This is a genomic window from Sphingomonas abietis, assembly GCF_027625475.1.
GTDB lineage: Bacteria > Pseudomonadota > Alphaproteobacteria > Sphingomonadales > Sphingomonadaceae > Solisphingomonas > Solisphingomonas abietis.
On the sequence record NZ_CP115174.1, the window covers coordinates 3,161,563 to 3,276,291 of the forward strand.

Below are 114,729 nucleotides of genomic sequence, written 5' to 3' on the forward strand. Positions count from 1 at the left end.
GCCCTTTCAGGATATCGAAAGTCAGCGGCGCCACCCGCAGCGTCTGGAGCGCATCGCAGGATGTCGCCGGCGGGTCGGGCTGGACCGGCACGATCTCGCCCCGGCGCAGCGATTCGCCCATATCGTCCCAGCCCTCCGGCTCGGCCACGATGATGTCGGCATCGGGCGCCCCCAGCGCGATGCCGGACGACAGCCCGCCGCCGCCACAGCAGACCGCGATCCGCTCGACATCCCGCCCGGTCTGCGCGCGATATTGCGCGGCGATCTCCAGCCCCGCCGTACCCTGCCCTTCCACGATCCAGGGATCGTCGAAGCTCGGCACCAGCACCGCGCCGCGTTCCTGCGCGACCCGCGCGGCGATCGCCTCACGGCTTTCGGTCAGCCGGTCATAGAACAGGATCTCGGCGCCCGCGGCCTGCGTGCCCGCTACCTTGGCGGCCGGCGCGTCGGCCGGCATCACGATCAGCGCCGGCATCCCCAGTCGCTGCGCCGCCCACGCCACGCCCTGGGCATGATTGCCCGACGAGAAGGCGACGACCCCCGCCGCGCGCCCTTCCGCCGGGATCGACGACAATCGCCACCACGCCCCGCGCAATTTGAAGCTGCCGGTGCGCTGAAGGCATTCGGCCTTGATATGGACCGGTTCACCCCGGATCTCGGTTGAAATCAGGGGCGTCAGAACCCCTATTCCGGTCAGGGCATGCGCTGCGGCGCGGATACCCGAAAGAGTCGGCGACCGATCCGTTAACGGATGGGGTGATTCGGCGGCAAAAATGGCTGTTCTCCGCGGTTTCCCATGGGCCTTTACAGGGGGGGCAGCGATACGTATATCGCACTCCCTCGCTGCCCCATGGGACTTCCAACCGCAAGGCAGCAATTGCTCTGTAACTGCTCCTGGAGGTCCCTTGAATTGCACAAGCATCATAGCGCGCTGGGGGTAGCTGCGGCCCTTCGACCGGTTCAGTCGGTCACGCTCGTTCGTCCGCATGCCGCAGAGCGTGCCGCCCGCTTCTTTTCGGAGAAGTTTCCGGGACGGTCGCTCTATGCGGTGAAGGCGAACCCGTCTCCCGATCTGCTGCTCACTTTGTGGGAAGGCGGCATCACGCATTATGACGTCGCCTCGATCGCCGAGGTCCGTCTGGTCGCGCGGACGTTGCCGGAAGCGACGCTCTGCTTCATGCATCCGGTGAAGGCGGAAGAGGCCATCGCCGAGGCCTATTTCACCCATGGCGTCCGCACCTTCTCGCTGGATAGCCACGAGGAGCTCGACAAGATCGTGCGCGCCACCAAGGGTGCGACCGACCTGACCCTGTGCGTGCGCCTGCGCGTGTCGTCGGATCATTCCAAACTCAGCCTCGCGTCGAAGTTCGGCGTCGATCTGGCCGATGCCGCCTCGCTGCTGATGGCGACCCGCCAGGTCGCCGACGCGCTCGGCATCTGCTTCCACGTCGGTTCGCAGGCGATGAGCCCGCAGGCCTATTCGGATGCGATGGCGCGCGTGCGTGCCGCGATCGTCTCGGCGTCGGTCACCGTGGACGTCATCGACGTCGGCGGCGGCTTCCCGTCGGCCTATCCGGGCATGACCCCGCCGCCGCTCGAGCAATATTTCCGCACCATCCACGAGGCGTTCGAGAGCCTGCCGGTGTCCTACTCCGCCGAATTGTGGTGCGAGCCGGGCCGCGCGCTGTCGGCCGAATATGCCTCGCTGCTGGTCCGGGTCGAGCGTCGTCGCGGCGACGAGCTCTACATCAACGACGGTGCCTATGGCGCGCTGTTCGATGCGGCGCACATCGGCTGGCGCTTCCCGGTCGCGCTGCTGCGCGAGCCGGAGAGCCACGCCAAGGATGTCGGCTTCAGCTTCTATGGCCCGACCTGCGACGACATGGATCGCATGGCCGGCCCGTTCGAGCTGCCGGCGGACACCCGGGTCGGCGATTTCATCGAGATCGGGATGCTCGGCGCCTATGGCTGCGCGATGCGAACCGCCTTCAACGGCTTCACCAACGGCGACACGGTCATCGTGGACGACGAGCCGATGGCCAGCCTCTACACCGAGACGGTTCGCCCCGCCGAAGTGGCAGGGCGCGTCATCAAGCTGTAAAGGCTTCCCACCAATTCAATTCCGTTCCCCGGCGGAAGCCGGGGCCCAGGGCTGCATGCGCAGCCTTCGGGGCTCTGGACCCCGGCTTCCGCCGGGGAACAGGCACTGCCTGTGAAAGGTCATAGAATGAACGACGAAACCCCGATCAACGACACCCGCAAGGCGGAGCTGCTCTCCACCCTCGTCGAGCATGTCGACATCACCAGCTTCGATGCGCGCCCGATCGTGGACGCCATGAAGAAGATGAGCTTCACCTCGCGTGATCTCGGCCGTGCCACCGACATCTACAACCAGATGCTGGCGGACCCGGAATGCTCGGTGATCCTCGTCGTCGCGGGCTCGACCTCGGCCGGCGGCTGCATGGACCTTTATGCCGAGCTGGTGCGCAACAACATGGTCGACGCGATCGTCGCCACCGGCGCCACCATCGTCGACATGGATTTCTTCGAGGGCCTCGGCCACAAGCATTATCAGGCGCTCGAAGTGCCGGACGACGACACGCTGCGCTCGCTCTACATCGATCGCATCTACGATACCTATATCGATGAGGTCGCCCTCCAGAACGTCGATCACACCATCTTCGAGATCGCCGAGACGCTGGACGCCAAGCCCTATTCGTCGCGCGCCTTCATCAAGGCGATGGGCAAATATCTGGTCGAGCACGGCAAAAAGGACAACAGCCTGGTCAAGCTCGCCTACGAGCATGACGTGCCGATCTTCTGCCCGGCCTTCACCGACTCGTCGGCCGGCTTCGGGCTGGTCAAGCACCAGGTCGATGCGGTGAAGGCCGGCAAGCCGTACATGACGCTCGACAGCATCGCGGACTTCCGCGAGCTGACCGACATCAAGATCAAGGCCGGCACCACCGGCCTGCTGATGATCGGCGGCGGCGTGCCGAAGAACTTCGTGCAGGACACCGTGGTCTGCGCCGAAATCCTCGGCCACGACGATGTCGAGGTCCACAAGTACGCGATCCAGATCACCGTGGCCGACGTGCGCGACGGCGCCTGCTCCTCCTCGACGCTGCAGGAAGCGGCATCGTGGGGCAAGGTGAACACCGCGCTCGAGCAGATGGTCTATGCCGAAGCGACCTCGGTGCTGCCGCTGCTGGCGTCGGACGCCTATCATCGCGGCCTGTGGAAGACCCGCGAGAAGCGCGCCTTCGCCAAGATGTTCGCGGACGATTAAGCGCGATTTCGAAGCGGATGGCGTCATCCGCTGACCCGGAAATCGCGGTCGACCGAAAACAGGGGCGGGTTGTCCGATTCGATCGGATAAGCCGCCCCTATGGATTCCCCTCGCTCCCGCGCCGCGCTATGCTGCGGTGCGAGAGCGAGGAATTTATGCGCACGATGACCACATTGGCCCTGCTGGCGAGCGCGCTGCTCGTCGCGGCCTGCAACACCGTCCATGGCATGGGTGAAGACGCCCGCTCGGTCGGCCGCGTCTTTTCGCACGATTCCAATGGCGATCACCGCAACCGCTGATCGCATTCCCGTGGGCTAAGGGAGGCCTTAGCGCCGGAAGCTCGCCGCCAGCTCGACATGGGTGGACCAGCGGAACTGGCCGACCGGCCTGATCCATTCGATCCGCCAGCCGCCGTCGATCAACGCCCTGGCATCGCGGGCGAAGGTGGCGGGGTTGCACGAGACATAGGCGATGCGGCCGCAGCTCGCCTCCGCCAGTGCCGCCACCTGCTCCTTGGCGCCGGCGCGCGGCGGATCGAGCACCACCGCCTCGAAGCGCGACAATTCGGCGGCGGTGTAAGGCCGGCGGAACAGATCGCGATGGTCCGCCACCAGCTGGCGCCCGGCCCGCGCCGCCGCCGCCTTGAGCGACAGCGTCGCATCGCGCGCGCCTTCCGCCGCCAGCACTTTCGCGGACATGGACAAGGGCAGCGCGAAGGTGCCGAGGCCGGCGAAGAGATCGGCGACGATCTTGGCCTCGCCGACGCCATCGCGCACCGCATCGAGCAGCGCCGCCTCGCCATCGGCGGTCGCCTGGAGGAAACCGCCCGCCGGCAGGGCGACCGCGACCCCGCCCAGCGTCACCGTCACCGGCTCCGGCTCCCAGCGCGCCTCGGGGCCGTAGCCGCCATCGACCGACAGCCGTGCGAGGCCGTGGGCCTTGGCGAAATCGGTGATCGCCTCGATCGCGGCGAGGCCGTCGGGCTCGACGCCGGTGATCAGCACGTCGATCCCCTGATCGGCCAGCGCCAGTTCGACGCCAGCGCCGCGCCGATCGGCGATCAGCGTGCCGAGCAGCGTCCGCAGCGGCGCCAGCATCGCGAACAAGGCAGGCGCGAGGATCCAGCATTCCGCGAGATCGACGATCTTGCGGCTCTGCCCCTCGTTGAAGCCGAGCAGCACCCGCTTGCCCTGCCGCTCGGCCCGCAGCGAGGCGCGGCGGCGGGTGCGCGGCGGCGAGAGATGCGGGGGCGCTATCTCCGCCGAAAGCTGCTGCGAGGCGAGCGCGGAGGCGATGCGATCGACCAGATAATCGGCATAGGCGGCATCGTCGACATGCTGGAGCGTGCAGCCGCCGCAGGTCGGGAAATGGCGGCAAGGCGGGGCCTGGTGATGCGCCCCGGGGGTGACGGCACCGAATTCGTCGACCAGATCGCCCGGCACGGAGAATGGCACGGCGCGGCCATCGTCGGTCATGCCGTCGCCCCGCGCCGCCAGTCTCGTAATCAGCGCATCGGTCACAGGCAGGACTCCACGGCGGCGGACAAATGCGAGACGAGATCGTCCGCGATCAGCAAAGGGCCGGCCCGCCGCGCCGCCGCCGCATGGAGCCACACCGCCGCCGCCGCCGCTGCGAACGGATCGTCCTGCTGCGCCAGCATCGTGCCGAGCACGCCGGCCAGCACATCGCCGGTGCCGGCGCTCGCCAGCCAGGCCGGCGCGGGCGGATCGATCATTGCCCGGCCATCGGGATGGGCGATCACGGTGCAGGCGCCCTTGAGCAGCAGGATCGCGCCGCTCCGCCGGGCGCCCTCCCGCGCCTTGTCGAGCGCCGAGCCTTCCACATCGGGGAAGAGCCGCGCATATTCGCCCATATGCGGCGTCAGCACCATCGGCGCGATGCGATCCGGCAGCCGATCGAGCCCCTGTTTCGCCAGCAGCGACAGCGCATCGGCGTCGAGCACCAGCGGCCGATCGGTGGCGAGCGCCGCGTCCAGCCGTGCCCGCGCGGCTTCGTCCGCGCCGAGACCGGGGCCGATCACGATCGCGCCGACGCGCTTGTCCGCGAGCGCGGCCTCGTCCCACGCCCGGCGGACCAGCGCGTGCGGTACGCCGCTGCCTTCGCTGCCGACCAGTTCGACATAGCCCGCCCCGGCGCGCTGGGCAGCGAGCGCGGACAGCATCGTCGCGCCCGGCATCGCGCCGGCCACCACCAGCACCTTGCCGCGGGTATATTTGTTCGCCTCGAAGCCCGGCGTCGCGATCGCCGGCCGTGCGATCTCGATCACCCCGCGCGGCAGATCGTGCAGGCCGATGTCGGCGACCACCACCGCGCCGCACCGTGCGACCGCCGGCAGCAGCCGGTGCGCCCGCTTGAGCGCGCCGAGCGCGACGGTGCAGTCGACCGCCGGCAAGCTGGTCAGCACGGCGCCATCGTCCGTCGCGATCCCGCTCGGCAGGTCGATCGCCACCCGATAGCGCGCCGCCGCCAGCAGGCGTTCGGCCGGCCCCGCGATCTCGGCATCGAGCGGCCGCGACAGGCCGGTGCCGAACAACGCATCGACGACGATATCGGCGGGCGCCGCCCGGTCGAGCGGCTCGACATCGCCGCCCCACAGCTCGCGCGCCGCCCGCGCCGCATCGGTGTTCGGTTCGCCGGAGGCCGCGACCCGCACCGTCACGCCGCGCGCGCGCAGCCGCGCCGCGATCACATAGCCGTCGCCGCCATTATTGCCCGGCCCGCACAGCACCAGCGTCGGCCGCGGGCCATAGCGATCCCAGAGGATATCGGCGGCCGCCCGCCCCGCCCGCGTCATCAGCGCGAACACGGAGACGCCCTGCGCGAACAGAGCCTGCTCCGCTGCCTTCGTCTCGGCGGCGGTGAGGATCGGGCGGCCTTTCACGGTCATCATAGAATCATCACAGGATCATCGCGCCGGCAGCGCCTGCCCCTTGACGGTGGCGGGCAGCCGATAGCGATCGCCGCCGACGCCGACCTCGATCGTGCCGGGATCAACCACGGTGACGCTGGCCTGGTCGGAGCCGTCGGCGGTCATCACCCCGCGCCCGTCGGTGGCGACGAGCAGGCGGCGGAAACCGCCATCGGGATGGTGAACGACGAGCACCAGGCCATCGCCCGAGACCATCCGCTCGATCGTGCAGTGCGCGGTGAAGCTCTGCGCCCCGGCCAGCGCGCAGGGCACGCTCGCCGCCTTGGCCGCCGCATCGGCGATCGCGCCGTCATCCGAGGAGGAGGACGACGATGGGTTGCAGCCGGCCAGGGCCAGCGTGAGAAGGATCGGGGCGAGAAACGAGCGGCGCGTCATGCCGTGACCCTAGGCGAGTCGGCGCGGCGCGTCATGTGCTTCGATCACCAACCTGTCCCAAGTCGCGCCGATTATCGGTGCCAGGCGATCGGCCCAGGCCGCGACCCCATCGGCATCGCCGATCAGATCCTGCCGCACCTCGATGCCGAGATAGGGGATGCCCGCCGCCTCGCCATGATGGTTCATCGTCGCGTTGAGGATGCGCCCCGAATAAGGCTGATTATCCCCGGTGGGGACACCGGCCTGTTCGAGCAGCGGGATCGCCACGCGCGGCGCCCGTTCGTCCTGATTGTAGAGGATGCCGATCTGCCACGGCCGCGCTTCGTCGGGCCGCGACTCCAGCCGGGGCGTGAAGCTGTGCAGCGAGATCAGCAGCGCCGGTTCGCCTCGCCCGATCGCCGCCGCCACGGCGCCATGATAGGGGCCGAAAAAGCGCGCGATCCGGGCCTCGCGCCCCGCCCCGTCGAGCCGGTTGCCGGGAATGGCGATGCCGTCGCTCGCCTCGGGAACGAGCCCCGGCGCATCCTCCTCGCGATTGAGATCGCAGACCAGCCGCGAAACCCCGGCGAGGATCGCCGCGCAGCCGAGCCGCGCGCACAAAGCCGCCGCCAACGGCGCCACCCCGATATCCACCGCGACGTGGCGGGTGAGAATGTCGGGCGATATCCCCAGATCGATATCGGCGGGGACATGCGCGGAGGCATGATCCGCGATGATCAGGATACCGCCCTTCTGCGGCTCTCCGCACGCGGCTTGGCCTATCTCTTCGAAAACGTCGGCCGGTTCTACGCTCATTTACGCCACGCCTCGCTCATCCCACGAAATCGGGCTTGCGGCGGCTGCTGAAGGCCTCCCAGCCCTCCTGGAAATCGGCGGACGAAAACGCATCGTCGAACCGCTTCTCCACGCCGAAGCGCCCCGCCATCGTCGCCTTCAGCGCATAGAGGCTGTAGGGCGCGTTGCCGGCGATGCTGTCCACGATCGATTTGCCGCACACGCCGTCGCCGCACAGCAGCTCGACCAGGCCGATGCGATGCGCCTCGGCCGCGTCGATCGTCTCGGCGGTATAGAGCAGCCGCGCCGCCTGCCCCGGCCCGACCAGCTCGATCAGCCGCATCAGATCGGGCTGGGGATAGGAGATGCCGAAGCGCGCCGGCGTGATCGCGAAGGTGGCGTTCGGCCCGGCCACGCGCATGTCGCACGCCATGGCAAGCGAGACGCCGGCGCCGAAGCAGCCGCCTTCGATCGTCGCCATCGTCGGCTTGCCCATCCCCCGGATGCGGGCGAGCGCACTCGTCATCGCGCCGCGAAAGATGTGCCGCTTCTTCACGTCCTCGATCAGCGCGGGCATCTCGGAAAGATCGGCACCGGCGCAGAAGCTCGCCGGATCGGCCGAGGTGATGACGACCAGCCGGGCATCGCTCGCGGCGGCGGCGGCGGCGATACGCTCCAATTCGCTCCAGCAGCCGATCGGGATCGCGTTGCGCTTCTCGCCCCGGTCGATCACGATGCGGGCGACCGGGCGATCCATCTCGAGCCTGAACATCGACATCCTCCATTCCCCTTCGGGTAACGCGGAACCGTCACTCGCCACCCACTATGCTACCAGAATGGGAGGCTGTCACGTCACCGCAGAAGGGTCGCGAGGCTCCACCAGCGGGGGAAGCGATCCTGCACGATGCGCGCCGCCTCGTCGCGATCCGCCGCCGTGTCGAACAGCGCGAAGCAGGTCGCGCCGGAGCCGGACATCCGCGCCAGCCGGACGCCGCGCATCGCCGCCAGTGCCGCCACCACCTCGGCGATCACCGGCTGCAGCGCGCGGGCCGGCGGCTCCAGGTCGTTGCGCCCCGCCAGCGCCGCCGCCAGGGGATCGCCATCGGCCAAGGCACCGCGATCGATCCCGTCCCAGCGCTGGAAGATCGGGCCGGTCGGCACCGCGACGCGGGGATTGACCAGCAGCACCGGAACCCCCGCCAGCCCGGCATCGTCCAGCAGATCGAGCGCATCGCCCTTGCCCTCGCCGCGCAGGCTCTTGGAGACGAGGCAGGCGGGCACGTCGGCCCCGAGATCGGCGGCGATGGCGTGGAGCGTCGCATCCGGCACATCGATCGCCCACAGCCGCACCAGCAGCCGCATCGCCGCCGCCGCGTCGGCCGATCCGCCGCCGATGCCGGAAGCCACCGGCAACCGCTTGTCGAGCCGGATCGCGGCACCGCGGGCGATCCCGGCGGCCGCCTGCAACGCCCGTGCGGCACGCAGCACCAGATTATCCTCGCCCGCCGACAGCCCCTCGCCGAACGGCCCGACGATGGCGAGCGTCAGCGCGTCGGCCGGTCCGGCGGTCAGTTCGTCGCCGTCCGCACAAAAGGCGAACAGGGTCTCGAGGTCGTGATAGCCGTCCGGCCGTCGCCGGCGGACATGGAGGGCGAGATTGATCTTGGCGAAGCCGGTCTCGGCCAGCGGCATGGCGGTCGTGGTCACGGCTTGGCGGTCAGTCCGTCGGCGAGCTTGGTCTTGAGCCGCGCCGCATCGTCGCCGTCCGCCGTCACCAGCGCAGCGCGCCAGGCGTAACGGGCATCAAGCTTGCGATCGGCCTTCCAATAGGCATCGCCGAGATGCTCGTTGATGTCGGTTTCGGCCGGCGCGCCGCGTGCGGCCCTCTCCAGCAGCGGGATGGCGCGATCGATCTGGCCGCGCAGATACCAGGACCAGCCGAGCGAGTCGGTGATCGAGGGATCGTCGGGCGCAAGCATGCTGGCCTTGGCGATCAGCGCACCGGCGCCGGCAACATCCTCGCCATGCTCCAGTTCCGAATAGCCGAGGAAGTTCAGCACCTCGGGCTGCTGCGGCGCCAGCGCCAGCGCCTGCGCCGCCTTGGAGCGCGCGCTCGGCCAGTCGCCGGCCTCCAGCACCGCACTGGCCTGCTGCAGCAGCAGGGGCCACGCCATCTCGGCCGGGGCCTTGTCGCCCCCCGCCAGGTCGAGCGCCCGGCCATAGGCCTTGGCGGCATCGGCCGGCCGCTTGGCGTTGGTGAGCAGATCGCCGAGCCGCGCCCAGTCGTTCACCGAAGCCCCCGGCGCCTGCGCCGCCGCCTGCGCTTCGCCGAGGGCCTGGTCGGCATGGCCGGTGCGCACCAGCAAGGTCAGCCGCATATCGCGCGCGCCACCGGCAAAGGGATCGCCGGGTGCGACATGGCCGACCGCCTCGAGCGCGGCTGCGTCGGCGCCGCCCTGCGACAGCAGATTGGCCGTCACCAGCCACGGCTCGCTCGCCTCCGGCGCGAGCATCGTCGCCATCCGCGCGAAGCCGAGCGCCAATTGGCCGGCCTGCTGGTTGAGATCGGCCGCGACGCGGACATAGAGTTCGGCGATCGCCGCCTGCGGCGTGTCGATCGCACCGGGCAGCTTGCGGTGCGCCGTCAGGATCGATCGCGCGATCCGGATCGGTGCCGCATCGCCGACCAGCATGGCGAGCGCGGCATCATGCTTGTGATGCTTGTCGAGCGTCGCCGCCGCCGCGATCCGCAACCGCGAGGTCCGTGCGCTATCGGGCAATTGCAGCGCGTTGATCGTGGCGACACCCTCGGCATCCTTGCCGAGTGCGATCAGCAGCAGGCCATGCTGCTCGGTGCCATAGGTGTCGGCGAGGCTGCCCGGCGGCAGCGCGTTCAGTGGCGCCAGCGGATCGCCGTCATGCGCACCATAGGCGATCCAGGCCTGCAACACCGGCATGGCGAAGGCGAACAGCTTCTCGGTGCCGATCCGATCGGTCAGCGCACGGGCGCGCTTCCAATCCTTGGCGTTCAGCGCATCGGCGACCAGCAGCAGGGTGCCGTCCGGCGGCAGCGATTTCTTCGCGTCCAGCGCCTGCGCGGCCTTCACCGCCAGCGCCATGTCACCCGCCGCCACCGCCTGCCGGAAGGCGCGGAGCTGGAGCGCGGTGTCGGCCGGATTGTCCGCCGCCGCCGCCGCGAAGCCCTGCGCCGCCAACGACAATTCGCCGAGATCGTCGGCGACCCGCGCCCGAACATAGTCATTTTCCGGAACGCTCCCCGGATCGCCATGCGGCGCGCGGCGGGGCGCATCGGCCCATGCCGGCGCACCGGCGGCAGGCACCAGCAACCCGATCGCCACGCTGGCGAGGAGGAGGGGACGGACGATCTTCATAGGCGACATGCTCGGCACAAAAACTCTCTCGGCCCCACCAGCCCCTGGCCCCGATCATTCCCCCATCCGGCGACGCGAGGCAAGCCGCGCGCCGTCCTACATGTTCGGATAGTTGGGGCCGCCGCCGCCTTCGGGCACCACCCAGTTGATGTTCTGGGTCGGATCCTTGATGTCGCAGGTCTTGCAGTGGACGCAATTCTGCGCGTTGATCTGGAGGCGCGGGGCATTCTCCTCGCGCCCGACGATCTCGTAGACGCCGGCCGGGCAATAACGCTGCTCGGGCGATTCGAACGTCTTGAGATTGACCTCGATCGGCACCGCCGCATCCTTGAGCGTCAGGTGGATCGGCTGGTCCTCCTCATGGTTCACGCCCGAGATGAACACCGACGAGAGGCGATCGAAGCTGATCACGCCGTCGGGCTTGGGATAATCGATCTTCGGGCACTGGCTGGCCTTCACCAGCGCCTGCGCGTCGGTGTGCTTGTGGCGCAGCGTGAAGGGCAGGCCGATGCCGAGGCTGCGCATCCACATGTCGGTTCCCGCGACCAGCGTGCCGAGCGTGCCGCCGAACTTGGCCACCGCCGGCTCGGCGTTGCGGACCAGCTTGAGCTCCTTGGCGATCCAGCTGGCGTCGACCGCGGCCGGATAGGTTTCCAGCTGGTCGCCCTGGCGATCCGCCTTGATCGCCGCATAAGCGGCCTCGGCGGCGAGCATCCCGCTCTTCATCGCGGTGTGGCTGCCCTTGATGCGGGGCACGTTGAGGAAGCCCGCCGAACAGCCGATCAGCGCGCCGCCGGGGAAGACCAGCCGCGGCACCGACTGCCAGCCGCCCTCGTTGATCGCCCGCGCGCCATAGGAGACGCGGCGGCCGCCCTCCAGGATCGCATTGATCTCGGGATGCTGCTTCCAGCGCTGGAACTCCTCGAACGGCGAGAGCCAGGGGTTTTTGTAGTCGAGCGCCACTACGAAGCCGAGCGCGACCTGGTTGTTCGCCTGGTGATAGAGGAAGCCGCCGCCCCATGCATCGTCCAGCGGCCAGCCCTGGGTGTGGATCACGCGGCCCGGCACATGCTTGGCCGGATCGATGTCCCACAATTCCTTGAGGCCGATGCCATAGACCTGCGGATCGCACTCGCGCTCCAGCTCGAACAGGCGCTTCAGCTCCTTGGTCAGGTGACCGCGCGCGCCCTCGGCGAAGAAAGTGTATTTGCCGTGCAGCTCCATGCCGGGCTGGTAATCGGGCTTGTGGGTGCCGTCGCGCGCCACGCCCATGTCGCCGGTGGCGACGCCCTTCACCACGCCGTCCTCGTCGAACAATATCTCGGCGGCGGCGAAGCCGGGGAAGATCTCGACCCCGAGATTTTCCGCCTGCGACGCCAGCCAGCGGCAGAGATTGCCGAGCGACAGCGTGTAGGTGCCCTTGTTGTTCATGAACGCGGGCGTCATCCAGTGCGGCATCGCCCATTTGCCGCTTTTGCTCAGCACCCAATGCTGATTGTCGGTGACGGGCACGCTCAGCGGGCTGTCGAGTTCGCGCCAGTTCGGGATCAGCTCGTTCAGCGCGACCGGATCGACCACCGCGCCGGACAGGATGTGTGCGCCGACCTCGGAGCCCTTTTCGAGCACGCAGACCGACAGCTCGCGGCCGTCCGCCTCGGCCTGCTGCTTCAGCCGGATCGCCGCCGCCAGCCCCGCAGGCCCGGCGCCCACGATGACGACGTCATACTCCATTGATTCGCGATCCGACATGTCTCTCCCTTCCTTCGGCCGTAACGGCAGGCGCGATCCCGACGAACCGGCGCACGCCGCCAACGCTCTGGCCCCATCCGCGTTTCCCGAGATTGACGCCCACGTCAACCTTCAGGCATGGCAAGGCGATGTTGAATGGGGGGGATCATCGGTTTCGCGACGTCGTCGCGAGCGCGCTCGGCTGGTGGGCCGAGGCGGGGCTCGACACGGTGGCCGGCGAGGAAAGCCGCGACTGGCTGGCGCCGCCGGCACGGCCACGCGCCGCCGATCCCGCCATCGTGGCCAACCCCGCCCTCGTGGCCGATGCCGCTGCCGCTGTTTCGGCCCCGGCCGCGGCATCGCCGCTTCCCGATACGCTGGCCGCGCTCCACGCTTTGCTCGCGACCGGCGACTATCTGCCGCAGCCGGCCCCGCCGAGCCGCCGCATCGCCCCCTCCGGCACGCCGTCCGCCGATCTGATGATCATCGCCGACATGCCCGATACCGACGATCGCGATCATCTCTTCTCGGGCGAGACGGCGCGCCTGTTCGATGCCATGCTCGCCGCGATGGGCCGGGATCGCACCGGCATCTACCTCGCCCCCTTCTCGCCGGCGCGCACCGCCGGGCGGCTGGACGAGCGGCAGAACGAAGCGCTGGCCAGGCTGATGCGCCGCCACATCGCGCTGGCCGCCCCCAGGGCCGTCATCCTGTTCGGCGACGAGCCGGCGCGCTGGCTGATCGGGCCGCTTGCGCTCCAGGCCCGTGGCGGCTTACGCTCCCTTAACCATGATGGCGGCATGGTGCCGGCGATCGCAACCTTTCACCCGCGCCACCTGCGCCGGATGCCCGCCCTCAAGGCGAGCAGCTGGGCGGATATGCGCTTGCTGCCCGGAGTCCTCGCCTCGTGATGGTCCGTTCGCTTACCACCCTCGGATGGGCCGCCGGATCGGCGCTCGCGCTGATATTGTCGGCAGGCGCCGCGTCCGCCGCCGCGGACATCTCCACCGCGCCGACCGGCTATCCGACCAGCTTCGCCCCCGCCACCTCCGGCGCGGTGCTGACGGCGGACCAGCGCCAGGCCTATTCCGCGCTGTTCTCGGCGATCCGCAACGGCAATTGGGCCGATGCCAAGGCGCAGATCGCCGCCCTGCCCGATGGCGTGCTGACCCCGGTCGCCCGTGCCGAGCTGTTCCTCGCCAAGAACAGCCCGCGCGTCGAGCGCGACGATCTGCTCGCCCTGCTGGCGCAGGCGCCCGATCTGCCGCAGGCGCCGCAACTGATGCTGCTCGCCCGGAAGCGCGGCAGCGCCGACCTGCCGACGCTGCCGACGCCGCGCGATCTCGATTGGGTCAATGGCGCGCCGCGCCGCATCGCCGCCCGCGCGACATCGGGCGACATCGCTGCCGCGAATTTCAGCACCCAGGCGCTGCCGCTGCTCAAGACCGACAATCCCGCCGGCGCCGAGACCCTGCTCAACGGCACCATCGCCCAGCTCACCCCCGAAGCCGCGACCGAATGGCAGCAGCGCATCGCGTGGAGCTATTTCCTCAACAATGACGATGCCAGCGCCTCCCGCCTTGCCGCGCTCGCCGCGCGGGGGCCGGGCGAATGGGCGGTGCAGGCCAGCTGGGTGCAGGGCCTCGCCGCCTGGCGCAGCAACGACTGCAAGACCGCCGAGGACGCCTTCACCCGCGTCGCCGGCAATGGCGGCGATGCCGAGATGCGCGCCGCCGGGCAATTCTGGACGGCGCGGGCCGAAACCCGCTGCGGCCGCTTCGCCGCCGTCCAGCAGCATCTGCGCATCGCCGCGCGCAACCCGGAGACCTTCTACGGCCTCGTCGCCGCCCGCCTGCTCGGCATGGCGGTGCCCACCACCACCGCCGCGTCCAAGCTGACGACGAGCGAGTGGACCGCGCTGGCCACCCACCCGGACGTTCGCCGCGCCGCCGCGCTGGCCGAGATCGGCGAATATGGCCTCGCCGACGAGATGCTGCGCTGGCAGGCGCGGATCGGCGCGGACAATGACCACAAGGCGCTGCTCCACCTCGCCGCCCAGCTCGATCTCCCCGCCACCCAGATCTGGCTCGCGCATAATTGCCCGGCCGGCGAGGTGATCGAGGCCTCCGCCCGCTATCCCGAGCCCAATTGGGTGCCGCAGGGCGGCTGGCAGGTCGACCGGGCATTGGTCTTCGCCCACACCCTCCAGGAATCGCGCTTCCGCACCGATGCGCTGTCGCCCGCCGGCGCGCGCGGGCTGATGCAGGTGCTGCCCACCACCGCCGACCTGATCGAGCGCAAGCGCGGCAGCGGCGTCACCGTCGATCGCGCCAGCCTCTCCTCGCCCCAGGTCAACATGGCCTATGGCCAGGCCTATCTGGAGCAGCTGCGCGACGCCACCGGCGGGCTGCTGCCCAAGGTGATCGCCGCCTATAATGCCGGCCCCAACGCCGTCGCCCGCTGGGACATCAACAATCGCGCCCAGAATGATCCTTTGCTCTACATCGAGAGCATCCCCTATGGCGAAACGCGGGGCTATGTGACCACGGTGCTGCGCAACTACTGGATGTACGAGCGCCAGTCCGGCGAGAAGACGCTGAGCCTCAAGGCGCTGGCGCAGGGGGCATGGCCCCGCTTCCCGACGCTCGGCGCCGCCGCGCGGGCCGGCGTGGCATCGGCCCAGACGATGGCGCTGCGCTCGGCCGGCATCGCCGACTGATGGCGACCCGCTGATGGTCCTCGCCTGATGCCGCTGGACGAGAGCATGGCCTTCCAGCCGATCCGCATCGCGGTGCTGACGGTATCGGATACGCGCACCGCCGCCGACGACCGATCGGGCGACACCCTGGTCGAGCGGCTGACCGGCGCCGGCCACATCCTCGCCGATCGCGCGATCGAAAAGGATGACGCCGATCTCATCGCCGGGCGCCTGCTCGCCTGGATCGCCGACCCCGGCGTCGATTGCGTGATCAGCACCGGCGGCACCGGCGTCACCGGCCGCGACGTGACGCCCGAGGCCTTCGCCCAGGTGTGGGACAAGCAGATCGAAGGCTTCGGCGAGCTGTTCCGCTGGCTGAGCTATGCCAAGATCGGCACCTCCACCATCCAGTCCCGCGCCTGCGCCGGCGTCGCGCGCGGCACCTATCTGTTCGCGCTGCCGGGATCGACCGGCGCGGTGAAGGATGGCTGGGACGGCATCCTCGCCACCCAGCTCGACATCCGCCACCGCCCCTGCAACTTCGTCGAACTGATGCCGAGGTTACGGGAGAGATAGGGTTCCCTCCCGACAGGGACCAAGAGGCGGTAGGGACCGAGAGACGGCCGCCGTGATCGACCGGTCATATCGCTCAGCCTGGGTAGGCCGTTTCCGATCGCGATCATGGCCGACGTTGCGAGAGGAGTTCCTTTCGAAACGGAACTCCGCTTAACATGTCACCTTGCATAACATGATACCTGTGATAAGGTGGCGCCATGGATATCGCATCGTGGCAAGCCCAGCTCAGGAAGGGTGCAACCGAACTGGTCGTGCTGTCGATATTGATTCACGGCGAAGCTTACGGCCTGCAAATTCTTCAAGCCGCGAACGCCAATGGCGATCTGGTAACGGATGGCGCACTCTACCCTTTGCTGAGCCGGTTAGAGAAAAGCGGAAAAATCGCTGCCCATTGGGTCATTCCCGATGGAGGTGGAAATCCCCGCAAATATTACGAACTGACCTTGGAGGGCCGCGCCCTCGTTACCGACATGCAAACCGTGTGGGTCCACTTCCGGACGAATATCGCTGCTTTGGTGGAGGACAATGATGCGTGATGCCGAAACCCGAGATCATGAAATCGATGCCTATGTCCGCAAGCTGCTCTGGGCGCTTCAGAGCATTGGTCTGGAAGACCGCCTCGCAATTTCAAGCGAGATCCATAGCCATCTCACAGATTGCAACATGTCGGGCATCGATACTCTGACAGCAGCAATCGCGCGGCTCGGTCCCCCGCATCGGCTCGCGCGACGCTATGTCGAGGAATATGAACTTGCTGGAGCGGTAAGTCGGGCCGGCCCTGCCCAACTTCTGCTCAACATGATCCATCGCGCGTCACGCAGTTTGACCGCGTTGGGGGCAGCCTTTGCCACGCTGATATTGTATCTTTTTGCCGCTGCGTTTGGCGTGATCGCCGTGGCGAAGCCAATCGTGCCAAACAACGTCGGAGCTTGGCACAGTGCGGATGGCTGGGAAGCAGGCTTGGTTGCCTCGCCTCCCGCAGATAGCAGCGATGTCCTGGGCCTTTGGATAATCCCGATCGCCGTAGCACTTGCGCTCGCAACATATCTCATTGGAACCCGCTTGCTTCGCACTGTCGCCGGCAAGTTGCTGTCTACGCCCATCGAGCCAGCATCCTCCTAAGGATGGCGCAAAAGAATTCCCTGTGCGGCAGCATATAAACATCAACGATCTCGCTGGCTTAGCTGCGGCATAAGACCGTTGCGCAATATCTATTTTCCGATGCAGCGATGCCAAGAGCAGTCCACCCAAACCGCCGCCTTCCCCACGATCGGCCCGTTCAATCGGCCTGCATCACCGCCAGTTCGTTCCCGGAAGGATCGCGGAAGTGGAAGCGCCGGCCCCCATATTCGGGCACCGGCAAAGGCAGTCCCCGCGCGACCGAGCGGGCCGACAGCCACGCTTCCACGATCACCGGATCAATGCCCTGATGGATCATCATCCCTCACGAATGGAATGGTAGCGATCTTCGAGCGGCGGTCGCGACGCGATCTAGAGCCGATCGACATTCGGATGGGCGGAATATCGCGTGATCGTTTCGTTTCAGACCGTCCTGCTGAACTTGCTTCAGCATGACGGTCTCCTCCGGCGCGCTCAGCGCCAAGCTTCGCTGGGATCCTGAAACAGGTTCGGGATGACGACCGCTTCAGGCGTGGATCGCAGCCTGATCCGCTGAATGTCGATCGCCTCTCGATCGGTCACCGCGCCGGTGCGGACAGGCTCCCGCGCCTTTGCCCGTGGTTCAGTCCGCCGACTTGATCACCAGAAATTTGCTCTCAATGGTCGCTTCGCTGTGGGTGTAATCCGTGCCCGTGGCGAGGCTGGCGAACGGAGCGCCGCCTTCTTCCCGTTCGCTGACCAGATGAGTGCCGGCAACTTGGCCGAGATAAAGGACGCCGTTACCGCCTTTGGCTTTGGCCAAATGGGCAATCCGTTGGCTTCGCAAAGGGTTGCCCGTGGCAGGAGACGCCACGCGATCATCCCGTATCATTCCAACGACTTTATACTTTCCGGCAGGCAGACCATCGGAATAGACCGCGATGCCGCCGACATCATGGGATTGGCCCCGGCCGCCTTCGATGATCGGCGCAGGGTCGTTGACCGCTTCGAATATGGAGCCCGCGAACGCAGGCGCCGTGACGGACGACAGCGCGCCAAGAGGGAGGGAAATGACCAGAAAACGCGCCATACGCTTCATATCGACCTCCATCGTCGTCGCGAAGATATGCCTTGATATTAGGTTGTCAATTGAAATGGACTAAATTCTTCCCTGCCCGACGGGCTCGCTTGTGCAACGATGATCATTCTACCGCGACGTCAATGCCTTGACCGATGCAAAAGGCCGCTGCGGGCTGTCGGTTTCTCGCCGCCGCATTTCTGACAAACGCCCGAGCCTCCCGCCCATACCGAACCATCCGCTCAATCCGCCTCCATCACCGCCAGTTCGTTCCCGGAGGGGTCGCGAAAGTGGAAGCGCCGGCCGCCGGGGAAAGCGAAGATCGGCCGCACCACCGTGCCGCCCGCCGCCTCGACCTTGTCCGGCCAGCTATCGAGATCCGTCACATCGATCACCGGCAGCGGCGCCCGGGTCGCTTCCGCCGCGTCGCCCTGGAGGCCGAGATCGACGTCGCCCGTCATCGTTGACGCATAGCTCGGCCCGAACGCGGTCATCAGCCAGCCGAATGCCAGCTCGTAGAAGCTCTTCGCCACCGCGGTGTCCGCGACGGGGAGTTCGACATAGTTGATCCGGGCGGTGCTGATCTCCGTCATCGTGCGAATCCTCCAATGTTCTTTCTTTGTTCTGCTCGATCCGCTACGCTTTGTCAATGTCGAAGGTCATACCGAGTCGGTTTCCAGAGCAGCGGGCGGGACGCGGCGCGACGGTCAATGATCGACCCCAGCGCTTCGGGCTGCCGGCGCGCGAGGCCGACGGGGACTGGCTGGATCAGCGCGAAGAGGTCGATGGCGCGGCCCCGCCGCTGCGCACCACCGTCACCCTCGAGACGCCGCGCACGATCATCACGCGCAACGCGTCGCCCGATGTCGGCTTCGATCGCTCGATCAATCCCTATCGGGGGTGCGAGCATGGCTGCATCTACTGCTTCGCGCGGCCAAGCCATGCCTTCCACGACCTTTCCCCCGGCCTCGATTTCGAGACCCGGCTGTTCGCCAAGCCCGATGCACCGGAGTTGTTGAAGCGCGAGCTGGCCGCCGCGAACTACCAGTGCCGGCCGATCGCGTTCGGCACCAACACCGATCCCTATCAGCCGATCGAGGCGCGCTATCGCATCACCCGCGCCTGCCTGGAGGTGCTGGCCGGCTGTCGCCATCCGTTGACAATCACCACCAAGTCCGATCGGGTGCTGGCCGACATCGACCTGCTGAAGGACATGGCGCGTGACCGGCTGGCGGCGGTGGCGATGTCGATCACCACGCTCGATGCCAAGACGGCACGGACGCTGGAGCCCCGCGCCCCGCATCCCGAACGGCGGCTGACGGCGGTGCGGCGGCTGGCGGATGCGGGCGTGCCGGTACATGTCTCGATCGCGCCGGTGGTGCCGCAGATCACCGATCACGAGATCGAGCATCTCGTCGAGCGCGCGGCGGAGGCTGGCGCGCGCGGCGTGTTCTTCCTGCCGGTTCGCCTGCCGCACGAGGTCGCGCCGTTGTTTCGCGCTTGGCTGGAGGCACATCATCCCGATCGCGCCGCCAAGGTGATGGCGACGATCCAGTCGATCCGCGGCGGGCGGGACAATGATCCCGATTTCTTCACGCGGATGAAGGGGCAAGGGCCATGGGCGGATCTCATCCGCACCCGGATGCAGATCGCCAGCCGCAAGCATGGCCTTGGCCGCGAACGGCTCCAGCTGCGCACCGATCTGTTCCGGCCGCCGGTGCTGCCCGGCACCCAGATGTCGCTGTTTTAGGCTGACGGCATCCGGATCCGCCTGGCTCCCCCCCTAAGGAGGCGAGCCAGGCAGCGCGCCGTTTATTTGATCTTGAGCTTGTTGGGGCCGCGCTGGGCGTCGTCCTTCTGGTGGATGATGCCACGATCGGCCTGATCCTGGAGGCCGGTCAGCCGTGCCTTGTCCGCCGCGGTGAGGCCCTGCGGGTGGCGCGCCCGCATCTGCGCGACTGCGGCACGGATCGACGCCTGCTGCGCGCGCAGACTTGCGGCCTCCGCATGGGTGAGCTTGCCCGAACGCAGGCCCGCATCGATGCGCCGTTCCTGATTGAGCTGGCGGACATTGACCGGCTTGGCCGCGACCAGCCCCGAGGTGACCAGCGCGCCGAGCGTAAGGGCGATAAGGGTGCGTTTCATGCGATGCTCCTGACTGCACGGGCCTCGGCCCATAAGGATGGGGACAACGGCGAGGCGGCCAGAAGGGTCCGTCCGGAGCGATCTATCCGCGCAATCCATCGTCGCGATGCCGGCCACCGCCCGCCGCCACGGCCGATGCCGCGAGCAGCGTAGACATTGGTCGCAATCCTGCAGTGCGCCGCCGATTCTCCATGTTTCCTTTACCACGGCGGCACAGCGTCTCCTGCAAAGACATGGGAGAATGCCGGTGCTGGATGGACAGGATGACAGGCCGGACATTGCCGCATCCGGGCCGCCGGCGATGCCCGTCGCCAGCCAGGATGGCGCGATGGACGTCCATTATGACGACGAGCGGCGGATCATCCGGATCGATTGCCATGGGGTGTGGACCCCGGCCCAGGTCGATGCCTGTTTCGACGAGCTGAAGACGCTGATCGGCGAGATGCGCACGCGCCTGAACCGGGTCCGGGTGTTTGTCGACCGGCGCCTCGCCGTGCCGCAACCGATGCCGACGGTCGAGCGCCTGAAGCAGCATGTCATGCAGGAATATCGGCCGAACGACCGGATCGCGGTCGTCGTCGACAGCAGCCTCGCCAAGATGCAGCTCAGGGATCAGCTCGATCCGCAGACCCATAAATTATTCCTGTCCGGCCATGCCGCCGCAACCTGGCTGTCCGCGCATGACTAACATGACGACCGCCGCGGCGCCGCTCGATCCCCTGCTCAACGGCCTTTCCATTCAGCATGATGCGGCCAGCGACTTCATCTTCATCGCGGGATCGGGGTTCCTCCAGGTCGAGCAATTCGATGCCATGTTCGCCACGGTCGGCGACCTCGTCCGCGCCTGCCACAGGCGATCGGGCAAGGTTCGGATATTGGTCGATAACCGCGATATTCTCCTGCATAGCCCGGAGGCTGCGGAACGGCTGAGGCGCGGCGCGCTCAGCCTCTACGAGGATGGCGACCGGATCGCGATCATCGTGGAATCCGCGCTCGCCCGGATGCAGCTGCGCCGGCTGCTCGATCCCCGCACCCATCGGCTGTTCGAGACCCGCGCCAACGCGATCGCCTGGCTGGCGCAATGAGCCCGGCGGCGATCGACGGACCTCAGCGGCCGAAACGGATCGAGACGCCCTCCTGATCCCGCACGACACGGGCGCGGACATCGTAGAGCCGTTCCAGCACGTCGCTTACCAGGATGGCGGCTGCCGGGCCGGCGGCGAGCAGCTGCCCGTCCCGCACCGCCACCACATCGTCCGCCACGCGCAGCGCCAGATCGAGATCGTGGATCGCCATGATCACGGTGCGGCCGGCGTCGGCGCGCGCGCGCAGGCGCGCCACGGCATCGATCGCATGGCGGGGATCGAGCCCGGCGGTCGGCTCGTCGACGATCAGCAGTTCGGGATCGGCGACGGTCGCGCGGGCCAGCATCGCGCGCGCCAGCTCGCCGCCCGAGAGGCTGGTCGCGGGGCGATCGCGCAGCTCGAGCAGATCATGGTCGGCCAGGGCGCGGTCGATCGCCCCATGCAGCGCGAGCGGCAGGTGGCCGAACGCCGGCAGGTGCGCGGTGAGGCCCAGCGCCACCACCCGCTCGACACTGATCGGCCAATCGACCTGCGGGGATTGCGGCAGATAGGCACGGCGCCGGGCGAGCGCCTTGCGGCCGATCGCGGACAAGGGTTCGCCGCCCAGCCGGACCTCGCCGGCATCCGGCGGCAACAGCCCGGCGGCGACCGACAGCAGGCTGCTCTTGCCGGCGCCATTGGGGCCGATCAGCGCGGTCAGCCGGCCGCCCGCGAAGCTGATGGAGACGCCGTTCAGCACCGGCCGCCTGCCTCGGCTGAGATGGATGTCGCGGAGGGTCAGGTCGGTCATGGCGCCGTCCGCTTCAGGTGCAGCACCAGCCACAGGAAGAAGGGCGCGCCGATCAGGCTGATCAGCACGCCGAGCCGCAGCTCCGGGCCGGACTCGGCATGGAACAGCCGCGTCGCGATATCGGCCGCGACGACGATGATCGCGCCCGCCAGCGTCGCCGGCACCAGCACGCGAACCGGCCGGTGGCCGACGGCCGGTCGCACCAGATGCGGCGCGATGAGGCCGACGAAGCCGATCGCGCCCGCCACCGCCGTCGCCGCGCCGACGCCGAGCGCGATGCCGAGCAGCGCCAGCAGGCGGGTCCGCCCGATCGCGACGCCGAGGCTCTCGGCCTGCGCCTCGCCGAGCGCCAGCGCATCGAGCGCGCGGCCGGTGGCAAAGAGCAGCGCACCGCCGATCAGGATGAACGGCGCTGCCAGCATGACATGATCCCAGCTGCGATCGGCGAGCGACCCCATCAGCCAAGTGGTGATCTCATAGGCGGCATAGGGGTTGGGGGCGAGGTTGAGCGCGAGGCTCACGCCCGCCGCCGCGATCGCCGACACCGCCGATCCGGCGAGGATCAGCGCCAGCGTGCCGCCGCTGCGCGACAGCGCGAAGGCCAGCCCGGCCGTCACCAGCCCGCCGACCAGCGCGAAGCCCGGCGCGGCCAGCGCGGTGATGTGGGCGAAGCCGTAATAGATGGCGATCACCGCGCCGAGCGACGCCCCCGACGACACGCCGAGCAGCCCCGGTTCGGCCAGCGGATTGCGCAACAGCCCCTGCAACACCGCGCCGGACAGGCCGAGGATGCCCCCGATCAGCAGCGCCAGCACGAGCCGCGGCAGGCGGATGTCGAGCATGATCAGCCCGGCGAGATCCTGCCGGCCCGATGTCAGCCCGGCCCAGACGTCGAACGGGCTCAGCCAGACCGTGCCGGCGAGCAGCGAGATGCCGGCCAGCGCGATCAGCACCACCAGCAGCAGGGGGATGATCCAGCGGCTCATCGCGACGCCGCGAAGGGCAGCGGAGGATGTGGGCGGGCCGCGGCGTCCTGGATTTGTGCGCGGAGCATCCGTGCGCCGTCGGCGGCGAAGGGCGTGCCGCAGAAATAGACCGACGGGCGCACCGCCACCGTGCGATCCGCCCAATAACGGCGGACCAGCGGATGATGGGCGACATCGTCCCGCAGCCCCGGATGCCCCGATCCCGGCGCGCCCTGGAGCAGCAGTTCGGGCGCGGCCGCGAGCAGCACCTCCGCATCGGGCGCGCCATAGGAAGAGGCCGGCGGCTCGTCGGCGAGGTTGATCGCGCCCGCGGCACCCAGCACCGCATCGTAGAGCGAGCCCTTCTCGGCCGAGAATCCCGCCCCGTCCCATGCCGCCACCCGCACCGGCCGCACCGTCTCGCGCGCCAGCGCCGCGAGACCGGCATCCATGTGGGCGATCAAGGCTTCGCCCCGCGCCGGTTCACCGACCGCCGCCGCCACCTGCCGCGTCGCCGAACGGATATCGGCGAAGCTCATCGCCTCGGGCACTTCGAGGATCGGATAGCCGAGCCTGCGCAGCATGGCGGTCGTCGCCGGCGTGGTGAAGCTGCCGACGATCACCAGGTCGGGCTTCTGCCGCACCACCTCCTCGGCACCGCCATGGTTGATCCCGACCCGCATCGCCGCCTTCGCCATCACCGAAGTTTCGGGATCGCGCGACAGCCACGTCACCGAGGCGATGCGATCGGGCGGCAGCAGCGCCAGCACCAGCTGATCGGTGCATTGGTTGAGCGACATCACCCGCCACGGCTTCGCCACGCCCCCCGCAGGAGACGCGGCGACGGCCAGCGCGAGGATGCCGCTCGACCAGCGCATCAGATCATCGTTCCGATCAGAAGTTCACCCGGACGCCACCATAGCCGGCGCGGCGCGGCGTGGCGAAGGTGTAGACATCCTCATAATGCTCGCCGAGCTGGTTCTCGACGCGGCCGAAGATCTGCACCTTGTCGGTGAGGTTGTAGGTCGCGTCCATGTTGACCAGCGTATAGCCGTGGAGGCGCACCAGCGAGCCCGGATAGGTGCCGAAGAACTCGTCATTCTGCGCGCCATTGTAGCGCACGCCGAGATTGGCGGAGAAGCGCTGGTGCGGCGGCGCCCAGCCGAGGTTGAGGCTGGCCGTGTTCTTGGCGCGGCGCAGCGCCTGCGTCTCCACCGTGCCGACCAGCACGTCGAGCGACTGCGGCGCGTGCAGATAGGTATAGGCCGCGTCGATCCGCCAGCCGTCGCCGAGCCGTGCCGCCGCCGAGACCTCGACACCGCGCTGGCGGGTGTGGCCGGGCAGGTTGACCGAGGTCTGCTCGCCGGCCGCGTTGTAGGTGGTGGTGATCTCGTCCTTCAGGCGATTGTCGAAATAGGTCGCGTCGATCGTGATGTGGCGATCGAGGAACGCCTGCTCGACACCGGCTTCCCAGCCATGCGACTTCTCGGGCTTGAGGTTCGGATTGCCGATGTAGATGCCGGCATAATAATCGAACAGCTCGCTGAAGCTCGGATCCTTGACGCCCGAGCCGACCGCGGCGTGGACGCGGGTGCCGGTGTCCAGCTTGTAGCTCGCCTGCACGCGATAGGTGGTGGGATCGCCGAAGCGGTTGTTCCAGTCGTGCCGCACCGAGGCGCCGATCGCGAGGCGATCGTGGACGGTCAGGTCATATTCGCCGACCAGGCCGACATTGGTGGTGTGCCGCCAGCCGAGGAAGGCGCCATATTGGGTGATGGTGGTGCGCTCGCTCTCGCGCTTGGCATCGACCGCGACGGTCGCGACCTGCTTGATGTCGTCGGTGCCGAAGTGGAAAGCGCCCTCGTAGCTGCCCTTGAGGCGACGGCCATGTGTGCCGTAGGTCGCGTCGATCGGCTGGCCCTCGCGCGGCGAATAGGTGTCCGCCACGTCGTAATCGGTGCGCTTGGTGTCGGCGATCTGGGCGGTCAGCGCATTGGTGAAGCGACCGTCGAGCAGGTCGAGCTGGCCGCGCACCAAACCGTAGATGCCGCGATAATGATAATGGGTGCCGGGCGAATCGACGGTGACGCCGCTCGCATCGGCATCATCGGTATCGGCATCGCTGTAATTGTAGCGGCCGACCGCGGTGATGTGGAAATTGGGCGCGACCGTCCAGATCGCCTTGCCGGAGGCGCCGACCTGATCGGCCCCGACATCGCGCGAGCCGCCCTCGGCGGTCGGATAACCGCGCGTGTGGAGCGCGGTGCCGGTGAAGGCGTAATCGAGATCGCCCTTCACCCCGGCGACGCGGGCCGCCCCGTCCACCGTGCCCATCGAGCCGCCCTCGGCGCGCAGCGAGACGCCGGGCGCCTCGGCACCGGTGCCGGTGATGTAGTTGATCACGCCGCCGATCGCGTCCGATCCATAGAGCGAGGATTGCTGGCCGCGCAGCACCTCCATGCGCGCGGCGGGATCGGCGAGGATCGTGCCGAAGTCGAACTCGCCGGTCGAGGGATCGGACACCTCGATGCCGTCGACCAGCACCATGGTCTGGTTCGCCTCGGCGCCGCGGATGCGGATCTGGGTCTGGCCGCCGATCGCGCCGGTACGGCTGACGTCGACGCCGGGCACGTCGCGCAGCGCATCCGACAGCACGCGGGTCTGGCGCTGTTCGAGCGCCTGGGCGTCGATCACCGTCACGGATGCGCCGAGCAGGTCGGTCGGGATCGCATCGCCGGAACGGGTCGCGGTGACGACGATCGTGTCGCCATTGGCATCGGTGCCGGGCAAGGCGGGATTGCTCTGCGCGTAGGCCGGCATGGCCGGCAGGGCGGCGCCGAGCGCGAGGATGGTGGCGATGGTCGTCTTCAAAATCTGTCCCCCGGGCGCTGAGCGACTTCGGGCGGGGGCTTCCGTCGCGGACGGCCGGCGCAAGGGACAGACGCGCGCCGGTGGCACCCCTCCCCCACAACCGATGCGGCCCCTGCCGCACACACGTCGCTCAGACGGGCAAACCGTGCCGTGGCTTCTCCCTGAGCCAAGGCAAGAGCGACCTCATCGCCGGCAGGTTTCCTGGCTCACGGGTCGTCGCACGATGCACGCCTTCCCAGGCCGTCAGGCCCAGTGGCCGGCCCGTCCGCGAGGACGGGGCCGAAGTGCATCGCGCTCTCCGCTTACAGTTGCAGGGACAGCCACGGAATAGGGCAGCGAACCACCCGCACCGCGTTCCCTATTAAGCCCCTCGCGGGGCACCGGCGCGATCACGGGGGATCGGCCGAAGCCCTTCCCCCTTGCGGCGGCCCTATACCGGGATTCGGCCGATCCGCCAGACAGAAAAGCTCAGGCGGGTTCACCGAGCCGCTGCTCCAGCCGCGCCTGCTCGTCGCGGATCGCATGGGGCACGCGATCGCCGAGCCTGGCGAGATCGCGCGCCGACAGGCTGGCCTCCTCGCGCCAGACATCCGCGTCCACCGCCAGCAGTTCGGCAAGCTTCGCGGGTTCGAGCGAAAGGCCGTCGAGATCGAGCGAGGCCGGCGCCGGCACCCGGCCGATCGGGGTATCGATCGCCTCCGCCTCGCCCTCGATGCGATCGACGATCCACTTGAGCACGCGGCTATTCTCGCCATAGCCCGGCCACAGGAACTTGCCGTCGGCGCCCTTGCGGAACCAGTTGACCAGATAGATGCGCGGCAGATGCCCCGGATTGGAGGCGGCCGAACGGCCCATCTTCAGCCAGTGCCCGAGATAATCGGCCATGTTGTAGCCGCAGAAGGGCAGCATCGCGAACGGATCGCGGCGCAATTCGCCGACCTTGCCCTCGGCCGCCGCGGTGCCCTCCGACGCGATGTTGGCGGCGAGATAGACGCCATGCTGCCAGTCGAACGCCTCGGTGACGAGCGGCACCGCGGTCGCCCGGCGCCCGCCGAACAGGATCGCCGAGATCGGTACGCCGGCCGGATCTTCCCATTCGTCGGCGATCGACGGGCATTGATCGGCCGGCGCCGTGAAACGGGCATTGGGATGCGCGGCGGGTTTGCCCGCGGCCGGATCCCAGCGCTGGCCTTGCCAGTCGATCATGCCGACGGCCGGCGGCGCATCGGTCAGCCCTTCCCACCAGACATCGCCGTCGTCGGTCAGCGCGGTATTGGTGAAGATGCAATTGGCGAACAGCGTATCGACCGCATTCCTATTGGTCTTGATCCCCGTCCCCGGCGCCACGCCGAAGAAACCGGCTTCCGGATTCACCGCATAGAGCCGGCCGTCCCTGCCGAAGCGCATCCAGGCGATGTCGTCACCGATCGTCTCGGCGGTCCAGCCCGGCACGGTCGGCTCCAGCATCGCCATGTTGGTCTTGCCGCACGCGCTCGGGAAGGCGGCGGCGACATAATGGACCTGCCGGGCGGGGCTGGTGAGCTTGAGGATCAGCATATGCTCGGCCAGCCAGCCGGCATCGCGCGCCATCACGCTGGCGATCCGGAGCGCGAAGCATTTCTTGCCGAGCAGCGCATTGCCGCCATAGCCCGAACCATAGGACCAGATTTCGCGCGTCTCGGGATAATGGACGATATATTTGTCGTCGTTGCACGGCCACGGCACATCCGCCTGCCCCGCCGCCAGCGGCATCCCGACGCTGTGGACGCAGCGGACGAAGAAGCCGTCGTCGCCCAGCATGTCGAGCGCCGGCTGCCCCATCCGCGTCATGATCTTCATCGAGACGACCACATAGGGACTGTCCGAAAGCTCGACGCCGATCGCGCTCTGCTCCGATCCGATCGGCCCCATGCAATAGGGCACCACATAGAGGGTGCGGCCCTTCATGCAGCCGTCGAACAGCGGATCGAGGGTGGCGCGCATCGCGGCCGGATCGCGCCAGTTGTTGGTCGCGCCGGCATCGGACTCGTCCTCCGAGCAGATGAAGGTCCGGCTCTCGACGCGGGCGACGTCGCGCGGATCGGAGCGGGCGTGGAAGCTGTTGGGGCGCCTGGCCGGATCGAGCCGCGTCAGCGTGCCGGCCTCGACCATAATCGCGGTCAGTTCGGCCCATTCCTCATCGGAGCCGTCGCACCAGCGGATCGCATCGGGCTTGGTCAGCGCCGCGATATCCTCGACCCAGGCGATCAGCGCGCGATGGTTGGTGGGGACCGGCGCTTCGGGCTCCGGGGTGTCGGCCTCTGGGGATTTGATCAGCGTCGCCATTCCGTGCTCCCGTTGCGGCACGCGAACGATGCGCCATGCCGGCCTGTACCGCGGCCGCAGAGCGCGCCAAAAGCGCGACTCTCGGCCGGAATGGAGCGGTTGTAACGACCGTGGACGGCGGCCGCCTCATGACAACGGTGGTAACGTCCGGCGCTTCTGGAACATCATCGGGAAAGTGCGGTTTCGCGCGGCTGTGGCCGCGCGAAGGTCAGCGTCCGATCGCGCGGATCGGCGGCAGTTCGATCGGCGCCGGCGGTGGGATCAGGCGCTGCACCGGCGCGCTGACCGTCGGCATCACGTCCCGCCGCTGATCCTTCAACAGGCGCGCCACACCCTCGGTGGTCAGCGGCCGGCTGAACAGGAAGCCCTGGATGCTGCTGCACCCCTGCGAACGCAGCGCCGCAAGCTGCTCCGAATCCTCGACCCCCTCGGCGGTCGTCTCCATGTCCAGCGCGCCGGCCAGATCGACGATCGCCCGCACGATCGCGGCCGCGCCGACATCGTCGGCGACGTTGATCACGAAGCTGCGGTCGATCTTGATCTTGTCGAACGGGAAGCTGCGCAGATAGCTGAGCGACGAATAGCCGGTGCCGAAGTCGTCCAGCGCGATCCGGCAGCCGAGCGCGTGCAGCTTGTGGAGCAGATCGAGGGTCGGGCCGCTGCCCTCGAGGAAGATCGACTCGGTGATCTCGATCTCGAGCCGGTGCGGATCGAGCCCCGAACGCGCCAGCGCCTGCACCACGATGTCGGCGAAACCGGAATTGCGGAACTGGATCGCCGAGACGTTGACCGCGACGCGCAGCGGGTCGGGCCAGCGGATCGCCTCGCGGCAGGCCTCGTGCATCGCCCATTCGCCCATCGCGACGATGAGGCCGCTCTCCTCGGCGACCGGGATGAACTCGGCGGGAGAGACCAGTCCGCGCCGGGGATGCTCCCAGCGCATCAACGCCTCGAAGCCGCAGATCCGATCCGCCTTGAGATCGAAGATCGGCTGATAGTCGAGCCGGAACTGGCCATTGTGCAGCGCTTCGCGCAGATCGAGTTCCATCTGGCGGCGCTGGCGCGCGGCGGCATCGAGGCCGGGTTCGAAGAAGCGGAACACGCCGCGCCCGTCCTGCTTGGCACGATACAGCGCGAGATCGGCATTTTTGAGCAAGGTGCTCGGTTCGTGCCCGTCGCCCGGCGCGACCGAGATGCCGATGCTGAGCCCGGTCAGGATCGAGTGGCCATTGGCGACCACCGGCTCACGCAGCGCATCGAGAATGGATTGGGCGAGCGCGCGCGGTCGATCCGGATCGACCGAGATGCCGACGACGATGGCGAACTCGTCGCCGGACAGCCTCGCCACCATGCCGTCGGAGGCAAGGTTGGAGAGGACTTCCCCGACGACGCGCAGCAGCGCATCGCCCGACGGGTGGCCGAAACTGTCGTTGACCAGCTTGAAGCCGTCGAGATCGAGGCACATCACCGCCACCTGCTCGCCGACCCGCACCGCACGGCCCAGCGCAGCATCGAGCTGCTGGCGGAACAGCACGCGGTTCGGCAAGCCGGTCAGCGTATCGTGGAAGGCCAGGTGCGCGATCCGATTCTCGCGTTCGACGATGCCCGCCGACATCCGGTTGAAGCTGACCGCCAGACGGCCGATCTCGTCATGCCCGATGACCGTCACTTCGGCGCGGGAGCCGTCCTCCAGCGCGCGCGCGGCATCGTCGAGCGCGGCGATCGGGCGCGATATGCTGCCGGCCAGCCGGTGACTGCCCCACAGCACCAGCAGCAGACCGGCGAGGCCGGACAGCACGATGCCGATCTGCAGCGAGCGGAACGGCGCCAGCGCCTTGATCAGCGGGAAGGTCAGCAGCAGCATCGCATCGGGCGCGGTGCCGGTGGACGCGAGCGGGCGGGCCAGCGCGATGGCGCGGCCGGAGGACAGGCCGAGCAATCCCGGATGCATCTCATGCGATCCGTCGGCCGCCATGAAACGATCGATCGCGCCCGCCGGAACGGCAAGCCCGCCGGTCGCCGGCATCCAATGCCCGCCATCATCGTGGCGCAGGATCGTCGCGGTCAGCGGGATTGCGGAGAGCCGCTCCAGCGATTGCATCTCGCCCTCGTCGAGGCGGACGGCGAACACCACCCAGCCGATCTCGGTCGGCGCGAGGATCGGCGAGACCACCATGCGATAGACGTCTTGCCCGCTGGTCACGACCGCGCTGTTGCGCCCGGCGGCCAGCTTGTAGGGGATCGCGGCGACGTCGCGGCGCAGGGTGGCCGCGCCATCGCCCGTCACGTCGCCGTCCTGCGTCACCACGAAGGCATAGGGGACACCGACACGCTGGCGCAGATTGGCGAGCGCGGAGAGGATCGTCGCCTGATCGCCGCTCGCCACCGCCGCGCGGAAGCCGAAGTCGCGCGCCATCACATCGGCGGAATCGGCCAGCGACTTGGCCCGCAGCGCCCACAGCCGGTCGAACACGCTGCTCGATGTGACCAATTCGGTCCGCACCGAGCTCTGCGCATGGTTTTCGATCATCACCTGCCCGATCAGGCCGATGCTGAGCATCGCGATCGCGAACAGCCCCGTATAGAGGACGACCAGCCGCGTGCGGATATGCCCGAAGCGCGGCCGGCGGAAGCTTTCGAAGGCCAGGCGCAGGCGCGACATCACGGCGTGCTCACGACCTTGCTGAGACCGGCAGGCGTGATCGTGACGGGCTGGGCCAATTGATTGCCGGGCGCCCGCATCGCCGCCGACCAGACCGTCAGCGTCGCATTGCCCGCCGGCACGTTGGCGATCGTCACCCGTCCGCTGGCGTCCGTCTTGGCCGCGTAGGGCGTATCGACGACGACGATGAAGCCGGACATCTGATCGTGGATGTTGCATCCGATCGCGACCACGCCCGGCTTGTCGAACACCACCGTCCGCGCCTCTTCGTGGCCGTAGAGCTTCAGCTCGAACTTCTTCGGCTTGGAGAAGGAATAGACGTGGTGGCGGACATTATCCATGTTGGGAAAGGACACGCTCGCCCCCACCGGCACAATCAGCACATGGGGATCGAAGGTGATGTTCTGCTGCTTGACCACCGAAGGCCAGGGAAAGGTGATGCGGCCCGCCGCATGGGCGGAGACGGTCACGACGGCATCGGCGACCGGCGCCCCGTCGGCGCCGCGCACCTGCACCTGCACATTGCCCGCAGTCGCTGCCGTCGCCATCAGGCTGAGGCCAAGAAGCGCAATCCATTTCGTCATCGACCACGCCAATAGTCGGAGGTGGTTGAAGGAGCGTTAAACCAGAGGAGTTTACGGGGCAGTAACCACGGATGGTGCAAGGGAGGGCCTAGAACAACGGTTCAAAGGGAATCCGCATGGCCTCGCGGCTGTCATGGTGGTTGGGAATAATCGTGGGATCCGCCCTGTTCGCAGGCCCCGCGCAGGCGGGCAGCGAGATGCGCGCGGGCGGCAAGCTGGTGCTGACCAACGGCGTGAGTTCCGTCGAGGGCGCCGCCGGCGGCGGCCTGGCGACATGGGCGCTGATCGGCGGCAACGATACGACGGACGGCATCGGCGGCAGCGCCCACGTCACCTACGTTCCGCTCTCGGATTATAGCCTGACGAGCTACGGCGCGGCGGTCTCGGCATTCGACCGGATCGAGCTCTCCTATACGCGGCAGGTGTTCGACACCCACAAGATCGGCCCGGCGCTCGGCCTCGCCAAGGGCTTCACCTTCGATCAGGACGTGTTCGGCGCCAAGGTGAAGCTGTTCGGCGATGCCGTATACGGCCAGGATACGATCCTGCCGCAGGTGTCGGTCGGCGTGCAGTACAAACATGCCAATCGCGGCGCGGTGATCCACGCGGTCGGCGGCGCGCATGACAGCGGCACCGACTTCTTCGTCTCGGCGACCAAGATCCTGATGGGGCAGAGCCTCATCCTCGACGGCACCATGCGCGCCACCAAGGCCAACCAGTTCGGCCTGCTCGGCTTCGGTGGCGATCGGCACGATCATTATTCGGCGCAGTTCGAGGGATCGGCGGCGCTGATGCTGACCCGCAAATTCGCGGCGGGCGTCGAAGTCCGCACCAAGCCGGACAATCTCGGTTTCGCCAAGGAAGATGCCGCGTGGGACGGCTTCGTCGCCTATGCGATGACGAAGAATGTCTCGCTCACCGCGGCCTATGTCGATCTCGGCTCGATCGCGACGGTGAACAACCAGCGCGGCGCCTTCCTGTCGCTCCAGACCAGCTTCTGAGGGATATCCCGATGCTCCCCCTCCTCTTCTTCGTCACTGCCTCGGCCGTCGTCCCTTCGGCCACCGTCCCGCCTGGCGAGCAGCCCGTCGATCCCTACACCCAGAGCGATGCCAATGCCGGCGCGACGGCCTTTTCCGGCCAGGGCATGTGGCACAGCTTCCACGAACAGGCCGGCGTCGATCGCATCGTCGACGGGTTCGTCGACCGCAACGTGGCCGATCCGCTGATCAGCGACATCTTCAAGGGCCAGGATCTCGTCCGCCTGCGTCGCACGCTGAAGGAGCAATTCTGCTACATTCTGGGCGGCGGCTGCGCATATTCGGGGCGCGACATGAAGGAATCGCACAAGAATCTGGGTGTGCAGGCGAAGGACATGAACGCCCTCGTCGTCAATCTCCAGAAGGCGATGTCGGCCGAGAAGGTGCCGTTCGCCGCGCAGATGCGCTTCCTGTCGAAACTGGCGCCGATGAAGCGCGACGTCGTCACCCGCTAGGCGGGGTCCGGCGCGCGCGGACTCAGGGCAGACGCCGGGCGGAGCGGATCAGCACGGGCCGAACCATCTGCTGCCCCGCCGTCTCCTTCGACCAGCCGCCGGGGAAGGTCTTGGCGGCGAGCATCTGCCGGACGATCGGCATCCCGCTGGTGACATGGCCGAAGGCGGCGTAGCCCGGATCCTTGCGGGTCGCGTCGAGATATTTGCCGTCGCCGACCACGATGAAGAAATCGCCGGTCGCCGTGCCGGGATCATCGCGCGCCATCGAAATGGTGCCGTCGACATGGTGGAGCCCGGTTCGGCTCGTCGGCTCGTGGCGGATCGGCTTCAACACGCGGGTCATCATGTTGTTGGTGCCGCCCTGCACGAAGCCTTCCTTCGGCTTTCCATCCGCCCGCGCCGCCCGGTAGAAGGTCATCTGGTCGAAACGCTTCTGATCGACATAGGCGAGGAAATTCGCGGACGTGATCGGTGCATGGCGGGTATCCAGCGCGATTACGATGGGGCCGAGGCTCGTCTCGATCTCGACCCGCGCCGGCTGAGGCGCGGCCGCCCCCACCGAAGCGAACAGGATCAGCACGGACAGCAAGATACGGACAGTCATGCGCGTGGCATGTCGCCATCCCGGCCGATCGGCAAGCCCCGGCGGAAGGAAGGCCGGAGCAACATGCTCGGCACGGTTCCGATCCGGCCAAGCAGGCCCTTCGTGGGAGCGCTCCGGTTCAGGACGCGCCCGCATCCCGTAGGGCCCCGCGATCGGCCTTGACCGCCGCGCGCCTGCCCGGCCCGGCTCTCAATCCGATCAGCGGCCGCAGCCAGCGGACCTCGCGCCCCCCCAGATAGAAAATCCAGCACCCCGCCATCGTCGCGGCGACCAGAATGACGAACCGCGCCAGTGGCCCGGTAGCGGTCGACAGCAACCAGTAGCCGACGAGAATGATGATCGTCTGATGGATCAGGTAGAAAGGGAATACCGCTTCGGCGAGCAGCGGCCGCCATTTGCTGTCGAAATTCCAATAGCGATCGGCGACCCCCATCAGCGCGATCATCGCACCCCAGGATTCCAGGGAACGCGCGAAGCCGTGCAGGGGCCATAGCGCGGGCGGCGCGATCCGCAGTCCATAGGTGATCTCGAACCAGGCCAGGATCAGCCAGCCGATCGTCGCGCCCGCCGCCGCCCAGCCCCACCACCGGGCGATCGCGGCACGCAACGGCTCCGATCCCCGCAGGAGATAGCCGAACAGGAAAACCGGGAAATAGTTCGCATGGGCGCCCCAGTCTCCGTAGAAGAGATGATTATCCTCCCAGCCCGGGCTGAACCAGCCACGCGCGATATAGACGAACAGGACGCCGAGCGGCAGCAACCCCGGCCCCGCCAACAACAGCTCGCACGCTCGTCGCCCAGCCCTGCGGACCACCGCCGGCAAGGCCAGGATCAGGCACAGTGCCATCGTATATCCCAGCAGATAGACGATGAACCACAAATGCATCCATGTCGGCACGATGACGCCGTCGATCGAACGGAAGCTGTAATAATCGTGGAGCAGGAAGCTGCCGAAATCCTGCCGATAGCCATAATGGGTGATCAGCCAGACCCATGGCTGCGGCGTCACCAGCACCGCCATGCCGAACAGCAGGGGAATCGCCAGCCGCGCGATCCGCGATCGCAGGAAGCCGCCGATCCCGCCCTTCTGGCGGGCGAACAAGGCGGCGCTGGCATAGCCCGACACCGCGAACAGCAGGGATAGCCGCCACGGATTGGTCAGCAGCATCGCCACCGTCGCCCATGCGATCGGCGGGTTCGCATCCTTCACCTGGAAATCCCACGGCACGAAGGCCATGCCGACATGATAGAGGATGAGCAGCTGAAACGCACCGATGCGCAGCCAGTCCATCCCGTAATGCCGGCCTTGCGCCTGGCCCATCATGCCGATTCCCTCGATGCCGATATCATGTCCCGGGGCTGCCTAGCAGCGAGGTGCCGTAGCACGGTAGCCCCGAGTGACGATCGTCGAAGGACGCCCGACGAAGCCGGGCCGGTGGTGAAGACGATGAGAGCGAGCCGAACGCCGCGCCGGATTCAGCGCGACGCCCTGATGAAGGCGGCAACCTGTTCGGCCAGCGTCAGCGGGTCGAACGGCTTGGTGATGACGCCATCGGCGCCATGCCGCAGATAGTCCGCGATATCGCGGGAACTGGCTCGCGCGGTCATCAACACCACGGGAACCCAATGGTGGGATTCCTCGCGGAGGATGTCGATGAAATCGAGTCCGCTCATGCCGGGCATCATCAGGTCGGTCAGGATCAGATGCGGTTGCCATTCGCCGGTGCGGAGCATCTGAAGGGCTTCCTGCCCCCCTTTCGCGCTGCGCGCCTCGATCCTCTTATCAAGCCCGAGCGCGAGCAGGGCGATCTGCGCGATATCCCAATCGTCCTCGATCAGGAGAACCCTGCTCGACTGTTCCTGATTACCGGGCACAACGGGTCCGTTCGGACGTTTTGAGACCAGCGAATTCGTGGATCATGCCCAACCTCCCGCGATCGCCACCGAGTTGCGTCCGGTCGAACGGACCCAACTCGTCCCATCCCCCCTCCGGCCTCAATAGCAGCATCGGATCGGCACCGAAACAGATGGCATTGTCCAACGGTTCCAACTCCAGCATGATCTCACGATAAGGGATGTCCGCGAAGCTGAAATCCTTGCGCCCCATGTCGCGCCAGCCGAGGCTCGCCCACAACGGAACCAGATCGGCGCGGGAGTGCGCGTAGAGCTTGCGATAGCCCTTGCGCCGGCAATGCGCGATCGCCGCCGCCGCCAACGGGCGGGTCACATGATAGCGCCGATATTCCTTGCGCACCGCCATGCGCTCGACCTTGGCGAAATCGCCGAACCATCGGATGCGCAGGCAGCCGGCGACATCGCCATTGACGGTGGCGAGCAGATGCGTCGCGCAGAAATCATTGCCGTCGAACTCCTCCTCATACAGCGGGAACTGCTCGGCCATGTAGACGGCGGAGCGCACCGCGAACACGCGCGCAATATCCTCCATGGTCCGCGCGACCTGCACCTTGATGCTCGGCCGCCGCAGCTTCACCATCGGCAGCGCGACCAGCAGCCAGGGCGGCGCCGACGGATAGAGGTCGCTCGCCGGCTGGAAGCCGACCGCATTCTGCATCCGGGCGGAAACGGCCGTGACCGCGCGAGAGAAGACCGGCAGGCCATCTGCCGCCTGTTCCTCCATATGGGCCACCAACCGCATGCACTGGCCGATCTGCTGCGGCGCCCAGACCAGCCAGATATAGATGGACGCCGCGATTTCGCCGGGCCTCGCCAGCCACGCAAGGTCGGGCTGCGCGCCCGAGAAGCGGCCGTCCAGCATCGCGGCCGTGCCCGCCTCGTTGAGCCGCAGGAAAGCGATCAGCTGGCGGGCGCCTGCCGCACTCGCTTCGGTGATCTGGAATTGCGCCGGGTCGATCGCCCGGACGGCATCGATCACGGCATCCTCGGCCAGCGTCATCCCTTGGCGCGCAACGGCGAGGATTTCGGCGATTTCCTGCCGTTCGGCAGGCCGGATCGGCCGGTTTTCGGCATGATCCGCCCAGCGATAGAAGGCCGGTTCGAAGCGACGCTCCCGCGCCATCTCAAATCCCGCCGCGCGCCGCATGTTACCCATGATTCCGCCCTTGGTCCGTGCTACCCATGAACGGGGAGACTAACGATGGAGCCACGGCGGCCGCCCATGGAGAAAACTGACACCCCTGTTCAGTCGCTGAACAGCGGTCGCGCCGCGTTGACCGTGCCGGAAGATGCGCGATGGGACGATCTGCGCGTGGCGATCATCCTGAGCGAGGCCGAGAGCTTTCGTCAGGCCGCCGAACGCTTGGGAATCACCGTCAACACGGTGCGGGCGAGACTCGATCGGCTGGAGGCCTCCGTCGGGGTCCGGCTGTTCAGGCGATCACCCAAGGGCGTCGCGCTGACCTCGGCCGGGCAGGATCTGGTGGCCGCCGCGCGGCAGGTGCAGAAACAGGTCGGCAGCGTTCATCTGCGCGATGACGTGCCGCTGATATCCGCCGGAGAGATCAGGCTCGGGGTAAGCGAGGTTCTCGGCGTCTTGTGGCTCGCCCCGCGCCTGGGGGCGCTGCAAAGCCGGATCGGCACCCATGCCGTCCACCTCAGTTGCTCCTACGATCATCAGCGCGATCGGCATTTCGAAGTCGATATCGAGCTGACGTTCAAACGCTCCGAAAATCCCGACATGATCTGCGCCCGGCTGGCGACCACCCATTTCATGCTGTTCACGTCCGACCGCTACATCGCCCGCCACGGTCGGCCGGACACGCTTGCCGACCTGACCAAACACCGGTTCATCGAACAGGTGGCGCCCGGCGTGAACTCCCATATTCTGGATTTCCTGGTCGGGACCGACCATGCGGCATCGTTCACGCCCTTGCGGATGAACTCGGGGCTGGCGCTGCTGTCCGCCGTGGAGTGCGGCGAAGGCATCGCCATGATGCCGACCTATTGCATGGCGCTCCGCCGGGATCTGGTGCCGCTGGATCTGCCGGTACAGCTTCGCTTCGATATCTATCTGAGCTACGCGGCGGATCTGCGCAACGCCCGGCCCATCGTCGAAACGGTGGAATGGCTGCGCGGCATCTTCACGCCGGTGAAGCAGCCCTGGTTCGCCGACAGCTTCACCCATCCCCGCGACATGGATTTTTCCCATGCATCGGACAATGACAGCGGCGCGATCTTCGCGATGCTGGACAACGCCATACGCTGATCGCGCACGGAAGGCCGACATGCCCTCCGTGCGCGGAAACGTCAGCCGACGAAGGCGCGCTCGATCACATAATGGCCGGGCTTGGCGTTCGAGCCTTCCTCGAAGCCGAGCGCATCCAGCATCGCCGCCTGCTCGCGGATCATCGCCATGCTGCCGCACATCATGATGCGATCTTCGGCCGGATCGAACTGCTTGGGGCCGAGGATCGGGCCGCCGAACAGCGTGCCGTCCTCGATCAACCCGCCGATCCGCGCCGAGGTGTGGAACGGCTCGCGGGTGACGGTCGGCACATAATGGAGCTGGGCCAGCGCCTGCTCCTCGACCAGCGGATCGCCGGCGAGCTGGCTCTTCAGCTCGTCATGGTTGGCGAGATCGCTGACCCGGCGAACCGAGTGGACGACGATCACCTGCGCGAACCGCTCATAGATGTCCGGATCGCGGATCAGGCTGAGGAACGGCGCGAGGCCGGTGCCGGTGGCGAGCAGGAACAGCCGGCGGCCGGGCAGCAGCGCATCGGCGACCAGCGTGCCGGTCGGCTTGCGGCCGAGGAACACCGAGTCGCCTTCCTTGATGCCCTGGAGGCGCGAGGTCAGCGGGCCGTCCGGCACCTTGATCGAGAGGAATTCCAGTTCCTCGGCATAGGCCGGGCTGGCGATCGAATAGGCGCGCAGCAGCGGCCGCTGGCCATCCGGCAGGCCGAGCATCACGAACTCGCCCGAGCGGAAGCGGAAGCTCGCCGGGCGCGTGATCGAGAAGCTGAACAGATGCTCGTTCCAGTGATGGACGCGGGTCACCGTCTCGACGCTGAGCGCGCCGGTCGGCGCGAGGGCCTGGACTTCGCTCACCGTCCGAGCTCCATCACCATGCCCGCGAACGAGGCGAAGCCGCGTTGCGAGGGGGTTTCCATGGGGTGGTCGGCGAACGAATACATGCGGGTCTCCGAGTCGGTATCAGGCTTCGGCGGTGGACGGGACGAGCGACGCTCGAGCATTGCGCCTTATCAAACGTCGCACTTCCGGCATAACAAGCATTGCTGCACATGCGCAGAAGGCGACATTTATCGCGATCGTCGCCTTATGGTCGCGCATTTGGTGGCTTGCGCCCGGAAACGCAAGCACGATGCGCATCGAAAGCGGGTCAGTAGACGACCACCGAACGGATGCTCTCGCCGGCATGCATCAGGTCGAATCCTTTGTTGATCTCGTCCAGCGTCAGCACGTGGGTGATCATCGGGTCGATCTCGATCTTGCCGTTCATGTACCAGTCGACGATCTTGGGCACGTCGGTGCGGCCCTTGGCGCCGCCGAACGCGGTGCCGCGCCAGTTGCGGCCGGTGACGAGCTGGAACGGCCGGGTGCTGATCTCCTTGCCCGCTTCCGCCACGCCGATCACGATGCTGGTGCCCCAGCCGCGATGGCAGGCCTCCAGCGCCTGGCGCATGACATTGGTGTTGCCGGTGCAGTCGAACGTGTAATCCGCACCGCCGTCGGTCAGCGCGACGAGATGCTGGACGATATCGCCCGCCACGTCCTTCGGGTTGACGAAGTGGGTCATGCCGAAGCGGCGCCCCCATTCCTCGCGATCCGGATTGATGTCGACCCCGACGATCATGTTGGCGCCGGCCATCCGCGCGCCCTGGAGCACGTTCAGGCCGATACCGCCGAGGCCGAACACGATCACATTGTCACCGACCTGGACCTTGGCGGTGTTGACCACGGCACCGACGCCGGTGGTCACGCCGCAGCCGACATAGCAGCTCGTCTGGAACGGCGCGTCGTCGCGGATCTTGGCGACGGCGATCTCGGGCACGACCGTGAAGTTCGCGAAGGTCGAGCAGCCCATATAATGGAAGATCGGCTGGCCCTTGTAGCTGAACCGGGTGGTGCCGTCGGGCATCAGCCCCTTGCCCTGCGTCGCGCGGATCGCGGTACACAGATTGGTCTTGCCGCTCAGGCAGGACTTACACTGCCGGCATTCCGGGGTGTAGAGTGGAATGACGTGATCGCCGGGCTTCACCGACGTCACCCCCGCGCCGACTTCGCGGACGATGCCGGCCCCCTCATGGCCGAGCACGCTGGGGAACAGGCCTTCGCTGTCGAGCCCGTCGAGCGTGTAGGCGTCGGTGTGGCAGATGCCGGTCGCCATGATCTCGATCAGCACTTCGCCGGCCTTGGGGCCTTCGAGATCGAGCTCGACAATTTCGAGCGGCCGCTTCGCCTCGAACGCCACTGCTGCCCGCGTCTTCATCACCGTCACTCCCATATAGCGACCCGCTGCATAGGAATGTCGGCCCGTGAGCTCAAGCGGGCCATGACGCGCATCGCTTTGCCACGCGGTGGCGCGGTGCTAACGCCGCCGCGATGAAGCGCCCCACCTCGATCGGCATCATACTCCATGATTTCCCGCTGGGCGGCACCGAGCGGATCGCGCTGCGTCTCGCCCAGGCGTGGTGCGAACGCGGCATCGCCGTCACCCTGTTCGTCGGCGCGGACAGCGGCCCGCAGCGCGCGCTGGTGCCGCCAGATGCACGCCTGATCTTCGCCGATCCAGCGATTCCCCGCAGCCGTGGCTCCCGCCAGCGGCTGGGCCGGGCCGCAGCCCGCTATTTCACCGTCCACCCGGTCGATGCGATCTTCGTGATCGGCAATTTCCACTGGGCCATCGTGCCGGCGCTGGCCGGCATCGCCAGCCGTCCCGTGATTGGGGTGCAGGTCAGCTCGCCGCTCCACATGCCGCAGCGGGGACGGCTCCGCCAATTCGTCTTCGAACGCCGGATGCGGCGCCTGCTGCAGCGCGCCGACCTGCTGATCGCGATGGGGGAGACGCACCGCCGGCAGGCCGACGCCATCACCGGCCGGCCGATCGCGATCACGATCCCCCTGCCGGCGCTGGACGACGACATCGGCCCGGCCCGGCCGGCGCAAGGCAGGACCATCCTCGCGGCGGGCCGCCTCATTCACCAGAAGGGCTTCGATCTGCTGATCGCAGCGTTCCGCCAACTCGATGATGCCGCCGCCCGGCTCGTCATCGTCGGAAGCGGCCCGGAAGCGGACAATCTGGCCCGGCAGGTCGCCGCCAGCGGCATTGCCGAGCGTATCACGCTGGCCGGCTACCAGCCCGATATCCGCCCTTTCCTGGACGAAGCCGCGCTGTTCGTCATGCCCTCCCGCTTCGAAGGTTATGGTGCGGTGATCGTCGAAGCGCTCGGCGCCGGGCGGCCGGTAATCGCCACCGCCTCGACCCCGGCGGTGGACGATGTACTGACCGACGAGGCCTGCGGGATCGTCGTGCCGGCAGAGGATGCCGCGGCGCTGGCCGAGGCGATGAGGCTCATGCTCGACCGCCCTGCCCCTGATCCCGCCCGGCTCGCCGCGGCGGTGTCCGCTTATCATCTGGGCAAAGGGGCAGACGCCTATCTCGATGCCTTCGCACGCAATGCCGTCACACAGGGGGGCGCCCACCGATGATCCGGATCGCCTACATCATCAATTCCGTCGAGGGCGGCGGCGCCGCGCTGCCGGTGCCCTCGATCACCGAGGTGCTGCGCGCGGGCGGTGCGGAGGTCCGCATCTACGCCCTCACCCGCCGCGACGGTCGCGCGGTCGCACCGATGGAGGCGAGCGGGCTGACGGTGACGGTTCGCGACGGGGGCGAGAAGGATCATGTCGCGGCATTCCGCTGGCTCGATCGCCAGATCGCCGCCGACCGCCCGACGCATCTGTGGACCTCGCTGACCCGCGCGACGCTGCTCGGCCAGCTTATCGGGCGCAAGCGCGGTCTTCCCGTCGTGAGCTGGCAGCACGCCGCCTACCTCAAGCCCGCCAACCGGCGCCTGCTCCGCCTGCTGCAACCGCTCTCCCGCCTGTGGGTCGGCGATTCCGATGCGGTGACGCGGCTGACGGCGGAGCGCCTCAAGGTGCCGGCCGAGCGGCTGGTGCAATGGCCGATCTTCCGGGCCGATGCCGCCGCCTCCCGCGCACGGCCATGGCAGGCTGGCGAACCGGTGCGGATCGGCAGCCTCGGCCGGCTCCATCCGGTCAAGGGTTATGACGTGCTGATCGACGCCCTTGCCCGGCTTCCCGCCCATATTCCGCGCCCGCATGTGGCGATCGCCGGCGAAGGCGCTGAACGCGCGACCCTGACGGCGCAAGCGGAAAGCGCCGGCGTGGCGATCGATCTGGCCGGCTATACCGACGATCCGCGCGCCTTCCTGGCCGGGTTGCATGTCTATGTGCAGCCGTCGCGGTCGGAGGGGCTGTGCGTGGCGGCGCATGAGGCGATGCAGGCCGGGCTGCCGGTGGTCGCCAGCGCGGTCGGCCAGCTGCCTTATTCGATCGCGGACGGCCGATCCGGCTTCACCGTGCCGCCCGGCGATGCCCAGGCGCTGGCCGATGCCCTCGCGACGCTGCTGGCCGCGCCCGATCGCTTGGCCGCGATGGGCGACACGGCCCGCGCCGACGTGCTCGATCGCTTCGATCCCGCGCGTTTCGGTGCGGCCGGCCTCGCGATCCTCGAGCGGATGCGCGGCTTCTAGCGCCGGGTCAACTCGCGCTTCGCCAGAACCGCCAGGCTGCGCGGCGACAGCAAGCGGCGCTTCACGTCGACCAGCGTGGCCCCACCCATCGCGGACAGCGTATGCAGCCCGGCATCGAACGGCGCGAACGCGGCGGGCGCGACGATCGCCGGCCCCGCCTCCGCCTCGAAATGGTCGGGATCGAGCCGGCCGATCACCAGCGGCCGGATCGCACCGCCATAGGTCAGCCGGCAATCCTGCACCGGCAGGACGATATTGCCGTCGATCATCACCGGCGTGCCGCCCGGTCGCGTGCTGTCCGTGCCGCGCCGCACCGGGTTTCCGGGATGAGGCCGCCAAGGCCCCGCCAGCCGTTCCGCAAAGGCGAGGAACAAGGCGCCCGTCTTGGTCTGCGCGTCGTCGGCCGCGGCATGGAAGAGCCACCACAGGCCATCATGGAAGAAAGGCGTCGCATCGACCGCGACATGATCGAGCGCCAGGGCGACGGCGCGCTCCCACCGCCACGGAAATTCGACGGCGCGATACAGGGTAAGGCCGCCCGAGCGATGGGCCTCGGGCAGCATATAGGTCTCGCCCTCCGCCTCGAAGACATAGGGGTAGGACAGATGCCACGGCTCGGCCAGCACCTGGCGGCGTTCGACCAGCCGGTGCCCGTCGAAATGCAGGCAATCGATCGTGCCGTGGCGTGTGCGATAATCATAGAGTTCGGCGAACACGAAGCGCTGGCCCCGGCGCTCGAGGCCGAAGGGATCGGCCAGGAAGCGGAGGAAGCCTTCCTCAGGCAGCCAGTGATGGGGGAAGCCCGCGATCGTTCCGGCGCGCAGTACCGCCTCGATCGGGGCTTCGAGGACCAGCGGCCGCCAGATATCCTTGGCAATAGGCATGATCCCCCCCTCCCACGCCGATCGCGCGGCGACAAGAGGATCAGGCGGCGACCACGGCCGGGCGCTTGGCGGGCTGGGCCTGGACGGGCCGCATCGGGATGGCCGGCCGGCTGACCGGACGATCCAGCGCGACCTGGAGTGCGCGCGCCGCACGAGCGGCCGAGGATTCCTTCGTGAGATCGAAGCTGCGGCTGAACATGTCGACCTGCACCGGCCGATAGCGGCCATGCTGGGCAACCGCACGATCCAGCGCCGCCCCCAGATGGTCCGCGTCGCCGATCACCTCACCCGCCTGCCAATGCGCGTAATTGGCATTGTTCCGCCAATCGGCGCCGTGGCTGTCGAGGAACAGGCACGGGCGCGGCCGATGGAGGAATTCATAGACCTGGCTGCTGACATCCCCGAGATAGATGTCGGCAGCGGACGTGTAGGTCATGTCCGTAGAGGCCACGCTGCCGAGATCGACATGGATGTTCGGCGCGGCCAGCACCTTGTCGTCGATCAGGCCGGGGCGATCGATCCGCAGCCGGTCGATCGTCAGCACGAAACGCCGGTGGAACAGCATGACGTGGGGCGCGAAGATCAGATTGTAGCGATCGTCGCGGACGAAATGCTCGAGCACGGCGCGGCCATGCTTGTACCAGGACGAGAGATGCGGCGAGAGGTGCGGATTGTAGAGCACCGTCGGCTTGCCGTTGGCCTGGAAGGGCAGCCGCGCCGGCTCCGCCGGCATCAGATCGAACTTGGGGTAGCCGACCATCGAGAGGCGCTCCGGCGCGACGCCGGCCTCCTGCACCAGCCGCTCGCGGATCTTGGGGCCGGACACCAGGACATGATCGAATTCGGCGCTGCTCTTGTCGAAGCCGATCGCCCGGTCGCCCGCCCCATGGCGGGTGTGAATGATCCGCAGATCCTTCAGGCCATAACGGCTCTTCAGCAGCAGCGAGGTCTTCTCGGCCACCACCAGCGCGTCGAGCGAGCCGAAGAAATCCAGATTGTCGCGATAGATCGCCAGCTTGGCGACCGGCAGCACCGCTTCCAGATGCCGCGCCGCAAACCGCGTGAACGGGCTGCGCAGGCCAAGCTCGACGACCGGGATGTCGACGCCCTGCCCGGCCGAGAGGCGCCGCACCTCGTCGGTCAGCCGCCGGTTGCTGGTCGCGATCACGATGTCCAGATCCGGCGCCTGCCGGGCCAGTTCGATCGCGATCGGCAGCGAATGGGCGACCTGATGAATCTGGTCGTGGTTGAAGAGGAAGCCGATCTTCATAATCTTCCGCGCGCTGACCCTATCGAATGCCAGAAAGACGTAGACGCATCACCCGAACCGCACCCTGTTCTGCTCATTAAATCGCGCTCATGGAAATTATGATGACACCGCCCGGCGTGCATTTCGCACGGAACCCGGTTAGGGGGCCGCCATGACCGGACCCGCCGTGCCGCCGCGCGCTAATCCAATGCCGCACGACAGGCAATCAGACTCAGGTCTGAAACGGGTGCTCGGCAATCTCGCCCATCTGCTCGGCGGCAAGGCCGCAGCCGGCCTGATGAGCCTGGTCTATCTGGTCATCGTCGCGCGGACGCTGGGCGCGCGCGACTATGGCGAACTGGTGCTGGTCAACGGCTATGCGATCTTCATCGGCAGCCTGGTCGCCTTTTCCGGATTCCACGGCGTCGTCCGCTACGGCGCGCTGGCGATGGAGGCCGGAGACCCGGTGCGCCTCGCCCGGATCGTGCGGTTCATGGCGCTGGTCGAGGGGGTCTTCGGGCTGCTGGCACTCGCGATCGCGGTGATCGCCATCCCCTTCGTCGGCCCCCGGCTCGGCTGGTCGCCCGAAGCGATGCGGATCGCGATCCCCTACAGCCTGGCCGTGTTCGGCGGCGTCCGCGCCACCCCGCAAGGGCTGTTGCAGATCGCCGGGCGGTTCGATCTCGTCGGGCTGCACCAGGCGGTGTCGCCCAGCATCCGGCTGATCGGCACGCTGATCGTGTGGGCCACCGGCGGCGGGCTCGATGCCTTCCTGATCGTATGGCTGCTCTCCTCGATCGCCGAGGGCGGCGCGATGTGGCTGCTCGGGCTGGTGGCATGGCGCAAGCTCGCCAGCGGCCAGCGGCTGATCGGCCCCTGGCGTGGGCTGATGCGCGACGGCCAGGGCTTCGGCCGCTTCATCCTGGTCACCAATTTCGACATCACGCTGCGCGAACTCGCGCCCAATCTGGCCCCGCTCACGATCGGCTGGATGCTCGGCCCGGTGGCGGCGGGACTCTTCTCGCTGACCCAGCGCGCCACCGCCCTGCTCCAGCAGCCGGCGATCCTGTTGTCGCAGGCGAGCTATGCGGTACTGGCCGATCTCGTCGCCAAGCGGAAGCTCGTCCAGCTGCGCAGCACGGTCTGGCGGAGCGCGGCCTTGGCGGGGACGATCGCGTCTCCCATCGTGCTGGCCTTCTGGCTGGCCGGCGACCGCCTGCTGCCGCTGGTCGGCGGCAAGACCTTCCAGGGCGGTGTCGCGATCGTGACGCTGGTGGCGGGCGCCCGTCTCGCGGCGCTGATCGCATCGCCGATCACCGCCGGGCTCACCGCGCTCGGCCGCCCGCAGCGATCGATGATGGTGACGCTCGCCACCAATCTGGCACTCTACCCGCTGCTGCCGGTGCTGATCTGGTGGCTCGGCCTGCATGGCGCCGGCCTGCACGCGCTGATCCAGAATGTGATCGCGACGGCGATGCTGATCCTGTTCTTCGCACGCGACGCCCGCGATCCGGCGACGCCGCGCCGCACCGCCTAGAGGGGCGGCGGGGCCGCCGTGCTGCCGCGCACGATCAGTTCGTAGGGCAGTTCGCGCCGGAAACGGGGATCGGTGGGCGCATCGCGATAGCTCGGATCGATCAGGATATCGACCGCCGCCGCCGCCATCTCGCCCACCGGCTGACGGATGGTGGTGATCGGCGGCCACGCGACGCGCGCCGTCGGCCCGTCATCGAAACCGGCGATTGACAGTTGGCCCGGCACCGCGATGCCCCGCCGGGCGGCGGCCGCCGACACGCCGAGCGCCATATCGTCATTGCTGGCGAAGATCGCGGTCGGGCGGGTTGCCCGGCCGAGCAGCGCCTCGCCCCCGTCGAGCCCGCCCCGAAACGTGAAATCGCCCGGCACGATGCGATCGCGATCGACCGGCAGCCCGGCCCCGTGCATTGCGGACAGGAAGCCGGCACGGCGCTTGGGGGTCGCCGCGTGGCTGGGTATCCCCTCGATCAGGCCGATGTCGCGATGGCCGAGATCGATCAGGTGCCGGGTCATCGCGAACGCCGCCCCCTCCTCGTCGATATCGACGGACCCCGATCGCTGATGATCCTTTCCCGGCGAGATGAGGACATAGGGCAGACCGATCCCGTCCAGCATGTCGAGCAACGGCGGCATCGCGCAGAGCGGCGGCGCCAGAATGGCACCATCGAGGCGCAGGCTGGCGATGCTCGCCATCAGATCGGGCTCCCATCCGTCGGTGCCGGTGTCCAACGGCTCGACGACGAGGTGATAATGCCGTTCCCGGCAGCGGATCAGCGCCCCGCGCTGCATCCCGGCCGCATAGCCCGACCAGGCCGGATCATCGAGGAACAGCCCGAGCAGATAGGAGCGCGCGCTGGACAGGCTGCGGGCGAAGGCATTGGGCCGATAGCCCAGCTCCTCCACCACGCGCATCACCGCTTCGCGCACGGCGGTGCGGACATGCGCCTCGCCGTTCATCACGCGCGACACCGTCTTGGTCGATACCCCCGCCCGTTCCGCCACGTGCTTGATGGTGATCGTCATGCTGCTCCGGGGACTCGCGGGGTAGTGGCACGCCCGAAGGCGAAGATGACGCCGTAGCACAGGCCCGGCACGACGAGCGATGGCACAAGACCGATCCGATCCGCCAGCAATCCCGTCACCACCGGAATGACTGCACCGCCGACCACCGCCATGCACAGCAGCATGGACGCGAGCGCGGCATCCTTGTCCTCCGCCGGCAAAGCCAGCGTGAAGATCAGCGGGAACATCACCGAATGGCACAGCCCGATCGCCAGCAGCGCGACACCGCCCACCGATCCGCGCGCCGTCATCGCGATCACCAGCAGCGACGCCGCGCCGATACAGGCCGCGCACAGCAGATGGCGGATGCCGATGCGGCGCAGCGCGTAGGAGCCGGCGAAGCGCCCGGCCATCGCCCCGGCCCAATAGAGGCTGACCAGCCGCCCGGCGGCGAGCGGCGACTGGCCCAGCGTATCGGGCCGCATCAGATAATCGACGGCGAGCGTGGCGATCGTCACCTCGGCGCCGACATAGGCGAAGATCGCGCCCATCGCCGCCTGCATCCTGCCCCGCCGTACCAACGCGCCGAGTCCGGACCAGAGCAGCGGCGACGATCGCGGGCGTGGCAGCAGATCGCGATGCGCCCAGAAGGCGGCGGCGAGCAGCAGCAGCGCCACCGCACCGATCAGGAACGGCTGAACGGGCGCCGCCGCCGCCGCCCGGCCGAGCAGGAACCATGCCCCGATCAACGGCCCGATCACCGTGCCCAGCGAATTGAACGCCTGCAGCAGCGTGAAGCGCGGCGCCATCCGGACGGAACCGCCGAACGCCGTCGTCACCGCATTGCCCGAGATCTGGAGGAAGGTGACGCCCGCCGACATCACCAGCAGGGTCGTCAGCACGAACGCGAAATCGCGCTGCCCCTGCGCGACGGCGAAGAGCAGGCAGCCGCTCGCCATGATCGCCAGCCCCGCCGTGATCGCGCGCATCGCGCCGATCCGGATCGACCATAAGGTAATCGGCAGCGCGAACAGCAGGTAACTCGAATAATAAGCGAGATGGACGCTGAGCGCCTGCGCGTAATCGAGCCCCAGCGTGATCTGCAGACGCGGCACCAGAAGGTTCACGATCGCATTGAGCAGTCCGCCACCACCATAGACGCCGAGCAGCAAGCAGAACAGGCGGTCGGCGACCCTATCGTCCGGCGGATTCATCCCGGCGATCGTAGCGGCAAGCGCTGCCGCCGCAAGCGCGCGGCACGCGACGGCCCCCGCCGATCAGCGACACGCCATCGCGGACGGCGGCATTCCCCCCGCCCGGGGGCTTGGCATCAGGCCGGTATGGCCATGACCAGTTCGGGCTGGAACCGCACCGCCTCGTCATCGAGCCGCCGCGCATCCCGCGCGCAGACATGATCGAGCAGGCGATCGAGCACCCGCTGGCCCTCCTGCCATGCGCCGACGCCGGACTGTCCGCCGATATGGCCGACCTCTCCCGCATCGCACAGCGCGGCCAACCAATTGCCCGCCATTTCGCGGGAACGTCCCATCTCGCACCATGGATCGTTGCGACTGGCGACCACCACCGTCGGGAACGGCAGCACGGCGCGCGGACTCGGCGCGAATTCGGCGATCCGCCGGTCGAGGCTGACGCGATCGAGATCGGGCGGGGCGACCAGCATCGCCCCCGCCACCGGCCGCGCCGCCGCCTCGCCCGCCAGCGAGGCCCACCATGCGACGAGATGGCAGGACAGGCTGTGCGCGACCAGCACCACCGGCCCCCGCGCCTGCGCGATCGCCCGTTCCAGCCGCGCGATCCACATGTTGCGGGAAGGCTGGGACCAGTTGCCGAGTTCGACCCGATCGACATTCGGACGCTCGCATTCCCAGCGCGTCTGCCAATGATCGGGGCCGCTACCATCGAGCCCCGGCAGAGTGAGACATAGCGGCGTCCGGCTCAAGCGATCTTGAAACATGGGGCGTCCTCCTCTCGCAGTAGCTCGCAGTAGAGGGTGAAGATGACGACGATAATTGCCTAGTACAAGCCAAGGCTATTCATCCTGGCGCAACCTTTGATCGGGAGTGCGCCGAAGGGCAGAGTCCATGCGCCAGAGCGTTTTGCGAATCGCTCGCAATCCACTTGACGCCTGCCGCCAACCCTTGTTTATTGCGATCAATTCGCAACTGAGGAGAGCCGCTCATGTATGACCTGATCGATCGGCCTGTGGCCCTGCTGGCACCCGGCGGGCGGTTCATGCTCTGGGCCATGCGTGGCTGGATCCAGTCGGCCACCAAGGGCCATTGCCCGCCCGGCGCGCTCGCCCCCGCCTTCGCGCGCCATGGTGCCCTGCCGGCCCTGCCCCATTTTCATATGCTGCTGGCCGAGCTGAACCATCGCGCGATCCGGCAGATCGCCTTCTCGCCGCTGCCCTGCGGCCTGATCGGCGAGGATGAGGCGGTGCTGCTCCAGCTTTGCCGCGATGCCTGCGACAATCCCCCCCATGCCCGCGCCACGCTCGAACTGCTGCTGGAGGAAGAGGCGGTCGGCACCGCGTTTGGCGCCTTGCTGTCGGCGACCACGAAGCTGAAGGAGGTCGGGCTGGCCGATATCGCGTTCGAGCAGGATCGCGCCACCGGGCTGCGCTGAGCCCCCTTCTCGGCTGCGTCGCGAGCGGCTAAGGCGCGGCTCATGACGCAGACCGGTGCCCCGCTTACGCTCTTCAACAGCCTCACCCGTTCGGCCGAGACTTTCGTGCCGATCGACCCGAAAATGGTGCGGCTCTACTCGTGCGGGCCGACGGTCTATTCGACCGCCCATCTCGGCAATCTGCGCGCCTATGTGTTCACCGATACGCTGCGCCGGGTGCTGAACTGGAAGGGCTATGCCACCACCCATGTGATCAACATCACCGATGTCGGCCACCTCACCTCGGACGCCGATGCCGGCGACGACAAGATGGAGCTCGCCGCCCAGAAATCCGGCACCACGATCTGGGATGTCGCCGCGCGTTACACCCGGTTGTTCAAGGATGACCTGAAGGCGCTCGGCATCCTCGATCCGTCGATCTGGAGCGTCGCGACCGATCATGTGCAGGACATGATCGCCTTCGCCCAGACCTTGCAGGATCATGGCGCCACCTATGAGCTGGACGGCGGCCTCTATTTCGATGTCTCCAAGGTGCCGGACTATGGCCGCCTCGCCGGCCAGCATGGCGGCCCCGAGATCGGCCGGATCGAGACGGTCGAGGGCAAGCGCCACGCCGCCGACTTCGCGATCTGGCGCAAGTCTCCGGCCGGCGAGCAGCGGCAGATGGAATGGCTTTCGCCATGGGGGCCGGGCGCGCCGGGCTGGCATCTCGAATGTTCGGTGATGAGCCTCAAATATCTCGGCGAGCAGTTCGACATCCACACTGGCGGAATCGATCATCGCGAGATCCATCACTGCAACGAGATCGCGCAGAACCAGGCCTATAACGACACCGCAAGAACCGGCGCCAACGTCTGGATGCACAACAACTTCCTGGTCGATCGCACCGGCAAGATGTCGAAGTCCAAGGGCGGTGTCGCGACGCTGGGGGCGCTGGTTGCGCGGGGCGCCCATCCGCTCGCCTACCGGCTGCTGTGCCTCGGCGCCCATTATCGATCCGAACTGGAATTCTCGCTGGAGGCGGTGGCGGCCGCGCTGACCCGGCTCAAGCGGCTGGTATTGGCGATCGCCGCGCTGAAGGCCGAGGCCGGGCTCGACGACGCCATGCTCCGCCCGGCGCGCGAGGCCGGTTTCGGCAAGGGTGCGCCGTTCGATTGGCAGCGCCACCAGTTCGAAGCCGGGCTCTCGGCGGACGCCGTCGCCTTCGTCGCGCGCTTCGACGAGGCACTCGCCGGCGACCTGATGATCCCGCAGGCCTTGCCGGTGCTGGACGCGGTGATCGCCTCCACGCTCCCGGCCGACGAGAAGCTCCGGCTAATCGGCAGCTTCGATCTCGCTCTGGGGCTGGGGCTGCTCGACCTCGATCGGCGCGACCTCTCGGTGCAGCCCAAGGATGCGGCGCTGGCAGACGCGGAGGTCGAGGCGTTGCTCGACAATCGGCAGGCCGCACGGGCCGCCAAGGATTTCGCGGCGTCGGATGCGGCGCGCGATAGCCTCAAGGCCGCCGGCATCGAGATCATGGACGGCGATCCGCTCCGCTGGGAATGGCGCCCCCAACTCACCGACTGAGTGTTTTCGACGCCCGTCCGGCTCATATTTTCCTCATGACTTAATCCGGCCCAACCGGCATGATGCACCTTACAGGGGCATGGCGCTGCGGGGGCAAGGCGCATGGGGGGATCGCGCGCGATCAGGCTGCTCAGCGTCGTCGGCACACGGCCGGAGGCGATCAAGATCGCGCCTGTGGCGCTGGCGGCCGCCCCACGCTCCCACATCAATCATCGTATCCTCGCCACCGGCCAGCATGGCGAGCTGTTCGACGAGGCGCTGGCCGACTTCGGGCTGCATCCCGAGCTGAGATTGCCGCCCCTCCTGCATGACTCCTCTCTCGACGTGATGACGGCGCGTTTCGCCGATGCGATCGCCGCGACCCTCCGCTCGGAACGACCCGACATGGTGCTGGTCCAGGGCGACACAACCTCCGCTTATGCCGGCGCGATCGCCGCACATCGGCTCGGCCTCCCGATCGGCCATGTCGAGGCCGGCCTGCGCTCGCACGATCTTCACTGTCCCTGGCCGGAAGAGCGCAACCGCGTGATGATCGACCGGCTCGCCACCCTGCTCTTCGCCCCGACGTCGGAGGCCAGGGCCAATCTCGTGGCCGAGGCGGGCGTCGTGACCGGCATCGTTACGGTGACGGGCAATACCGGCATCGATGCCCTGCTCGCCATGCGGGCGAGGCTCCCCGCCCCCACGAGCAGCGCGGACCAGGCCCTGATCCTGCTGACCTGCCACCGAAGGGAGAACATCGGCACCGGCATCGAGGCGATCTGCGATGCCGCACGCCGTCTGGCCGATCGCGGTGACGTCATGATTCTCTGCCCGGTCCACCCCAATCCCGCCGTCGGCGACATTGTGCGCGCTCGCCTTGCCGAGCATCCGGCGATCACGCTGACCGGCGCGCTGCGCTATCGCGACGTCGTGGCGGCGATGGCGGCGGCACGGTTGATCCTCATCGATAGCGGCGGCATCCAGGAGGAAGCCCCCGCGCTCGGCATTCCCGTGCTGGTGCTGCGTGACGTCACCGAACGGCCGGAGGGGCTGGCGACCGGCAATCTCGCGCTGGTCGGCACCGATGCGGATCGGATCGTCGTCACCGCATCGCGCCTGCTCGACGATCCCGCCGCCCATGCCGCCATGGCGTGCCCCGCCTTTCCCTTCGGACAGGGCGATGCGGCGACGAAGATCCTCGATGCCATCGAACAATATTTCTCGTCAGACCCGCCTGACGATCATCCATTGCCTTTCGGGCACGCGTCGATCATGGACGTCGCCCGATAAGGAGCAAGATCATGGCCACCGCCTGGGCCCCCGAAAGCTGGCGCGGATTTGAAGCGCGACAGTTGCCCGAATATCCCGATGCCGCTGCGCTTGCCGCCGCCGAAGCCAAGGTCGCGAACTTTCCGCCGCTGGTCTTTGCCGGCGAGGCGCGCGCGCTGACGGCCGAACTCGCCACCGTGGCAGCCGGCAAGGGCTTTCTGCTCCAGGGCGGCGATTGCGCCGAGAGCTTCGCGGAATTCCATCCGAACAACATCCGCGACACCTTCCGCGTCATCCTCCAGATGGCGGTGGTGCTGACCTATGCGTCCAAGCTGCCGATCGTGAAGGTCGGCCGCATGGCGGGCCAGTTCGCCAAGCCGCGCTCGGCCAATATGGAGGAGATCGGCGGCGTCTCGCTGCCCAGCTACCGCGGCGACAATGTCAACGACATCGCCTTCACCCCGGAATCGCGCACCCCCGATCCCGAGCGGATGATACGCGGCTACAACCAGTCCGCCTCGACGCTCAACCTGCTGCGGGCTTTCGCGCAGGGTGGCTACGCCAATCTCGTGCAGGTCCACCGCTGGACGCTCGACTTCATGGGCCGCAGCCCATGGGCCGAGCGCTACCAGGCACTGGCCGACCGGATCAGCGACGCGCTCGACTTCATGGCCGCCTGCGGCATCGATCCCGAGACGCAGCCGCAGCTCCAGGGCACGCATTTCTACACCAGCCACGAAGGGCTGCTGCTCCCCTATGAGCAGGCGATGACGCGCCAGGATTCGCTGACCGGCGACTGGTACGACACCTCCGCCCACATGATCTGGATCGGCGACCGCACCCGCTTCGAAGGCTCGGCGCATGTCGAATATCTGCGCGGCATCGGCAACCCGATCGGCATCAAATGCGGCCCGAGCCTCGAGCCGGACGTGCTGCTGCGCCTGCTCGACACGCTCGATCCCGCCCGCGCGCCGGGTCGGATCACGCTGATCACCCGCTATGGGCACGACAAGATCGAGAAGGGCCTCCCCGCCCTCGTCCGCGCGGTCAAGCGCGAGGGGCGCCCGGTGGTGTGGTCGTGCGATCCGATGCACGGCAACGTCGTCAAGGCCGCCAACGGCTACAAGACGCGCCCGTTCGAGCGCATCCTCGCCGAAGTCCGCGGCTTCTTCGCGGTGCATCGCGCCGAGGGGACGCATGGCGGCGGCATCCATGTCGAGATGACCGGCCAGAATGTCACCGAATGCACCGGCGGCGCGGTCGCGATCACCGACGAGGGGCTGGCCGCGCGCTATCACACCCATTGCGATCCGCGCCTCAACGCCGGCCAGTCGCTCGAACTCGCCTTCCTGCTCGCCGATATGGTGAACCAGGAAATGAAGGAACGCGAGCGCCGCGCCGCCTGATTGATTTTCCATATTGACGCGGAGCCGGCTCGCCCATAGAGAGCCGGCTCCGCGCTCTACGGCCCCTTCGTCTAGCGGTTAGGACGTCGCCCTCTCACGGCGAAAACACGAGTTCGATTCTCGTAGGGGTCACCAGCGAAAGATCTTTGCCATCTATCGGTAGGATCGCCTGTTTGACCGACTCTGGACCATTGCGTTTGTCGCGAGCTCCAGGATGGAGCCGGCTCAGACGAGATCGAGCGCTACCGGTCGGGTGTCGGGAAACACCGTGGCGAGCCGATTGCTCCCTAGTCCGAACTGGCGCTGGACGATGCCGCCGATGAGCTCCCGATAGTCGGTCAGCACGGGCAGGTCGCGCTGCTGGTTGAGCGTCTCGGCGGTGATCCGCACCTGCGGGCCGGCGATCCGGCCGCCGCGCACGCCGCCGCCGATCACCCAATAGACGCTGCCATGGCCGTGGTCGGTGCCCTTATCGCCATTTTCGCGGAAGGTCCGCCCGAATTCGGAAACCACCACGACTGTGGTGTCGCGCCAGGCGTCCGGGCCGATTTCCTGCGCGAAGCCGGCGAGTCCACGGCCCAACTCGCCGATCCGGCCGGCAAGATAGCCCTGCGCGCCGCCCTGGTTGACGTGCGTATCCCATCCGCCGACATCGACGAAGGCGAGATTATATTGTTCGCGCATCAGCGTGCCGATCCGGCGGGCGGAGAGCTCGAACCCCTTGGGAGTGACCGCGCCGCGGCTTGCCTGCGTCATCTCGTCGGCAAGCGACTTGAACACCGTCTCACGCGTCGCGAAGCCTTCGGCGACCGCATCGGCGAGAGCCGCATCGCCCAAGCGATTGGTCGTGTACATCGCCTCGATCAGCTTCGCCTCGCGCGGGTCGATCGTCGGCTTTAGGTTGCCGTTGAGGGCGATGTTGGGAATGGGCTGGTTCGCCATGCCCTGGAAGCAGAGCGGCACCTGTGCCGAGAAGGCCATCGGCCGATCCGTGCCGAGCGCGACCGCCAGCCGGGCCATGAAGCCCGAGCGGAAGTCGCGCGATCCTGCAATCGGTTGGCCGAGCTCGATCGTATCCTGCGTCTCGAAATGGCTGCGGCTCATGTCGTCGGTCCCCGCGAACGGCACGAATGCGATCTGCCGCTTCTGCCACAGCGGATAGAGACTGTCCCTCAGTGCCGGGTGCATCGCCCAGTCTCCGTCGAGCGGCAGCGCGGCGTCCGGATTGGACGGATCGGGGGCGTGCAACCCAATCGTCGGTCGCGCCTGGTGGTAGAAGTCGCTGCCGACCGGCGCGACGATGTTGGCGGCATCATAGGCACCGCGCAGGAAGACCAGCAGCAGGCGTCCCGATCCGGCGGCGGGCGTTGCGAACGCGCGACCGGCGACGATCATCGGAGCGAAGGCGGCAGCGGCCTTGAGCAGGTCTCGGCGATGCATGATGCTCATCTCCTTTCAGCGGTGCATGAATGCGGGGGAGGAGAGATAGAGCGCATTCCACTCCTGCGGCGAGGACGCCTGCGCCAGCACCTTGACGGTCGACGGGCCCAGCTGTCGCTGAAGCGACTGGTAGAAAAGCGCGTTCTGGATCTGCGGGAAAGCCGGTTGCTCGGGCTTCGCGCCATCGCGCGGCTTGAACAGCCCCGCCGCGCCGCCGCCGATCGATTGCGCGATCTCGAAGCGCGTCTCCATCTGGCCCGGACCCGACCAGGCGGGGGACGCCATCGCATAACCGTCGGGCGTCTCGTGCTGGAACAGTCCCTCGCTCATCCGCTGGAGCCAGTTTGACAGCGGATCGGTGTTCAGGATGGTGCGGCCGTCATAGGCGAGGCGCACCGCCGAGACCGCATAGTGGATCGGATCCTTGAAGCGCTTGCCGAGGGATGCCTTGAATTCGGGCGAGCGGAACAGCGTGCGCAACACTGCGGCGATGTCGCCATGGCTATGCTGGAACGTCGCCGCCATGCGCGCGACGAGAGCGGGCGGTGGCGCATCGTCGGCAAAATAGGTCGCGATTTCGGTGGAGACATGACGCGCTGTGGCAGGAGAGGCGGCGATCAGGTCGAGCGCCTGCTCGACCTCGTCGAAGCCGCTGCCACGGATCGTGCGGCCAAGGAATTGCTTGTCGCCAAAATCGTGGCGGGCGGGATTGAACTCGAACAGCCCGGCGCGGACATATAATGGCTGCCATGCCGGCTTGAGCTTCGGCATGTCCGGCTTGAGGCTCACGCCGACCCCCGTGAAGATACGCGCGAGCTCCTGCACGTCCTTCTGGGTATAGCCCGAGCCCACCCCCATGGTGTGCAGCTCCATGATCTCGCGGGCATAATTCTCGTTGATGTGGTTCGCTGCATTCTGGTCATTGTCGAGATAGCGCAGCATCGCGGGGTGGCGCAGCGTCGCCTCGAGCAGGTCGCGGAAACGGCCGAGCGCATGCGGGCGGATCGCCTGATCTTCATAATCACTGACCATCGCACGGATGTCGCGCTTGTTCGCTTGCACGTTGAAGTGGTTGAACCAAAACCACGTCATCTGTTCCCGCAACTGGTCCGGCGCGTAGAGATCGCGGAGCAGCGACCGCGACTGCGCTTCGCGACCGAGATCGTTCATGGCCATGTTGTAGGCGTCGCGCGCGGCCTTTTTCTGACCGGGATCGGGGATCGCGCTGGCTGCCCTGTTCTGCGCGTCCATCTCGACCACGAGTTGGGCCACCGGCTCCTGTGTGATCCGCATCGCATCGACCTGCGCCTGCGCAGCCGGGGGCAGAGATGCAGGCGGCGCACGGAGCTGATCGTCAAGAAAATGGGACGAACCGCCGGCCGCCATCTTGTCCAGGCTCTCGCTATCGATCCCCCAGGTCAGACGATCGACCAGCGCGACGTCGATCGAGGTGGGAGCGGCCCGTGCCGGTACAGCCAGAGCACCTGCGATGGCAGCCAACCCCAGCCTCGCCAGCTTCGGCGACAGCGCTGCCCAACTGGTTCCGCCGCTGATCATCGCCTTCGTATCCAAAGCGCCCGCGACCACGGAGCGCCCGATCACTGTGCGGTCAGAATGATGAATGCTCTCCGAATATCCCAAGGGAAGTGGAACGAGCAGGTGGGATGCTATCGACCGCCTACCGCAAAAGCTGCACAGCTAGGCCATGAACAATCCCAGACCATCGCGAACATCGTGTTCGAACATGATCGTCACCGCAAAGCCCAGCCATACCAGCACACAGCGTCCACGGATGCTCGGTTTGATGGGCATCTTCGGGTCTGCGTTCGGGATTGCTGCCGAGAGTCGTTGATCGGCAAGGCCTCGCAATCCTGCGGTCGACCGCATCGACAGCGGGAAGACCCACAAAGCGACATCAACGCCGTCCCAAGCTGACCTTCGCTCTGGAAGAGATCTTACCGATGCCGCGTGGCGCCTGATCGCGCCGCATCCATCCCCCTTCGACCATGCCGACGGCGGCGGTGGTCGATGCGTCGGATCAATGAGGCGATCCTCTATGTGCTGCGATCCGGCTGTCCCTGGCGGCTTCTGCCCGACAGCTTTTCGCCGTGGGGCACCGTTTATGGGTGGTTCTCCGAATTGCGTGACGGTGGCGTGTTAGAGAGCCTGAACCATCATCTGGTTCCGCGCGATCGTGCCCGCCTCGGTCGCGCGCCCTGCCCATCGGCCGCCGTGATCGATCGCCAAAGCGTGAAGACGACCGAGGCGGGCGGGCCGAAAGGCTAAGATTCTGACAAGAAGGTCATGGGGCGCAAGCGCCACGCCATGACCGAAACCGATGGGCGCGCCTTCCAACTGCTCGTTCATCCAGCCGACGTGCAGGACCGCAATGGCGCGGCACCGCTCCCCGGCAGCCTCCTAAGTCCGCACACATTCTCAAAACATATTGCCTCGGCCCGAAAATATTGATCTGAGTTATACTCTAACCTTTATTTTGTGAATCGAGCCAATGCGTGGACCCGGAGGGACCAGCGATAAGTTGAGCAGGTCCACTATTGAAGGGTCAGTTTGATGAGCAACGATCATGACATCAAGACGCTGAACTCGCTGATCGAAACGGTCATCGATAGCGCGGACGGCTATACGGAGGCGTCAAAGGCCGCCCAAGGCTCGCGTTTCGAGGAGATCTTCCGGCGTCGCGGCGCCGAGCGCCAGCAACTGACGACCGAATTGCAGGGCAAAGTCCGATCGCTGGGCGGCGAGCCCGAGAGCGACGGCACGCTGTTGGCCGGTGCCCATCGCCTGTTCCTCAATCTGCGGAACAGCATGTCGAGCGACGACACGACCATCGTCGATCAGGTCGAGGCGGGCGAGGATCACATCAAGCACAAGTTCGAGGACGCCCAGCGCGACAAGGAACTGAGCCCGGCGACGCGCGCCGACATCGATCGGGCCTATCTGATCGTGAAGGCCGGGCATGACGAGATCCGCGATCTCAAGCACGCCCTGCACGCAAGCGGCTGAGGCTGACGCCGCGGCGACCTGGCCGCCCCGGCGCACCCGGCCACAAAAGCGCAGAAGCCGCTAAGGGTCGCAAGCGCCAGACAGGCACTTGGCGATCTTTCCGGTCAATCATCGCAAGGGAGCCCGCGTTGCGGATAGCGATCATTGCGCATCTCAAACACGCGATCGGCGAGCCGTTCGCGGGCGGTCTTGAGACGCACACCCACATGCTGGCAAAGGCTCTGCAGCGCCGTGGGCATGCCGTTACGGTCTTCGCCTCGACCCGATCGGATCCGGCGCTCGGCGTCGAGGCGATCTGCGACGAGACGTCGCTGCTGACGACGGGAACCGACGAGGCGAACGACGTCGCCTTCTTTCGCGAGCACCACGCCTATCTGCGGCTGATGACCGCGTTGCGCACGCGCGATTTCGACGTGATCCACAACAATTCGCTGCATTATCTGCCGGTCAGCATGGCGGATACCCTCGCCACGCCGATGGTGACGACCCTGCACACGCCGCCCTTCTGTTGGCTGGAAAGCGGGATGAGACTGGGTGCCGGCGCGTCGCGCTTTGCGGCGGTGTCGACTGCGACCGCACGGCTCTGGTCGCACGTGGCATCGGTCGATCACATCGTGTCCAACGGCATCGATCTCACCCATTTTCCCTATCGCGCGACACCGGACCCCGAGCCGTATCTGGTCTGGTACGGGCGGATCGTGCCGGAAAAGGGGCTCGATCTCGCGATCGATGCCGCCCGGCGCGCCGGCCTCCCGTTGCGCATCGCCGGCCCCATTTCCGATCGCGCCTTCTTCGCCGCCCACATTGCACCGCGACTGGGGCCAGATATCGTCCATGTCGGCCATCTGTCGCACGAGGCGCTGGCCCGTCTCGTCGGCGGTGCGCGGGCAGCCCTGTGCTCTCCGCGCTGGGAGGAACCCTACGGCCTCGTGGTCGCCGAGGCGCTGGCCTGTGGCACGCCGGTCGCCTCCTTCCGGCGCGGCGGCGTACCCGACATCGTCGACGCGTCGTCCGGAATCCTCGCCGAGCCGGATGACGTCGATGCGCTCGCCGCTGCGGCGCGACAGGCGATGGCGCTCGACAGGTCCGCCTGCCGCCGCCGGGCGGAAGCGTGCTGCGACGCCGAGCGGATGGTCGATGCCTATGAACGGATTTATGCCGACATGGTCGCACAACCGCTACGGCTGGTCAGACCCGCGACGCCGACGGACCTCGAGCCGATCCTGAGCGTCGCCTGATGCGCCCATTCTGCGTCTGCGTGCCGGCGCGCAACGAGGCGAAGCATATCGCGACGCTGATCGATGCGCTCTCGACGCAGACGATCGCGGAGCCGGTGCGGCTCGCATTGTGCGTCAACAACAGCGACGACGACACGCTCGGGGTTGCGCAGTCGGCGGCCGAAGCCAGCGATGGCCGCGTCGTGCTCGACGCGATCGAGCGCGCCTTCCCGCCGCCACTCGCCCACGCCGGCTCGGCGCGGCGTGCAGCGATGGAGCTTGGCGCGGAGCGGATCGGCGACCATGGCCTGCTGATCTCGACCGATGCGGACTGCCGCCCGCCGCCCGCATGGATCGTGGCCAACCTCGCATCAGCCGCGCAGGACGAACTCATCGTGGGCGGCCGGATCGATCTCGACGATCGCGAACCGGCGCCACCGGCCCTGTTCGGGCTGAAGCAGCGGTTCGATCGCTATTGGGAGCAGGTGCGCGCGATCGAGGATGCGGTCGATCCGCTGGCCTGGGATCCGGCGCCGCGTCATGGCGACCATACCGGCGCCAGCCTGGCGCTGGGCGTGGCGCTCTATCGTCGCGCCAGCGGTGTTCCCTTGCTGGCGACGGGCGAGGATCGCGCGCTGGTCGAGGCGGCGATCGCGGTCGGTGGGCGGCTCGTCCATCCGGTCACGGTCTCGACGCGGGTTTCGGCGCGCACCGTCGGGCGCGCCGCGGACGGGATGGCGCTGGAAATGCGTCGCTGGATCGAGGCGATCGAGGACGGTCGCACGCCGCTGGTTCCCGCCTTCGATCATTGGCGTGAACGCGCCGATTGGCGTCGCCGGATGCGCGCCGGCCACGCCGATGTCGCGAATGCGGAGCACCTGTTGCCGGCGATGCCGTGCGACATGGCCCTGCCGGAGCGGTGACGGCATGACGCGACCGATCGGCTATTATGTCCATCATCAGGGCGACGGGCACCGCCAGCGCGCGCTCGCCATCGCCCGCGCAGCAGGAGGCGCGGTGACGTTGCTCGGCACCGGGCTCGCCGGGCGGACGGGCGCGATTCCCGCCGTCGATCTGGCGGATGATCGCGTGTCCGGCGATCTGTTCGATGGCCGCGATCATGGCGACCGGCCCGCCTCCCTGCACTACGCCCCGACTGACCATGACGGCATCCGGCGGCGCGTGGCGCAGATCAGCGGGTGGATCGCCGAGGCGCGCCCGGCGCTGATGGTGATCGACGTCTCCGTGGAGGCAGCGATGCTGGCGCGGCTGGCGTCGGTGCCGACGGTCTATGTGCGGCTGAATGGCCTTCGTGACGATCGTCCCCATCGCGAGGCATTCGACGCCGCGGCGGCGCTGCTCGCGCCTTTTCACGCGGCGCTCGACGATGCGGCGATACCGCAAGCCGTGCGACGGAAGACATTCTACGCGCCCGGCATCGTCGTGCCGACCGCCGTAACGAGCGCCGATCCCGGCCTCGTTCTCGGTGTCGTCGGTCGCGGCGGCGGCACAGGAGACGGGACGCTATGGGCTGAGGCTGCGCGATCCGTTCCCGAACGGCGCTGGCGGGTGATCGGCCCGTGTAGCGTACCGAAGCATCCTCCGGCCAATCTCGAAATATGCGGATGGGTCGATGATGCCGATCGGATGATTGCGCAAGCGGGTATCGTCGTCGGTGCGGCGGGCGACGGGCTGGTCGGATCGGTGATCGCCAACCGCCGCCCCTTCCTGTGCCTGCCCGAGCCACGCCCTTATGCCGAGCAGACGTCCAAGGCAGCGCGACTGTCGGCGCTGGGCGCGGCCGTCGTCGCCCCTTGCTGGCCTGCCCGCGACGATTGGCGCGATTTGCTCGACCGCGCCGCTGCGCTCGATCCCGCCAAGCTCGCATCGCTCGACATGACGGACGGCGCGGGCCGCGCGGCGCGGTGGCTGCAGGCGCTCGCCGACGCGCCAGACGAACAGAGGAGAATGACGGCATGACTCCGACACCGGCGGTGCGTCCCGGCGAACAAGGCGATCTGGTCGAGCAACTCGCGGCGCTGGGCGCGCGCCACGACGCCGCGCCACGCTTTCCCGCGGAGAGTCTGCGACTGCTCTCGGACGACGGACTGCATCGCCGGTTCGCGCCGATTGCGGCCGGGGGCGAGGCGTTCGCCGATGAGCGCGCGCGCCACGATGCGATCCGCGATGCGTTGCGCGTGGTCGGGCGCGGCGATCTCAGTGTCGGCCGTCTCTACGAGGGTCATGTCAACGCGCTGCTGCTGTTCGGCTGGTATGCGACGCCGGCACAGACGGCGTGGCTGTCCGATGCGCTCGATCGGGACGCCTGGTTCGGCGTCTGGGCGAGCGAACCGCCGCCGGGCGTCCGCCTGGTCCCTAGTGACAGCCCGATGCTCGACGGCGCCAAGCATTTCGCCAGCGGTGCGGGCGGCCTCGATCACGCGCTGGTCACCGTCGCGATCGAGGGCGACGGGCGCGGTCTCGCGATCGTGCCTGCCAATGATCCCGCACGCACGGACAGCAGCGGCTGGCGCGTTCGCGGCATGCGCGCGAGCGTCAGCGGCCGCTATGACCTGACCGGCCTCGCGATCGCGCCATCGATGCTGCTGGGGGCGCCCGGCGATTATGATCGCGATCCGCGCTTCACGGCCGGCGCCTGGCGGTTTTGCGCGGTCCAGCTCGGCGGGATCGAAGCGTTGCTCACCGAAGTGCGCCGATCGTTGGGGGACGCCGCCCGCGCGGACCCGATCGCGCGCGCGCGTTTCGCCGATGCGCTCGTCGCGACGCGAACCGCCGGCTTCTGGGTCGCGGAGGCCGCCGCCCGCACCGCCGACGAGCATCCCGACGCCGTCCCGGTGGCACGGCTCGCGCGCGGCGTGGTCGAGCGTGCCGGGCTCGATGTGATGGAGGCCGCCGCCCGCTTGCTCGGCACGCGCAGCGCGTTCGACGGCCAGCGCGCGGACAAGATCATCCGCGATCTCTCGCTTTACCTGCGCCAGGCCGGTCCGGACCATGCCCGCGACGAGGCTGCGCTGGCCTGTCTCGAGCATGACCCATGGCCGGCGGGCGATCGGCTGTGGTGAGAGCCGAGCCGCTCACAGGCAGCGTCTGGGCCCGCGCCCGCTGGGTGGTCATCGCCCCGCACCCGGACGACGAAACGCTCGGCGCTGGCGCGCTGATCGCTCAGGCGGCGGCGGCAGACAGGTTCGGCGGCGTCGTCTACCTGACCGACGGAACGGGATCGCATCCTGCGGGCACGCCCCGTCTCGCATCGATCCGCCGAGCAGAAGCCCGCACCGCGATCCACCGCCTGATCGCTGAAAGCCCCTCCATTACGCGCATGGGCTGGCAGGATGCGCGCCCGCATGATCCGGCCAGCGCGCGCTTCGATCGCGATGCCCGCCGGCTCGGCGCGCTGCTCCGTCGTAGCCGTATCGACGCGGTCGCGGTGACGGGGCCCAGCGAGCGCCATTGCGATCATGTCGCGGCCTATTGGCTAGCCGAGGCCGCGATCCGCCACGCACGCCGCCGCGTTGCACTGTTCCTCTATGGCGTCTGGGGCGACCCGCCCGGTAACGGTTGCCGCCTGCTGCGGACCCGTCCGCTCGCGCCGGGCATCAGGCGCCGCGCGCTCGCCGCGCATCGCAGCCAGCTCTCGCTCGCTTATGGCGCAGGATTCCGGCTTCCCCGCGCCAAGCAGCGGATGCCGCCGGCCGACATCCTCTGGCTTCGGGAACCGAACCGATGAGCGCACGATCGAGCCTCGATGCCGCCTATTTCGACGGCATCTTCGACGGTGACGATGATCCGTGGGATCTCGCCTCGAGCGACTATGAGGCGAGCAAGTTCGAGCGGACCCGCGCCGCTCTGGCCGGCCGACGCTATCGCCGGGCGATCGAGATCGGCTGCGCGCATGGGGTGCTGACCAGTTATCTGGCGCCGCTGTGCGACGATCTGCTCGCGATCGATATCAGCGACAAGGCGCTCGCCAGGGCGCGACGGCGCGTCGGCGATCGATCCGGTGTGACCTTCGCGCATAGGGCGTTTCCGGGCGAGGCGCCCCGGACGCCCGGCTTCGATCTCGCGATCCTGTCGGAGGTCGCTTATTATTGGAGCGTGGTCGATCTCGATCGCGCGGCCGCGTGGCTGCGCACGCACATCGCCCCCGCCGGTCGGATCGTCCTGGTCCACTTCACCGGCAAGACCGACTATCCGCACAGCGGCGACGAGGCGGTGGAGACCCTGTGGCAGAATCTGGGGGCCGATTTCACATCCATCGTCGCGCAGCGCTACGACCGCTATCGGCTCGACCTGTGGGAAAGGCGATGAACGGCGTCTCGGTCCTGACGCTGGTCCGCAACCGGGCGGCGCATCTCGATAATCTCGTCGAGGGCCTGTCACGAAGCGATCGCCGGCCCGACGAGCTCGTCGTGATCGACATGAGCGACGAGCCCGTGACGCCCGGCGCCCAAGCCTTTCCGGTCCACATCGAGCGCATGCCGACGCAGGGGCTCCCGCTGGCAGCCGCGCGCAACCGCGCCGCCGCGCTCGCGCACCACGATCGGCTCGTCTTCCTCGATGTCGACTGCATACCGACGGCTGCGTGTATCGGGCGCCTCGCCGACGCGCTCGAGCGCCAGGACGCGCTGCTCTGCGCGGATGTCCGCTATCTCGGCCCGGGCGATGCGTCGCCCGGCTGGACGGAGGACAGCCTGCTCGCCCGCGGCCGGGCGCATCCCGTTCGGACCTTTCCCGCCCACGGCCTGCGCGAGGAGCCCAACCCCGGCCTGTTCTGGTCGCTGGCCTTCGCGATCCGCAAGCGGCGTTTCGAGGCGCTGGGGGGCTTCGACGAACGCTTCGTCGGCTATGGCGGAGAGGACACCGATTTCGGCTTCCGCGCCGCGGCGGCTGGCCTTCCGCTGCTGTTCGTCGGCGGGGCGATCGCCTGCCACCAACATCATGACAGCTACGAGCCGCCCGTGCAGCATGTCGCCGACATCGTGCGGAACGCGACCATATTTCACGCGCGATGGGGTCGCTGGCCGATGGAAGGATGGCTCGACGCCTTCGCCGCGATGGGGCTCGTGCGCTGGACCGATCAAGAGCTGGTGCTGCGTCGCCCGCCGACGCAGGACGAGCATGACGCGACCCGATCGAGTTGGCCGCTGCAATAGGGAGCCGTGGGCAGACCGAACGAGCCACGCCCGGTCGGACTGACTTCGGCCAAGACCGCTGCCTGATTTTTTGAAGACGCTACAGCAATTGGCGCACTGGTGGCGGGAATCACGAACCCGCCACCGTTTCGACCTTCAAACGCCCCTTGGCGTCCACTGCTCGGGCCGCTTGGAGACGACCGCGCCGAAGATGATGCGACGCAACAAAAGGTGGCGGAGTGACGTTGGTCTTTCGATCACCCATTCAGGAGCGGAGACCGACCATGTTCGGACGGACCAAGAAAATACGCTATGCCGTCGTCGGCGGGGGCCAGATTGCGCAACAGGCGTTCATGCCCGGCATCGGCCGTACCAACAATTCCGTACTGGCGGCATTGGTGACGGGTGACCCGGTGAAGGCCGATGCGCTTGCTGGCCTATACGCAATCAAATCCTGGAAATATGAGGAATATGACGCGCTGCTGAGATCGGGCGAGATTGACGCCGTCTATGTCGCTACGCCGAATTTCCTGCATACGCCCTATGTATTGGCTGCGCTCGAGGCCGGTATCCACGTCCTCCTCGAAAAGCCGATGACGTCGAGCGTCGAAGATGCCGAGCAGATACTCGCCGCCCAGAAGAAGAGCGGCGCCAAGCTGATGATCGCCTATCGCCTCCACCATGAACCGGGAACGGTCGAGATGATCACGCGTGCGCGCAACGGCGAATTTGGCGACCTGAGGGCGTTCACCGCGACCTTCGCCCAGAATGTCGCGGAAGAGAATTCGCGCGGCCACAATGGCTATTGGGGCGGCCCGGTCCCCGACATGGGCACCTATCCGCTCAATGCGGTACGTAATCTGTTCGGCGAGGAGCCCATCGCCGTCTATGCGGTCGGCACGAAAACGGCTGGCCGGACCTTCAATTTCGATGACACCGTCGCGGTCACGCTGCGCTTCCCGGGCGACCGCCTGGCGCAATTCACGGTCAGCTATGCGACCGCGCCTGCCGAAAGCTTCACGCTGGTGGGAACGAAGGCCACAATCCATGCCGCCCCCTGCTTCATGTTCGGCCCGAAGATCGGCATTTCCTACACGGAAACCGACGGCGAAGGCAGCAAGACCCACAATTTCGATCCGGTCGAGCAGTTTGGCAACGAGACGCAGTATTTCTCGGACTGCATCCTGAACGACCGTCATCCGGAGGCCGATGGCGAGGAAGGTCTGTTTGACCTGCGCGTGCTCGCCGCGATCGAGCGCGCTCTACAGACAGGCGAGACCGTGAAGCTCGATCCCGTCCGGCGCAGCCGTCATGTCCAGCCTGATCAAGCGCTCTCGCTCAAACCCGCCAAGGAGCCGACCGAAGAGGAGATGATCAGCATCGTGCCTCAATCGGCCTGACCGATCCGGGGGGGGCGGCCAAGACCACATTGATCCTGGCTGCACTGTCCTGCCTGGCGCGTCCGTTCTATCGTCCCCACGGCCCCGCTCAGCCCCTCATCTGTCAGTCACGGCCGCTTCCACGCGTACCGCCAAATGTCTTGACCCGATCGAACGCAGCCAGCCGCTCGTGGGACATTCATGCCCTTTAAGCCGGCTGCCCCGAAGGATAGCTTCGGACATGAACCGTCATCCTTGGCAGCGTCTTCAACTTGACCCAATGGCGCAAACTCCGCCGCAAGGGCCTTAGGGTCCGCTTTCCACCACAGCTGCACCAGTGGATCAGGCTCAAGGCGGGACCATCAAATTTCAGCTGAACTTGAGAGTCGGCAAAAAGGCCGCGCTGAGATTCCAATCAGCACCGAGCTGCCCCTTCCGCGCGACGATGGATGATGATGGATGACGTGCGCGGCCGCCATGCCGTGGCCGCACCCGGCAATGAGCGAAAGCTGGCTTGCCTTCGACGCGTCCGTCTCGAGCGCTTGGACGCGGTTCAGCACGCAGGCGCCCAGTCGCTGCCAATACGCAGCAGCGAGCAGGCGAAAAAGATCGGGGGGTCGGCCACCCGCAATCAACCCGACACAGCGATGCGATTGAACACCAACGGAGCCGGAATGATGGCGCTTGACGGATCGCAGCAAAGTTCGTCGGCATGGATCGTCTGCGCCAATATCTCTCGCGCCGATACCGCGTCAAAAAGCGGTTCAAACCATGAGAGGTGCTCGGTCAGGATGGCGAAACCGGTCATAAGCGCTTGGCTCAGGCTCGTGCCATTACGATTCAAGCTTGATCATCGCGACTGCGCGATGACCTGCTTACGTGACATGCTCGCCATCAGTACCGGCTCCGGGATCCGGCAAGGCCAGCCTCACCACGGGCATCATTTCATCGCGACGGGAAATGGACCGCGAGCCATTGGGCCACGGTTGCGGCCAACGCTACCCGGTGGTCATTGTAGCTATGGTCCGTCGTCATGTGGACGACCGTCGGCTTCGGGCCGCCCGCCGCGACGATCGAGCGGGCCGCGGCTTCGCCCAACGGCGCCAGACCATCGTCGGAGGTGAGCACCAGCACCGGCCGGCCGGCCAGCTGCGCCGCACGCTCGGTCCAGTTCCACGCCGCGCCATGCGCTGCCGCGTCCGCCGTCAACGCCTCGACGCTCGCATTGGTGTAGCTCGCCTCATCGGCGAAATCGGCACGCTTGTCCGCGGTCCAACTATCGGCCTCGGCGCTCTTGGCCATGTCAGCGGCCGAGATCAGAACATAGCCGGCGAGCGCCTTGTCGTCGCCGAGCATCAGCGTGTCGAACCCGCCCATGCTGTGACCAAGCGCCACGATGCGTGTGGGGTCAACACCGTAAGCCGCTGCCGCCGGCGAGCGCAGCCAGGCGATGGCCGCATGCGCATCTTCCACGGTATGGCTGAAGCTGAACTGCCCGGGCGCGCCCCACACGCCGCGGTAATGGATTGCGAGCACATTCCAGCCGGCACGCTGCAACACCCGCGCCAGATCGAGATTGAGCTCGGTCCCCGGAAAGCCATGGAGCAGCAACACTGTCGGGTGGATGCCCGCGCCTGCCGCAACGAACAGCCGTGCAGCGACCTGGACACCGCCCGTCGCATAGCGGACCTGTTCGAGCCTTGCCGGATGTGCCGCATCGCGCGGCGGATCCGTCGCGAGAGCGGCAGGAAGAGTCTGGGCACCGACCGGAGCCGTCAGGGCTATCGCTGCAAGAAGGATAAAACGCATGGCTCCACTCCGGATGGTGAGACTGGGACAACAGCTATCGGTTCAAACCTTGGGTATCGATCGATTTCATACGGAAAATTGAGCCCGTCCCCCTGCGTTTCCGCGATATCTTTCACTCCGTCGGCGTGGCGATCGATGCCGTCCATCGAAAAACCGATGATTTCGGCCCTGATTCCAGTGCGAGATCACCGTCCGGCGCGAAGGAGTGCCAGGCCAAGCCGCAGCACGGCAAGCCAGTTCCCTGGTTTCGCCCTGTCCAATCCCACGAACATTCTGGAAACCCGGACAAGCTGCTCCGCCGGATAATCATCGGGGAGCTTCGCGAGAATCCTCGACGCCCTATCCCGGCCTTGTGGCGCTTTCGCTCGATCGGCGCGCTGGAGCAGCAGCGGCAGCTCGTCACAGGTCGGGTCTGTACAGTAAGCGGGCTGCCCCGGTTGCTGGCGCCACGATTCCGACAAGGGACCGGCATCGACGGCGCTGAATCCCAGCCGCTCGACGATCGCCATGATCGCTGCCCGCGCCTTTGGATCGTCACCCGCCACCGGCAATGCGATGCGGCATGGATCCCCTTCGGGCCTGCCGCTCGACGCCAGCAACGATGCGATGATGTTGTTGAACGCCTTGATGACGGCGACGCCCAGAGTCCGGGATACCCACTGGGATTCGATGAGGCCGGCATCGATCTCCGCGATGGCCCCGTCCCGCAGCGGATAGTAATTGCCCGCGTCCACCACGATCGCGCCCTTCGGAAGGGATGCGATGACGGTCTTCGGCAGGTCGCCGATGCGTGCCATCGGGATGGCGATCATGAGCACGTCCACGTCCAGCGCAATGTCGGCGATTGCGACCGCCTCGGCGCCGGTCCTCTGCGCGAATGCGCCGAGGCTGTCCGGCCCTCGGGAGTTGGCGACCTTGACCCTATGCCCGGTCTCGACGAGCCGGGATGCAAGCGACTCCCCGACATGCCCTGCGCCTATGATCCCGACATTCCGCATATTGGTTCCTATATGTAACCATCGATGGTAACGAAGCTATACCGGGGAGCCGGTCGCACAAGACGGCACCTGCCTGTGCCTCGGTTACAAGGAGGGAACCCATGCCGACGCCGACGGAGGAGCATGGCGGGGAATCCCCCCGCGGCATCGGCACATTGTCCTGCGCGCCACATGACACACTGACGCATCTCGGCGACAAATGGACGATCCTGGTGCTGTTGCTCTTGGCGCAGTCGCCAGGCAATCGCCTCAGATTCTCCGCGCTCAAGCGGGGCGTGACGGGCATTTCCCAACGGATGCTCACGCTGACGCTGCGGATGCTGGAGCGCAACGGCTTGGTGGTCCGTCATTATTTCGCCGAAGTGCCCCCTCGGGTCGAATATGAGCTGAGCGACTTGGGGCAAGGCATGCTCCCGCCGCTGCATTTCTTCGCCAAGTGGATCGGCGAAAACTGGCACGCCATGGAGGCGGCACGAACCGCCTACGACGCACGATCGGAGACCTGACGGAATTATTCTCACCGCAGCAGGCATCTGTCCGCGATCATATTCTCGTGATCGTGCGTGCAGACGGGCTTGATCCTGTCACGTCCCACAGCATGCCTATCGGCGGTCGCATCGGAAAGATGCGGCGTGGCCAGCCTGGAAATGGGCGCGGGAGTCGGATCATCCGGCAGGCGCCGGCTGAGCTTCGCCCCGTTCATAAAGGAACCGGCCGGCATAGGACACGACAAGCATTGCCAAATCGGGTAGGACGGCATCGTGCATAAGATGCTCACGCTCTTCCTCGGCTTCCTGCTCGCCATCTCGGCGAGCGGACAGGCGACGGCACATGCGCGCGAATCCTTCGCGCCGATCGAGACGACCCAGGCGGCCGATAGCGGCCATTGGGCGGGCGACGGCGACGAAGTGCCGGCGGATGCGGACAAGGGATATCCGCATCATCATGCCAGCTGCCATGACCATAATGTAGGATTTCCGGCGACCGCAGGGCGGTTGCCGCTCGATGAGCGCGCCGCTCAGACACCGGCGAGCCTTCGCCCGACGACACTCGCGACGGCCGATCCAGCCGAGTTGCTTCGCCCGCCCCGGGCCTGACGCACGCATCCCGCCGCCGGCACCAGCCGCGCGGCTGATCCCTACGTCAGGAGCATAACATCATGCATCGCGTGATCGCGGCCGTTCTGGCCGTGACCGCTTGCGCCTCGACGGCGCAGGCACAGACTTCCGATGGTCCACCAGACGGACCAATCCTCACGCTCGCTCAAGCGATCGAACGCGCGCGCGCCAGTGCTCCGTCACTGGACGCCGCCCACGCCGGCATCCGCGCGGCCGACGCCGGGCGGCGTGTCGCCGGCCTGCGGCCCAATCCGACTGCGAGTGCGGACATCGAAAATGTCGGAGGATCCCGGGCCTATCATGGGATCGAAGCCCCCAAGCAGACGGTCGCAATCGGTTTGCCGCTCGAACTTGGCGGCAAGCGCCCGGCCCGGATCGCGGTGGCGGAATCGCAGCGAGGACGGGCCGGCCTCGACCAGGCGCTCGCCGAGGCAGAGCTGCGGGAAAGCGTGACCGACGCCTATGTCGAAACCATCGCCGCGGAGCGCCGCCTTGGCGCTTCCCGCGAACAGGCGCGCATCGCGGGCGAGACGGTTCATGGCGCCCAGGCCCGTGTCGAAGCCGGCAAGGCTTCGCCATTGGAGCGCCAGCGTGCCGACGTCCTGCACATCGCCGCCGATGCCGACGTCCAAAAGTCGGCGCGCCTCGCGACGCTGGCACGCGCCAACCTCGAACGGCGGCTCGGCCAGCCGATAGCCGGTCGGCTCGATCAGGCATGGTTCGAGCGCATCGAGGCTTATGGTCCGGTACGGCTGCCGGATGGCATGGCGAGCCTACCGGTCGCGGCGGCAACGGCCGATCGGCGCACTGCCGAGGCACTGCTTCGGCTGGCCCGCGCCCAGCGCATCCCCGACGTCACGGTCAGCACGGGCGTCCGGCGGCTTCCTGCCACCAACAGCGTCGCGGCGATATTCGGGGTCTCGGTTCCGCTGCCGCTCTTCAACAGCGGCTCGGCGGCGATCGAGCAGGCCACGGCAGAACGCGACAAGGCGGACGCCCAGCGTCGCAGCGCGATGCTCGATACCGAGCGACAGATCGCGCAGGCGCAGGCCGAACTCGCCAATGCGCAGGCCGCCGCCACCACGGCGGTCGGGCCAGCCCTCGCGGCGGCCCTAGAAGCCGCGCGGATTGCGCGTATCGGTTATCGCGAAGGCAAGTTCGCGCAGCTCGACCTGCTCGACGCGGAACGCAGTCTCTCGGAGACGCGAACGACCGCGATCGACGCGCTCGCCGCCTATCACCGCGCGCAGGCACGCCTCGAACGGCTCGCTGCCACCCTGCCCTCGTCTAGGGAGGACGATCGATGAATCCCCTTTTGCTGCGAGCCCTCGTGCCCGCCACCATCGCGCTGGCATTGGCTGGCTGCGGACGTTCGCCCACCACTCACGACACAACGGAAACGCAAGCGGGCGGCGACGAGAAGACGTCGCCTGACGAGGCGCAGACCGCCATTCTATCCGCCCAGCAAATTGCCGATGCCGGCATCGAAGTGACCCGGCCCACCGTCGGCGGCGTCGCTGGCGCCATCGAACTGCCGGCAACGATCGAGGGCGATCCGCAGGGCGTGCAGGTCGTGTCGGCGCCGATCGGCGGGCGCCTCGTGTCGCTGACCCGCAATCTGGGCCAGCCCGTTGGCCGTGGCGACACGCTCGCGGTGATCGAGAGCCGCGAGGCCGCCTCGCTCAACGCCGAAGTCGAAGCAGCCCGCGCGAGATTCGCGCTCGCCCGCTCGAATCTGCAGCGCGAGCAGCGCCTGTTCGCCGAACGGGTGTCGCCAGAACAGGATCTCGTCGCCGCTCGCACGGCCGCGATGGAGGCCAGCATCGCGCTTCGCCTCGCGCGTCAGCAGCTGTCCGCCACCGGCGGACAGGGGGGCGCGCTCAACCGGATCGCAGTCCGCGCGCCCTTAACCGGCCAGGTCATTGCCCGGTCGGCGACGCTCGGCCAGCAGATCGCGGCTGACGCCGAACTGTTCCGCGTCGCCAATCTCGCCACGGTGTCGGTGACGATGTCGCTGGTGCCGGCCGATGCCGGGCGGGTGAAGCCCGGAGCCCGTGTGGAGGTGACGTCCGCCGGCCGCCGGCGGGACGGCCTCGTCACTTTCGTCTCGCCGATCCTGGATGAGACCACCCGCTTGGTGCCGGTGATCGCGCGCATCGACAATGCCGATGGCGCCTGGCGTGTCGGCGAGAATGTCGGGGTCTCGGTGCTGCTCCCCGCCACCGGCAACCGCAGCGTCGCAGTGCCATCGGCCGCCGTGCAGATGATCGGCGACAAGCCCCATGTGTTCGTGCGGACGCCGACCGGCTTCAGGGCGACCGCCGTGACCCTCGGGCGCACCCATGGCGGATCGATCACGGTCATTTCCGGCCTGACCGGCGACGAGCGGATCGCGTCGACCAACTCGTTCACGCTCAAGGCCGAACTCGGCAAGAGCGACGCGCAGGACGAGGATTGAACCATGCTCGCCCGCATCGTCACCGTCGCCGTCGAAAAGCGCTGGCTTGTGCTGCTGTTGACCATCGCAGCGGCGCTCGTCGGCGTCTTCGCCATCCAGCGTCTGCCCATCGACGCCGTTCCGGACATCACCAACAACCAGGTCCAGATCAACGTCGTTGCGCCAGCGCTGTCCCCCGACCAGATCGAGAAGCAGGTCGCCTTCACGGTGGAGACCGCGCTCGCCGGCATCCCGGGCCTTGAATACACCCGCTCGCTCAGCCGGAACGGATTCGCGCAGATTACCGCCGTCTTCGCCGAGAGCACCGATGTCTATTTCGCGCGCCAGCAGGTCGCCGAACGGTTGCGGACGGTGGAGGACAGCCTGCCCGACGGCGCAAATCCAGAGATGGGACCGATCGCTACCGGGCTTGGCGACATCTTCATGTGGACGATCGAGTTTCGCGAGCTCGGCAAGGACCACCATCTGGTCGGCGAGCCTGGCCTCCAGAAGGATGGCAGCTACATCACCCCCGAGGGCGATCACCTCATCAGCGAGGCGGACAAGGCGACCTATCTGCGCACCGTTCAGGACTGGATCGTCACGCCCCAGCTCAAGGGCACGCCAGGCCTCGCCGGCGTCGACAGCCTCGGCGGCTACACCAAGCAGTATCTCGTGATGCCCGACATCCAGCGCATGGCCGCCATGCACATCACGCTGCAGGATCTCGCGACGGCCCTTGAGCGCAACAACACCAGCGCGGGTGCCGGGGTCGTGGATCGCAACGGCGAAGGCCTCGCAGTCCGGGCCGATGGCCGCATCCGTAACATCGACGAGCTGGTGCGTACCGTGATCGCCACGCGTGCGAGCGTGCCGGTCCTGCTCAGCCAGATCGCGACCGTCCGCACCGGCCAAGCGCTGCGGATGGGGTCCGCATCCGAGAATGGCCGCGAGGTCGTCGTCGGCACTGCCGTGATGCGGATCGGCGAGAATAGCCGCACGGTCTCGACCGGCGTCGGCAAGCGACTGATCGAGATCGGGCGGGCGCTGCCCGTCGACGTCGTGGTCAAGCCGGTGCTCAACCGTACCGAGCTCGTCAACGCGACGATCACGACCGTCGCACGCAATCTCGCCGAGGGCGCGGTGCTCGTCATCGTCGTGCTCTTCGTCCTGCTCGGCAATGTCCGCGCAGCCCTGATCGCGGCGCTGGTGATCCCGATCGCGATGCTGCTCACCAGCATCGGCATGCTCAGGGCCGGCGTGTCCGCGAACCTGATGAGCCTTGGCGCGCTGGACTTCGGCCTGATCGTGGATGGCGCGGTGATCATCGTCGAGAATTGCCTGCGCCGTCTCGGCGACGCCCAGCATGGTCGCGAAGCGCCCCTGCCCCTTCAGGATCGGCTCGCCATCGTGGCGGCGTCGGCCCGCGAGATGATCCGTCCCTCGGTCTATGGTCAGGCGATCATCATCCTCGTCTATGCGCCTTTGCTCACCTTCTCGGGCGTCGAGGGCAAGATGTTTGAGCCGATGGCACTTACCGTCATCATCGCGCTGGTCTTCGCCTTCATCCTGTCGATGACCTTCGTACCCGCGGCGATCGCGGTGGGGCTCGGCGCGTCGGTCGACGAGACGGAGAGTCGTATCCTGGCATGGCTGCGGCGACGCTATGAACCGGGGCTCGATACGGCCATGGGCCGCCCGCGTGCCACGCTCGGTATGGCCGTGGGCGCGTTGGCGCTGGCCGGTGTCGCCTTTACGACCCTGGGTCAGGAATTCTTGCCCCAGCTCGACGAGGGCAACATCCTTGTCCAGGCGGTTCGCATTCCGGGCACGTCGGTCGATCAAAGCCAGGCCATGCAGTTCCAGGTCGAAAAGATGCTCGCCCGCCAGCCCGAGGTGCGCTTCGCCTTTTCGCGAACCGGCACGTCCGAGATTGCCAGCGATCCGATGCCGCCAAACGCGACGGACACCTTCGTCATCCTCAAGCCCAGGGCGGATTGGCCCGTTCCAGGCCTGAGCAAGGAGGAGCTCGTGGCGCGGATCGAGACGCGACTGAAGACATTGCCCGGCAATGCCTATGAGATCACCCAGCCGATCCAGATGCGCTTCAACGAGCTGATCGCGGGCGTGCGCGGCGACATCGCCGTGAACGTGTTCGGCGACGATTTCGGCGGCATGAACGCGGCCGCCGATCGCATCGCGGATATCCTGCGCAAGACGCGCGGCGCGGTAGACGTCCGTGTCGAGCAGACCGAAGGCTTGCCGATGCTCGACATCCGGCCGAACCGCGTGGCGATGTCGCGGATCGGGGTGTCCGCCGGCGATGTGCAGGACACCGTCGCCGCGGCGATCGGTGGCCGTGAGGCCGGCGTCATCTTCGAAGGGGATCGCCGTTTCCCGGTCGTGATCCGCCTGTCCGAGGCTGCCCGGTCGGACCTGACCCAGGTCGCGCAGATCCCGGTGCCGACGGCCGCCGGCGGCTTCGTGCCGCTGTCCACCGTCGCGGACATCAACGTCGCCGACGGTCTGAACCAGATCAGCCGGGAGAATGGAAAGCGCCGCGTCGTGGTCCAGGCCAATGTCCGGGATCGGGACGTCGCCGGCGTGGTCGCCGATGCCAGGGCCGCGATCGATGCCCAGCTAAAGATGCCGCCCGGCACCTACATGGAATGGAGTGGGCAGGCCGAAAATCTCGCATCGGCCCGCAACCGGCTGGCGATCGTCGTGCCCCTGTGCTTCGCCGTCATCATGCTGCTGCTCTATGGCGCGCTCGGCTCCGTGCGTGACGCGATCATCGTGTTCACCGGGGTGCCGCTAGCGCTGGTCGGCGGGGTGCTCGCGCTGTTCCTGCGCGGCATGCCCTTCTCCGTCTCGGCGGCAGTCGGGTTGATCGCGCTGTCCGGCATCGCGGTCCTGAACGGCCTCGTCATGGTGACTTCGATCCATGATCTGTTGTCGACGGGAATGGATCGTGCTCGCGCGGCACGCGAAGGGGCGCTCGCCAGGCTCCGCCCTGTCGCGATGACCGCGCTGGTCGCCAGCCTTGGCTTCGTTCCCATGGCGCTCGGCCATGGCGCCGGTGCCGAGGTGCAAAAGCCGTTGGCCACGGTCGTGATCGGGGGCTTGATGACGGCGACATTGCTGACGCTTTTCGTCCTGCCCACGCTTTACGCCCGTTTTGGCGGGGCGCGTGCGCCGCAGTGATCGCACGCCTCGATCGGCGCAGCTGCCTGGGCTGCGCCGATCATTCCCTTATTGCGCTGCCTTCGGCAGGGCGAAGGCGATCACGCTGTCGCCATTGCGGGATCGCAGGCCGCCATGACCGCCGGCCGCGATCACGACATATTGGCGGCCGTCGCGCCCGGTATAGCTGAGCGGGGTGGCGTTGCCGCCCGCCGGAAGCGCGGTGCTCCACAAGGTCCGGCCGGTGCGCGCGTCGAACGCCCGGAACTGCTGATCGGACGTCGCGCCCATGAAGACCAGACCGCTTGCCGTCGCGATGTTGCCGCCCATCATGAAGATGCCGGTGGGCAGCCCGAACGGGATACGGAAATTGTGCGGCCCCATGTTGGCGGTCGTGCCGACGGGGCGCGACCAGACCACCTTGCGCGCGACCAGATCGATCGCCTTCAGCGTACCCCATGGCGGCGCGACACACGGCGCGCCGAAGGCACCCAGCCACGGCTTCACCACCTGGGCATAAGGCAGGCCGTGCTGCGGATTGTTGTTGAACAGCGGCTGCGGATAGGGATGGCCCCAACCCGCCCATGGCTTGAAGAGCTTCTTCTTCAGCGCATCGGCACGGGTATAGGTGGTGAAGACGAACGGCATCTCCATCGAGTTGGTGTAGAGCAGCTTGCGCACCGGATCGATCGTGCCGCCATACCAGTCCATCACGCCATCGAAGGCGGGATCGCCCAGCACCGGCTTGTCGAGGCCCGACGGCGTGAACAGGCCGTCGTTGCGCATGCCGGCCAGCTCGATCCGGCACAGGGCCTGATCGATCGGGGTCATGCCCCAGGTCTTGGTCGCCACCATCTTGGGCGGAGTGAGATTGGGCATGCCGACCGAGAAAGGCTGGGTCGGCGCATAGCGTTCACCGGGCAGATGGCCGCCGGGAACGGGCCGCTCCTCGACCTTGGCGATCGGATGGCCGTTGCGTCGGTCGAGCAGGAACAGCTGGCCCTGCTTGCTGGTCTGCACCAGCGCCGGGATGGTCGATCCGTTCGGCCCCGGCAAGTCGACCAGCGACGGCCCGATCGGCACGTCGAAATCCCAGATGTCGTGATGGACGAGCTGGAAATGCCAGCGCTCGAGGCCGGTGGTCATGTCGAGCGCGACCACGGACGTGTTGTACTTGTCGTCGAACGGACGGCGCCGGCCGCCGAAATAGTCCGGCGTGGCGATCCCCGTCGGGATGTAGACGAGGTTGAGCGCCGGATCGGCGGTGTAGACGCCCCACGCATTGGGCGTGCCGCGGGTGAAGATCTCGTTCTTGCCGAGCGGCCTGTTGGTCGGGCTCCGTCCGACGTCCCAGGCCCAGGAGAGCTTGCCGGTGACCGCATCAAAGGCGCGCACGACGCCCGAAGGCTCCTGCACGCTCTGATCGTCATAGACCCAGCCGCTCAGCATGATCCGGTTGTTCATGACCAGCGGCGGCGAGCTGATGAAGTGGAAGCCGGGCGGCACGTCGCCGAGGCCGTCGCGCAGATCGACCGCGCCGCCCTGCCCGAAGGACCGGCACAGCTTCCCGGTATCGGCGTCGAGCTCAAACAATTTGGGCGTCGCCGATTCGGTCGCGATGATGCGATGCGGGCACGCCTGGCCGGCGGGCGCGTCGAAATAGGAAACGCCGCGGCACGCCTGATAGATGTTCTTCGACATGTCGCCGCCGGCCACATAGCGCCAGCGCTGCTTGCCGGTGGTCGCGTCGAGCGCGACGACATCATGGTGCGGCGTACAGAAATAGAGGCTGTCGCCGACCTTGATCGGCGTCGCCTCGAAGCTGAATTCGCGGCCTCGGCTGTTCTCGCCGGCGCGCGGCAGATCGCCCGTCGAGAAGGACCAGGCCGGCTTCAGCTGGGAGACGTTCTGCGGCGTGATCTGGGTCTGCGGCGCAAAGCGCTCGCCGCCGGCACTGCGGCCGTAGTAACGCCAGTCGTCGGACGGGCCGTCGGTCGCAAGCGCTGCGCCGCGTGCGGCCGGATAGGGCGAACCTTGCTCGAAGCGCTGCGCGGTCGTGGCATAGCCGGCCGCGAACACGCCCGCGATGAGCAGCGCGCAGATGGCCATGCCGGCGAGCGAGCGCCAGGTGGCAGCGCTGCCGGTCACGCCCGCCTGCCGATCGAGCCGTCCGGCAATCCAGGGTGTGCAGAGCCACAGTCCGAGAACAGCCGGCGCGACGATGCGCGGGATCAGCGCCCAGCCATCGAGCCCGGCCTCCCAGAGTGCCCAGACCACCGTTGCCGCCAGCACCGCAACATAGACATGGATACCGCTCCGCCGGCCGCGCAGGATCAGCACCCCGGACGCGACGAGTCCGAGCCCGGCGAGCAGATAATAGACCGAGCCTCCAAGCGCGGCGAGCCAGCCGCCCAGCCCGAGCAGGACGATGCCCAGAAGGATCGTGACCACCGCCGTGGTGACGACCAGCCACCGCCCACGCATCTTATGGTCCATGCTCGCTCCTTGGTACGCAAACAGATCGACACCCGAGCGTCCGCACGCCGGCCGATGCTCGCTGCTGCAAGCGCACAAAAATGCCCGGAGTTCCGCGATTGGACGGGGAAAAACGATATTGTGCATCGCACCGGTCGCTTTCGGCGATCGGGGAGCCGTCGGCGCCTCGCGAGCATGGCCGACCGCCCGAAACCGGCCTGGATCGAGACCTGGCGACCAGGCAGATCTCAGAAGCAGCCGATCGCCAGCCGCAATTGCTGAAAAATGTCCGAAAAGCGCGGTGCGTGTCCGTCATCACCGTGCCAGCCGGCTGAATCCAAAGCCCGCGGCGGCGAAAGCGATCGCGGCGGCGCAGCGACATGCCGCATCGTGGCCGCCGGGCGCAGATTGGAGCGGCGACGCCGGGAATTGACCGAAGAAGATCGCAACGGAGAGACGGGAGAGAGATCGCGTCGATCCTGTCCGAGGCCATCGCGACGCGCGCGTTCGCCGCCGATACCGATGTCGGAGCGCTCAACGATAGGATCCACGGCGCCTTCCGCTATCGTCTGTTGCTGGATGCGTCTGTTGCCGGATGAGCCGCTCGACGGGGCCTACGCCGAAAGGCTCGCTGCCACGGCGATGCGCCGTGCCTGACGGCGTTCGCGTACAGAGTCCCCGAGCATGACCGTCACCGGGATCGCGATCCTGCCCGGATGCCGTTGCATCTGGAAGCGAGCCGCCGTCACGGATCACCCGACCGCACGCCCATCTCCGCGACGACGCAGTCGATGAACGCGCGCAGCTTGGGGGGCTGGGGCGTGCGTCGCGCGAACACCAGATAGAGCGGCCGCGACGGGGGAACGTAATGACGGAGAACCGGAACCAGCCGGCCGTCCGCAATCGCGTCCCGCAAGATCGCGACGGGCTGCAGGATGATCCCGCGCCCGGCGATCGCCGCTGCGACGAGGACGCGCCCGTCATTGACCTGGAACCGGCTGCGGATCCGGACGGAATGCGTCACGCCATCCTTGGCAAAGCGCCATTCGGCATAGGGCAGGCCCGACCAGTTCACGAATGCGAGGCAATCATGGCGATCGAGATCGCCTGGCCGTTCGGGAGCGCCATGGCGGGCGATATAGTCGGGCGACGCGCAGGCGATCTGATCATGACTGACCAGTTCGCGCGCGACGAGATTGGTATCGCCGATTGGCCCGAGCCGCAGCACCGCGTCATAACCCTCGTCGACAATATCGACATAGCGGTCGGTCAGCGTGAGCTCGACCTCGATCCCGGGATGGCGATCCAGAAAATCGGCGATGACCGGCGCCAGCACGCCCGCACCGAAGGCCACGGGTGCGTTGACCCGCAGACGACCGCGCGGCGCCGCGCTCATGCCTTCGACCAGCGTCTCGGCCGCCTCCGCTTCGCTCAGGACGATCCGGCACCGCTCGTAGAATAGCTGCCCCACCTCGGTGAGGCTCTGTCGCCGCGTGCTGCGTCGGAGCAGCGGCGCGTTGAGACGCTCCTCCAGGCTCGCGACATGCTTGCCGATCATTTGCGACGAGAGCCCAAGCGCCGCGCCTGCCGCGGTGAACGAGCCGAGATCCACCGTTTTGACGAAGGCGGCCATGCTGGTCAGGCGGTCGAGCATTCGCGATCCTCGGTTACAAGTGATCCTAAGCTACAGGCAATTGTTCAAGCAGCAATAGTCAATAGCTTGTGGGCAGAGGATGCGGCCGGTGGATGCGCCGCATCGAGGAGACCGATTATGGCCGACGAATTGCGTGTGGGAATCATCGGCGCGAATGCGCACAGCGGCTGGGCCCGGGAATCGCATGTCCCTGCCGTTCAGGCACTTGCGGGCCTGTCGCTGGCGGCGATCGCCACCAACAGCCGGGATACGGCGGACGAGGCCGCCAAGGCCTTCGGCACGAAGGGATATGCGAGCGGGCTGGACCTCATCGCCGATCCGGCGATCGACATCGTGACCGTCGCGACGCGCGTATGGGTGAGCGTAAAGCCGTTGCCGACGAAGTCGAGGATGGCGCGCGAATTGGCGCCGCCCGCGCCATAAGGATTGAAATAGCCGTCGGCCGCAGTGCTGAACGGGGTCAGCGGATCGTCGGGCGTCGTGCCGAGCGCCTCCGACAGCGACGCGCTGTCGACGAGATGATCGGCGCGGGACGTGTCGCGCTCCTGGGCGAACCCTGCGTAGGAGCGGATCTGCCAATGGGCGCCCAGATCGACATCGGCCGATGCGCCATAGGTCATCGCCTCGGCCGTACCGGTGTCGCGCGTCGGCCCCAGCTCGGGATAGAAGCTATAGGCGAACAGGTCGTAAGGCGCGCCATCGGGCGACACGAAATAGGGATTGGCCGCGGTGATCTCGCCGACCGTGCTCGAGGCGACGCCGGCGACCGCATAATGGCGGCGGGAATAGCGCGCATCGAGCGCCAGGTGCACGCTGTCGCCGACGCCCTGATAGAGCCGGGCATATCCGCTGTGCCGGGTCTGGGTCGCGGTGAGATCAGTGCCCTCGCGGAAATTTTCGAGATTGGTCGCGCCGGCGACGAAATCGCCGACCGTGGTCGCGATGCCCGATGGGCCGGGCCGGATCGCATAAGCAGGCTCATAGGCGCCGGTCACGGGATCGAAGGCGAGGATATTGCCGGGTGCGCTCAGATAGTAACGATGGTCGGTGCCACCGAACGGGGTCGAGTCCGCCGATCGCGCGAAGGCCCGGTCGGCCGAAGCGAGCGCGCCGCGGTGATAATATTCATAGGCCGCCAGGATACCGCCGCCGGTCCAGTTGGTGCCGAGCGTCTGGCCGAGCTGGGTCTCGCGGGCGCCACCGCTGGTGACGCTGCCGAAGCGCAGGCGGGTCTCGGCCCCGTCATAGCGCTGCTTGAGCAGGATGTTGACGACGCCGCCGACGGCATCGGAGCCGTAGAGCGCCGACGCGCCGTCGGTCAGGACCTCGACCCGGTCGAGCGCGACATTGGGCATGCTCGAAATATCGCCAATGTCGCCGTTGAGCCCCGACCCGGCGATGCGGCGGCCGTTGACGAGGACGAGCGTCGCATCGGTACCGAGCGCGCGCAGGTCGACGCCGGTAGCGAGGACTGCATTGGCGCCGGACGTGTCCGCGCCCGAGAGCGCGCTCTGTTCGGTCGCCATGCCGGCGAAATTGGACGGCATCGCCGCCAGCGCCTCGGCGGCGGTGGCATAGCCGCTGCGATCGACATCGGCGCGCGTCATGGTGGTGACCGGCGACGCCCCACTGCCACCGCCGCGGATACTCACGAAGCAATGCACGCGGCGGGCACCCGTCAGGGCGGCGTCCCCTCTTCATAGCGGCCGGCGCGGCGCAGCTGGCGGACGATACCGTTGAAGGCGGCCGTTACCCCCTGTGCGCGACCGATCTCGTTCTGCTGCCCCGCTGCATCCCAATAGAGTTCGAGCGGCCAGCGCTCGGGGCAATGGTGCAGCAGGCAGCGCAGCGCCAGGCGCACCTCGATCCCGTCGACGCAGCCGTCGGAGGAGCGCGTGACGCCGTTGCGCAGGATATGGATCGACAATGCGATCACGACGCGCTGATGCTTGGGAAGCTGCGCCACCGGTCAGTGGAAGTCGTGCGATTTGAAACGGACCGCCTCTTCGGGATCCATGCCGTCGGCATGCGGCGGCCAATAGCAATTGCGCGGTTCCGGGCTCCAGCCCTTGTCGCCGCGGTCCGGCGCGCCGGCATGCCGTGCACCATCGCCGCGCCCGGTCCGATGCGGGAAGGACATCTGGCCGACCCGGGTCAGCAGATCGCCGTGATCGATGATCCGGTCGCAGATGACGTGGATCACCTCCCCTTCCTTCTGCACCCGTCCCTTCATGCCGATCATCGAGGCGGACATGATCGTACGGCGCTGTTTCTCGAAGCGGTCCGGCCATAGGATGCCGTTGGCGATCCCGGTCTCGTCCTCGATGGTGATGAACAGGATGCCCTTGGCCGATCCCGGCTTCTGGCGGACGAGGATGATGCCGGCGACCTCGACATGGCGCCCGTCTCGGATCGTGGCGAGATCGGCGCAGCGGACGACGCCGCGCCGGGCCAGTTCGTCGCGGACGAAGGTCAGCGGATGAGCGCGCAGCGAGAGCTGCAACGATCGATAATCCTCGATCACCTCGCGCCCGTCGGTCAGCGGCCGCAAAGCGACATCCGGTTCTATGCCTTCGACGCTCACCGCCGCCGCCGCCCGGTCGGCGGCGGCGAATAGCGGCAGTGCCGCTTCGCCGAGACGAAGCGCTCGAACAGCAATTCATGCTTGATCGGGTCGATCGAGGTGACGCCGAGCACGAAGCAGACGCAGCTGTTGGCGGCCGAGCCACGCCCCTGGCAGAGAATGCCGCGGCGGCGCGCCTCGCGCACGATGGCGTGGACGGTGAGGAAATAGGGCGCATAGCCGAGCTCGGCGATGAGGTTCAGCTCATGCGCGATCTGGTCGCGATAGGCCTGCGGCACGGCGCCGTCGAACATTCGCTCCACCGCCTCCGTCGACATCTGTTCGAGGGCCTCCTGGGCACTCAGTCCTTCGATCAGCCGCTCGTGCGGGTATTGATAGGCGAGTTCGCCGAGATCGAAGGCGCACAGCGCAGCAATGTCGACGCTGGCGCGCAGGGCATCCGGATAGTCGCGGAAGCGCCGGACCATTTCGGCCGGCGATTTGAGCGCGCGGTCGGCATTGACCTCGCGCCGATAGCCCAGTTCATCGACCGTGCATTTCTCGCGGACCGCGGTCACGACATCCTGCAGCAGCCGTGCGGCCGGCGCATGATAGAGCACATCGCCGGTCACGACCGCACGGATGCCAGCGGCGCCTGCTTGCCTCGCCAATGCGTCGATGCGGGCCGCGTCGTCGGGCCGGCGCCGCTGGAACAGGGCCATATAACCGCGCCGGCCATAAATCGCCTTGAGATCGGCCAGCGCCGCGAGATTGTCCGCAGCCGCTTCGTGCAGAGCGCCGGCACGCAGGCCACCGCCATTCAGTCGGCTATCCAGCGAGGGGAGCTCGAACGGCATGACCCGGAAGTCGACGGCCGGAGTCGCGATCGTCCGAAGATCGGCTATGCTCCTCGGCAGGGACTCGGCGATATCGGGCATGATGGCGTTTAGACTCGGCTTGTTCTCTTTATGTTCCGTTAAAGCGGAGGCTTGGTCAAGCGGCCCCACCGCCCGCGCGGTTGAAAAGGTCGGTATAAGCCCGTGGATTGATTGCGCTTTCGCCACCGTGAAGGGCGGAATTCCGCGCTTGCACGAGGACCAGCGTGGCCTTGAAAATATCTGCCGGGGCGACGCCCGCTAGCTGGTGGCAGCCCCGAAAGACCGGCCACCATTTTCGTCCGGGAAAGCCCGGCTGAGGAAGGGCGACCCTGCCAGACCGAACCGCCACGGTGTCTCTATCGCCAGCTTGATACCGATCCGACGTCCGACAATCGATCGCACGATCTCGTTGGACTGGTCGAGACGAAAGGGCGGCGCGTCGAGCGCTGCGCCGTTCAAGCTCATGTCGATCCCAAGCGCCTGGGTCAGTCGTCCGGGGCCTGCACACAGCCGCCGGACATCCTCGATCCCTCGTCGCGCGGCCATGATCTCCAGCCCCACGCACGGTTCGAGCGCGCGGATCAGCACGGCACTCCCGGTGCCCTCGGCCCCACAGACGAAATTGAGACACCAATGGAGCCCGTAGCTGCGATAGATATAGGCCCGACCAGGAGGCCCGAACATCGCCGCATTGCGGCTGGTGGGCCTGCGAAAGCTATGCGACGCCGGATCGAGCTGATCATAGGCTTCGGTTTCGACGATGATCCCGCCGATGCCGTCGACCAGCAGCGAGGCTCCGATGAGCTCGCGCGCGACCGCCGCGACGTCGCGAGCGAAGAAAGCCGGTACGAGAGCGCTGCTCATTCGCCGATCACCCGCCTCAGCGCATCGAGCAGAGGGCGTTGGCTCGCCAGCATCATCGCCTCTGCCGCGTCCCAATCATACCAGGCCGCCCGATCCACTTCCGGGAAAGATTCACGACGGCCGCTTCTTGGCGGCCACTCGATCTCGAACCGGTTGCTCACGACAGCATCCGCATCGATGACCTGCTCGAGCGCGAAGGCCTCGACGATCTTGCCGCCCTTCTGCTTGATGGTCGCAAGCGGCCACGGCGCATCGTCGATTGCGATCCCGAGTTCCTCCCCGGTTTCTCGCCTGGCTGCCCGAACGGCATCCTCGCCCGGCTCGATCAGCCCTTTCGGAATTTGCCAGACACCCGCCTCCTTGTTGCGATAGAAGGGGCCGCCTGGATGGACGAGCAGAACCTCGGTTCGTCCTCGATCACGTCGAAACAGGAGAATGCCGGCGCTTCGGGGCGTCATGGGTTCGGCCTCAGGCCACCAGATCCTGCTGTTCGGGATGATGGCGCAGATAGGCAGCGACAAAGCTGCACTGGGCGACGACATGCAACCCCTCCCTGCGCACGTCATCGAGCGCACCCGCGATCAGCCGCGATCCGACCCCCTTCCCTTCCAGTGCGCGGGGAACCTCGGTGTGGATGAAGACGACCGTATCGCCGCGCTTCTCATAGGCCGCGATGGCGAGTTCACCGCCGACTTCAAGTTCGTAGCGATGCTTGTGCGGGTCGTTGGTTACCGTCTCTGTCATCGGGATCCTCCTTGCATCGGACCAACGTCCGACCTGGGGTTCGAGCCCCGAACGCACAGACGCGGACAGCAATGCGGAACTCCCCGGCGGACGAACCGTCTGCTAAGGTCATTTTGGAGGCCGATCCATGAAGCCCAGCGGCGCAGCAGACGAAATCCAAGAACATAATGTGTTCGTTCCGATCCATCGGCTCGCCGAACTTTTCTCGGTGATCGATGGGCAGCTCTGGTCGCCGGCAGACGCAGCCGGTCTCAGGGCTCGCCTCGCCGATTATCTGGCGACGAACGCCATCTCCGCACGAGCGACGCCGGACGAAGCCTATGTCGCGGCCCATCATGTCAACTGACACGAGCGAGAGAATGCCGGATGTAAAGACCGGCAGCTCGCGCGCCCGATTTGAAATCCGCGCGGGCCGATCGGTCGGATTGAGCGCCGAGGTCGAGGTCACCCCCTTGGGCGTGGCTGCGATCGGGACGCTCGTCGCAGGCATATTGCTGGCGACTGGAGCGATGGTCCGGCTGATCCAGTCTGTGCCGCAGGAACTCCGACACCGCCGCGACGCTTGAGCCTCACTATGGTCGAGAGAGGGCGAATGATGAGCGACGGAGCATCGAACGACACCAGCGGACGGAGCCCGATCGAGTGGAGCATGAGCGCCGCCTTGGAGAATGTACCACGGGGCGATAACGATCTGGCCGAGGTGACGAGCCTGGAAGGCGCGGTTCGGGCATGGCTTGGACTGGACCCCGAGCATCGAATCCATGCTCGCCTCAGCACGGAACATCCGATCCAGCTTCAGGGCGTGCCGACGGCCATCTTTACGGGCGAGGCGATCGGCGAACTGGCCAAGCATCTTCCGGGCTGAAGGCGCAGGGGCGGCCGAGCGCATTGCCGCAATGAACTCGCTGGAATCTCGAGGGTTGATCAACCGAGGAGACGGAACATGTCTGACGACGAGTCGAACCGAGGCCCCCAGGATGCCTCAAGGGTCAATATCCACGAGGATTACGAGGTCGCCTACTGGACGAAGAAATTCGGAGTCGGAAAGGCGGAGTTGGAAGCGGCCGTTAAGACCGTCGGCGTCAGTGCCGAAGTGAACCACGCCGGGTTTGTCGGAGGCTCCAGCTCCTGAGAAGGTGGCCATGAGCAAGACAACTTTTGAGTTTAATACTTCCCGGAATCTCGCAATCGAGCACGGTTCCGTCGTATTTCACGCTGTATCTCCGTGCCTCTTTCGGGATCCCCGTAGACAATCCCACGCCCGTCTGTACCGATATAAACCCGCCCATAACGCCGCGGATCGCCGGAAATGACGCGAAAGCGCGCGCCCCACTGGTGCCCGTGATCGTTGATGCGGCGCCACGTCCCGCCCCCATCGACAGACCGCCACACGGCGAAAAGGCCCTGCCGGCGCCCAATGGCGAACACGGCCGGCCAACCTTGCCCCCGCGCCCCTTTTCCCAGGCCGTAATAGGCGACCGAAAGTCCCTGCCCAACACGTGTCCAACGATCGCCCGCATCGGCCGACCGGTAGAGATCCCCACCCACGTTCAGCCACAGCAATCCCGGACAATCGGGCGTGGCGAGCAGAGGATTTTGAGCCTCGCGCCAGGTAACGGCAGCGGCGGACAGCGTCCGCGGCAAGCCCAACCCTGCGGTCGGTTGAAAATGTGCGCCGCCATCCTCGCTGCGGACGAGGTGATGGGCCGCAAAGTCGATCGCGTAGAAACGGCGAGCATCGACCTTGTCCGCGGTCACGCGAACCCGCGATGGCAGGCCCTCTACCGGCTGCCAGCTATGGCCTTGGTCGCGACTCAACAAAGGCCGGTCGGTCTCGACGACGAAATTCCGGCCATCGGCCGAAACAGTGATCGCGGCATCACCGGTGGCTTCAGGTGGGACGCTGCCGTCGGCGCGCGGCGAAGATGGCGGCAGAGCGATTGGCGACCAGCGTTCGCCGCCATCCCACGACCATGCGAGCGACGCGCCGGGAACGATCCGTGTGTGCGTGCTGCCGCTACGCACCATGATCGCGGGCGCACGCCCTGCATAATCGAGCGTGTTGGTGTTGGTCAGATACGGATCGAGATGCAGATGGGCAGGCGAAATCGCCAGATCATCATGCCGGAAACCTGCGATGTCGCCCAATCCCGAAACCAGCGGGACGCCGCCGGTGGGGCTGACCAGCGTGATGATCGCGGTCTGCTCGATGCCCTCCGTCCACGGAGTCCAGAGCATCGTTCCCGGACGATCGAACCCGGTGGTGGCATAGACGGTGGCACCCGTCACATAAGCGGCGTGCCCTGGATCGAAAGGATCGATTGCGAGGCCGGCGATCCAGTGGCCAAAATTGGCTTGGCCATCGAGATTGAGGAAGGGGGTTGCCCGCACGTCCCGCTTGCTGCGCTGCCAGAGTTCATCCCAATGGCGCCCCGCATCGGTTGAGCGCCAGACCGTGTCCACCGGCCGGCCGCGATCGACTGTACTGACCGCGATGACCCGCGGATCCTGGACGGAAACGGCTACCCCCATATAACCGCCCGGTGGGGTGTCGGCGCCACGCAGCGGGGTGATGTCGGTCCATTGGCCTGCCGCCGGATCATAGCGCCATACCGCGCCGCGCGTGATCCCATTGGGGCCGATCGCGTCGCAATAGGTGATCGTCAGCACGCCGTCGCTGCCGACCACGGCCTTGACCGGGAGGAGGCCATTATCGGGACCACCCTCGATCCCCCTCCAGCGTGCGCCGCCATCGTCCGATCTGAACAGATGCACACCGCCGGGATCGGCGCTGCCCACAAACAGGCGCGCGAAATGGTGCGGATCGAACAAGACGAAAGACAGGCCGCCATGCGTCGCCCGTCGTCCAGCGGGCACCCCGAGGCCGGGCCGCGGAAATCCCGCCACCTGCGCCCAGTGTGCGCCCGAATCGTCGCTACGCCACAAGCCATCGTGCCGCGAACCGAACAGCAATGTTGCGTGCCGCTGCGGATCGATCGCCAATCGCTCGCCGAGGCCCCGCCCATCCTCATTGCCCCCCATCGCGAAGGGAACCGGCACGATCCGCCAGTGCGCGCCACGATCGGCCGAGCGGAAGATCGCGGCAGGCAGATCCTTGCTCATGCCTGCCGCCAGATAGACAATATTCGCGTCGATCGGATCGGCCGCGATACTCTCGACCCCCATATAGCTGGCGACGCCTTGGTCGTCCTCCAGCGGCGCCCAGCGCCCGTTTCCCGAATCCCAACGATAGGCGCCACCCATATCGGTTCGAAGATAGGCAAGACCGCGCTGAACCGGGCTGAACACGATGCCGGGCGCGAAGCCACCACCGCCCACCGCCACATTCTGCCATCGATACGGGATGGGCTTAACCGCCGGTCGCGCCGACAAGCCCGCTGGCAGCATCGCGACCGCGACGGATAAGGCGATGCCGATCCTCCGCCAGACATGTGCAGCCATGCGCCCCTCCCCGCGTCTTCGACGTCGCCGCTATTTCTGTGGGTGTCGCCTCGGATGAAGTCCGCCCCCCGGTCTCACGATAACGCGAGCAGACGAGGAGGGAAATGGTCGCCCACCAAGCACGGCTCATGCGTCAAGGCAGCGATCGACCGATTCTGCCACCTAAAAACATACTGCCGGCGAATCTGTATTGCGAAGAACGCAAAATAGAAAGATATGGTATCGGTAACACGCGATCGCCGACTTGCTGCAAGTGCGAATATGCGGGACGATATAGGGGACGGATGAAGGCTGGACGCCTTGAACTGGCTGAATTGGCGATCTTGGTCATGGCCGCACTTGCACCATCAGCCGTTCACCCCTCAGCTTTGCAGAAAATATGGCGTTGCCGACGTATTTCTATGATGTTACCGAGTATATAGCGCACAAACGAAAACGTTAATGCGCGACGAGTCCGAATGATACCGCTACCATATAATAAGCGGGGCTATCGGGGCGTATAGCGCAGACGCGCGACTGAGGAGGGGGAACTGAAATGAATGCCGGTTTTGCGATGCCCGCGGCGAATATTCGCTCGCGGCGAAGGGTGACTTTGTGCGCCAGCGTATCTGCTGCCGTGCTGACACTGGCTAACTTGTCCACACCGGCATTGGCGCAGTCCGCCATGGACCCGGCCGTCACCAATAACCAGACCGATACGGCATCCGCGGCAGCGCCCGCCGCGAACGGCGACACCGCGACGCCGGCGGGGACCAAGGAATCAACGCCAGACAAGCAGGCGATCAAGGAAATCGTCGTGACCGGCCAGCGCGCGTCGATCGCCAACGCGATCAGCATCAAGCGCAACGCCGACCAGATCATCGACTCCATCTCCGCCGACGATATCGGCAAGCTGCCCGATCGCAGCGTGACCGAGACGTTGCAGCGGATCACTGGCGTCACCATCGACCACTTCATCTCGCGATCAGACCCCGATCACTTCTCGGTCGAGGGATCGGGCGTGAATATCCGCGGCCTCACCTTCGTGCGCTCCGAGCTCAACGGACGCGATGCGTTCAGCGCCAATGGCGGCCGCACATTGAGCTTCGAGGATGTCCCGCCGGAGCTGCTGTCCGGTGTCGATGTCTACAAAAATCCTTCCGCTGACCTGATCGAGGGTGGCATTGGTGGCCTCGTCAACCTGCGGACCCGCCTGCCGTTCGATTCCAAGGGCCAGGTGATCAGCGTGTCGGCGTCCGGTTCGCTGGGCGATCTCCGCAAGGAACTGGAGCCGTCCTTCTCCGCGCTCTATAGCAACCATTGGCAGACGCCGATCGGCGAGATCGGCATATTGGCCGACGTCGCCTATTCGGTCAGCGCCACGCGCACCGACGGCGTGCAGGTCGAGCCTTATTATCCGCGCACCGATCTCGTGTCCGGCGAGACGGTCTACATCCCCAAGGGCATCGACTGGCGCCAGCTCGACTTCACGCGCAAGCGCTTCGGCGCTTATGGCGCGCTCCAGTGGAAGCCGGCCGACAATCTGGAAATCGTCGCGACGGTGTTCCAGTCGCGCTACAAATTCCATTGGGACGAACATGCGATCTTCGCGCAGACCAATGCCTATAACATCCAGCCGGCCGCCGGCACCCAGTTCCAGTTCGACGACAATGGCGTGTTCCAGAAGGGCACCGAGACCGACACCAATGCCAGCGATGGCGGGATGCCGTTCAGCGACGACGTGCGCAGCGCCGACCAGAAATCGGTCACGACCGACATTTCCGGGTCGATCAAGTGGCACCCGACCGAGCGGCTGACGCTGCGAGCGGATGTGCAGCATGTCCACGCCACCAACAGCAGCTTCGATTCCACCGTCGCCACCGGCGTCAACCTGCCGAGCGAGACGGTCGATCTGACCAAGAATGTGCCGAGCGTCTCGGTCGATCCCGCCTATCTCGCCAATGCGTCCAACTATTATTGGGCGTTCACGATGGACGAGCGCCAGCATAATGTCGCTAACGAATGGGCCTATCGCGCCGATCTCGATTATGATCTCGATACCGGTGGCTTCCTGAAGAGCTTCCGCTTCGGCGGTCGCATGACAAGCACCCATGCCGACAACAAGGCATCGCCCTATAACTGGCAGGCGGTCAGCCAGACTTGGCAGGTGCCGGGCGTCATCCCGCGCCTCGCCATGCTGTCCGAATTCCCGCTCGCCAGCCAGAATTTCGGCTTCGGCAGCAATTTCTACCATGGCGGGGCGAACGTGCCCCTCAACGTCATCTTCCCGGCGACCTCGCAAGCGACCGGCTATCCGGACACCTATTACGCGCTGCACGATCTCACCACGCAGCTGTGCGAGGAAATCAGCCCGGCATCCGACTGCCCCACCTTCGCGCTGGCCCAGTTCGGCGATGCGCAGACCAATATCCAGCGCGAGAAGAATTACGCGCTCTACGGCCTGCTGAAATTCGATTTCGACGGCAGCGGCCTGCCGCTCAGCGGCAATCTCGGCCTGCGCTGGGTCCAGACGACATCCAACGCGAGCGGCTTCATCGTCCAGCCGGCGCCGATCAGCGGTGCGCCCGCCGGCGGGCCGGTGTTCACCGGCGTGTCCGAAGCGATCAACGCCAAGAACAAATATCATTACTTCCTGCCGAGCCTGAACCTGCTCTACAAGCTGACGCCGAAGCTCCAGGCGCGTTTCGCCGCGGCGCGCGCGATGACCCGCCCGGATTTCACCCAGCTCCAGGCCTACACGCCGCTGTCGGCCTCCTATGACACCACCACGGGCACCTATAATTTCGCCTCGACCGCGTCGGGCAACCCGTATCTCAAGCCGACGACATCGACGCAATTCGATGCCGCGCTGGAATGGTATTTCGGCAAGGCCAGCTCGCTGACCGGTACCGTCTTCTACAAGCACCTCAACAACATCATCCGCAACGTCGCGGTGCCGTTCGAATTTGCCGGCACGACTTTCAACCTCACCCAGCCGGAGAATGTCGGCACCGCCAACATCAAGGGCGCGGAGATCGGCTACAACCAGGCCTTCACCTTCCTGCCCGGCCTGCTGAGCGGCTTTGGCGTGACCACCAACTTCACCTTCGTCGACAGCAAGACCAAGGTGGACGTGTCGAGCCTGCAGGCCAACAGCGCGGCCTATGTCTCGGCCAACGGCGTCGATACCAACGGCGCGATCTTCGGGCGCCTGCCGCTCGAGGGCCTGTCCAAATACAGCTACAACGTGACCGGCTATTACGAGAAGGGCATCCTGTCCGCCCGCTTGGCCTATAACTGGCGGAGCCGCTATCTGCTGGCCACCAACGTCAACGGCACGCAAGGGTCGGACGGTACGCCGCTCACCGCGGGTGGGGTCCAGTGCGGGGCTTCCACCGCCGCCGATCACTGCGTGGTCTGGGGTCTGCCGACCTACAACGCCTCTTATGGCCAGCTCGATGGCTCGATCTTCTTCAAGTTCATGAATGACAAGGTTTCGTTCGGGATCGAGGCCCAGAATCTCAACAACGCGCAGAACCGTGTGCTCATGAAGCAGTCGACCGGCCTGATGGGGCGTGCGTGGTTCGTCAGCGACCGGCGCTACACCGCGTCGATGCGCGTTACCTTCTAAGCCGATCGGAGAGGAGCGGCCGTCCGCCGGATGGTCGCCCCTCTCCAACAGCATCTCGCGAAGACGGTGGGAAATCGATGAGCGCTCCGCCGATCAAAAGGGTCGTGATCGTCGGCGGGGGCACCGCCGGCTGGATGACCGCGCTGGCGCTGGCCCGCATGGGCCCGCCCCACGCGCCGCATATCAGCCTGGTGGAATCACCCGACATCGGGACGGTCGGCGTCGGCGAGGCCACGCTTCCCACTATCCGTCATTTCAACCGCTGGGCCGGCATCGACGAGCGCGATTTCATCCGCGAGACGCAGGCCAGCTTCAAACTGGGCATCGAGTTTCGCGATTGGCGCGAGCCCGGCCACAGCTTCTTCCACGGTTTCGGCGATCATGGGCCGGAGATTGCGGGCCTGTCGCCCTATCACCAGATGATCCGCCTTGGCCTCGGCGATGCGCTCGACCAATTCTCCCTGCCGGCGCAGGCCGCCCGTGCCGGTCGTTTCGCGCCGCCTTCGGACGACGCGAAATCCCTCGCCGCCACTTACTCTTATGCCTATCACTTCGACGCAAGCCTCTATGCCGCCTATCTGCGCCGCCTCGCCATCGGCGCGGGTGTCGCCCATGTGCAGGGCCGGATCGATCATGTCGCACGGAACCCGGAAACCGGGCTGATCGAGCGGCTGTCGCTGGACGATGATCGATCGATCGCAGGCGACCTGTTCGTCGATTGCTCGGGCTTCCGCTCGCTGCTGCTGGGCGGGGCACTGGACGTGCCCTTCGAGGACTGGTCGCACTGGCTCCCGGCCGATCGCGCCTGGGCGGTGCCGTGCGCCGGCACCGACGCGATCGAGCCCTATACCCGTTCGATGGCCTGCACGGCAGGCTGGCGCTGGCGCATCCCGCTCCAGCACCGCATCGGAAACGGCCATGTCTATGCCAGCGCCTTTCAAGATGATCAGGCCGCCCTCGATGCGCTGATCGACGGGCTCGACGGCCCACCACTGGCCGAGCCGCGACACTTGCGCTTCCGGGCCGGGCACCGGCGCCGCTTCTGGGCGGGCAACTGCATCGCGATCGGACTTTCCAGTGGATTCCTCGAACCGCTGGAATCGACCAGCATCAACCTGATCGAGCGCGGCATCAGCCTGCTGGCCCAGCTCTTCCCCACCGCCGGCCTCGATGACGTGCTGGCGCGCGAATATGATCGCCACATGATCAATGCCTTTGCCGGCATCCGCGATTTCGTGATCCTCCACTATCGCCTCGGGCGCCGCACCGAACCTTTCTGGCAGGCGATGCGCGCGCAACCGATGCCCGACAGCCTCGCCGACCAGATCGCGCTGTTCGAGGCGAGCGGCGAGATCGCGATCCGCGACCCGGAAAGTTTCGGCGAACCCAGCTGGGCGGCGATCCTGTTCGGGCTGGGCGCCACGCCCCGCGCCTATCACCCCTTGGCCGACCGCGAACCGGCAGACGCCATCGAACGCCATCTCGCGCGCGGACGCACCCTGATCGCCGGCCATGTCGCCACCATGCCACCGCATCGCCAGTTCATCGACGCGCTCGCAGCGCAGCCGATCTCCCGATCATGACCATCGCCTGCATCGCGGTGCTGGGCGACGGCATCGAAGCGTGGCTGTTTGCGGCAATCGCCCGGCAATTGCTGCGCGGCTCCGTGCCCGTGATGGTCGTTCCCGCGGGTCCGCAGTCGCTTTCCGACACCATCGCCTTGCCGCCCGATATCGAGCGCGTCCACCGGCTCCTGCGCATTCCACCTGCTCTCGTTCGCGCGATCGCCCGCCCCCGCTATGGCATTGCTGTGCCAAGACACGACGCCAAGGCGCTGTTCATCCCCTATGGTGGCATCGGCGACCCCGGAACACCGGGCGATTTTGCGGCAGACTGGATTCGCGCGCGCGTGATGGGGCACCCACCGGCGCTGAGCAGCCTGTCGGTGAACGCCGCTCTCCATTCGGGGGCGATCCTCCCGCCGGACGCACCGGCGGAACTGAGGCGGAGCGGCACCGCCGGCTGGGAAGCGGCGACCGGTAGATATCACTCCCTGCTGCGCGAAGCGGCACAAGCCTGTGGCGTGGTTCAGTCGGCACCATGGGCTGAACCGTTAACGGCAGAGAGAGCCGCAGCGGCTTGGCATCTTGCTGACGGGACGCGCCTGACGGCTGATATCTGGGTTGATGCGCGCGGCGATGCCGGCGTGGCGCACTCCCCGTCACCGCCGGGATGGCACGCGGACAGGATCGGCGTCGGGACCATGGCGCAGCGGATCGACGCGCCGGAACCATTCGCCATCGCCGCCATCGCATCGGCGGCCGCACGTCTGGTCGCCCTGCTTCCACGCGGCCCCGCCCGGTCGCAGCTGGCTGCAGAATATCATCGTCAGCTGTCGTGCGAACAAGACGCTATAGCTGCGGCCGGCGCCGCCTTGTCCCGCCTTGCCGGACAGGACGCGAAATCGGCAACGCTGGATCGCTACGCCGATCGCTATCGGGTCGCGGGCCTGCTGCCGGCTGATCCGCAGCCCTGGTCGGCCGAGACATGGTTGTTCTGCTTCGATGCGATGGGCATCGTACCGCGCCGCTACGACCCCAATTCGGATCGCTACCCCGTCGATCAGGCGGCCGACAGGATGACGGCCCGGGCGATGGCGATCGCACGTCTCCCCGGGCGGCCGAGGCCCCCCCCTCCTGACGGCGACACATGCCTCGGCCGGCCACCATGATTCCGGGAATGGCCAGCCCACCCGTCTCGCGCGCCGGACAACGGCCCCCTCCTCCCCGACGTGCCAAAGGACCACCGCCAGTGCCTCTCACACCGATCATAAGGCGACGTCTCGGGATGATCGCCTGGGCAGGGCTGGCCTCCAGCACGATCGCCGCCCCGCCATCTCGTCATATCGACGTCGATGTCAGCCAGCCCGGCCCGCCGGTCGATCGCTTCTACGATCTGTCGGTCGGATCGGATTATCCCGGCACGCTGATCCGTCCCGACAGCCAGCGCCAGCTCGCCGCCACGGTGGACGAACTGGGTTTCCGCTACCTGCGCTTTCACGACATATTCCATGACGTGCTCGGCACCGTGCGCGTGACCAATGGCCGCACGGTCTATGACTGGACCAGGATCGACGCGCTGTATGACGGGCTGTTGGCGAAAGGCATCCGCCCCTTCGTCGAACTGGGTTTCACGCCGGACGCGCTGCGCACCTCCGACCAGACCATCTTCTACTGGAAGGGCAATACATCTCACCCGCGCATGGCGGGATGGCACGATCTGATCGACGCCTTCATCCGCCATCTGCGGACGCGCTATGGCGCCGAGGAGGTGAGGAAGTGGTATTTCGAGGTCTGGAACGAACCCAATCTGTCCGGATTCTGGGAAGGCGGCGATCGGCAGGCCTATTTCCAGCTGTTCGACGAGACCTCGCGCACGATCAAGGCGATCGATCCCGCGCTGAGGGTCGGTGGCCCGGCGACCGCGGGCGCCGCCTGGGTGCCGGAATTTCTCGATCATGTCGCGAAGGCCGCCACCCCGATCGATTTCGTCAGCACCCATGCCTATGGCGTGGATGGCGGCTTTCTCGACGAGAATGGCCAGCAGGACACCAAGCTTTCGCCGTCTCCGGATGCGATCATCGGGGACGTCCGCAAGGTTCGCCAGCAGATTGAAGCCTCGCAATATCCCGGCCTGCCGCTGTTCTTCACCGAATGGAGCACGAGCTACACCCCGCGCGACTTCGTTCATGACAGCTATATCAGCGCGCCCTACATCCTCACCAAGCTCCACGGCGTCGCCGGGCTCGTCCAGGGCATGAGCTACTGGACCTATAGCGACCTTTTCGAGGAACCCGGCCCCCCGACGACCCCCTTTCATGGCGGCTTCGGCCTGATGAACCGGGAAGGCATCCGCAAGCCGGCGTGGTTCGCCTATCGCTACCTCCATGCCTTGCACGGACACGGCGTGGCCGTCGGCGATCGCGATGCGATGGTCGCGGTCGATGGGCATCGCACCGCGGCGTTGATCTGGGATTGGCATCAACCGGCCCAGACTGTCAGCAACAAGCCCTTCTACACCCGCGCCCAACCCTCACGACAGAGCGCACCGGCGGTGCTGCGCCTGTCCCATTTGGCCCCCGGCCGATACCGCCTGCGGCTGTTCCGCACCGGCTACCGGATTCACGATCCCCTGACCGCCTACATCGCCATGGGGATGCCCGAGCGCTTCACGCCGGCGCAGTTGGAGCGGATGGAGGCGCTGACCCAAGACAGCCCCCAGCAGGACAGGGTCGTCGATATCGCCGACAAGCATATGTTCGCCATCCGGCTGCCGATGAAAACGAACGATATCGTGCTCGTTACGCTCGCTCCCGAGACGTCCATGACCGGCGCGCCGACGACGATATCGCCCATCCCCTGAACGCCGGTCGCGATCAACGGGCACCGCCCAAATCCCGCTCTTCGCGACCCCGGAAAATCTGACACGCTGCGACTGATAACGCTACCATGCCGGGAGAGAATATATGTCCTTTTCGCGTCGATCGGCGCTGGCCACCATGTTGGCCGGCACGGCGGCCGCATCGCGCGCCACCGGAATGCGCAGCGCGGCGGCGACGCCCCCGGCCCCCGGCCGCGGGGCGGATGGGCAACGGATCGCCGATCTCGGCGATGGCACCTTCATCAATCCGATCATGGCCGGCGATCATCCCGATCCGACGATCCTGAAGGATGGCGGCACCTATTATATGACCTTCTCGTCGTTCCTGTCCTATCCGGGGCTGGTGATCTGGCGATCGACCGACCTAGTCAACTGGCATCCGGTCGGCCCCGCCCTCCACCAACGGATCGGCACGGTCTGGGCCGTCGATCTGGTCCGCCACGAGGGCCGCTACTTCCTCTATATCCCGGCGGCACAAGACGGCGAGGAATGGCGCATCTATGCGATCTGGGCAGACCGGATCGAGGGGCCCTGGAGCGATCCGGTCGACCTCGGCATCCGCGGCTGCATCGATCCGTGTCATGTGGTGGGAGAAGACGGCAAACGCTATCTCTTCACCAACGGCGTCCGCCGTGTCCGATTGGCCGATGACGGCCTGTCCACCATCGGCGCGGTAGAGCCCGCTTATGCCCCCTGGCGATATCCCGACGACTGGATCGTCGAGAATTTCGCGCCGGAGGGGCCTAAGCTGCTCCGGCACGGCGACTATTTCTATCTGGTCACCGCCGTGGGCGGCACCGCCGGCCCCGCTACCGGCCATATGGTGATCGCAGCGCGATCCCGCTCCATTCATGGTCCCTGGGAAGATTGCCCGCATAATCCGATCGTCAGAACCCGCTCGATCGAGGAACCCTGGTGGTCGAGAGGACATGCCACCCTCGTCGAAGGTCCGGCCGGTGACTGGTGGATGGTGTATCACGGCTATGAAAACGGCTTTCGCACCCTCGGCCGCCAGACCTTGCTCCAGCCGGTCGACTGGACCGACGATGGCTGGTTCCGCGCGAGCGGGGGATGTTTGTCGACCCCGATCGCCAAGCCGAAAGAAGGACGGAGCGGACCATCCGCACCGGCCCTCTCCGACGATTTCTCGGCCGATCGGATGGGAGTCCAGTGGAGCTTCCACGAGCCTGGCCCGAACGAGGCGGCCCGCTTGCAGCGCGGACGGCAGGGCGCCGTTCTGGAGGGGCGCGGCACGGGGCCGGCTGACACCGCACCGCTGACCTGTATCGTCCGCGACCGGTGCTATCAGGCAGAAATCTCCATCGACCTGCTGGGCGACGCGGAAGCGGGCCTGCTGCTGTTCTACAACCACAAAGCTTTCGTCGGCATCGGATTCACCCCAGAGGCCGTCAAACTCTTCGAATATTCGGACGAGCTGTCATGGGCGCGCAAACGTCACGACGCCCGGACCCTGAGGCTCAGAGTGCGCAACGACGAGCATGTCGTGACATATCATTATTCCTATGACGAAGGGCGGACCTGGATGCGCCATGATACACGGATGGAGGTGTCCGGCCTTCACCACAATGTGTTCGGAGGCTTTCTCAGCCTCAAGATCGCGCTCTACGCCGTCGGGACTGGCAGCGTGCGGCTGCGCGATTTCCACTACGACGGCAATCCCGCTCCCGTGATCGAGACAAAGCTCGATTCGTTCGGCTGACACCACCGCCCTCCCCGCCTCAAAGAACAAGCGATGCGTTTTTCGTCGAGATATCTGGTTCTCTCATGCCTGGCGATGGGGACGTCGAAGCTCATCGTCGTGCCGGTGACCACGCCATCGGCTGCCTCGGCCATCTGGGCCGAGACCCGCATCGGTGGCCGCACGGTGCCAGTCGACGGCGGCAGCGAAAGGTTGCGCCGGTGGCCCGCTGCTTATTTCGAAACGATCGTCGACGGCCGGCCTTGTCATTCCAGATCGGGACGGGCAAGATCGCGCTGGACGTGATCGTGGATGGACGGACCATCGCCACGTTGATCAAGCCCATTCTTGGCTTCTACCGCATCGAAGGTCTCGATGTCGGCCGTCATCGCATCAAGGCGGAGATGACCTTGGAAAGCCAGGCCGCGCCGACCGCTTTCGGGGGCTTCTTCTTGCGAAGACGAGGACCTCGCGCCCTCCGCCCCGGCAGCGCCAGATCGAGTTCATCGGAGACTCCTACAGCGTGGGCTACCCGATCTCTCGGCCCAGCAGGATTGCTCGCAGGACGAGGTATGGGAGACGACGGATATGTCGAGGGCTTTCGGCCCGATGCTGGCCGCAAATATGGTGCCGATTATCAAGTGAACGCCATTTCCGGGCGGGAGTCGTCCGCAACTATAACGGCTTTGCCGCCGACACATTGCCCCAAGACTATCCCTATGCGCTGTTTAGCGACAGACAGCAGGGCAGATGAGCCTGACTGGCATCTCCAACTCATCATGATCGCCTTGGGCACGAACGATTTTTCGACGCCCTTGCGCGTCGGAGAACGATGGACCCGCGACGAGCTTCATTCGGACTACGAAGCCACCTATGTCCGTTTCGTGCAATCGCTCCGGGGCCGCTATTCGCGCAGCGTTTTTCTATTATGGGCGACAGACAAAGCCGATGGCGAGATCGAAGACGAAGTGCACAAAGTGGTGGCCACCCTGTGCACTGCCGGAAAGATGCATCTGGCCTATGCGCCGATCGACCAGCTGACATTCTCCGCTTGTCATTCCCGTCCATCTGAGGCGGACGAGGGCGTGATCGCGACTCGCCTATCTGCGGCTCTCGATAATTTTCCCGACATCTGGGATGATCCAAAAGCGCAGCCTGATCCCCGTTAAGCGCGGCCGACAAGACATAATCACCACGCACGGAGCGTCACATCGGCATCGGCCGGAGCATCTTCGGGCGAATTGGGGGCGCGCGTTCGTCAGCACAGCCCCGGTCAACGACCGGCGTATCGGACGGAGTAATCGTCTGCACCTCTACCAATATCGCCGTACTGTTCAGTGGTCAGTGCGTACAGCTCGCCATCGTGGCTCTAACGATATTTTCATCGGCATCGCCGTCCGGCGTGCTGATCGCGCTCATCCAACCATAACCCCTTCGATCTTGGGCGGCAGGCCACGCGGATTTGGGAGCATGTGCATGTCCAAACGTCTATCCAGATTTTTCACACCGATGATTTTCGGCGCCAAAGCGCCGCTGGATGTTGGGCGGGAAGGCGTGTCTGGCCGGTGCCAGCGAATTGTTCCCGGAATGTGCTGGCCCTCCGATCGCCATCAGCCGGCCCCGGCGCTGCAATTCGGGGGTTAGCAGTCGCGTGAAATCAGGGAATGTGCGGCAGGGCATGACGCCAGGGATGTTGAATCCGTCTGCCCCACTTTCTTCGATCCAGCCTTCGAGCGCGTCGGCGACCGTCTTTGCGGACCCGGCCACGATCAATCCGCCGCCGGTGATGCCGATCGTCTCGGCAAACTGACGCAATGTCGGACGCGTCTCGATCGGCCCCCGCGTCGTTTCCTCGATCACGCCGCGAATGCCGTCGGTGTCGACACGGGCCAGCGGGCGGTCGAGATCGGCGGTAGAGAGGTCGTGCTGGATGATCGCGCTGTGGCGGGCAATCACGGCCTCGGCATCGATGTAGCAGCGATAGTCGTCGAGTTGGGCCTGTGCCGCGGCATCGGTCTCCGCGACGATCACTGTCGCCAACGGGAAGAAGCGGATGGCGTCGGCGCCTCGCCCCCGGCCGGCCGCTCGATCACGGACGTCTTCGATGGTCTCGCGTAGCGATCCTGTGTCGGGCGATACCAGAAAGACCCCTTCGGCATGGGCGGCGGCGAACCCCCGGCCCGCTTCCGACGAGCCCGCCTGAAACAGCACCGGAGTGCGCTGCGGCGAGGGTTCGACAAGGAAGGCGCTCGGTACGCTGAAATTGGCACCCTTATGGCCGATAGCATGGACTTTCGCCGGGTCTGCAAAGAGGTTCCCACCAACATCCCGGCCGACCGCGTCATCCTCCCAGCTGCCTTCCCAGAGCTTGTAGACCACCTCCATATATTCTTCGGCGATCTGGTAACGATCGGCATGGCTATGCTGACGGTCACGGCCGAGATTGCGCGCAGCGCTGTCGAGCGCTGAGGTAACGATATTCCAGCCGATCCGTCCCCCGGTCAGGTGATCGAGCGAAGCCAATCGTCGCGCCAGCAGATAGGGCTGCTCGTAACTGGTCGAGAGCGTGATTGCGAAACCGAGCCGGCTGGTGACGGCCGCCATTGCGCTGACCAGCACCAGCGGGTCGATCGACGGGGTCTGGATACCCGCCCGCAACGTCGCGTCGATGCGGCCCTGATACACGTCGAGCACGCCGAGCACGTCGGCGATGAAGAGGCCCGAGAAACCGCCTTCCTCCAGCGTCCGCGCGGTGTCGAGCCAGTAATCGAGCTGGTTGTAACGATGTGCCTGGCTGTCGGGGTGCCGCCACAACCCGATCGCGGTATGGCCAACCGTGGCCTGTTTGAAACCGTTGAGCAGGATGGGCTTGCGCGCTGTCATGGATGATCCTTGGAAATGTGGGAGGTCGCCAGCGGTCGCGCGCCATCGGCACCCCACTCCTCCAGCGATCCGTCATAGATGCGAGCGCCCGCACCGCGTCCGATCACCACAAGGGCAAGCGCGATGACCGCGGCGGAAACCCCGCCGCCGCAATAGAGGATGGGCGCCGGCCCCCCGATCAGCGGCTGCAACCGCGCCGCGAGCAACGCTGGCGCCAAGAAGCGGCCATGCTCGTCCAGCAGGCTCGCCGCCGGGAGACTGAGACTGCCGGGGATATGCCCCGATCGCCCGTAGAGCGCCGTCTCGCCCGAGAAGATTTCCACCGGCAGCGCGCAGACGAGAGGTCGCGACGGGGCCGTGCCGGCGACGATCGCAGCGACGTCTTCCAGATCCGCGAACAGCGGCTCAGGGGCGACGGACACCGACGAGACAGCGTTCGGACGCCGTGGCGCACCGGTTGCGATCGGATGTCCGGCTGCACGCCAAGCCTCCCACCCGCCGTCCAGCACCGCCGCCGTCACGCCGATCGCGCGCAGCATCCACCACAGCCGCGCCGCCCACATGTTCAGGCCCCGGTCGTAGATCACCACCTGCCGATCTGCGCCGACACCAAGCGCCGCCAAAGCGCGCGCCAGCGCGTCCGGCGCAGGATTGGCGAAGTGGAACGGTCTGGCGCCATCCGACAGCGCTTCGACCAGATCGGCAAAGCGGGCACCGGGAATATGGCCCGCCGCGATCTGCGCCAGCGAGAGGCGCGCGTCAGGCCCGGCCGTGCCCCAGCCGACATGGGCATCCAGCACGACGAGCGCGGGATCCGCCAGATGCGCCGCGAGCCAGTCCACCGAGACCAGCGGACCCGGCAAAGCGAGGCCATCGTCCCCCACAATCATCGCCCGTCCCGCCCGGCACGGGACACGACCTCCAGCCACCGCTGGTAGCCGATCACCGCGAGAACCGTCATCGCCGCATAGAGGCCTGCGGTCAGCCACAGCCCCTTGAACAGAAACATGCCGACATAGATAATGTCCACCGCGATCCAGAGCAGCCAGTTGGCGGTATAGCGGCGCGCAGTCCAATATTGCGCGACCAGGCTGAAGCTGCTCAGCGCGGAATCGACCCAGGGCAACGCGGCATCGGTATAGCGGCTGGTCAGCCAACCGATCGCCAGCGATCCCGCAGCGCCCAGGCCGAGCCCGATCGCCGCTGTGACGATCGAAAGCCGGTTCACCGTCACCGCCCCCTCGGCGTCGGCGCCGCGGCGCCACGCGATCCAGCCGTAAACCATCGAAAGACCGAAGAGCAGTTGCAGCGTCATGTCGGCATAGAGACGAACATCGTGGAACAGTTTGAAATAACAAGCGCAGGCGATCAGGCCCAAGGGCCAGCACAGCATGCTGCGCCGGGCTGTCAGCCAGATCGTCAAGAAACTGATGATGACGGCGATGATTTCGAGAAGCGACATGAACCAGTCGAACCTTATTGGGCGTCGGGCGCGCAGATCAGCGGCAGGTGGGTGACAGCCGACCATTCCTGGAGGCTGTTATCGTAGAGGGCGACATTATCGCGACCGGCGACGACGAGACCGAGCGCCAGATAGGCTGCGGAAATGCCGCCGCCACAATAAAGAATGAGCCGCTCGCGGCGCCCCGCCTCGGCGCCAAGACGCGCCGAAAACAGGGCATCGAGCGTATCGGGGCTGGCCAGACGGCCGTCCGGCGTCTTCAGATCGCGTGCCGGCAGGTTGCGGCTGCCCGGAATGGCGCCGCGCCGCGCATAGCGCGTGGGCTGACGGCCGGCAAAGACGGCCTCGGACAGTGCGCAGACCAGATGATCGGACGATGCACCAGCCACGATCCGCTCGACCTCCTCACGCTCGACCCACGCCTCCGGCCACGACCGAGCCGCCGGCGGGGGCGAAGACGGCCAGCGCGCCGGAACGCCGGCCGCGCCGCTTTCGACAGGCGCCCCGATCGCCTGCCAGGCCTGCCAGCCACCATCGAGGACCATGACCGGAACCCCCGCCGCCCTGGCCATCCACCAGAGCCGGGCGGCCCAGAAGCCATCACTTCGGTCATAGACGACCGTCGGCCGATCCGCCGTTACGCCGAGATCGGCGAGGCTGGCGCGCAGCCCGTCGGCTTCCGGATGGCGAAAGCTGGTGAGCGGATGGGGAATGCTGAGCGCGTCGACAAGATCGGCGTGCCGGGCGCCGGGGATATGCGCCGCCTCCCAGCCGGCGGCGCCACTCGCCACCCGGTAATCGCCATCGAAGCGCGGCGCCGGCAATTCCACGGTGGCGTCCAGCACCGTCACCGTGCCCAGATGCGCCGCCAGCCACGCGGCCGACACCAGCGGCAGCGGCCGTCCTTCGTGGCTCATGCCGCCACCGCCGATTCCAGACCGGCCAGCAGGGCGCGGCCCGGCGCAGTCCGGAACCATTCCGCATGACCCAGCAGATAGCCATACCACGCCAGATCGGCGTCAGCCTCGCGTGCCTGCACGCCGTAGAAATAGTCGATTTCGGACAGCGCGAATTCGATATGAACAAGCGGCAGCAGGCCGATCAGGATCGCGCGGCTCGCGGGATCGAGCGGGCGGACATCGGCATAGCCCTGCAACAGCGATCGGGCCAGATCGGGCTCGGCGATGTCGACGCCGCCGCCCGCATCCAGATCCAGCCACCGGATCGCGGTCCGCTCCAGCGCCGTCGCCAGATCGGCAAACGCACAGGTCCGGTCCGCGAGCCCGAAATCGAGGATCCGGGCCACCGTGCCCCCGGCGGACCAGAGCAGATTGGAGGGGTGCCAGTCATTGTGGGTCCAGAGCGCGCGCTGCGCGACGAGCGCCGCGCCGACCGGTCCAGCATCGTGCGCCGCAAACAGTCGCGACAAAGCGTGGCGCCACGGCTTCCCGGCAAGATAGGCCGACAGCGCCGGCCGGGCCTCGACATAGGATTCCGCGGCCGCGAGCGGATCGCGCGCCGGCAGGATGGTCAGGCTCGTGACCAGTGGCTGGACCGGGCGTGCCGGTTGGTCAAACCCCTCGGCGGCATCATGCAGCCGCGCCAGGGAGGCCCCGGCCGCTTCGGCATGGCCGGCGGTGAGGAAGGGCGTCCAGGACTGGCGATCGCGGTACAGATCGAGCCCTTCCGCCTTGCGGTGAACCTCCCAGGTCCAGTCGCCAATGCCGATCGCCGTCTCGCCGCTGTCGGTTTGCAGAATTTCAGCGACCGGCTGCCCGCGCGCCGCGAGATGGCGAATGAAGCGATGCTCGGCGGCCAGATTGGTCGGGGTCCGCAGCCGGCTCTGGTGGCGTTTGACGAAGATGTCGCCGCTCTCGGTGCGGGCGAGAGCCGCCGACGAGAATGGGCGGGGCGAATGCCAGTCGAGACGATCGAAACGGCCCGCCTGCGGGAACAGGGCAAGCACCGTCGCGGCCTCCGCATCGGAAATCGCCGGCCAGCGCGGCGCTTCCAGATCGCTGCCCATGCCATGCACCAGATAGGGCACCTCGTGCATCGCCGTCAGTCCAAAAAGGCGTTGGTGGTGGCCGTTTCCCAAATCGCCGCATCCGCCAGGATGCCGTGGCTGGCGAGCCATGCCGCGTAAGGCGCCAATTTGTCGGCTCGCTGGACGCCCCAGCGGCCGTCCTCCAGCCAGGTCGAGGCGATCAGATCGAGCGATTCCGCCAGCATGGCCTGCGGGAAATAGGGAATCACCGCCTCGTAGAGCGGCAACGCGGCCCGTGGCTCGGCGGCGGCAACCAGATAGCCTTCGCGGGTCGCCCGGACGAAGGCGCGGGTTAGTTCGGGATCGTCCGCCGCGAAGGCTTCGCGCGTGCCGAGCAGGTAGGAGTGATAAGGCGGCGCCCCGATCTCGTCGACCGGCCACTGGATGCGATCGCCGGCGGGCACCTTGCTCGGCAACAGCGCTTCCCACGCCCAATAGCTGCCGAAGCTCGCATCGGCGATGCCATCGCGCAGCGCCTCGGGATTGAGTTCCCGCGCGCCGCTGTCGACGATCGTGACGCGATCCGCATCGCCGCCGTCGCTCGTCACCAGATGGCGGATCATGGCGAGCCCACGCGGCGTCGGATTGAGCGCCACGCGCCGCCCGGCAAGATCGCGCGGCCGGGCGATGCCGCGCCCGGCGATCGCCTGCACCATCTCCAGCGCCCGATGATTGATCGCCGCAATCCCGATCAACGCCTCGCCGCGATCGCGGCGGACGAGCAGGCGGTTGCTCGGGAAGATCGCGAAATCCACGTCGCCGCGGGCCAGATATTGCAGCGCATCGCCCCAGGCCGGATCGGCGACGCGAAACTCGACGGCAAGGCCCGCCGCTTCATAGAAGCCCCGGTCGCGCGCCAGATAGAAGCCTGCCGAATTCGTCCAGGGGTGAAAATATTCGAGCATGACGGTCACACGGCGCATCGATGCCACTCCGATCAGAACTGGCGCGCCAGCGTCACGACGAACGCCCGGCCGCTGCCGATATAATAAGCCGGCGCCGATCCCGAGATGAGCGTGCCGTTGACGCCCACGGTATCGCGCGCGTTGGTCGAGATCGCCTCCACGCCGGACAGGACGTGCGGATTGGTGACGTTCAGGACATTGAGCCGGAGGTCGGTCCGCTTGCCGTCGATCCAGTCGCCCAGATGCGCGCCGATCGAGAGATCGAGCGTGGCATAACCGCGAATGCGCTCGTCATTGGTGAAGGTCGCATATTGGCGGCCGATATATTTCAAGGCAAAGCTGCCGAACAGACGCTTGCGGTCATAGGTGCCGCCGAGACCGAACTGGTGACTTGGGCTCTCGACCGCCTGCTTGCCCCGCGTCGGCAGATAATCGCCATCGACCGGAAGATTGTCATCCAGCCGGGCGTGGAGATATTCGGCGGAGGCGTAGAAGCTCACCCCGGCGATCGGGCGCCAGTCGATTTCGCCGTCGAGCCCATAGGACGTCTGTCGCCCGGCGTTGATCGTCGAATTGACCAGCGCGCCGTTCAGATCGACGATCGTCGCCAATTGCCTGTTGCGGAAATTATAGTGGAAGGCGGTCAGCGACCCGGAGAGCGTCGGCCCGGTGTAGCGATAGCCGACCTCTTCCGTGATCGAATATTCGTTTTTGAGCTTCGTCGTCCCCTGCCCGTACAATTCTCCGCCATAATAGCTGTCGTAAAGCGTCACCTCGTCAGGCGCGCGGAAATTGGTGGTGACATTGGCGAAAATCTGCTGACGATCATCGATCCGATAATGCGCCGCCGCGCGCGGCAACGCTGCGAAACTGTCGAAATGCACCTTGGTTTGCGGCCCGGGCAGATAATTCTCCCCGTGGTGGAGCACGTCCACGCCCTTGAAGCCGATATCCACCGTCAGACGGGGCGACAGCGCGATGTGGTCGGCCAGAAAGAAGCCCTTCACCACCGTGATCGTGCGGTAATTGAGATCGGCGAGCAAGCGCCCGTCCGCCGTGCGGATCGCATCATCGGCATAGCCCCAGATGTCCGTCGGCCGGCCGCGATCGTCGATCGAGGTGAAGCTCTCGCTGTCATGGTCCGTGCCATAATCCAGCCACAGGCCGGCGGTGAGCACATGCTTGCCGAGATGGTAGGTCAGCTTGGTGACGTCGCCGGTCCGCATCTGGTTGCCGATGTAATTGCCGGCAACAGTCGCGGTGCCGTCCACCGCACCCGGGAGCGAGAGTGGCTGGGTCAGTGCCTCGGTGCCGAGATAATTGCCGGTCGTGCTCAATTGCGTGCCGTAAGGCGAGTTGCCATAACCGAACTGTAGATAATATGTCGTGTCGAAGCTAAACCGGTCATCGATCTTGAGATGCACGGGTGCTGACACATATTCATTGCGAAACGGGCTACGATAGAGGCGCCAGTAATTGGTGTCGCCGGCGGTGTAGCGCTTGTCATAGTTGAACGATCGCCCATCGGCCTGCCAATCACTCAACGTCGGACTCGGATAGCTTGAGGTCTTTGCGGCATTGAATGAAAAGGCTAGGCTCGCGCGATTTTCATCGCCCCATTCCTTCATCAGTTTGGCGTCGATATGCTGGCGTTCATCATAGCCGGCTCCCCGCCAATTTTCGGCGCGGTTATTGGAATAGGACAGAAAGCCACGAACACCAGTCTGACCGATCTCGCCGCTGTCGGCGCGAACGAACACACGTCTCTCGTTATAGGAGCCGAGCGACCCGTCGACGGCCACACCGAAGTTGTGCCGTGGGTCATCGAGGCTCAGTGACAGCAGCCCGCCAGCACCGTTGACGATCGGCGAATCGATGTCGATCGAGCCTTGGCTCAGCGCGATCTGTTTCACATTCTCGGCATCCGCGAATTGGGACGGATAGGCGTAATAATAGCCGATATCGTTTTGCGGGGCGCCCTCCATGAGCACGCCGATCTCGTCCTGGCCAAGGCCGCGCAAGGTCAGGCTGCTGCTCGTCGACAGGCCGAACGGATCGCTCGACGCGACATTGGCTCCAGGCAGCAGGCTGACGAGCTGGAATGCATTGAGCGTCGGAGCCTGTTTCTCGATGAAGGCCGTAGCGATCGTGCTGGTCGACTTGGGCGCACTCTGAGGTGGTAAAAGCCCCTCCGGATCGGCATGACCGATCACCTGAATCGTCCCGTTTCCCGGATCGGCCACCGACAGGCTGCCAGATGAATCCTGCGCCAAGGCCATCCCAGGCAGGACCGCGGCGGATCCGGCCAAAAGACCCGCCGAAAGCACCGCGCGGCCAGGTTTCCACTGAACGAATGGGCCAGACGCGGCCAGGATGATCGGGCCCACGGAACGATGCTTGGCGCTTGGCATGACGTGACGACAACCTCAAAAATCTGAATTTCGGCGGGCCCACCCCGTTTCCCTACCAGGTAGGTAGGAAATCAAGGATGGCCGGTCCATTGACAAATAGTTTCGGAGCGATAACCAAACGGAATGAACATGACAGCTCTGCGTAGTTTTGTAGCCTTAGCGGAATGCTTGCACTTCGGTGAAGCGGCGCGTCGGCTAAATCTCACCCAGCCAGCCCTGACCAAGCAGATTCGACGCCTCGAGGACGATATGGGCGCCACGCTCTTCGAGCGTGGCGGCCGAGGTAGTAAACTGACGAGTTTTGGTGAGGTTTTTTTAAGTGAGGCGGCTCCCCTTGTCGAACATGCCCGTGCCGTATGGGAGCGTGGGCGGCGCGCGGCACGCGGCGAAGCGGGTCGCCTGGCCATCGGCTTCAGCTACTCGACGGTCGACATCGTCTCCCGCGCTATGCCGCAATTCCGTCACCGGTATCCTGATGTCGAAATCGAACTCGAAGATCTGTCATCAGCCACGCAGATGGATCGTATTCTTGCAAAGACACTTCATCTTGGGTTCGTAAGGCTCCCAAGCCGGGCTGGGCTTCGATTCGAGCCAATCGTAACCGATCGCTTGGCACTCGTAATTCCAACGAGCATGGCCGATCTCATCACAACTTTCGATCCCGCCTACCTTGCGGATCTTCCTTTCGTACTTCTCCACCGGGATCGCGCGCCAGGACTGCATGACTTCGTAATGCGTTTCTGCGCAGGTCACGGAATTCAGCCACGAAAAATTCATTACACGAATGAGACACTGATCGCGTTGTCATTGGTCGCGGCTGAAGTCGGGGTGGCTTTGCTCCACGAATCAGTTCTGATGGGGCTCTGTGAAGGTGTTGTTGTTCATCAGATCGTCGGCCGTGATGCGCAATGGGATGTAGGAATCAGTTGGGCGAATGAGGATGCAAATCCTCTAACTCAGAAATTCGTAGACCTCGTAATATCCGAAGTGAAAAATCTGCCGACAACCTAACAGTAATTATTGCGTTCATGTCATGAATCAAACATATACGTATATTGTCGTTGCGATCTGAGACGTTTTTATGATGACATTGGCATTATCCGACCTGACAGAGCCGATCCCGGGTTCATCATAGGCGATATTCTGATCCATGCTTTTTAGGCCGATCGGAGGTCGGCATGACATGATCTTATTGCCGGCCTCGATCGTCAAAAGCGCGGTGATCGACATCAAACCATCCAGCGAGTGCGATGAGCCGCTGTCGCCAGCTATTTTGCCACCGCCCCGGTTACCCCGGCGAGCGCAGCCAATCCCATAAGCGCAGCTTTCACCTTTTCGACGTGGGCGGCGAAATCCTTTGCAGGATCGACTTGACCATCGTCGGTCACGACCTTCTCCCTTGCCTGTCCGTCGTCAGAACATTTGGCGCAGATCGGGGCGTAGATTAGCGGAGAGCGGGCCTCGTCTGGGGGTTGATGTTAGGCGGCGAGCTTGCGGTGCTGCAAGCGTCGATGTTCGATGGTCTGTCGCTTGATCCTTTCACGCTGTTTGATGATGGCGGGCGCCCTGCCGAAGTAGGCGTCGGCGGGTGTCACGTTGGCCAGGCTCTCGTGGTAGCGCCGGTTGTTGTAGTGCTCGACGAAGGCCTCGATCTGGGCCTCGAGGTCGCCAGGCAGGAAGTAGTTTTCGAGCAGGATGCGGTTCTTCAGGGTCTGGTGCCAGCGCTCGATCTTGCCCTGGGTCTGCGGATGCATCGGAGCGCCGCGCACATGGCTCATCTTCCGGGCCTCGATATATTCCGCCAGTTCGCCGGCGATGTAGCTGGGGCCGTTGTCGCTGAGCAGTCTGGGCTTGTGCAACACCGTGGCGCTGTCGCAGCCGGAAGCCGCCAGGGCGAGGTCCAGCGTGTCGGTCACGTCCTCGGCGCGCATGTTGGTGCACAGCTTCCAGGCGATGATGTAGCGCGAGAAGTCGTCGAGCACGGTCGACAGGTACATCCAGCCCCACCCGATGATCTTGAAGTAGGTGAAGTCGGTCTGCCACATCTCGTTCGGCCGGGTGGTTTTGGTGTGGAACGCATCGGCCGCCTTGATCACGACGTAGGCCGGGCTGGTGATCAGGTCATGGGCCTTGAGCAGCCGGTAGACCGTCGATTCCGACAGGAAGTAGCGCTGCTCGTCGGTGAACCGCACGGCCAACTCGCGGGGGCTGAGATCGGTCGCTTCCAGCGCCAGCTCGACGATCCGGTCGTGGATCTCGGCCGGGATACGGTTCCACACCCTGCTCGGCGCGGATGGCCGATCTTCCAGCGCTTCCGGCCCGCCCTCGCGATAGCGGTCATACCACCGATAGAACGTCCGGCGGGCGATGCCGAGCTTGTCCAGCGTGCGCTTGACCGCAGATGGCGCACTCCTGAAGGGCCGCTGCTTGTACCCTGACCGGTAAATCGATGGCCGAACATGCCGTTTATCGCAGAACCAAAGCTGATTTGCTCGAGACCGAAATATCGAAACGGTCGAGCCGGCGTGACCGGGGAAATCAGCTGGTCCGCATAAGGCTGAAGGTGCTTCACCGACATGTGCGCGTAGCGGCGCACCATCGTTTCCAACTTCCAGCCACCCAACTCCTGACGCACTCAGGTTGGCACATCATTCTGCCGTAGCCAACTTGCCCAGTTATGCCACAGATCGTGCCAGCGAAAATTTTCGATCCCGCAGGCCTTCAATGCCGCAAGCTAGGTTCTGTTGTGCGCGTTGCGCAGCGGACGGCCACGCCACGTGAACACGTGCGTCGCATGCCTGCCCCGTTGCCGAGCCAATACGCCAAGGGCCACATCGTTCAGAGGAACGCCAAGCGCCGCTCCGTTCTTGGTGTCGCCATGCGGATCGTTGCGATGCCGCGGGCGTGTCGCCCGGTCCCATGTAAGACCCAATATATTTCCCTGACGACGGCCCGTCGCAAGCGCGAACAGGACCGTCGTCCTCGTCATGTGAGTGGCCAGCCGTGGTTCGGCAGAGCAGCACATGAAGACCTATCCACCGACCTGTATATGGTGTCCACGGTTGCGCCGACACGGTCGATGCGGAACGATCCACATCCTGACCATAACCATCAAAGAACACAGCGGGAGGCTCGATTGCCATGTTCGATCTCGTGCCGCGGGCCATTCCCATGAACCTTTTTCGTGCGGGTCATCGAAGACCGCTCCGGTCGTACGGTCTGCTGGCGTCTACCGTGCTGGCGGCATGGTCGCTCGGGGCTGTTCCTATCCACGCCTCTGCGCTCCCGCTCAACGAAAACGACATCGCCACCGAACGCTTCGGCAACGACGCTCCTTGGTACGAGGACAATATCCCCTTCTTCGAAGCGTCGGATCCGCTGCTGACCCGCATCTGGTATTATCGCTGGGAGCTCTTCCGCGCGCACCAGCGCGATCTGGGCGCACGGGGCTATATCAGCACCGAGTTCCTCGGCGATGTCGGCTGGCAGCGGGAACCCTATGCCAGCCTGAACGATGCCAGCGCCTTCCACATCGCCGAAGGCCGATGGCTGCGCGACCGGCGCTATACCGACGACTATGTGAATTTCCTCTATGAAGGCGGCGGCAACGACCGGCATTTCAGCGAGGGCATCGCCGGCGCGGTGTGGGGCCGGTATCTCGCTGATGGAGACGCTATGGGGGCGACCCGCCATCTCGATGCGATGCGCCACGTCTACAATCTGTGGGACGATCATTTCGACTTCGATCGCGGGCTTTATTGGATCGAGCCGCTGCTCGATGCGACCGAATATACGATCTCGTCGATCGACGCGTCGGGCGGCAAGGACGGCTTCCGCGGCGGCGATGCCTTCCGCCCGTCGATCAACGCCTACATGTTCGACAATGCCCTCGCGATCTCCCGGATCGCCGCGCTGACCGGCGACACCGCTACCGCTACCGATTACGACGCACGCGCCGTCGATCTGAAAGCCCATGTCGAGGCCGACCTGTGGAGCCCGACGCTCGATCATTTCGTCGATCGCTATCAGAAATCGACCGACTTCGTGCGGGCATGGCAGCCGATCCGGGGCCGCGAACTGGTCGGCTATCTGCCCTGGACGGTCGACATGGTAACCGGCGATCAGCGCTATGCGGCCGCCTGGCGGCATTCCCTCGCCCCGACCGAACTGGGCGGTGCCAAGGGTTTGCGCACTGCTGAACCCTCCTACCCTTATTATATGCGACAATATCGCTACGACGCGGCGACGGGCGCGCGCGAATGCCAGTGGAACGGCCCGGCCTGGCCCTTTCAGACGACGCAGGCCCTCACCGGCATGGCAAACCTGATCGAAGGGCCTGCTCAATCGATCGTCACCCGCTCGGACTATGTGCGCTTGCTCCGCCAATATGCCGCGCAGCATATGCTGGGCGACCATCCCGACCTGCAGGAGGATTACGACGCGGACAGCGGCCGGCCGATCGTCGGCCTGGCCCGCAGCCATCATTACTTCCACTCGGGCTTCGATGATCTCGTCGTGACCGGCCTGGCAGGGCTCCGCCCCCGCGCTGACGACAATCTGGAGGTCGCGCCGCTGATCCCGGCCGATCCGGCCGATCCTGAATATCTGCGCTGGTTCGCGCTGCAGGACCTGCCTTATCACGGGCATCTGGTGACCATCCTGTGGGATGCCGACGGCACCCGTTACGGCCATGGCGCCGGGCTCAGCCTGCTCGTCGACAATGTGCCCGTCGCCCACACGGCACGGCCGGAACGCATCGTCGTGCCGCTGGCCCGCAAGGCACCGCCGCCGATCGCGCGACCGATCGACCTCGCCGTCAATGTGGTGCGATCCGCCTATCCCAGCGGGTCGGCCTCGGTGAATGCGGAGCCGGAGGCGCTGCACGGCGCGCTGGACGGCCGCGTCTGGTTCTTCCCCGAAACTCCCAATGGCTGGCCGACGACAGGCTCGGCGCACGACTGGGACTGGTTCGCCGTCGACTTCGGCGCACCGACCCGCCTCCATAGGGCCGAACTCGCCTTCTACGTGGAGGGCCAGGCGTTCGCGGTGCCGTCTGCCTACCGGCTGCAGATCGAGACCAGGCGGGGCTGGACAGATGTACCGGCCGCCACGCTTCCAGCCGCGGTGGCGAACGGCGTCACCCGTATCGAGTGGCCGGCGACGACGGGCCGCCGCCTGCGCCTGCTGGTGAAACGGCCGGCGCAGGGCGCGGTGCGGCTGGTAGAGCTCAAGGCGTTCTGAGGCGAGCACCCTTGCTAAAACCCTCATCCTCGAGGGGAGGGTTTTAGTAAGAAGCGGGTTTCAAGCGGCAGGCGGTTCGGAAGAGCCCCTGCTCACTTCAGCCCCAGCACCACCACCGATTTCGCCGGCAGCGTGACGGTCAGCGTATCGCCGGCCAGCTGCGCCCCATCGAACGGCTGCGGTCGCACGGTGTCCGGCCGATCGAAGCTGTTCAAGGCGTGCATGTCGGGCGCGGTAATGATCTGGCCGTTCGCCGTCGTCGCCCCGACGCCGGCAATCTTGACGCTCACCGTCATCGGGCGGTTCGGATTGGCATTGGCCAGCGCGACATGAACCTGTCCTGCGACATCCTTCACCGCTGACGCGCTGACCGCAGGGATCGCGAACTCATCCTTGTCGTACCAGGGCGAATGGAGGTCAATCGGGATCACCGTCGCGTCCTGCCAGGGCTTGTAAAGATCGAACACCCAATAGGTCGGGGTGCGGACCATCTTCGGCCCGTCGGTCAGCAGCATCGCCTGCAATACGTTCACCATCTGCGCGATCGACGTCATCTTCACGCGATCGGCGTGCTTGGCAAAGATGTTGAGGTTGATCGCCGCGACCAGCGCGTCGCGCAGCGTGTTCTGCTGGTAGAGGAAGCCCGGATGGGTGCCGGGCTCCACATCGTACCAGGTGCCCCACTCGTCGACCACCAGCCACACGCGCTTGGCGGGATCATATTTGTCCATGATCTCGCCATGCCTGGTGAGCAACTCGTCCATCTTCCAGGTGTTGGCGAGCGTCGAGGCCCAATGATGCTCGTCAAACTGGGTGGCCGAGCCCTTGTCCTCCCATTTGCCGGGGAAGGTGTAATAATGCAGCGAAAGACCGTCGATCTGCGTGCCGGCCTCCCGCATCATCACCTCGGTCCAGTGATAATCGTCGATATTGGGGCCGCTGGCGATCTTCATGATCTTCTGGTCGGCAGGCGCTTTCACGAAGGTCGCATAGCGCCGCGTCAGATCGGCGGCATAGTCGGGCCGCATGTTGCCGCCGCAGCCCCACAGCTCGTTGCCGATACCGAAATAAGGCAGTTTCCACGCTGCCGGGTGGCCGTTGGCGGCGCGTTCCCTAGCCAGCGTCGAGCCGCTCGGCGAAGTCATATACTCCACCCACTCCGCCATCTCGGCCGGGCTGGCGTCGCCGACATTGCCGGCGACATAGGGCTCTGCGCCGAGCAACGCCATGAAGCCCATATATTCATGGGTCCCGAAGCTGTTGGGTTCGGTCACGCCGCCCCAGTGCGTGTTGATGCTGACCTTGCGGGCCTTCGCCGGCCCGATGCCGTCGCGCCAGTGATATTCGTCGGCGAAGCAGCCGCCCGGCCAGCGCACGACCGGCACCTTAATCTCGCGCAACGCCTCGATCACGTCCTTGCGATAGCCGTCGATGTTGGGAATGGGCGAGCCCTTGCCGACCCATATGCCACCGTAGATGCCATGGCCGAGATGTTCGGCGAATTGCCCGAAAATCTGTCGATCGTAGCGGGGGCCGACTTGGTCCGCATGGAGGGTCAGTTCGGCCGCTCCCGCCTGCGCGTTCAGCGTCGCCGGCATCGCGGCTCCGATCATCAGAGCGCACACTACATGTCTGAGCGATCGCGCGAGACTTGGCATCGTCCTCCCCTTCTTTTTTGTCAGACATAACAGCTACAGCCGGAATTTATCACAATCAAGCGGCCGTCATGATCTGGACAGTACTCGACGCGAGTCGATAAGTGGCGAGAGAGCAAAAACGAGAGGACATGGCGCTCGTCAAAGATCGAACCGCTCACACATCGGTGTCGCTCCAGGTCGATCGGTGGCCATGGGCGGCAGGGAGCGGCCGCGCGCGATCTTGGCACCGGC

At 66.4% G+C, this 114,729-nt stretch carries 101 protein-coding genes, 1 tRNA gene, 4 pseudogenes and 1 riboswitch (1 of these 107 only partly in view); of the genes and pseudogenes, 51 read left to right on the forward strand and 55 right to left on the reverse strand.

Annotation, left to right across the window (positions count from 1 at the left end):
* Window positions 1–718, reverse strand: partial view of a threonine ammonia-lyase gene (locus PBT88_RS14925; RefSeq protein ID WP_407696565.1) — the 5' portion only. Its footprint begins 206 nt before the window's first position; only the first 718 of its 924 coding nucleotides appear in the window; its start codon is at window positions 716–718; its stop codon lies beyond the left edge, outside the window.
* A gap of 192 nt (window positions 719–910) precedes the next feature.
* Here PBT88_RS14925 and PBT88_RS14930 point away from each other — a divergent pair, with 192 nt between their 5' ends.
* The 3 genes from PBT88_RS14930 to PBT88_RS14940 all read left to right on the forward strand — a co-directional run bounded on the left by PBT88_RS14930 (window position 911) and on the right by PBT88_RS14940 (window position 3,588).
* Window positions 911–2,101, forward strand: coding sequence for a type III PLP-dependent enzyme (locus PBT88_RS14930; protein ID WP_270076116.1), 1,191 nt, complete (start codon window positions 911–913; stop codon window positions 2,099–2,101).
* A 126-nt stretch (window positions 2,102–2,227) separates the two neighbouring features.
* Complete coding sequence (locus tag PBT88_RS14935; RefSeq protein ID WP_270076117.1) at window positions 2,228–3,289, forward strand: 1,9-bis(guanidino)-5-aza-nonane synthase; 1,062 nt, start codon at window positions 2,228–2,230, stop codon at window positions 3,287–3,289.
* Window positions 3,290–3,453: 164 nt separating this feature from the next.
* Window positions 3,454–3,588 carry an entericidin EcnAB gene (locus tag PBT88_RS14940; RefSeq protein ID WP_326521545.1) on the forward strand — a complete coding sequence of 45 codons (135 nt, stop codon included), beginning with the start codon at window positions 3,454–3,456 and terminating at the stop codon, window positions 3,586–3,588.
* 27 nt (window positions 3,589–3,615) lie between these two features.
* Here PBT88_RS14940 and PBT88_RS14945 read toward each other — a convergent pair whose 3' ends face one another.
* The 8 genes from PBT88_RS14945 to PBT88_RS14980 all read right to left on the reverse strand — a co-directional run bounded on the left by PBT88_RS14945 (window position 3,616) and on the right by PBT88_RS14980 (window position 12,529).
* A complete protein-coding gene (locus PBT88_RS14945; protein ID WP_270076119.1) occupies window positions 3,616–4,809 on the reverse strand; it encodes a class I SAM-dependent RNA methyltransferase in 1,194 nt (397 codons plus the stop codon).
* Window positions 4,806–6,197 carry an NAD(P)H-hydrate dehydratase gene (locus PBT88_RS14950; RefSeq protein WP_326521546.1) on the reverse strand — a complete coding sequence of 464 codons (1,392 nt, stop codon included), beginning with the start codon at window positions 6,195–6,197 and terminating at the stop codon, window positions 4,806–4,808. The genes PBT88_RS14945 and PBT88_RS14950 overlap by 4 nt, the downstream gene beginning before the upstream one ends.
* 18 nt (window positions 6,198–6,215) lie before the next feature.
* Window positions 6,216–6,614: a hypothetical protein gene (locus PBT88_RS14955; protein ID WP_270076121.1), complete on the reverse strand. Its 399-nt coding sequence runs from the start codon at window positions 6,612–6,614 to the stop codon at window positions 6,216–6,218.
* Between the two features lie 9 nt (window positions 6,615–6,623).
* A complete protein-coding gene (locus PBT88_RS14960; RefSeq protein ID WP_270076122.1) occupies window positions 6,624–7,409 on the reverse strand; it encodes an N-formylglutamate amidohydrolase in 786 nt (261 codons plus the stop codon).
* A gap of 16 nt (window positions 7,410–7,425) precedes the next feature.
* Window positions 7,426–8,160 (reverse strand): enoyl-CoA hydratase/isomerase family protein, encoded by a 735-nt coding sequence (locus PBT88_RS14965; protein WP_270076123.1) that lies wholly within the window; start codon window positions 8,158–8,160, stop codon window positions 7,426–7,428.
* A gap of 80 nt (window positions 8,161–8,240) precedes the next feature.
* Window positions 8,241–9,080, reverse strand: a complete 840-nt coding sequence (locus tag PBT88_RS14970) for a 4-(cytidine 5'-diphospho)-2-C-methyl-D-erythritol kinase (RefSeq protein ID WP_270079282.1) — start codon at window positions 9,078–9,080, stop codon at window positions 8,241–8,243.
* A gap of 11 nt (window positions 9,081–9,091) precedes the next feature.
* Window positions 9,092–10,780 carry a tetratricopeptide repeat protein gene (locus tag PBT88_RS14975; RefSeq protein ID WP_270076124.1) on the reverse strand — a complete coding sequence of 563 codons (1,689 nt, stop codon included), beginning with the start codon at window positions 10,778–10,780 and terminating at the stop codon, window positions 9,092–9,094.
* 96 nt (window positions 10,781–10,876) lie between these two features.
* A complete protein-coding gene (locus tag PBT88_RS14980) occupies window positions 10,877–12,529 on the reverse strand; it encodes an electron transfer flavoprotein-ubiquinone oxidoreductase (protein WP_270076125.1) in 1,653 nt (550 codons plus the stop codon).
* A gap of 128 nt (window positions 12,530–12,657) precedes the next feature.
* Between PBT88_RS14980 and PBT88_RS14985 the strand changes: the two genes are divergently transcribed.
* From PBT88_RS14985 to PBT88_RS15005, 5 genes are all read left to right on the forward strand, one after another.
* A complete protein-coding gene (locus PBT88_RS14985; RefSeq protein ID WP_270076126.1) occupies window positions 12,658–13,419 on the forward strand; it encodes a uracil-DNA glycosylase family protein in 762 nt (253 codons plus the stop codon).
* Window positions 13,419–15,227 carry a lytic transglycosylase domain-containing protein gene (locus tag PBT88_RS14990; protein WP_270076127.1) on the forward strand — a complete coding sequence of 603 codons (1,809 nt, stop codon included), beginning with the start codon at window positions 13,419–13,421 and terminating at the stop codon, window positions 15,225–15,227. Before PBT88_RS14985 ends, PBT88_RS14990 begins: the two co-directional genes overlap by 1 nt.
* Before the next feature lie 27 nt (window positions 15,228–15,254).
* Window positions 15,255–15,782 (forward strand): molybdenum cofactor biosynthesis protein B, encoded by a 528-nt coding sequence (moaB, locus tag PBT88_RS14995; protein WP_270076128.1) that lies wholly within the window; start codon window positions 15,255–15,257, stop codon window positions 15,780–15,782.
* A gap of 197 nt (window positions 15,783–15,979) precedes the next feature.
* A complete protein-coding gene (locus PBT88_RS15000) occupies window positions 15,980–16,318 on the forward strand; it encodes a PadR family transcriptional regulator (protein WP_270076129.1) in 339 nt (112 codons plus the stop codon).
* Window positions 16,311–16,904, forward strand: a complete 594-nt coding sequence (locus tag PBT88_RS15005) for a DUF1700 domain-containing protein (RefSeq protein WP_270076130.1) — start codon at window positions 16,311–16,313, stop codon at window positions 16,902–16,904. Before PBT88_RS15000 ends, PBT88_RS15005 begins: the two co-directional genes overlap by 8 nt.
* A 157-nt stretch (window positions 16,905–17,061) precedes the next feature.
* Here PBT88_RS15005 and PBT88_RS15010 read toward each other — a convergent pair whose 3' ends face one another.
* The 3 genes from PBT88_RS15010 to PBT88_RS15020 form a co-directional block, all read right to left on the reverse strand.
* Window positions 17,062–17,220, reverse strand: coding sequence for a VOC family protein (locus tag PBT88_RS15010; protein ID WP_270076131.1), 159 nt, complete (start codon window positions 17,218–17,220; stop codon window positions 17,062–17,064).
* Between the two features lie 303 nt (window positions 17,221–17,523).
* Window positions 17,524–17,991, reverse strand: a complete 468-nt coding sequence (locus PBT88_RS15015; protein WP_270076132.1) for a hypothetical protein — start codon at window positions 17,989–17,991, stop codon at window positions 17,524–17,526.
* Window positions 17,992–18,200: 209 nt separating this feature from the next.
* A complete protein-coding gene (locus PBT88_RS15020) occupies window positions 18,201–18,551 on the reverse strand; it encodes a VOC family protein (protein WP_270076133.1) in 351 nt (116 codons plus the stop codon).
* Between the two features lie 56 nt (window positions 18,552–18,607).
* On the opposite strand from PBT88_RS15020, the gene PBT88_RS15025 reads away from it, so the two are divergent.
* Window positions 18,608–19,708: a PA0069 family radical SAM protein gene (locus tag PBT88_RS15025; protein ID WP_270076134.1), complete on the forward strand. Its 1,101-nt coding sequence runs from the start codon at window positions 18,608–18,610 to the stop codon at window positions 19,706–19,708.
* A gap of 62 nt (window positions 19,709–19,770) precedes the next feature.
* Here the strand turns inward: PBT88_RS15025 and PBT88_RS15030 are convergent, their stop codons facing one another.
* The gene (locus PBT88_RS15030) at window positions 19,771–20,103 is read right to left on the reverse strand and encodes a hypothetical protein (RefSeq protein WP_270076135.1); all 333 of its coding nucleotides are present in this window, start codon (window positions 20,101–20,103) and stop codon (window positions 19,771–19,773) included.
* Window positions 20,104–20,350: 247 nt separating this feature from the next.
* Here PBT88_RS15030 and PBT88_RS15035 point away from each other — a divergent pair, with 247 nt between their 5' ends.
* Both PBT88_RS15035 and PBT88_RS15040 read left to right on the forward strand, forming a co-directional pair.
* Window positions 20,351–20,791, forward strand: a complete 441-nt coding sequence (locus tag PBT88_RS15035; protein WP_270076136.1) for a hypothetical protein — start codon at window positions 20,351–20,353, stop codon at window positions 20,789–20,791.
* A 1-nt stretch (window position 20,792) separates the two neighbouring features.
* Window positions 20,793–21,188 carry a SpoIIAA family protein gene (locus PBT88_RS15040; protein ID WP_270076137.1) on the forward strand — a complete coding sequence of 132 codons (396 nt, stop codon included), beginning with the start codon at window positions 20,793–20,795 and terminating at the stop codon, window positions 21,186–21,188.
* Between the two features lie 22 nt (window positions 21,189–21,210).
* Here the strand turns inward: PBT88_RS15040 and PBT88_RS15045 are convergent, their stop codons facing one another.
* The 7 genes from PBT88_RS15045 to PBT88_RS15075 all read right to left on the reverse strand — a co-directional run bounded on the left by PBT88_RS15045 (window position 21,211) and on the right by PBT88_RS15075 (window position 31,385).
* Entirely contained in the window at window positions 21,211–21,978 is a 768-nt protein-coding gene (locus PBT88_RS15045) for an ABC transporter ATP-binding protein (RefSeq protein ID WP_270076138.1), read from the reverse strand.
* Window positions 21,975–22,964: a FecCD family ABC transporter permease gene (locus PBT88_RS15050; RefSeq protein ID WP_270076139.1), complete on the reverse strand. Its 990-nt coding sequence runs from the start codon at window positions 22,962–22,964 to the stop codon at window positions 21,975–21,977. The genes PBT88_RS15045 and PBT88_RS15050 overlap by 4 nt, the downstream gene beginning before the upstream one ends.
* Window positions 22,961–23,821: an ABC transporter substrate-binding protein gene (locus PBT88_RS15055; protein ID WP_270076140.1), complete on the reverse strand. Its 861-nt coding sequence runs from the start codon at window positions 23,819–23,821 to the stop codon at window positions 22,961–22,963. The genes PBT88_RS15050 and PBT88_RS15055 overlap by 4 nt, the downstream gene beginning before the upstream one ends.
* Before the next feature lie 16 nt (window positions 23,822–23,837).
* Window positions 23,838–25,814, reverse strand: coding sequence for a TonB-dependent receptor plug domain-containing protein (locus PBT88_RS15060; protein ID WP_270076141.1), 1,977 nt, complete (start codon window positions 25,812–25,814; stop codon window positions 23,838–23,840).
* Between the two features lie 174 nt (window positions 25,815–25,988).
* Window positions 25,989–26,214, reverse strand: a riboswitch (cobalamin riboswitch).
* Between the two features lie 68 nt (window positions 26,215–26,282).
* Window positions 26,283–28,139 (reverse strand): phosphoenolpyruvate carboxykinase (GTP), encoded by a 1,857-nt coding sequence (locus PBT88_RS15065; RefSeq protein WP_270076142.1) that lies wholly within the window; start codon window positions 28,137–28,139, stop codon window positions 26,283–26,285.
* Between the two features lie 208 nt (window positions 28,140–28,347).
* Window positions 28,348–30,801, reverse strand: coding sequence for a putative bifunctional diguanylate cyclase/phosphodiesterase (locus PBT88_RS15070; RefSeq protein WP_270076143.1), 2,454 nt, complete (start codon window positions 30,799–30,801; stop codon window positions 28,348–28,350).
* A complete protein-coding gene (locus PBT88_RS15075) occupies window positions 30,801–31,385 on the reverse strand; it encodes a methylamine utilization protein (RefSeq protein WP_270076144.1) in 585 nt (194 codons plus the stop codon). The genes PBT88_RS15070 and PBT88_RS15075 overlap by 1 nt, the downstream gene beginning before the upstream one ends.
* A gap of 152 nt (window positions 31,386–31,537) precedes the next feature.
* Between PBT88_RS15075 and PBT88_RS15080 the strand changes: the two genes are divergently transcribed.
* The gene (locus tag PBT88_RS15080; protein WP_270076145.1) at window positions 31,538–32,386 is read left to right on the forward strand and encodes a DUF3034 family protein; all 849 of its coding nucleotides are present in this window, start codon (window positions 31,538–31,540) and stop codon (window positions 32,384–32,386) included.
* A gap of 11 nt (window positions 32,387–32,397) precedes the next feature.
* Complete coding sequence (locus PBT88_RS15085) at window positions 32,398–32,880, forward strand: group I truncated hemoglobin (protein ID WP_270076146.1); 483 nt, start codon at window positions 32,398–32,400, stop codon at window positions 32,878–32,880.
* 22 nt (window positions 32,881–32,902) lie between these two features.
* Here PBT88_RS15085 and PBT88_RS15090 read toward each other — a convergent pair whose 3' ends face one another.
* From PBT88_RS15090 to PBT88_RS15105, 4 genes are all read right to left on the reverse strand, one after another.
* Window positions 32,903–33,484, reverse strand: coding sequence for a peptidylprolyl isomerase (locus tag PBT88_RS15090; RefSeq protein ID WP_270076147.1), 582 nt, complete (start codon window positions 33,482–33,484; stop codon window positions 32,903–32,905).
* 118 nt (window positions 33,485–33,602) lie between these two features.
* A complete protein-coding gene (locus PBT88_RS15095) occupies window positions 33,603–34,808 on the reverse strand; it encodes an acyltransferase (RefSeq protein WP_326521547.1) in 1,206 nt (401 codons plus the stop codon).
* Between the two features lie 152 nt (window positions 34,809–34,960).
* Complete coding sequence (locus tag PBT88_RS15100) at window positions 34,961–35,359, reverse strand: response regulator transcription factor (protein ID WP_270076148.1); 399 nt, start codon at window positions 35,357–35,359, stop codon at window positions 34,961–34,963.
* On the reverse strand, window positions 35,349–36,554 hold the full coding sequence (locus PBT88_RS15105; RefSeq protein WP_270076149.1) for a GNAT family N-acetyltransferase: 1,206 nt from the start codon (window positions 36,552–36,554) through the stop codon (window positions 35,349–35,351). Before PBT88_RS15105 ends, PBT88_RS15100 begins: the two co-directional genes overlap by 11 nt.
* 66 nt (window positions 36,555–36,620) lie before the next feature.
* Between PBT88_RS15105 and PBT88_RS15110 the strand changes: the two genes are divergently transcribed.
* On the forward strand, window positions 36,621–37,667 hold the full coding sequence (locus PBT88_RS15110; protein WP_270076150.1) for a LysR family transcriptional regulator: 1,047 nt from the start codon (window positions 36,621–36,623) through the stop codon (window positions 37,665–37,667).
* A 41-nt stretch (window positions 37,668–37,708) separates the two neighbouring features.
* Here PBT88_RS15110 and PBT88_RS15115 read toward each other — a convergent pair whose 3' ends face one another.
* Window positions 37,709–38,512: a ferredoxin--NADP reductase gene (locus PBT88_RS15115; RefSeq protein ID WP_270076151.1), complete on the reverse strand. Its 804-nt coding sequence runs from the start codon at window positions 38,510–38,512 to the stop codon at window positions 37,709–37,711.
* 292 nt (window positions 38,513–38,804) lie between these two features.
* Window positions 38,805–39,914: an S-(hydroxymethyl)glutathione dehydrogenase/class III alcohol dehydrogenase gene (locus PBT88_RS15120; RefSeq protein ID WP_270076152.1), complete on the reverse strand. Its 1,110-nt coding sequence runs from the start codon at window positions 39,912–39,914 to the stop codon at window positions 38,805–38,807.
* 113 nt (window positions 39,915–40,027) lie between these two features.
* On the opposite strand from PBT88_RS15120, the gene PBT88_RS15125 reads away from it, so the two are divergent.
* Both PBT88_RS15125 and PBT88_RS15130 read left to right on the forward strand, forming a co-directional pair.
* Window positions 40,028–41,134, forward strand: a complete 1,107-nt coding sequence (locus PBT88_RS15125; RefSeq protein ID WP_270076153.1) for a glycosyltransferase — start codon at window positions 40,028–40,030, stop codon at window positions 41,132–41,134.
* Window positions 41,131–42,201, forward strand: coding sequence for a glycosyltransferase (locus tag PBT88_RS15130; protein ID WP_326521548.1), 1,071 nt, complete (start codon window positions 41,131–41,133; stop codon window positions 42,199–42,201). The genes PBT88_RS15125 and PBT88_RS15130 overlap by 4 nt, the downstream gene beginning before the upstream one ends.
* Here PBT88_RS15130 and PBT88_RS15135 read toward each other — a convergent pair.
* Together PBT88_RS15135 and PBT88_RS15140 are read right to left on the reverse strand one after the other, a co-directional pair.
* Window positions 42,198–43,085: a glucosamine inositolphosphorylceramide transferase family protein gene (locus PBT88_RS15135; RefSeq protein WP_270076154.1), complete on the reverse strand. Its 888-nt coding sequence runs from the start codon at window positions 43,083–43,085 to the stop codon at window positions 42,198–42,200. The genes PBT88_RS15130 and PBT88_RS15135 overlap by 4 nt on opposite strands.
* Before the next feature lie 40 nt (window positions 43,086–43,125).
* Complete coding sequence (locus PBT88_RS15140) at window positions 43,126–44,355, reverse strand: hypothetical protein (protein WP_270076155.1); 1,230 nt, start codon at window positions 44,353–44,355, stop codon at window positions 43,126–43,128.
* Between the two features lie 151 nt (window positions 44,356–44,506).
* Here PBT88_RS15140 and PBT88_RS15145 point away from each other — a divergent pair, with 151 nt between their 5' ends.
* Window positions 44,507–45,871, forward strand: a complete 1,365-nt coding sequence (locus tag PBT88_RS15145; protein WP_270076156.1) for a lipopolysaccharide biosynthesis protein — start codon at window positions 44,507–44,509, stop codon at window positions 45,869–45,871.
* Here the strand turns inward: PBT88_RS15145 and PBT88_RS15150 are convergent.
* The 3 genes from PBT88_RS15150 to PBT88_RS15160 all read right to left on the reverse strand — a co-directional run bounded on the left by PBT88_RS15150 (window position 45,868) and on the right by PBT88_RS15160 (window position 48,847).
* Window positions 45,868–46,893, reverse strand: coding sequence for a LacI family DNA-binding transcriptional regulator (locus PBT88_RS15150; protein ID WP_270076157.1), 1,026 nt, complete (start codon window positions 46,891–46,893; stop codon window positions 45,868–45,870). The genes PBT88_RS15145 and PBT88_RS15150 overlap by 4 nt on opposite strands.
* Window positions 46,890–48,086, reverse strand: coding sequence for an MFS transporter (locus PBT88_RS15155; RefSeq protein ID WP_270076158.1), 1,197 nt, complete (start codon window positions 48,084–48,086; stop codon window positions 46,890–46,892). Before PBT88_RS15155 ends, PBT88_RS15150 begins: the two co-directional genes overlap by 4 nt.
* 116 nt (window positions 48,087–48,202) lie before the next feature.
* Window positions 48,203–48,847 carry an RBBP9/YdeN family alpha/beta hydrolase gene (locus PBT88_RS15160; RefSeq protein WP_270076159.1) on the reverse strand — a complete coding sequence of 215 codons (645 nt, stop codon included), beginning with the start codon at window positions 48,845–48,847 and terminating at the stop codon, window positions 48,203–48,205.
* Window positions 48,848–49,071: 224 nt separating this feature from the next.
* Between PBT88_RS15160 and PBT88_RS15165 the strand changes: the two genes are divergently transcribed.
* From PBT88_RS15165 to PBT88_RS15185, 5 genes are all read left to right on the forward strand, one after another.
* Window positions 49,072–49,518: a hypothetical protein gene (locus PBT88_RS15165; protein ID WP_270076160.1), complete on the forward strand. Its 447-nt coding sequence runs from the start codon at window positions 49,072–49,074 to the stop codon at window positions 49,516–49,518.
* 42 nt (window positions 49,519–49,560) lie between these two features.
* A complete protein-coding gene (gene cysS / locus PBT88_RS15170; protein WP_270076161.1) occupies window positions 49,561–51,087 on the forward strand; it encodes a cysteine--tRNA ligase in 1,527 nt (508 codons plus the stop codon).
* 102 nt (window positions 51,088–51,189) lie between these two features.
* Window positions 51,190–52,359 carry a non-hydrolyzing UDP-N-acetylglucosamine 2-epimerase gene (wecB, locus tag PBT88_RS15175; RefSeq protein WP_270076162.1) on the forward strand — a complete coding sequence of 390 codons (1,170 nt, stop codon included), beginning with the start codon at window positions 51,190–51,192 and terminating at the stop codon, window positions 52,357–52,359.
* Between the two features lie 11 nt (window positions 52,360–52,370).
* Entirely contained in the window at window positions 52,371–53,744 is a 1,374-nt protein-coding gene (locus PBT88_RS15180; RefSeq protein ID WP_270076163.1) for a class II 3-deoxy-7-phosphoheptulonate synthase, read from the forward strand.
* A gap of 60 nt (window positions 53,745–53,804) precedes the next feature.
* A tRNA-Glu gene (locus PBT88_RS15185) sits at window positions 53,805–53,879 on the forward strand.
* A 90-nt stretch (window positions 53,880–53,969) separates the two neighbouring features.
* Here the strand turns inward: PBT88_RS15185 and PBT88_RS15190 are convergent.
* Both PBT88_RS15190 and PBT88_RS15195 read right to left on the reverse strand, forming a co-directional pair.
* Window positions 53,970–55,184 (reverse strand): DUF1501 domain-containing protein, encoded by a 1,215-nt coding sequence (locus PBT88_RS15190; RefSeq protein WP_270076164.1) that lies wholly within the window; start codon window positions 55,182–55,184, stop codon window positions 53,970–53,972.
* Between the two features lie 15 nt (window positions 55,185–55,199).
* The gene (locus PBT88_RS15195; RefSeq protein ID WP_270076165.1) at window positions 55,200–56,741 is read right to left on the reverse strand and encodes a DUF1800 domain-containing protein; all 1,542 of its coding nucleotides are present in this window, start codon (window positions 56,739–56,741) and stop codon (window positions 55,200–55,202) included.
* Window positions 56,742–57,069: 328 nt separating this feature from the next.
* On the opposite strand from PBT88_RS15195, the pseudogene PBT88_RS15200 reads away from it, so the two are divergent.
* The 10 genes and pseudogenes from PBT88_RS15200 to PBT88_RS15245 all read left to right on the forward strand — a co-directional run.
* Window positions 57,070–57,650: pseudogene (locus PBT88_RS15200) on the forward strand (IS5 family transposase); the annotation flags it as partial.
* Between the two features lie 105 nt (window positions 57,651–57,755).
* Window positions 57,756–58,208, forward strand: coding sequence for a PA2169 family four-helix-bundle protein (locus tag PBT88_RS15205; protein WP_270076166.1), 453 nt, complete (start codon window positions 57,756–57,758; stop codon window positions 58,206–58,208).
* Between the two features lie 128 nt (window positions 58,209–58,336).
* On the forward strand, window positions 58,337–59,446 hold the full coding sequence (locus PBT88_RS15210; protein WP_270076167.1) for a glycosyltransferase family 4 protein: 1,110 nt from the start codon (window positions 58,337–58,339) through the stop codon (window positions 59,444–59,446).
* Window positions 59,446–60,348, forward strand: coding sequence for a glycosyltransferase (locus PBT88_RS15215; protein WP_270076168.1), 903 nt, complete (start codon window positions 59,446–59,448; stop codon window positions 60,346–60,348). The genes PBT88_RS15210 and PBT88_RS15215 overlap by 1 nt, the downstream gene beginning before the upstream one ends.
* A 4-nt stretch (window positions 60,349–60,352) precedes the next feature.
* Entirely contained in the window at window positions 60,353–61,405 is a 1,053-nt protein-coding gene (locus PBT88_RS15220) for a glycosyltransferase (protein ID WP_270076169.1), read from the forward strand.
* Window positions 61,402–62,508 (forward strand): acyl-CoA dehydrogenase family protein, encoded by a 1,107-nt coding sequence (locus PBT88_RS15225; protein ID WP_270076170.1) that lies wholly within the window; start codon window positions 61,402–61,404, stop codon window positions 62,506–62,508. The genes PBT88_RS15220 and PBT88_RS15225 overlap by 4 nt, the downstream gene beginning before the upstream one ends.
* The gene (locus tag PBT88_RS15230; protein ID WP_270076171.1) at window positions 62,505–63,173 is read left to right on the forward strand and encodes a PIG-L deacetylase family protein; all 669 of its coding nucleotides are present in this window, start codon (window positions 62,505–62,507) and stop codon (window positions 63,171–63,173) included. Before PBT88_RS15225 ends, PBT88_RS15230 begins: the two co-directional genes overlap by 4 nt.
* Window positions 63,170–63,754 (forward strand): class I SAM-dependent DNA methyltransferase, encoded by a 585-nt coding sequence (locus PBT88_RS15235; protein WP_270076172.1) that lies wholly within the window; start codon window positions 63,170–63,172, stop codon window positions 63,752–63,754. The genes PBT88_RS15230 and PBT88_RS15235 overlap by 4 nt, the downstream gene beginning before the upstream one ends.
* On the forward strand, window positions 63,751–64,599 hold the full coding sequence (locus PBT88_RS15240; protein WP_270076173.1) for a glycosyltransferase family 2 protein: 849 nt from the start codon (window positions 63,751–63,753) through the stop codon (window positions 64,597–64,599). Before PBT88_RS15235 ends, PBT88_RS15240 begins: the two co-directional genes overlap by 4 nt.
* A gap of 263 nt (window positions 64,600–64,862) precedes the next feature.
* Entirely contained in the window at window positions 64,863–65,978 is a 1,116-nt protein-coding gene (locus PBT88_RS15245; RefSeq protein ID WP_270076174.1) for a Gfo/Idh/MocA family protein, read from the forward strand.
* Window positions 65,979–66,588: 610 nt separating this feature from the next.
* Here the strand turns inward: PBT88_RS15245 and PBT88_RS15250 are convergent.
* The 3 genes from PBT88_RS15250 to PBT88_RS15260 form a co-directional block, all read right to left on the reverse strand.
* On the reverse strand, window positions 66,589–66,765 hold the full coding sequence (locus PBT88_RS15250; protein ID WP_270076175.1) for a hypothetical protein: 177 nt from the start codon (window positions 66,763–66,765) through the stop codon (window positions 66,589–66,591).
* A 137-nt stretch (window positions 66,766–66,902) separates the two neighbouring features.
* Window positions 66,903–67,766, reverse strand: coding sequence for an alpha/beta hydrolase family protein (locus PBT88_RS15255; protein WP_270076176.1), 864 nt, complete (start codon window positions 67,764–67,766; stop codon window positions 66,903–66,905).
* 185 nt (window positions 67,767–67,951) lie between these two features.
* Window positions 67,952–68,764 carry an NADPH-dependent F420 reductase gene (locus PBT88_RS15260; RefSeq protein WP_270076177.1) on the reverse strand — a complete coding sequence of 271 codons (813 nt, stop codon included), beginning with the start codon at window positions 68,762–68,764 and terminating at the stop codon, window positions 67,952–67,954.
* A gap of 101 nt (window positions 68,765–68,865) precedes the next feature.
* On the opposite strand from PBT88_RS15260, the gene PBT88_RS15265 reads away from it, so the two are divergent.
* From PBT88_RS15265 to PBT88_RS15285, 5 genes are all read left to right on the forward strand, one after another.
* The gene (locus PBT88_RS15265) at window positions 68,866–69,270 is read left to right on the forward strand and encodes a winged helix-turn-helix transcriptional regulator (protein WP_270076178.1); all 405 of its coding nucleotides are present in this window, start codon (window positions 68,866–68,868) and stop codon (window positions 69,268–69,270) included.
* A gap of 255 nt (window positions 69,271–69,525) precedes the next feature.
* Window positions 69,526–69,861 (forward strand): hypothetical protein, encoded by a 336-nt coding sequence (locus PBT88_RS15270; RefSeq protein WP_407696464.1) that lies wholly within the window; start codon window positions 69,526–69,528, stop codon window positions 69,859–69,861.
* A gap of 62 nt (window positions 69,862–69,923) precedes the next feature.
* Entirely contained in the window at window positions 69,924–71,189 is a 1,266-nt protein-coding gene (locus PBT88_RS15275; RefSeq protein ID WP_270076179.1) for a TolC family protein, read from the forward strand.
* Window positions 71,186–72,340, forward strand: coding sequence for an efflux RND transporter periplasmic adaptor subunit (locus tag PBT88_RS15280; RefSeq protein WP_270076180.1), 1,155 nt, complete (start codon window positions 71,186–71,188; stop codon window positions 72,338–72,340). The genes PBT88_RS15275 and PBT88_RS15280 overlap by 4 nt, the downstream gene beginning before the upstream one ends.
* 3 nt (window positions 72,341–72,343) lie before the next feature.
* A complete protein-coding gene (locus PBT88_RS15285; RefSeq protein WP_270076181.1) occupies window positions 72,344–75,523 on the forward strand; it encodes an efflux RND transporter permease subunit in 3,180 nt (1,059 codons plus the stop codon).
* Window positions 75,524–75,571: 48 nt separating this feature from the next.
* Here PBT88_RS15285 and PBT88_RS15290 read toward each other — a convergent pair whose 3' ends face one another.
* Window positions 75,572–77,998, reverse strand: coding sequence for a membrane-bound PQQ-dependent dehydrogenase, glucose/quinate/shikimate family (locus tag PBT88_RS15290; RefSeq protein ID WP_270076182.1), 2,427 nt, complete (start codon window positions 77,996–77,998; stop codon window positions 75,572–75,574).
* 359 nt (window positions 77,999–78,357) lie between these two features.
* Here PBT88_RS15290 and PBT88_RS15295 point away from each other — a divergent pair, with 359 nt between their 5' ends.
* Entirely contained in the window at window positions 78,358–78,576 is a 219-nt protein-coding gene (locus PBT88_RS15295) for a hypothetical protein (RefSeq protein ID WP_270076183.1), read from the forward strand.
* Between the two features lie 146 nt (window positions 78,577–78,722).
* Here PBT88_RS15295 and PBT88_RS15300 read toward each other — a convergent pair whose 3' ends face one another.
* On the reverse strand, window positions 78,723–79,631 hold the full coding sequence (locus tag PBT88_RS15300; RefSeq protein WP_270076184.1) for a LysR family transcriptional regulator: 909 nt from the start codon (window positions 79,629–79,631) through the stop codon (window positions 78,723–78,725).
* Window positions 79,632–79,748: 117 nt separating this feature from the next.
* Here PBT88_RS15300 and PBT88_RS21235 point away from each other — a divergent pair, with 117 nt between their 5' ends.
* The gene (locus PBT88_RS21235; RefSeq protein WP_407696465.1) at window positions 79,749–80,054 is read left to right on the forward strand and encodes a Gfo/Idh/MocA family oxidoreductase; all 306 of its coding nucleotides are present in this window, start codon (window positions 79,749–79,751) and stop codon (window positions 80,052–80,054) included.
* Between the two features lie 908 nt (window positions 80,055–80,962).
* Here the strand turns inward: PBT88_RS21235 and PBT88_RS21240 are convergent.
* The 6 genes and pseudogenes from PBT88_RS21240 to PBT88_RS15330 form a co-directional block, all read right to left on the reverse strand.
* A pseudogene (locus PBT88_RS21240) lies at window positions 80,963–81,238 on the reverse strand (hypothetical protein); the annotation flags it as partial.
* 71 nt (window positions 81,239–81,309) lie between these two features.
* Window positions 81,310–81,597: a hypothetical protein gene (locus PBT88_RS15310; RefSeq protein ID WP_270076186.1), complete on the reverse strand. Its 288-nt coding sequence runs from the start codon at window positions 81,595–81,597 to the stop codon at window positions 81,310–81,312.
* A 3-nt stretch (window positions 81,598–81,600) separates the two neighbouring features.
* Window positions 81,601–82,985 (reverse strand): annotated as a pseudogene (locus PBT88_RS15315) (OB-fold nucleic acid binding domain-containing protein); the annotation flags it as partial.
* A 345-nt stretch (window positions 82,986–83,330) separates the two neighbouring features.
* Window positions 83,331–83,936, reverse strand: a complete 606-nt coding sequence (locus PBT88_RS15320; RefSeq protein ID WP_270076187.1) for a DNA-3-methyladenine glycosylase — start codon at window positions 83,934–83,936, stop codon at window positions 83,331–83,333.
* The gene (locus PBT88_RS15325) at window positions 83,933–84,478 is read right to left on the reverse strand and encodes an NUDIX domain-containing protein (protein ID WP_270076188.1); all 546 of its coding nucleotides are present in this window, start codon (window positions 84,476–84,478) and stop codon (window positions 83,933–83,935) included. The genes PBT88_RS15320 and PBT88_RS15325 overlap by 4 nt, the downstream gene beginning before the upstream one ends.
* A complete protein-coding gene (locus tag PBT88_RS15330; protein ID WP_270076189.1) occupies window positions 84,405–84,680 on the reverse strand; it encodes a GNAT family N-acetyltransferase in 276 nt (91 codons plus the stop codon). Before PBT88_RS15330 ends, PBT88_RS15325 begins: the two co-directional genes overlap by 74 nt.
* Window positions 84,681–84,807: 127 nt before the next feature.
* Between PBT88_RS15330 and PBT88_RS15335 the strand changes: the two genes are divergently transcribed.
* From PBT88_RS15335 to PBT88_RS15350, 4 genes are all read left to right on the forward strand, one after another.
* A complete protein-coding gene (locus tag PBT88_RS15335) occupies window positions 84,808–85,026 on the forward strand; it encodes a hypothetical protein (RefSeq protein WP_270076190.1) in 219 nt (72 codons plus the stop codon).
* Window positions 85,027–85,039: 13 nt separating this feature from the next.
* Window positions 85,040–85,246 (forward strand): hypothetical protein, encoded by a 207-nt coding sequence (locus PBT88_RS15340; RefSeq protein WP_270076191.1) that lies wholly within the window; start codon window positions 85,040–85,042, stop codon window positions 85,244–85,246.
* A gap of 83 nt (window positions 85,247–85,329) precedes the next feature.
* Complete coding sequence (locus tag PBT88_RS15345) at window positions 85,330–85,545, forward strand: hypothetical protein (RefSeq protein ID WP_270076192.1); 216 nt, start codon at window positions 85,330–85,332, stop codon at window positions 85,543–85,545.
* Between the two features lie 78 nt (window positions 85,546–85,623).
* A complete protein-coding gene (locus PBT88_RS15350) occupies window positions 85,624–85,812 on the forward strand; it encodes a DUF3606 domain-containing protein (protein ID WP_270076193.1) in 189 nt (62 codons plus the stop codon).
* A gap of 32 nt (window positions 85,813–85,844) precedes the next feature.
* On the opposite strand, the gene PBT88_RS15355 is transcribed toward PBT88_RS15350, so the two are convergent.
* Complete coding sequence (locus PBT88_RS15355) at window positions 85,845–88,142, reverse strand: WD40/YVTN/BNR-like repeat-containing protein (RefSeq protein WP_270076194.1); 2,298 nt, start codon at window positions 88,140–88,142, stop codon at window positions 85,845–85,847.
* A gap of 438 nt (window positions 88,143–88,580) precedes the next feature.
* Window positions 88,581–88,979: a hypothetical protein gene (locus PBT88_RS15360; RefSeq protein ID WP_270076195.1), complete on the reverse strand. Its 399-nt coding sequence runs from the start codon at window positions 88,977–88,979 to the stop codon at window positions 88,581–88,583.
* Here PBT88_RS15360 and PBT88_RS15365 point away from each other — a divergent pair.
* The 6 genes from PBT88_RS15365 (at window position 88,939) to PBT88_RS15390 (ending at window position 99,060) form a co-directional block, all read left to right on the forward strand.
* Window positions 88,939–91,752: a TonB-dependent receptor gene (locus PBT88_RS15365; protein WP_270076196.1), complete on the forward strand. Its 2,814-nt coding sequence runs from the start codon at window positions 88,939–88,941 to the stop codon at window positions 91,750–91,752. The two genes, PBT88_RS15360 and PBT88_RS15365, sit on opposite strands and share 41 nt — an antisense overlap.
* 104 nt (window positions 91,753–91,856) lie before the next feature.
* On the forward strand, window positions 91,857–93,335 hold the full coding sequence (locus PBT88_RS15370; RefSeq protein ID WP_270076197.1) for a tryptophan halogenase family protein: 1,479 nt from the start codon (window positions 91,857–91,859) through the stop codon (window positions 93,333–93,335).
* Window positions 93,332–94,483: a tryptophan 7-halogenase gene (locus PBT88_RS15375; RefSeq protein ID WP_270076198.1), complete on the forward strand. Its 1,152-nt coding sequence runs from the start codon at window positions 93,332–93,334 to the stop codon at window positions 94,481–94,483. Before PBT88_RS15370 ends, PBT88_RS15375 begins: the two co-directional genes overlap by 4 nt.
* A 116-nt stretch (window positions 94,484–94,599) precedes the next feature.
* On the forward strand, window positions 94,600–96,174 hold the full coding sequence (locus PBT88_RS15380) for a GH39 family glycosyl hydrolase (RefSeq protein ID WP_270076199.1): 1,575 nt from the start codon (window positions 94,600–94,602) through the stop codon (window positions 96,172–96,174).
* Between the two features lie 103 nt (window positions 96,175–96,277).
* Entirely contained in the window at window positions 96,278–97,912 is a 1,635-nt protein-coding gene (locus tag PBT88_RS15385) for a family 43 glycosylhydrolase (protein ID WP_270076200.1), read from the forward strand.
* 242 nt (window positions 97,913–98,154) lie between these two features.
* Window positions 98,155–99,060, forward strand: coding sequence for an SGNH/GDSL hydrolase family protein (locus PBT88_RS15390; RefSeq protein WP_270076201.1), 906 nt, complete (start codon window positions 98,155–98,157; stop codon window positions 99,058–99,060).
* A gap of 319 nt (window positions 99,061–99,379) precedes the next feature.
* On the opposite strand, the gene PBT88_RS15395 is transcribed toward PBT88_RS15390, so the two are convergent.
* From PBT88_RS15395 to PBT88_RS15425, 7 genes are read right to left on the reverse strand one after another with little or no spacing between them, the layout of a single operon-like run.
* Window positions 99,380–100,774 (reverse strand): LLM class flavin-dependent oxidoreductase, encoded by a 1,395-nt coding sequence (locus PBT88_RS15395; protein ID WP_270076202.1) that lies wholly within the window; start codon window positions 100,772–100,774, stop codon window positions 99,380–99,382.
* The gene (locus tag PBT88_RS15400; protein WP_270076203.1) at window positions 100,771–101,664 is read right to left on the reverse strand and encodes a sulfurtransferase; all 894 of its coding nucleotides are present in this window, start codon (window positions 101,662–101,664) and stop codon (window positions 100,771–100,773) included. The genes PBT88_RS15395 and PBT88_RS15400 overlap by 4 nt, the downstream gene beginning before the upstream one ends.
* A complete protein-coding gene (gene pnuC / locus PBT88_RS15405) occupies window positions 101,661–102,236 on the reverse strand; it encodes a nicotinamide riboside transporter PnuC (protein WP_270076204.1) in 576 nt (191 codons plus the stop codon). The genes PBT88_RS15400 and pnuC overlap by 4 nt, the downstream gene beginning before the upstream one ends.
* Before the next feature lie 14 nt (window positions 102,237–102,250).
* Window positions 102,251–103,153, reverse strand: coding sequence for a sulfurtransferase (locus PBT88_RS15410; RefSeq protein ID WP_270076205.1), 903 nt, complete (start codon window positions 103,151–103,153; stop codon window positions 102,251–102,253).
* Window positions 103,150–104,292, reverse strand: a complete 1,143-nt coding sequence (locus PBT88_RS15415; protein ID WP_270076206.1) for a phosphotransferase enzyme family protein — start codon at window positions 104,290–104,292, stop codon at window positions 103,150–103,152. Before PBT88_RS15415 ends, PBT88_RS15410 begins: the two co-directional genes overlap by 4 nt.
* A 5-nt stretch (window positions 104,293–104,297) precedes the next feature.
* On the reverse strand, window positions 104,298–105,206 hold the full coding sequence (locus PBT88_RS15420; RefSeq protein ID WP_270076207.1) for an ABC transporter substrate-binding protein: 909 nt from the start codon (window positions 105,204–105,206) through the stop codon (window positions 104,298–104,300).
* Window positions 105,207–105,220: 14 nt separating this feature from the next.
* Window positions 105,221–107,467: a TonB-dependent receptor gene (locus PBT88_RS15425; RefSeq protein WP_270076208.1), complete on the reverse strand. Its 2,247-nt coding sequence runs from the start codon at window positions 107,465–107,467 to the stop codon at window positions 105,221–105,223.
* A gap of 261 nt (window positions 107,468–107,728) precedes the next feature.
* On the opposite strand from PBT88_RS15425, the gene PBT88_RS15430 reads away from it, so the two are divergent.
* Window positions 107,729–108,610, forward strand: a complete 882-nt coding sequence (locus PBT88_RS15430; RefSeq protein WP_270076209.1) for a LysR family transcriptional regulator — start codon at window positions 107,729–107,731, stop codon at window positions 108,608–108,610.
* 467 nt (window positions 108,611–109,077) lie between these two features.
* Here the strand turns inward: PBT88_RS15430 and PBT88_RS15435 are convergent.
* Window positions 109,078–109,992: pseudogene (locus tag PBT88_RS15435) on the reverse strand (IS3 family transposase); the annotation flags it as partial.
* Window positions 109,993–110,833: 841 nt separating this feature from the next.
* Between PBT88_RS15435 and PBT88_RS15440 the strand changes: the two are divergent.
* Window positions 110,834–112,840 (forward strand): MGH1-like glycoside hydrolase domain-containing protein, encoded by a 2,007-nt coding sequence (locus tag PBT88_RS15440; protein WP_270076210.1) that lies wholly within the window; start codon window positions 110,834–110,836, stop codon window positions 112,838–112,840.
* Window positions 112,841–112,932: 92 nt separating this feature from the next.
* Here the strand turns inward: PBT88_RS15440 and PBT88_RS15445 are convergent, their stop codons facing one another.
* A complete protein-coding gene (locus tag PBT88_RS15445; RefSeq protein ID WP_270076211.1) occupies window positions 112,933–114,453 on the reverse strand; it encodes an alpha-N-arabinofuranosidase in 1,521 nt (506 codons plus the stop codon).
* Window positions 114,454–114,729: the final 276 nt, after the last annotated feature.

Bases quoted from the DNA above. Each gene is read 5' to 3' on its own strand.
- PBT88_RS14935 (WP_270076117.1), top strand. From the start codon at position 2,228: ATGAACGACGAAACCCCGATCAACGACACCCGCAAGGCGGAGCTGCTC.
- PBT88_RS14940 (WP_326521545.1), top strand. From the start codon at position 3,454: ATGACCACATTGGCCCTGCTGGCGAGCGCGCTGCTCGTCGCGGCCTGC.
- PBT88_RS14950 (WP_326521546.1), bottom strand. From the start codon at position 6,197: ATGACCGTGAAAGGCCGCCCGATCCTCACCGCCGCCGAGACGAAGGCA.
- PBT88_RS14955 (WP_270076121.1), bottom strand. From the start codon at position 6,614: ATGACGCGCCGCTCGTTTCTCGCCCCGATCCTTCTCACGCTGGCCCTG.
- PBT88_RS14960 (WP_270076122.1), bottom strand. From the start codon at position 7,409: ATGAGCGTAGAACCGGCCGACGTTTTCGAAGAGATAGGCCAAGCCGCG.
- PBT88_RS14965 (WP_270076123.1), bottom strand. From the start codon at position 8,160: ATGTTCAGGCTCGAGATGGATCGCCCGGTCGCCCGCATCGTGATCGAC.
- PBT88_RS14970 (WP_270079282.1), bottom strand. From the start codon at position 9,080: ATGCCGCTGGCCGAGACCGGCTTCGCCAAGATCAATCTCGCCCTCCAT.
- PBT88_RS14975 (WP_270076124.1), bottom strand. From the start codon at position 10,780: ATGAAGATCGTCCGTCCCCTCCTCCTCGCCAGCGTGGCGATCGGGTTG.
- PBT88_RS14980 (WP_270076125.1), bottom strand. From the start codon at position 12,529: ATGTCGGATCGCGAATCAATGGAGTATGACGTCGTCATCGTGGGCGCC.
- PBT88_RS14985 (WP_270076126.1), top strand. From the start codon at position 12,658: ATGTTGAATGGGGGGGATCATCGGTTTCGCGACGTCGTCGCGAGCGCG.
- PBT88_RS14990 (WP_270076127.1), top strand. From the start codon at position 13,419: ATGGTCCGTTCGCTTACCACCCTCGGATGGGCCGCCGGATCGGCGCTC.
- moaB (WP_270076128.1), top strand. From the start codon at position 15,255: ATGCCGCTGGACGAGAGCATGGCCTTCCAGCCGATCCGCATCGCGGTG.
- PBT88_RS15000 (WP_270076129.1), top strand. From the start codon at position 15,980: ATGGATATCGCATCGTGGCAAGCCCAGCTCAGGAAGGGTGCAACCGAA.
- PBT88_RS15005 (WP_270076130.1), top strand. From the start codon at position 16,311: ATGCGTGATGCCGAAACCCGAGATCATGAAATCGATGCCTATGTCCGC.
- PBT88_RS15010 (WP_270076131.1), bottom strand. From the start codon at position 17,220: ATGATCCATCAGGGCATTGATCCGGTGATCGTGGAAGCGTGGCTGTCG.
- PBT88_RS15015 (WP_270076132.1), bottom strand. From the start codon at position 17,991: ATGGAGGTCGATATGAAGCGTATGGCGCGTTTTCTGGTCATTTCCCTC.
- PBT88_RS15020 (WP_270076133.1), bottom strand. From the start codon at position 18,551: ATGACGGAGATCAGCACCGCCCGGATCAACTATGTCGAACTCCCCGTC.
- PBT88_RS15025 (WP_270076134.1), top strand. From the start codon at position 18,608: ATGTCGAAGGTCATACCGAGTCGGTTTCCAGAGCAGCGGGCGGGACGC.
- PBT88_RS15030 (WP_270076135.1), bottom strand. From the start codon at position 20,103: ATGAAACGCACCCTTATCGCCCTTACGCTCGGCGCGCTGGTCACCTCG.
- PBT88_RS15040 (WP_270076137.1), top strand. From the start codon at position 20,793: ATGACGACCGCCGCGGCGCCGCTCGATCCCCTGCTCAACGGCCTTTCC.
- PBT88_RS15045 (WP_270076138.1), bottom strand. From the start codon at position 21,978: ATGACCGACCTGACCCTCCGCGACATCCATCTCAGCCGAGGCAGGCGG.
- PBT88_RS15050 (WP_270076139.1), bottom strand. From the start codon at position 22,964: ATGAGCCGCTGGATCATCCCCCTGCTGCTGGTGGTGCTGATCGCGCTG.
- PBT88_RS15055 (WP_270076140.1), bottom strand. From the start codon at position 23,821: ATGCGCTGGTCGAGCGGCATCCTCGCGCTGGCCGTCGCCGCGTCTCCT.
- PBT88_RS15065 (WP_270076142.1), bottom strand. From the start codon at position 28,139: ATGGCGACGCTGATCAAATCCCCAGAGGCCGACACCCCGGAGCCCGAA.
- PBT88_RS15070 (WP_270076143.1), bottom strand. From the start codon at position 30,801: ATGTCGCGCCTGCGCCTGGCCTTCGAAAGCTTCCGCCGGCCGCGCTTC.
- PBT88_RS15075 (WP_270076144.1), bottom strand. From the start codon at position 31,385: ATGACGAAATGGATTGCGCTTCTTGGCCTCAGCCTGATGGCGACGGCA.
- PBT88_RS15085 (WP_270076146.1), top strand. From the start codon at position 32,398: ATGCTCCCCCTCCTCTTCTTCGTCACTGCCTCGGCCGTCGTCCCTTCG.
- PBT88_RS15090 (WP_270076147.1), bottom strand. From the start codon at position 33,484: ATGACTGTCCGTATCTTGCTGTCCGTGCTGATCCTGTTCGCTTCGGTG.
- PBT88_RS15095 (WP_326521547.1), bottom strand. From the start codon at position 34,808: ATGATGGGCCAGGCGCAAGGCCGGCATTACGGGATGGACTGGCTGCGC.
- PBT88_RS15105 (WP_270076149.1), bottom strand. From the start codon at position 36,554: ATGGGTAACATGCGGCGCGCGGCGGGATTTGAGATGGCGCGGGAGCGT.
- PBT88_RS15110 (WP_270076150.1), top strand. From the start codon at position 36,621: ATGGAGAAAACTGACACCCCTGTTCAGTCGCTGAACAGCGGTCGCGCC.
- PBT88_RS15120 (WP_270076152.1), bottom strand. From the start codon at position 39,914: ATGAAGACGCGGGCAGCAGTGGCGTTCGAGGCGAAGCGGCCGCTCGAA.
- PBT88_RS15125 (WP_270076153.1), top strand. From the start codon at position 40,028: ATGAAGCGCCCCACCTCGATCGGCATCATACTCCATGATTTCCCGCTG.
- PBT88_RS15130 (WP_326521548.1), top strand. From the start codon at position 41,131: ATGATCCGGATCGCCTACATCATCAATTCCGTCGAGGGCGGCGGCGCC.
- PBT88_RS15135 (WP_270076154.1), bottom strand. From the start codon at position 43,085: ATGCCTATTGCCAAGGATATCTGGCGGCCGCTGGTCCTCGAAGCCCCG.
- PBT88_RS15140 (WP_270076155.1), bottom strand. From the start codon at position 44,355: ATGAAGATCGGCTTCCTCTTCAACCACGACCAGATTCATCAGGTCGCC.
- PBT88_RS15145 (WP_270076156.1), top strand. From the start codon at position 44,507: ATGACCGGACCCGCCGTGCCGCCGCGCGCTAATCCAATGCCGCACGAC.
- PBT88_RS15150 (WP_270076157.1), bottom strand. From the start codon at position 46,893: ATGACGATCACCATCAAGCACGTGGCGGAACGGGCGGGGGTATCGACC.
- PBT88_RS15155 (WP_270076158.1), bottom strand. From the start codon at position 48,086: ATGAATCCGCCGGACGATAGGGTCGCCGACCGCCTGTTCTGCTTGCTG.
- PBT88_RS15160 (WP_270076159.1), bottom strand. From the start codon at position 48,847: ATGTTTCAAGATCGCTTGAGCCGGACGCCGCTATGTCTCACTCTGCCG.
- PBT88_RS15165 (WP_270076160.1), top strand. From the start codon at position 49,072: ATGTATGACCTGATCGATCGGCCTGTGGCCCTGCTGGCACCCGGCGGG.
- cysS (WP_270076161.1), top strand. From the start codon at position 49,561: ATGACGCAGACCGGTGCCCCGCTTACGCTCTTCAACAGCCTCACCCGT.
- wecB (WP_270076162.1), top strand. From the start codon at position 51,190: ATGGGGGGATCGCGCGCGATCAGGCTGCTCAGCGTCGTCGGCACACGG.
- PBT88_RS15180 (WP_270076163.1), top strand. From the start codon at position 52,371: ATGGCCACCGCCTGGGCCCCCGAAAGCTGGCGCGGATTTGAAGCGCGA.
- PBT88_RS15190 (WP_270076164.1), bottom strand. From the start codon at position 55,184: ATGCATCGCCGAGACCTGCTCAAGGCCGCTGCCGCCTTCGCTCCGATG.
- PBT88_RS15195 (WP_270076165.1), bottom strand. From the start codon at position 56,741: ATGATCAGCGGCGGAACCAGTTGGGCAGCGCTGTCGCCGAAGCTGGCG.
- PBT88_RS15205 (WP_270076166.1), top strand. From the start codon at position 57,756: ATGAGCAACGATCATGACATCAAGACGCTGAACTCGCTGATCGAAACG.
- PBT88_RS15215 (WP_270076168.1), top strand. From the start codon at position 59,446: ATGCGCCCATTCTGCGTCTGCGTGCCGGCGCGCAACGAGGCGAAGCAT.
- PBT88_RS15220 (WP_270076169.1), top strand. From the start codon at position 60,353: ATGACGCGACCGATCGGCTATTATGTCCATCATCAGGGCGACGGGCAC.
- PBT88_RS15225 (WP_270076170.1), top strand. From the start codon at position 61,402: ATGACTCCGACACCGGCGGTGCGTCCCGGCGAACAAGGCGATCTGGTC.
- PBT88_RS15235 (WP_270076172.1), top strand. From the start codon at position 63,170: ATGAGCGCACGATCGAGCCTCGATGCCGCCTATTTCGACGGCATCTTC.
- PBT88_RS15240 (WP_270076173.1), top strand. From the start codon at position 63,751: ATGAACGGCGTCTCGGTCCTGACGCTGGTCCGCAACCGGGCGGCGCAT.
- PBT88_RS15245 (WP_270076174.1), top strand. From the start codon at position 64,863: ATGTTCGGACGGACCAAGAAAATACGCTATGCCGTCGTCGGCGGGGGC.
- PBT88_RS15250 (WP_270076175.1), bottom strand. From the start codon at position 66,765: ATGACCGGTTTCGCCATCCTGACCGAGCACCTCTCATGGTTTGAACCG.
- PBT88_RS15255 (WP_270076176.1), bottom strand. From the start codon at position 67,766: ATGCGTTTTATCCTTCTTGCAGCGATAGCCCTGACGGCTCCGGTCGGT.
- PBT88_RS15260 (WP_270076177.1), bottom strand. From the start codon at position 68,764: ATGCGGAATGTCGGGATCATAGGCGCAGGGCATGTCGGGGAGTCGCTT.
- PBT88_RS15265 (WP_270076178.1), top strand. From the start codon at position 68,866: ATGCCGACGCCGACGGAGGAGCATGGCGGGGAATCCCCCCGCGGCATC.
- PBT88_RS15275 (WP_270076179.1), top strand. From the start codon at position 69,924: ATGCATCGCGTGATCGCGGCCGTTCTGGCCGTGACCGCTTGCGCCTCG.
- PBT88_RS15280 (WP_270076180.1), top strand. From the start codon at position 71,186: ATGAATCCCCTTTTGCTGCGAGCCCTCGTGCCCGCCACCATCGCGCTG.
- PBT88_RS15285 (WP_270076181.1), top strand. From the start codon at position 72,344: ATGCTCGCCCGCATCGTCACCGTCGCCGTCGAAAAGCGCTGGCTTGTG.
- PBT88_RS15290 (WP_270076182.1), bottom strand. From the start codon at position 77,998: ATGGACCATAAGATGCGTGGGCGGTGGCTGGTCGTCACCACGGCGGTG.
- PBT88_RS15295 (WP_270076183.1), top strand. From the start codon at position 78,358: ATGCCGCATCGTGGCCGCCGGGCGCAGATTGGAGCGGCGACGCCGGGA.
- PBT88_RS15300 (WP_270076184.1), bottom strand. From the start codon at position 79,631: ATGCTCGACCGCCTGACCAGCATGGCCGCCTTCGTCAAAACGGTGGAT.
- PBT88_RS21235 (WP_407696465.1), top strand. From the start codon at position 79,749: ATGGCCGACGAATTGCGTGTGGGAATCATCGGCGCGAATGCGCACAGC.
- PBT88_RS15320 (WP_270076187.1), bottom strand. From the start codon at position 83,936: ATGAGCAGCGCTCTCGTACCGGCTTTCTTCGCTCGCGACGTCGCGGCG.
- PBT88_RS15325 (WP_270076188.1), bottom strand. From the start codon at position 84,478: ATGTCGTCGCCCAGTGCAGCTTTGTCGCTGCCTATCTGCGCCATCATC.
- PBT88_RS15330 (WP_270076189.1), bottom strand. From the start codon at position 84,680: ATGACAGAGACGGTAACCAACGACCCGCACAAGCATCGCTACGAACTT.
- PBT88_RS15335 (WP_270076190.1), top strand. From the start codon at position 84,808: ATGAAGCCCAGCGGCGCAGCAGACGAAATCCAAGAACATAATGTGTTC.
- PBT88_RS15340 (WP_270076191.1), top strand. From the start codon at position 85,040: ATGCCGGATGTAAAGACCGGCAGCTCGCGCGCCCGATTTGAAATCCGC.
- PBT88_RS15345 (WP_270076192.1), top strand. From the start codon at position 85,330: ATGAGCGCCGCCTTGGAGAATGTACCACGGGGCGATAACGATCTGGCC.
- PBT88_RS15350 (WP_270076193.1), top strand. From the start codon at position 85,624: ATGTCTGACGACGAGTCGAACCGAGGCCCCCAGGATGCCTCAAGGGTC.
- PBT88_RS15355 (WP_270076194.1), bottom strand. From the start codon at position 88,142: ATGGCTGCACATGTCTGGCGGAGGATCGGCATCGCCTTATCCGTCGCG.
- PBT88_RS15360 (WP_270076195.1), bottom strand. From the start codon at position 88,979: ATGCTGATCGCGTTGGCGATCGACGCGCGCTGGCCGGTCACGACGATT.
- PBT88_RS15375 (WP_270076198.1), top strand. From the start codon at position 93,332: ATGACCATCGCCTGCATCGCGGTGCTGGGCGACGGCATCGAAGCGTGG.
- PBT88_RS15380 (WP_270076199.1), top strand. From the start codon at position 94,600: ATGATCGCCTGGGCAGGGCTGGCCTCCAGCACGATCGCCGCCCCGCCA.
- PBT88_RS15385 (WP_270076200.1), top strand. From the start codon at position 96,278: ATGTCCTTTTCGCGTCGATCGGCGCTGGCCACCATGTTGGCCGGCACG.
- PBT88_RS15395 (WP_270076202.1), bottom strand. From the start codon at position 100,774: ATGACAGCGCGCAAGCCCATCCTGCTCAACGGTTTCAAACAGGCCACG.
- PBT88_RS15400 (WP_270076203.1), bottom strand. From the start codon at position 101,664: ATGATTGTGGGGGACGATGGCCTCGCTTTGCCGGGTCCGCTGGTCTCG.
- pnuC (WP_270076204.1), bottom strand. From the start codon at position 102,236: ATGTCGCTTCTCGAAATCATCGCCGTCATCATCAGTTTCTTGACGATC.
- PBT88_RS15410 (WP_270076205.1), bottom strand. From the start codon at position 103,153: ATGAGCCACGAAGGACGGCCGCTGCCGCTGGTGTCGGCCGCGTGGCTG.
- PBT88_RS15415 (WP_270076206.1), bottom strand. From the start codon at position 104,292: ATGCACGAGGTGCCCTATCTGGTGCATGGCATGGGCAGCGATCTGGAA.
- PBT88_RS15420 (WP_270076207.1), bottom strand. From the start codon at position 105,206: ATGCGCCGTGTGACCGTCATGCTCGAATATTTTCACCCCTGGACGAAT.
- PBT88_RS15425 (WP_270076208.1), bottom strand. From the start codon at position 107,467: ATGGCCTTGGCGCAGGATTCATCTGGCAGCCTGTCGGTGGCCGATCCG.
- PBT88_RS15430 (WP_270076209.1), top strand. From the start codon at position 107,729: ATGACAGCTCTGCGTAGTTTTGTAGCCTTAGCGGAATGCTTGCACTTC.
- PBT88_RS15445 (WP_270076211.1), bottom strand. From the start codon at position 114,453: ATGATCGGAGCCGCGATGCCGGCGACGCTGAACGCGCAGGCGGGAGCG.